Raw genomic sequence first — 112,698 nt, forward strand, 5'->3', positions numbered from 1 at the left:
AACGACACGCTGATGGGCGGCGCGGGCGACGACCTGGTCTCGGGCCTGTCCGACGGATCGGAGGACGGGGTCGATTTTGTCAATGGCGGCGACGGCGACGACATCCTGCTGGGCGATGGCGGCGACACGATGACGGGCGGCGACGGGGCCGACAGCTTCTACGTCCTGGCCGGCGCGCCCGCTGACGCCACGGTGGACATCATGGATTTCACCGCCGGCGAGGACAGCATGATCGTGGTCTGGGACGACACGGCCAACCCCGACCCGACCATCCAGGTCCTGCCCGACGAAACCGACCCCGACCTGCAGCACCTGGTCATCGACGGCACCGAAGTCGCGGTGATCCACGGCGGCGCCGAGCTGACCGAGGCGGATATCCTGCTGATCAGCCCCGACCAGCTGGCAGCCAGCGGCCTGGCGGCCTGACACCGGGTCCGCCGGGGCGGGAAGGCCCAAGGCCGGGCGAATCCCTTTGCAACATGGGGCTTTTGCGTGTATTGGCCCCCATCCCGGCCCGGAATCAGCGATGGTTCCGGGCCGGCGACCTCCATGGGCCTGCGCTGGACGACATCCCGGCCTGAGCCATAACCCATTGTTTTCGAAAGGAGACCCCGATGTCGATCACGCCCGAACTCAAGGCGCAGCTGATGAAGGACTATGCAACCAAGGAAGGCGACACCGGTTCGCCCGAAGTCCAGGTTGCCATCCTCAGCTCGCGCATCTCGACGCTGACCGAGCACTTCAAGACCCACAAGAAAGACAACCACGGCCGCCGTGGCCTGCTCAAGATGGTTGCTCAGCGCCGCAAGCTGCTGGACTATCTCAAGGCCAAGGATGAAGCGCGCTATGCCTCGCTGATCCAGCGCCTGGGCCTGCGCCGCTAAGGTCTTGTCCCAACCGGACAAAACCGGCATCGGTTCTTGAATGCCCTCGACGCCCGCCACTCCGGCGGGCGTTTCGCTTTTCGGGGCCAAGGGTGCACCCGGAACGGGGCCGCCAGCGCCCGCCGGCCACCAACCCGGCCGCGATCCGCCCAGCGACATTCCGTCCGGTGAGCGTTATTGTTTGATTAATCATATCGCCCTAACGTCCCGGACCATGTCACGCCGCCCCGCCCTTCCTCATGTGATCCTGGTTCTGGCCATGGCCCTGTCGCTCGCCGCGATCGGGTTGGCCCATGCCGGGGCGCGGCTGCAACAGAAGGTGCCGGCCGTGGCCGCCGCCGAGATTGCCGCCCTGGGCTTTTCCTGGGCCGATATCTGCGGTGGCACCGATGGCGCCGGCCTGCCCAGCGAATGCAAGGCCTGCCGTGTCATGGCCGGCATGATGCTGCCCGGCACGATCGCCCATCCCCGACCCGATAGCGTGGCACATGGCCGCGACCTCCCCCGGGCCGACCGGGTCACCCTGACCCGGCGCATCCACCCCACCCCGCCGTCCCGGGGGCCGCCCGTCCGTTCCTGATCCCTTTCATTCGGATTTTAGGAACAAACAGGACAAAATCATGGTCACGACCAACGTGAATGTTGGCGCGCGCGAAACGGTTGCACCCGCCGCGGCCAGCAAGCTCTACTTTGCCGCCTGGCGCTGGCATTTCTACGCCGGGCTCTACGTCATCCCCTTCTTCCTGATGCTGGCCGTCACCGGCCTGTGCATGCTGTGGATCGCCCATCTCGGCGGCCGCGACGGCGAGCGCATCACGGTCGTCCCCGGCGACGCGCCCATGGCGCTGAGCCAACAGGCCGCCGCCGCCCGCGACGCCGTGCCGGGCGGCCGGCTGATGCAATACATCGCCCCGCGCGAGGCCGACCGCGCGGCGGTCTTCCGTGTCGACACGGCCGATGGCGCCGCGATGATGGTGGCCGTCGATCCCTATGCGGCCAATGTCATCGACAGCTGGCCGCGCCGCAACGGCGCCTATGACCTGGCCGACCGCATCCATGGCGAGCTGATGCTGGGCGTGACCGGCGACCGCATGGTCGAGATCGCCGCATCCCTGGGCATGGTTCTGGTGGCCAGCGGGCTTTACCTGTGGTGGCCGCGCAACGGGCGCAGCTGGCGCGACGCGCTGTTGCCCCGGCTGGGGCGCGGCCGGTCGATGTGGAAATCGCTGCACGGGGCGGTCGGGTTCTGGCTGTCGATCGTGCTGGTCTTCTTCCTGGTCTCGGGCCTGTCCTGGGCCGGCATCTGGGGCGAAAAGATGATGCAGGCCTGGAACCAGTTCCCGGCCGAGAAATGGGGCGCGCCGCTGAGCCATGCCAACCACGGCAGCCTGACCAACGGGCCCAAGGACGTGCCCTGGACGCTGGAACTGACGCCGCTGCCGCTGTCGGGCTCGGTCGCCGGGGCCGAAGGGGTGGCCGAGGGCCTGCCCCTGACGATCGACGTGATGGACCGCTTTGCCCGCGAGATCGGGTTCGAGACCGGCAACGGCGCGCGGTTCCAGATGAACCTGCCGCAGGGCCACGAGGGCGTCTGGACCTTCAGCCGCGATTCGATGAGCACCGACAGCCTCGATCCGACGGCTGATCGCACCGTGCATGTCGACCGGCACACCGGGCGCATCCTGGCCGATGTGCGCTATGACGATTATTCGCTCTACGGCAAGGCCATGGCCGTGGGCATCGCCTTGCACATGGGCACGCTGGGCCTGTGGAGCGTGCTGGCCAACACCGTCTTCTGCCTGGCGGTCATCGGCCTGTGCATCAGCGCCGTGGTGATGTGGTGGATCCGCCGGCCCGCCGGGGCCGGGCGGCTGGCCGCGCCGCCGATGCCTCGCGACATGCCGCTGTGGCAGGGCGCGAGGCTGGTCGGGCTGGCCGTGTCGCTGGCCTTTCCCATGGCCGGGCTGACGATCCTGGCCGTGCTGGCGCTGGACACGCTGGTGCTGCAACGCCTGCCCGGCCTGCGCCAGCGGCTGAGTTAGGCCGCCCGCATGACACCCGGCCGCCCGGCAGGACCGGGCGGCCACACGCCGCCAAGCTTTCAAGTTCGAAACAAAACGTAAGGAGCCTTTGCCCAAGACGCGGTCTATAAACCCCCTGTTGCACCAGGCCCGCGCATCCGCGGCAAACCGGCAACAGGAGGTTTCCGTAGCGTCGCCGGCGCGTTATGGGACATGCGGGGGATTATTCGGAAAGGAGGCCGCGCTTGGATGACCTGATCACGGCGACACTCCGCGCGGCCTGCACGCGCGCCGCGCCCCTGATGCTGATCCTGACCCTGGTCCTTGCGGGGGCCACGGGTGCCCGGGCCCAGGGCTGGACCTTTGATCTGACCGATGGGGTCTGGGCCTCGGGCGAGACCGAGACCGAAGGCCCGGTGCGCGGGTTGGAAGAGCCCGAGATGGACCTGTCGCTGGGCTTTGCGCTGAACGACCAGACCGCCCTGACCTTCGACTGGCGCCAGCTGGATGCCGACCTGGCCGGGGGCGATTTCATCGGCGACATCAGCCGGCGCGTGCCGATCATCGGGCTGAGCTTCAAGTTCTGACACCCCGCGCCACGCCATCGCCGGACACCCCCGACACATCACCGGACGGCCCCGGAACACCGGCAAACGCACGTTTGCCAGAACCCGCCGAACGGCCCGCCATCTGCCAAGCCAACGGCCCCGATCCCACGCCGCCAACACACCCGACCATCGCCCCGACAGGCCACCTTGGCATGGGCCAAGGCCTGCGCGAGAGCCCGGCGCACGAATGTCGCTGCGGGCTTATGCCTGTTTCCAAACGACGTGATATACTGTAAGGGCGGCGCATCTGAGACGTGACGCCAAGGCCCCGGCGTCGTGAGAGAAGGATGCAAGGGGTCGGCGGCAATGGGGCCGCCACATCAAACGGGAGACCCGGGAACGCCCGGGAGAGCTCCCTTGAGGATACGATACATGTTCAACGTAACGACGAAATCCATGCAGTGGGGCGAAGAGACGCTTACACTGGAGACGGGCAAGGTTGCCCGTCAGGCCGACGGCTCGGTCATCGCCACGCTGGGCGAAACGAGCGTCATGGCCAACGTGACCTTCGCCAAGGAACAGAAGCCCGGGCAGGACTTCTTCCCGCTGACCGTCCATTACCAGGAAAAATACTATGCAGCCGGCAAGGTGCCCGGCGGCTTCTTCAAGCGCGAGGCCCGGCCGACCGAGAAGGAAACGCTGACCGCGCGCCTGATCGACCGCCCGATCCGCCCGCTGTTCGTCCCCGGCTTCAAGAACGAAGTGCTGGTGATGTGCACCGTGCTGTCGCACGACCTGGTCAACGACCCCGACATCGTGGCGATGATCGCCGCTTCGGCCGCGCTGACCATCTCGGGCGCGCCCTTCATGGGCCCGATCGCCGGCTGCCGCGTGGGCTTTGAGGATGGCGAATACGTCCTGAACCCGACGGTCGACGACATGCAGGACCTGCGCCTGAACCCCGAGCAGCGCCTGGACCTGGTGGTTGCCGGGACCAAGGACGCCGTGATGATGGTGGAATCGGAAGCCTACGAGCTGACCGAAGCCGAGATGCTGGGCGCCGTGACCTTCGCGCATGAGCAGATCCAGCCGGTCATCGACCTGATCGTGGCGCTGGCCGAGGAAACGGCGAAAGAGCCGTTCAATTTCACCCCGCCGGATTACGCCGATCTCTATGCCGCGGTGAAAGCCGCCGGCGAAGAGCAGATGCGCGCAGCCTTTGCCATCACCGACAAGCAGGAACGCGTGGCCGCCGTTGGCGCCGCCCGCGAGGCGATCAAGGCCGCTCTCACCGAAGAGCAGCTTGACGACGCCAACCTCGGCTCGGCGATGAAGAAGCTGGAAGCCGGCATCCTGCGCGGCGACGTGGTCAAGGGCGGCACCCGCATCGACGGCCGGTCGACCACCGACGTGCGTCCGATCGTCTGCGAAACCGGCCTGCTGCCGCGGACCCACGGGTCGGCGCTGTTCACCCGCGGGGAAACCCAGGGCCTGGTCGTGACCACGCTGGGCACCGGCGATGACGAACAGTTCATCGACGCGCTGCACGGCAACTTCAAGTCGAACTTCCTGCTGCACTACAACTTCCCGCCCTATTCGGTCGGTGAAGTCGGCCGTGTCGGCAGCCCCGGCCGCCGCGAGATCGGCCACGGCAAGCTGGCCTGGCGCGCCCTTCAGGCCGTCCTGCCCGCCCCGACCGATTTCCCCTACACCGTGCGCGTTGTCTCGGAGATCACCGAATCGAACGGCTCGTCCTCGATGGCGTCGGTCTGCGGTGGCTCGCTGTCGATGATGGATGCCGGCGTGCCGCTGAAATCGGCCGTGGCCGGTGTGGCCATGGGCCTGATCCTGGAAGACGACGGCTCCTATGCGATCCTGACCGACATCCTGGGTGACGAAGACCACCTGGGCGACATGGACTTCAAGGTCGCCGGTACCGAGAACGGCATCACCTCGCTGCAGATGGACATCAAGGTCGCGGGCATCACGCCCGAGATCATGGAGAAAGCCCTGGCCCAGGCCAAGGACGGCCGGATGCACATCCTGGGCGAGATGGGCAAGTCGCTGACCGAAGCCAAGGGCTTCTCGGCGCATGCGCCGCGCATCGAGACCATGACCATCCCCACCGACAAGATCCGCGAAGTGATCGGCTCGGGCGGCAAGGTCATCCGCGAGATCGTGGAAGTGTCGGGTGCCAAGGTCGACATCAACGACGACGGCGTGATCAAGATCGCCTCGGCCGATGGTGACGCCATCCAGAAGGCCTATGACATGATCCATTCGATCGTGGCAGAGCCGGAAGAAGGCCAGATCTACACCGGCAAGGTCGTGAAGATCGTCGATTTCGGCGCCTTCGTGAACTTCTTCGGCAAGCGCGACGGCCTGGTCCACGTGTCCCAGATCGAGAACCGCCGCCTGAACCATCCGTCGGACGTTCTGAAGGAAGGCCAGGAAGTGAAGGTCAAGCTGCTGGGCTTCGACGATCGCGGCAAGGTGCGCCTGTCGATGAAGGTTGTCGACCAGGAGACCGGCGAAGAGATCGTGGCCGAGAAGAAGGCCAAGGAAGACGCCGCGGAGTGATCCGCAGCGCCTGACCGATCAGGGGGCCCCGGCGGAAACGCCGGGGCCCTTTTTCATGCGCGGGCCGGGCCGTTCATGCGGGGAACTGGGCCAGGGTCCGGGGTGACAGGGCCGTCAGCTTGCGGGTTTCGACCGGTGCAACCAGCCAGTCGGCATAGGCCGCAAAGACCGCCTTGGTGTAATCCTGCGCATAATGCGCCTCCAGCGCGGCCTCGTCGTCGAAACATTCGAAGAGATGCAGCGTGTCGGGCATGTCGCGGGCGGCAAAGGCCGCGAAGACATGGCAGCCGGGTTCGGCCAGGGTCGGCGCCATCAATTCGTCCAGCGCGGCCCGGGCATCGACGACATGTTCGGGTTTGACCCGGATCGTCGCGAACAGGAACAGCCGGCCGGTCATGCCGCCTCGCCCCGGTAGATCGGGCGCAGCATGTCGACCAGTGCAGCCTGGATCGGCGCGGTGGCCGCGTTCACGGCGCTGACGCCCATGTCCTCGCCGACCTGGGTGCGGATCGGCCGCGGGGACGGTGCGGCGATCAGCCCGGCAATGGCCCGGGCCACGTTGCCCGCATCGGTCACGCTGTCGCCCTGGTCGAACATGCCCTGGAACATGCCCAGCAGCCGGTCGCGCCCCAGGGCCATGTCGCCATAGCCGCCGACGGCGGCGTCATCGGCCGGGGCCGGCGAGGCGCTGACCAGGTTGGTGCCATGGCCCGAGGGCTCGACCAGCAGGCTTTCGATGCCAAAGGGCTCCAGCTCGTAATGCAGGGCCTCGCACCAGGCTTCCATCGCCCATTTCGACGCGCAGTAGAGGCCGAAATAGGGCATGCCAAAGCGCCCGGCGGCCGAGCTGAGGCTGATGATCAGCCCCGACTTGCGCGCCCGCATGGCGGGCAGGACGGCCCGGGTGGTGCGCATGATGCCATAGAGGTTGACGTCCATCGTGGCCTGGGCCTGGGCGATGGTGAAGGCTTCGGTCACGCCGACGGGCATGACACCGGCATTGTTGATCAGCACGTCGATCGGGCCGGTGGCCTCGATCCCGGCCACGGCCGTGGCGATCTGGTCGGCGTCGGTCACGTCCAGCGAGACCGGCAGGATCTGGCCCGGCAGGTCGGCCGACAGCCCGGCCAGTTCGGCCGCCGCTTCGGCATTGCGCCCGTCGATATGGCGAAGCCCGGCATGGACGACATGGCCCTGTTCGGCCAGCAGGCGCGCAGTGAGCCGCCCGATGCCACGGCTGGCACCGGTGATCAGAATGGTCTTGGTCATGGGAAGGGTCCTTCAGTCCTTGAAGATAGAGCGCAGGAACAGCGCCAGGGGGGTATCGTCGCGGGTGGCCTTCATCCGGGTGAGGGCCCCGCTCCAAGCATTCAGCAGCCAGTCGGCGGCCTCCTGCGCGGTGAGGTGGCCAAGGTTGATCCGGTCGAGATCGGCCTCGGCAAGGCAGCGGGCCAGCTCGACCGACAGCGCCCGCCAGTGCCGGTCGAGCCCGGCCTGGAATTGCGGCGCGGCATCGGCCAGCTCGGTGGTCAGGTTGCACATCAGGCAGCCTTCGGCATAGCCGCGGGCCTTCATGTCGGCCCGGGCGGCTTCAAAGAAGTGCCGCAGGCGGTCCAGCGGCGGCCGGCCTGCATCGCCCAGCACGGCCCGGGCCGCGGCGATCTGGCCGTCATGGTAATGATCGGCCACGGCCAGGCCGAAATCGGTCTTGGTCGGGAAGTAATGGTAAAACGATCCCTTCGGCACCGACGCCCGTTGCAGGATGTCGCTGATCCCGGTCTCGGCAAAGCTGCGGGCGCGAAAACTGGCCAGCCCGGCCTCGAGCAGGCGGGTCCGGCTTTCGGCATTGGCGCGGTCATTCCTGGGGCGTGCCATCGGGGCCTCCATCGGCAGAAAGCGTTGATGAATAGTTAATAGACCGGTCGATTACGAATTCGCAAAGCACGTTGCCTCACCCGGGCGTGAGCACCGGTGTGCCTGCGTGTTCCAGCCTGCGCCCGGCCGATCCGGCGCGCGATCCGGTGTGGGTTCGTGTGTTGGCGCCAGCGTGGCCCTGCCTGCGCGCGATCCGCGTGCCTGGATACGGTGACCTGCGGCCGGCATGGCGTGGCCCCGGCGCAACCGCCGGGGCCCTGTTTCATGCAGGGATCAGGCCGTCATTCGGCCGCAATCGACACCGGCGGCGTGCCCGTGGCCAGCCAGCCTTCGAGCGCGGCGGTCGGATCGAGAGCCGCGGCGTTGATCCCCCCGGGGCCGGGCAGGATGCCGCAATGGTCCAGCCCCGGCACCATGAACAGCGCCACGGAATCGCTCAGCGCCTCGGTCCCCCCGGCCAGCTCGGCGGCCTTTTCATACCAATCGACGGTTTTGTAGGGCGTGACGATGGCATCGGCCCAGCCGTGGTAGACAATCATCTTGCCACCCGCCGCACGAAAGGCCGAGATGTCGGGGTTGTCGCCATTGTACATCTCGGCGCTGGTGGTCATGCGCGCCGGGTCGGTTTCGAAATCGAAATCCAGCGGCGTCCAGGCCGGGCCGGGATCCTGGTCAAAGGCCATGTACCGCCCGAAACCCCCGGCAAAGGCCGGCACCAGCGGGCTGCTGCCCTTGTCGTCGCCGGTCAGCCAGAGAAACCAGAACGGTTCAGAGCCTTCCGGGATGCCCCCGGGATAGAGCTGTTCGCCGGCCGCATTGCGCGGCCCTTCGCGCCAGCGGGCCAGGGTGTCCAGCTGCTGGTTGCTCAGGCCCAGGCCCGCGTAATCGACGGTGCATTGGCGCGGGTCGGCAATGGCCCCGTCCTCGGCCCCGTCGATGCCGTCACATTGGGCCAGCACGGCATCGCCGATGGTCTTGGCCTCGGCCGCGCCCAGGATGCGGCTGCCGTCGGGGGCGGTGTTGGCCTGGATGAACCACGACATGGCCGTGGCCACCAGCCCGGGGTAGTCCATTGCCGGCGCGCCCGAGATGATGCCGTCGAACATCTCGGGGAACCGGCTGGCCGCCACGTGGGCCATGCGCCCGCCGGTCGAACAGCCCTGAAAGATCGCTTGTTGCGACGGGCTGCCATAGAAGGCATCGACCATCAGGTTGCCCACCCGGTTGGTCTCCGAGATCGACCGCCAGCCCCAGTCGCGCTCGGCATGGGGATTGTTGTAGGCCCAGCCCCCGTCGACGACCGACAGGGCATGGTGGCCGCTGTCCGACGTCGCCGTGGCATAGCCTCGTTCCAGCCCGGGCCGCATGGCATTGACCCAGCCGCCCGAGGCATCGGCCCGGCCCAGGATGCCGCAGAACCCGCCGCAGCCGGCCTGGTAGAACTTGCCGTTCCAGCCTTCCATCGGCAGGCGGATCTCGATCGAGATGGCCGGCAGGGCCGTGGCCCGGACCTCGCAATAGGCCGGCAGGGTGTCGGCCGCGGGCATGACCCGGGCCGAGGTGACCACCGCGCCGGACAGCACGGTGTCGCGCAGCGCGGTGCAGGCGGACTCGTCGGCCAGGGCCCGGGTGGCGGGGATGGCGGAAATGCCGGACGCAAGCAGCGCCAGCACGGCCAGGTGTCGTGTCATGGGGATCCTCCCGTTGGACAGGGTCTGTCGGATGCGGCCGGGTTCTGCTGTCCGGCTTCGCGGGTTGATTATTCCGGGGGGCGGATCACCGGGCAAGTGCGGATACCCTGCCCGCGCCCCCTGATCCGGCCCCGCCGTGTCCGGTCGGACCCTGCCCGACAGGCCCGACCGGCCACTCGGCCGCCGCCCAAGGGCCCTCCGGCACGGACAGGCAGGCAAGCCTGCTACACCCCGTGGCCTTTCCGCCTGTGGATGTGCCGCTTCCGATTGCAGATGCTTGACCCTTCGCCCAAGGTGCGCCCATGCGTTCGGACGAGATCAGTGTCATTGCCCCAAATCTGAAGACGCGCTGGTCCGGCGTGACTTCGACGGTATTCCGGCTTGTGCCGGTCCAGAAGTCGCGGATCGGCATCGCCTGCACCGGCCCGCGCCTGCCGGCCGACCTGCCGCGGCTGTCGCTGCTGCAGCTGCTGCTCATGCGCCCGGGCAAGCGCCGGGTCTGGCATGCCCGCCGCAACACCGAGATGCTCGCCGGGCTGGCCCTGAAATGGCTGCTGCGCAAGAACCTGCGCCTGGTCTTCACCTCGGCCGCCCAACGTGCGCACAGCCGCTATACCCGCTGGCTGATCCACCGCATGGATGCCGTGGTCGCCACCTCGGAAAAGGCCGGCAGCTTCCTGACCGTGCCGCACCGGGTGATCATGCACGGCGTCGATTGCGACCGGTTCCGCCCGGCCGCCCACAAGCGTGACGTCAAGGACGCGCTCGGCCTGCCCGCCGATCATTGCCTGATCGGCTGTTTCGGCCGCATCCGCCACCAGAAGGGCACCGACCGCTTCGTCGAGATCATGATGCGCTTGGTCAAGCGCCACCCGGATGTCACCGCCGTCATCACTGGCGGCACCACACCAGACAACCGCGCCTTCCTCGATGACCTGACGGGTCGCGTCACCCGCGCCGGCTTCGGCGGACGCATCCTGTTCATGGGCGAACAGCCCGACGGCAAGGTCCCCGAGTTCTTCCGCGCGATGGACATCTTCGTTGCCCCGCAACGCTGGGAAGGCTTCGGCCTCACCCCGCTCGAAGCCATGGCCTCGGGCGTGCCCGTCGTCGCCACCCGGGCCGGCGCCTTCGAGGAAATGATCCGCGCCGGCGACACCGGGCTGATCGTCGACACCGACGACGATGCCGGGCTCGAAGCCGCCATCGAAACCCTGATCGCCGATCCCGACCGCCGCGCCGACATGGGCCGCACCGCCCGCGCCCATGTGCTCGACGCCTTCGCCCTGGAAACCGAGGCCGCCGCCCTCACCGCCCTCTACCGCGAACTGCTCGACGACACCCCGACCTGAGCCCCGGCCGACGCCAACCCCACGACCGAAAGAGGGCGCCCCCGCCGGGCCGCCCTCCTGCTTCTTTCTCTTTTCAAATATTCCTGGGGGGCTCCGGGGGGCAACGCCCCCCGAAAACGCCGGCCCGGGGGCCGCTCAGCCCGGGTTCTTCGCGAACCGCAGGTAGGGCAGTTTCTTCTCCAGCGTCCCGAATTTCGCCTCGGCCGCGGCATCGTCCAGCGACAGCGCCACGATCACGTCCTGCCCGGTCTCCCAGTTCGCCGGCGTCGCCAGCGGCTGGCCCCAGGTCCGCTGCAACCCGTCCAGCGCCCGCAGCACCTCGGCAAAGTTGCGCCCCACCGACATCGGGTAGGTCATCGTCAGCTGCAGCTTCTTGTCGGGCGAGATGATATAGACCGAGCGCACCGTCGCCGTATCCGCCGGCGTCCGCCCGTCGGGCAGGTAGGCCTCGGCCGGCAGCATGTCAAAGGCCTTGGACACGGCCAGGTCGCCATCGGCAATGATCGGGAACCCCGCTGCCGTGCCGGCCACGACCGCGATGTCTTCCTTCCAGCCCCGGTGTTCCTCGACCCCGTCGACCGACACGCCGATCACCTTGGTGCCCCGCTTGTCCCATTCCGCGGCCAGCTGCGCCACGGCGCCGAATTCCGTCGTGCAGACCGGCGTGTAATCCTTGGGATGCGAGAACAGGATGGCCCAGCTGTCGCCGATCCAGTCGTGGAACGAAATCGGGCCCTGGTCGGTCTCGGCCTGGAAATCGGGAACGGTGTCGTTGATGCGCAGGGTCATGGTGCGTCCTTTCCGTAAGGCGTCTGTTTCCGTCGCCGCATAGCTGCATCCGCCCGGCGGAATGTCCAGCCCGCCCCGGCCTGCCCGCACGGGACATGGTGTCGCGATGCGTCGCGATCAGCCTCTCGGGCGTCGCAAACAGGCCATGCACCCGGCGCGCCCACCCGCCGTCCCGGCCCCCGCGCCGGCGGGCAAAGACCAGCCCCGCCGGGGGCGTCGGGGCGCCCCTTGCCCCTCCCCCGGCGCGGTGACACAGTGCGCCCGACGCCCGGCCCGCCGGCCGGACCGCCGACTGTGAACCCGTATCTCTGAGGGGAGATCTTCCATGATCGAAAAGCGCCAGTTCTACATCAACGGGGCCTGGGTCGACCCGGCCCAGCCCGCCGACCACCAGGTCATCGACCCCTCGACCGAAGAGCCCTGCGCGGTGATCTCGCTGGGCAGCCAGGCCGACACCGACGCCGCCGTGGCCGCCGCCCGCGCCGCCCTGCCCGGCTGGATGGCCACCCCCGCCGCCGAGCGCATCGCCCTGGTCGAAAAACTGCTCGACGTCTACAACAGCCGCCTCGACGAGCTGGCCCGGGCCACCTCGCTGGAAATGGGCGCGCCGATCGACATGGCCCGCCAGCAGCAGGTCACCTCGGGCACCTGGCACCTGACCAATTTCATCAAGGCGGCCAAGGACTTCCGCTTTGAAAAACCGCTGGGCGACCACGCGCCCAACGACCGCATCGTGCTTGAGGCCGTCGGCGTCTGCGCGATGATCACGCCCTGGAACTGGCCCCAGAACCAGATCACCCTGAAATTCGGCGCCGCGGCCGTGGCCGGCTGCACCATGGTGCTGAAACCCTCCGAGGAAAGCCCGCTGAACGCGATGATCTTCGCCGAGATGGTCGACGAGGCCGGCTTCCCGCCTGGCGTGTTCAACCTGGTCAACGGCGATGGCGCCGGCGTGGGCACCCAGCTGTCGGGCCACCCGGATGTCGACATGGTGTCCTTCACCGGCTCGACCCGCGCCGGCACGGCGATTTCCAAGAACGCCGCCGACACGCTCAAGAAGGTCCACCTGGAACTGGGTGGCAAGGGCGCCAACCTGATCTTTGCCGATGCCGACGACAAGGCCGTCAAGCGCGGCGTGCTGCACATGATGAACAACACCGGCCAGTCCTGCAACGCGCCCTCGCGCATGCTGGTCCAGAAGGACATCTATGACAGCGCGGTCGAGACCGCGGCCGAAGTGGCCGCCAGCGTCAAGGTCGGGCCGGCCTCGGAAGAGGGCCGCCACATCGGGCCGGTGGTCAACGCCACCCAGTGGGGCAAGATCCAGGACCTGATCCAGGCAGGCATCGACGAAGGCGCACGGCTTGTCGCCGGAGGCACCGGCCGGCCCGACGGGCTGAACAAGGGCTATTTCGTCAAGCCCACGGTCTTTGCCGACGTCAACAACCAGATGACCATCGCGCGGACCGAGATCTTTGGCCCGGTGCTGTCGATCATCCCCTTCGAGACCGAGGAAGAGGCGCTGGAGATCGCCAATGACACGGTCTACGGGCTGACCAACTACGTCCAGTCGACGGATCCCGAGCGGACCAGGCGCCTGGCCCGCCAGCTGCGGTCGGGCATGGTCGAGATCAACGGCCAGTCCCGCGGCGCCGGCGCGCCCTTCGGCGGGATGAAACAATCGGGCAACGGCCGCGAAGGCGGGGCCTATGGCATCGAGGATTTCCTCGAGGTCAAATCGGTCTCCGGCTGGGCCGCCGAGTAAGCCCATATGCCACCCCACCCCGGGCGCCCCGTCGCGCCCGGGGCTTGCCCCGGGGCCGGGGCCCTTTCGGCCTGTGGGTCTCACCGCGGCCGCATCACACGGCCCCCGCGCCTAACGCCGCGCAATTCCGCGTCCCCCGTGCCGCGCAAAGCCCTGGACCAGCACGTCGCCTCCGCAACGCGGCGTTCCCACTGCACCGCGCAATGCGCCAACGCAGCCCTCCCACCGCACGACATGCGCCCTGAGCCACGCACTGCCCCGTGTCGCCCAAGAACTCCGCGCCGCGAACTGCTCTTGTGTCGCGCTGCGCCGCCGCACCGCGCCTTTCTTCCACTCCGCGCAATGCCCCATGCCGCGCCTCACCCCTGCGCCTCCCGCCGCCCGCACCACACAACACCCCACACCGTGCGCCGCGCCGGCCGCCTGCGTAGGGTGGGGCTTGCCCCACCGCTGCCTGCACAATTCGCGCCACGGCCCACAGCGCACACATCCAAAGTTGACCCAACGACAAGCCGCCTCTTGCATGGCCCGCGCGATGCCATACATTCTGAGCATTGATTAAAGGAGTTTCCCCATGGGTCTGCCGGCCGCCCGCGTGTCCGACATGCATGTCTGCCCGATGGTCACACCGGGCGTTCCCCCGATCCCCCATGTCGGCGGGCCGATCCTGCCGCCCTGTGCCGTCACCGTCCTGACCGTCGGTCTGCCCCAGGCCAGGATGACCGACATGGCCACCTGCGTCGGGCCGCCCGACGTCATCATGAAATGTTCGACCACCGTGCTGGTCAACAAATTGCCCGCCGCCCGGCTGGGCGATACCTGTGCCCATGGCGGAGCCATCGTCGCCGGCGCGCCGACCGTCCTGATCGGCGGCTGACCCAATGGCCCGCGGTTGCGTTCCGCCGCCCCGCCCGGCCCGCATCCAGCCCCGCACCGGGGCCGCCTGAGCCATGCCCTGCCTGCATTGCCAGACCCCGCCCGACGCGCTGACCGGCTTGATCCCGACCGATCCGCTGTCGATCCATGTCATCCCGCCCCAGCTGGCCGATCTCGCCCGCCTGCTGCATCTCGAAGCCCCGGCCGACAGCACCCTGCGCGCCGATGTCCAGATGGCCGCGACGCTGCCCGACATGCCCCCCGAGGCCTGGATGCGCGCCACGCTGCAGGCCCATGGCCCGACCCTGCCCCGCGCCCTGCCGATAGGCGCCGGCGCCCTGGTTTCGGCCGTGCTGACCCTGGGCCTGCAGGCCCGGCTCTTTCCCCTGGCCGATCCCGCCCTGCTGATCGCCCATCTCCGCCAGGTCCTGGTGTCCTTCGCCGCCGGCCCGCTCTCGGCCGCAGCACCCCTGATGGCCTTTGGCGCCTCGCCGCATTTCGCCCGCCTGACCGATGCCGCCCGCATCACCCTCGACCTGCGCAGCCAGGGGCTGTGCCCGCTGGCCCTGTCCGGCGTCGACGGCCAGTTCGTCCTGGCCGAACAGCTGGGCGAGCCCCGCGCGGCCTATGGCGCGGCCATCGACACCGCTCTCAGCCTGGCGGCTCATCCGCCCGCACCCTTTGCCCTCAGCCCGGCCCAGGTCGACCTGGCCCTGCATTTCGCCGCCATGGCCGGGCTGGACAGCGCCCATGAGCCGCTGGGCCTGCCGCCCCTGTCCGATCCCGGCTTTCCCACCGCCGCCCAGGCCATGATGCAGGCCCTGGCCGCCGTGCCCATGCCCCGCATGAGCCTGCCGCCGCAGGACATGCTGGCCCTGGCCGGCGTGCTGGAAGCCATTGCCACGATCCGCCAGGCCTTTGGCCCCGACGCCCTGACCCCGGCCGGCATCGGCCGGGTCAATGCCATGCTCAGCTGGGCCACCCGCCTGCACCTGCCCGCCCTGCCCGGGCCGGCCCTGCTGGTGCAGGCCCAGCTGGACATGCTGCCGCCCTGGGATGACGTCCAGGCCGGTGCCCGGGCCGCGGTGGATTGCAGCGCCACGCTGTCGGCCTCGATGTGCGCCGCCCCGCCGGCCCTGCCCGTCGCCCCGGCGCTGGATGCCCTCGGCGCGCTGGGGGCGGTGATGGAACATGCCCTGGGCTTCAGCCCATTCTGCCAGCCCGGCCAGCCCTGCAAATATCCGCTGAAGGATTTCATGGCCGCCTGAGCGCCAACCGGCCGCAATTCGGGGATCGCGCCACCGCCGGCCCGGTTCAGGCCGCGTAGTCCAGACATCCGCGACGACTCGCCCTTTTCAAACGCCCGTTCAGGTACAGCCCCGCGCAGAGCGCCCTCAAGACACCCCGGCATCCCCGGCCCAAACCCTGTCAGATCGCGCCCGAAAGCCGCTCAGAACCCGGCCTTGGCCCGAAAGCTCATCATCCGTCCGCCATCGGGGTGATGCACCTTGAGTTCCTCGGCATGCAGCATCATCCGCGGAGCATCCAGCGCCGGACCCTCGGCATAAAAGGGATCGCCCAGGATCGGATGGCCAAGCGCCAGCATGTGCACGCGCAGCTGGTGTGACCGCCCGGTCCGGGGCATCAGCTTGACCCGCGTGGCCGTCTCTTCGTAGCGCTGCACGCGCCAGTCGGTCACCGCTTCCTTGCCCGTCTCGTGGCAGACCATCTGCAAAGGGCGGTTCGGCCAGTCGACGATCAGCGGCAGGTCGACGGTGCCCGTCCGCGGCTCCAGCCGGCCCCAGATCCGGGCGACATAGGTCTTCCTGGTCTGGCGTTTCTCGAATTGCAGGCCCAGGTGACGCTGGGCATGGGGCGTGCGGGCAAAGACCATCACGCCCGACGTATCACGATCCAGCCGGTGCACCAGCAAGGCCTCGGGAAACACGGCCTGCACCCGGCTCAGCAGGCAATCGGCCAGGTGTTCGCCCTTGCCCGGCACCGACAGCAGGCCCTCGGGCTTGTCGACCACCAGCAATTCGTGATCGTCATGCAGGATGGTCAGCGGCCCGTCGGGCGGCGCGTATTCGGTGCTCTTGGGGTTCGCGGAACTCATGGCCCCCGCTTAGCGCCCGGCGGCCCCGAAAGGCAAGCGCCGGCCAGCCCCTCGGCCGCCCCGTAACCCGGGATGAGGCCCCCGGCCGAGGCCCGCCACCGACGGGCGCGGCCGCTGGGGCGCGGATGTGACGTCCCCGGCACAGCGCGGCCGACATGAGCCCGCGCGCGCCGCGACCTGCCGCGCCGTTCAGGGCACGTGGGCCAGCCAGGCCTCGGTGCCGAACTTCTCTTCCACCAGCGCTTCGGCCGCCTGCCATTCCGCCGCGCTGACCGAACCCTCGGCCCCGCCGTTGAGCCGCGTGAAGGTGCCGATCATCCGCGCGGTGACCTCCTCGCGCGACAGGCCGGTCTGGCTGCGCACCGGATCGACCCGCTTGGCCGCCGAGGCAATGCCCTTGTCGGAAATCTTCTCGCGTCCGATGCGCAGGACCTGCTCCATCTTCGCGCCATCCATGTCATAGGCCATGGTCGCATGATGCAGCACCGCGCCCGACCCGTACCGTTTCTGGGCCGCCCCGCCGATCTTGCCCTTGGGCGAGGCAATGTCGTTGAGCGGCTTGTAATAGGCCTCGATCCCGACCTCGTTCAGGGCCTGCAGCACCCAATTGTCGAGAAAGGCATAAGACGCCGCGAAATCCATGCCCTCGACCAGCTCGCCGGGGGCATAGAGCGAATAGGTGATGGTCGACCCCGGCTCGACGAACATCGCCCCGCCGCCGGTCACCCGGCGCACGACGGTCACCCCGTGGCGCCTGCAGGCCTCCATGTCGACCTCGTTCTTCAGCGACTGGAAATTGCCGATGATGATCGCCGGACGGTCCCATTGCCAGAACCGCAGGGTGGGCGGCCGGGTGCCGGCGGCCACGGCCCGGGCCAGGACATCGTCGAGGGCCAGGTGCATGGCCGGCGATACCGGGCCGGTGTCGACGATCTGCCATTCGAAATCCCGCCAGGTCCGGGCCACGCCCAACGCGCGGCGCACCGCGATGGCAATCGAGTCGATGCTGAAGCCCACGAGGGCGGTGCCCTCGGGCAGGCCGGCGGACAGGGCGGCGGTGATCTCGGCCGCCGCGGCCCCGGCGTCCAGCCCGGTCAGGGCGGCGGTGATATCCGCCAGGGCCTCGGCCGGTTCGAGGAAGAAATCGCCCGAAATGCGCACATCGGCCAGCCGGCCGTCGACGACCTCCAGGTCGGCCACCACCAGCTTGCCGCCGGGGACCTTGTATTCGCCATGCATGGGGGAAGCTCCTTTTGCGCGTTCCGCGAGATTGCCGACCCCGGTGTCGGGGATCGGCGGCCGGGATGCAAGCAACGGCCGCCCCGGCGCCCGAGGGATTGCGCGCGACCTTCGGCCGCGCGCCCGGCTTTGCCAGCGGCAAAGCGTGGCCGTTGCCCCCACAGCGATCGGGGGAGGAAACCCCGGGGCGTTACTCGGCGGCCATGGCCTTGACCGGCGGCACGGCATCGGCCGTCAGCGGGCAGATATAGCCTTCGGCCCCGCCCCGCGCGCGCAGATCGGCCCAGGCCCGCTCGCGCAGCCCGGCATCCAGCACCACGTCGACACCGGTCATCGCCATGATCTGGGCGGCATGGATCATGCCCTTGGCCGCAGGCCCGCTCTTGCCCTGGGCGACCATCTGCCAGGAATGCAGCTGGGTGCCCACGGCGGTGGTGGCATCCATCAGCTGGACGGTCGGCACGACCCAGCTGACATCGCCCACGTCGGTCGACCCGCCCAGCGGCCGCACCGGCGCATCGGCCGGCGGCACCAGGTCGCCCAGCACCCGGCCCGGCTCGGGCACCAGCCCGGCCGAACGCCAGGCATCGCTGATATCCTCGTCCGACAGCGTGGCCTGGAACCCGGCGGCATACTCCCGGTCGGCCGCATCGAAGGGCACCGGGCCGAGGGTCTCGTAATTCTTCTGCATCGCATCGCAGAGCGGCCCGTTGGGCAGCAGGTTGGACACCGCGGCCAGGATCTCGCGGGTGACCGAGGTTTCGGTCATCAGCGCGGCCCCTTCGGCCACCTTGCAGACCCGGTCGATCAGCGACAGCATCTCGGGCACGGTATCGGCCCGCACGACGTAACGCACCTTGGTCCGGGCCTGCACCACGTTGGGCGAAATCCCCCCGCCGTCGATGATGGCATAATGCACCCGGGCAGTGTCGGGCATGTGCTCGCGCAGGTAGTTGATGCCCACGGACATCAGCTCCATCGCATCCAGCGCCGAGCGGCCGAGATGCGGCGCGCCGGCGGCATGGGCGGCCCGGCCTTCAAAGGTGAAATCGATCCGCGTATTGGCCAGCGACGAGCCACGCAGGATGATGGGCAGCGAATTGGGATGCCAGCTGATGGCAATGTCGACATCTTTGAAGAGCCCGTCGCGCACCATGAAGGTCTTGCCCGCCCCGCCTTCCTCGGCCGGACAGCCGTAATAGCGTACCCGCCCGGGCGTGCCGGTCTGTTTCAGCCAGTCACGCAGGGCCACGGCGGCCAGCATCGACGCCGAGCCCAGCAGGTTGTGGCCGCAACCATGGCCATTGGCCCCGGCCTCCAGCGGCTTCTGTTCGGCCAGGTCGGCCTCCTGGCTCAGCCCGGCCAGGGCGTCGAATTCACCGAGAAAGGCAATCACCGGCCCGCCTTCGCCGGCCTCGCCGATCACGGCCGTGGGAATGCCCGCCGGCGCTTCGGTCACGTCGAACCCCTGGGCGCGCAGTTCCTCGGCATGGGCCGCGACCGACTGGCGCTCGGCATAGCAGGTCTCGGGCGTGGCCCAGACCCGGTGCGACAGGTCGATCAGCCGGGGCGCGGCCTCTTCCACGAGGGACCAGATCGGATGTTCGTTCATGGGGGACTCCTGTCGATGCGTTGTCGGCGCCACACTACGCCCTGCGGCGGCAGGCGCAACGCCCCGGCCCCCGCCCCGCCCCGGCGACCCGGGGTCAGGCCGGGCCGGCGCCCCGATCGGGGCGTTCCGCGGCCTAGTCGGCCTTGGGCAGGCCGTCGTCCAGGGGGTAATAACCCGGCGCGTCGCCGGTAAAGATATGGCGGGCGACCTGGCCCGGATGCGGCGGCTGGAGCGCACCCAGCGAGACCGAGATCATGGCCTCGTCGGCCGGATCCCAGAACAGCACCGAGCCGCATTGCCCGCAGAACCCCCGCCGTGCGGCCGGGCTGGCCCGATACCAGCGAAGATGCTCTGCCCGGGTCAGGCGCAGGGCGCTGTCCGGCACATGGGTCGAGGCATAGACATGGCTGGTCTGGCGCCGGCACTGGCTGCAATGGCACAGCGATCCCGGGGCCAGGGCGCCGTCAATCTCAAAGGCCGTGGCCCCGCAAAGACAGGATCCGTGGATCATGGGGGTCATCCTTTCGCCGGTGTGGCCGCAAAGCCCAGAAGCAGGCCGTAGACGATGAAACACAGGCCCAGCACACGGCGGACCCAGACGTTGAACACGGCAACCAGGGCCGAGCGTCCCATCAGCGCGCCCAGCAGGGTGAAGCCGGTGTAACTGAGCGTGGTCAGGGTCAGGGCCGTCGGCACGATGACCAGCATCTGGTCGCGGATCGGCACGTCGGGCTGCACAAAGGCCGAGAAGGCTGCAAGATAGCCGGCGACGCTCTTGGGGTTGATCGTGGCGATGGCCAGGGCATGCAGGTAGACATGCGACGAGGGTTTGGGGTCCAGCCGGGCCGGTTCGCGGGCCTTCATCCAGGTGCGGATGCCGTTCCAGATCAGGAAGCCCGCGCCGACCAGCTTGGCCACGAGGAACCCGGTGGGCGAGGCGGCGATCAGGGCGGTGACGCCCAGCGCCGACAGGATCAGGAATGCCGTGGCCTGGGTCAGGATGGCCAGCACGCCGACAAGGGCCCGGCGAAAGCCCAGGGTCATGCCGTTCTGGATGCAATTCACGGCATTTGGCCCCGGGGTGGTCACGAAGACCAGCCAGAAAAGGGCAAAGACCGTCCAGGCGTCGAAACTCATGCAATGGCTCCGCAAGGGGAAAGGCGCCCGGCGGGGGCACGGCGACGGTGCCCGGTGATGCGGCGCACCCGCCGGGCATGGGCCATGGGTACGCGGGCGGGGCCGGAAATCAAGCGGCGATTTGGCCGGTGACGGGGCGCTGCGTCCCCGTGGCACCCGGGCAATTGCGCCGAATTGCATGGATTTTTGCGTGGTTTTTGGGGGCTTCGGCGGTGTGCGCCCGGGATTTCCGGCTTTGCGGGGCACGCGGATACCGGATGGTAAGGTTTGGCCCTTAGCGTCCGGCGGGACTCGGGCGGCTTGGGGCGGGCTGGGCGATCCCTCCGCCCGGACAATCGCCGCCCGCCAAATCACCGACCCGTCTGCGGAGGCTGGGGATGACGCTGACCACTTCTGATACCGACACGGCGCGGATCGTCACGGTATCCACGACACGGATCGATGCGGCGCTGGCCATCCGGTTCAAGGACGACATGCGCGCGGCAACCGATGGCGGGCCGCTCCGGGTGGTGCTGGATCTCAGCGCGGTCAGTTTCATCGATTCCTCGGGGCTGGGGGCGATCGTGGCCTCGATGAAACAGATGGATCCCTCTCGACGGCTGGACCTGGCCGGGTTGTCGCCGACCGTGGACAAGGTCTTTCGGCTGACGCGGATGGATACGGTCTTTACGCTTTATCCCACGCTGGATGCCGCCCTGGCCGAGGCGGCGGGACAGGGCGGCTAGCGAGGACCGGCGCAGGCGGCGACGTGGCCCCGAGCCTGTGAAGGGGCATGTCGGCCCGGCCACCGACGAGAAGGCAACGCCCGGCAGGATGGAGCTGAGCAGGAACAGGACGCGCTGGAAAGCGGACCGCGATGCAGGCGGGACAGGACCGGGACAGGCGGGCACGACACCCGCCAGGGTGCGAAGTCGAGATGAAGGCCTGGACCGAGACCGAGACCGAGACCGAGACCGAGACCGAGACCGAGACCGAGACCGAGACCGAGACCGAGACCGAGACCGAGACCGAGACCGAGACCGAGACGACAAGGCAAGGCAAGGCAAGGCAAGGCAAGGCAAGGCAAGGCAAGGCAAGGCAAGGCAAAACGACAAGACGACAAGTGCGTAACGAGGCAACAGACAAAAAGACAAGAACGGAACGACAGGGTCGAGAGAAGGGCTGGCGCTGATGGGCCAAGGATGAGCGACGCAAGATCCGGCGCGCGGGAAAGGCAGGGAGACATGACCGGCATCCGGGAGGTTCTGTCCGTGACAAGCCCGGCAACCATCCGCGACACGCGGTGCATCCTGTCCCGCATCATGGAAGGTCTGTCCGCCCTGCTGCCCGCCGAACGCGCCGGGGTGATCGAAATCGCCCTGGCCGAAATCATCAACAACATCGTCGAACATGCCTATGACGGGCGCGCGGATGGCCAGATCCGGCTGACCGCCAGCCTGGCCGAAGAGGACCAGGGCGCGGTGCTGCAATTCGACATCCAGGACGATGGCGTCGCCCTGCCCGGCGGCATGCTGCCCCCCGGCCTGCCGCCCGATCTCTCCGTCCCGCGCGAGGCCCTGCCCGAAGGCGGCTTTGGTTGGCTGTTGATCCGCACCCTGGCCCGCGACCTGGAATATTCCCGACAGGACGGCGTCAACCGGCTGACCGCCATCTTCGACCTCGCCGCCTCCGACGGGCCGCCCCCGTCGCATTAACCGCCCCGCCCCACCGCTTGACCCGCACGCCACACCGCCCCGGCATGACCGGCCTGTGGTTGGTCCGTGACTTCGCATTGCCGGCCTTTTGCTGGCCCATCGTTATGCCACCCCGTTGTTGCCGGCCCCAGATCCGCCATTATCGCCCCCTGGTCCGGCGGCATCCGCCCCTCGCCCGCGCAACTGGCCACCACTGTCGCCGCCCAAGCCCGCTGCCTACGTTCGTGGTCGGCAAGTCCCGCCCGGTGACGTCCCAAGGCGCTCACCACCAGAACACCCGGCCCGACTGCGCTCATCGGCCACCAGAAAATATCGAGCCCATCGGCCCCAGGCCCTCGCCGGACCCATCGCCCCCGCCCCATCCCGCACCAATCGGCCCCCGGCCCTCGCCGCACCCGTCGACCCAAGCTCATGCCGCACACACCGGCCACCATCACTCGCCGCACCCATCGGTCCACGCCCCCCACCGGCCAACGGCCACCGTCACACGCCACCCCAAACGCCTGAAAAACCGGCACCCGAGCACTGCCCCAAAACCGTCGCATTCTCCCCCAACTCGCGCCCAGAACCCCCGCCATAACACGTCCTGTAGCTGCATATGGCTTCACCCGGCGCCACGTCTTAATAGCCCCCACCCAGTGCGTGGCGCCGGGGCACTCCCTCCCCCGACCCGCTGGCACTTGGCATTCCAACACCGCCGCTCTAGGGTCCGCCCGTCACAGCGAGAGGGAGCAACCGATGCGCGACTTTCACCAACCTGGCCGATCCGCCGTCTTTGCCACCGACGGCATGGTCGCCACCTCTCACCCCCTGGCCGCCGAAGCCGCCCTGGACCTGCTCAAGCGCGGCGGCAATGCCATGGATGCCGCGATCTGCGGGGCCGTTCTGCTGGGCATCGCCGAACCCCAGATGACCGGCATCGGCGGCGATTGCTTTGTGCTCTACAGCCGGCCGGGCGAAGGCGTCACCGCCGTGAACGGCTCGGGCCAGGCCCCCGCCGCCGCCTCGGCCGCCGCCCTGCGCGACCAGGGCCTGAGTGCCGTGCCCGAATACAGCGCCCATGCCGTCACCGTGCCCGGCGCGATCAACGCCTTCTGCCACCTGTCCGAAACCCAGGGCAAGCTGGGCCTCGACGCCATCCTCGCCCCTTCGATCCACTACGCCGAGGCCGGCATCCCCGTCGCCCCGCGCGTGGCCTTCGACTGGCCCGGCGACGCGGCCAAGCTGAAGGGCGCGGCCCGGATGCATTACCTGGTCAACGGCAAGGCCCCCACCCCTGGCATGCTCTTCAACGCGCCCGGCCAGGCCGAGGTCCTGCGCCGCGTGGCCCGCGACGGCGCCCGGGCCTTCTATGAAGGCGAGGTGGCCGAGGACATGCTGGCCGTGCTGAACGCCGAGGGCGGGCTGCACACGGCCGCCGATTTCGCCGCCGTGTCGCACCGTTCGGATGCGCCGGTCCGCGGCCGCTACAAGGCCCGGGACCTGATCGAGCATCCGCCCAACGGCCAAGGCGCAACGGCCATCCTGATGCTGAACATCCTGTCGCGCTTCGACATCGCCGGGATGGATCCGTTCGGCGCCCAACGCGCCCATCTCGAAGCCGAGGCCGCCAAGCTGGCCTATGACGCGCGCAACCGGTTCATCGCCGATCCCGACCGCACGACGGCCCTGGCCCACATGCTGTCGGACGACACCGCCGACCGGCTGGCCGCGCTGATCGACCCGAAACGCGCCATGGCCGCCGCCGCGCCGCTGACGGAATCGGTGCACAAGGACACGATCTACATCACCGTCGTCGACCGCGACCGCATGTGCGTGTCGCTGATCTATTCCATCTTCCACGGTTTCGGCTCGGGCCTGGCCTCGGAGAAATTCGGCATCCTGCTGCAGAACCGCGGCGCCGGGTTCACCCTGGCCGAAGGACACCCCAACGAGCTGGCCGGTGGCCGGCGGCCGATGCACACGATCATCCCGGCCATGCTGGCCACGGGCGACCGGGTCGACATGCCCTTCGGCGTGATGGGCGGGGCCTACCAGCCCAACGGCCACGCCCGGGTGGTGTCCAACATCGTCGATTTCGGCATGGACCCGCAGGCCGCCATCGACGCGCCCCGGGCCTTTTCTGACGAAGGCGAGATGAAGGTCGAACGGGGCTATTCCGACGCCGTGCGCGCCGAGCTGGCCGCGATGGGCCACAATGTCACGGTTCCCGACACGCCGATCGGCGGGGCCCAGGCCATCCGCATCCTCGACAACGGTGTGCTCGAAGGCGCCAGCGACCCCCGCAAGGACGGCTGCGCCATCGGCTACTGACCGGGCGCCACACCCGTAGGGCGGGTTTTCAACCCGCCGCCCCGGCCGCCTGTGGCCGGGGCCTCCCCGCCCGCAGGCGGCACCACCGGTTCAGTCAATCAGTTCAGCTGGAAGTGCAGCGGGTAGGACCCGTCTTCGAACGGGCCGAACATGTCCTCGATATCGGGATGGTCGACCGGCTCGCCCGAGTAATCGGCCACCAGGTTCTGCTCCGACACATAGGCGATGTAATAGGTCTGATCATTCTCGGCCAGCAGGTGGTAGAACGGCTGTTCGCGCACGGGCCGGCTGTCCTCGGGGATCGATTCGTACCATTCCTCGGTGTTCGAGAATTCCGGATCGACATCGAAGATCACCCCGCGGAACGGGTGCTTGCGGTGCCGGACGATCTGTCCCAGATGATATTTCGCGTTCTTCTTCAACATCAGCCATGCCCCTAGCGCCCGTTTCTAGTGGCCACAAGGCGCCGTGTCTAATGCCTCGCTAAAATTTTGCGGGAAACACATTGTGGCCCTACGATTAACGCACTGGTTCCAAACGCGGAAAACCGGCCCGGGCGGGATTGCACAAATTCTCTGCAACAGGGCGGGCGGACATCAGCCGGCAACAATGGAAATGTGATTCCACATTTGTGCCGATTCACGTAAAATCACCGGTAACAAACAAAAGACCGAGCAGTCAGATCATGAACAGGTTCCCCTACGCCCTGGGCGTGGTGCTTTTGCTGGTGTCGTGCAGCACAGGCTACAAGACCCCGCCCGCCAATCTCGACAACGCCTGCAGCATCATCGCGCAGCGTCCCGAATACATGCGCGCCTTCCGCAAGGCCGAGCGCAAGTGGGGCGTGCCGATCCACGTGCAGATGGCCACGATCTACCAGGAGAGCAAGTTCATCTCCAACGCCCGGACGCCGCACCAATATGTGCTGGGCGTGCTGCCCGTCGGGCGCCAAAGCTCGGCCTATGGCTATGGCCAGGCGCTGGACGGCACCTGGGACGAATACCGCCGGGTGACGGGCAACCGCGGGGCCAAGCGCCACGACATCAAGGATGCCACGGATTTCATGGGCTGGTATTTCAACCGCACGCTCAAGACCAACGGCATCCCGCTCAGCGATGCGCGCAACCAGTACCTGGCCTATCACGAAGGCCATTCGGGCTATGCCCGGGGGTCCTACAAGGCCAAGTCCTGGCTGGTGCGCGTGGCCAACGAGGTCGACAGCCGGGCCACGGTCTACGGCCTGCAACTGGCCGATTGCCGCCGGCGCTAGGCGCCGGGACGGGGCCTCAGAACAGCATGCCCGCCGGGCCAAAGCGCTCGCGGTAGAGCGCGATGTCGCGGCGATAGACCCGGCGCACAAGCGAGATGGTCTCGTCATCGTAAAGCCCGGCCGGGTCGGGCACCTCGCCGGCGGCCTTCATCCGGGCGATCTCGGTCCCCGGCACCCGGGCAAAGCCGCCCGTCACGCGGCGCAGGGCCGATGTGTCGTGGCCCAGGCGGTCGCGGGTATCCAGCACCTCGATCCCCCGCTGTGCCAGCCGGTCACGGGCCTGGCCGAATTGCTCCAGGGCCAGGTAATCGTCGTAGTCGCGCAGCAGCAGGAAATCGACCTGCGGGCGCCAGTGGCTGTCCATCTCGTCAGGGGCCTGGCCGGCGACATGGCGCAGGAAATCGGCAAAGCTCAGGGCCTGCACCCGCCGGGCCAGCGCGGCCCGGCCCCGGGCCCGGTGAAACCCGCGGGTCAGGGGCGGCAGCAGGTTGCGCAGGTGGCGTTCGCCGCCGACGATCTTGTCGAGGTAACACGAGGCCAGCCGGCGGAACGGACAGCGCAGCACGACAAAGGAATGGGCGCAGGTGGCGATGAATTCCTGGCTGGCCACGAAGGTCGGGTTGTTGGCATGGATCCAGTCGACATCGCCATCGGGTGGCAGGTGTCCATTGGCCACGGCCAGCGAGAAACGCAGGGTCGAACAGGCATTCTTGGGGATGAAGGTATAAAGGCTCTTCTGCCGGTAGAAGGCAAAGGCATGGTCGCGGGCAAAGCCATAGGCGGCGTTGCGGCCCAGCTGGCAGTTCTGGTCGGAGGCAAAGTTGAGCACATGCATGGCGGGCGGTCCCGGGTCCGGTGGGCGGCGCTGGATGGCCGCCCCCGCCGCCGGGTCCTCCTGCCCGGCGGGGCCGCTGTCGCGCCTGTTGCGCTCTATTAACTACCGGTTGGTGGCATTCCGTCGCAGCGTGGTCGAAAACAGCCGGTCGGACAGGTCCATCCCGGTTTCCAGCCCGCCCAGCAGGACGGTGGTCGTCGTGCCCGACCCGTCGTGGATCACCCATTTCCGCAGCTCGATCGGGGCGTCGGTGAACATCAGCTCGATCCGGCCGTAGTCGGGATTGTCGGGGTCCTGGGCGGTGACGATCGTGGCAGTGCCGTCATAGGCATGGCCGACAACCATGTTGGCCCGGCCCAGGTCGACCTGCGGCGCCAGGATGATCGACAGCGGCGTGCGGTTCAGCGGATAGGTCTCGGCCGGCTGGTTCGACTTGGGATCGACGATGACCACCGACCCGGCCCCGGCAATGACCTGGGCGGCATTGGGCGGATCGTATTCGAACCGCGCCCGGCCCGGCCGTTTCAGGTAGAGCTTGCCGGTCGACAGCGACCCGTCATCGCTGACCTGGGTGAACGGCGCCTGCGCCGTCGTCATCCCGTTGAGATAGTTTGACAGGGCGTTCAGCGAAAGCTTCTCGGCGGCAGCCGGTCCGGCAGCGGCACAAAGCGCCGCAGCGGCGGCAAGGAAATGGCGGCGTTTCATCATGTCCTGCATCTAGGCATTTTTTCTCCCGGCCCCAAGCGGGACTTCGGAAATGTGAAACGCACACCCGGCCCGGCCGTTCCGTATGGATACTTGGAAAGAGAAAGAAGCAGCAGGCGGGGCGCGGGGCGATACCGTTGGTCCCCTGCCCGACCTGCTGCTTCTTTCTCTTCTCAAATATCCGGCCGGACGCCGGCCAGGGGGCGCGCCGTGGCTATTGCTGCTCGGGCACCAGGATCTCGCGTTTGCCGACATGGTTGGCCGGCGAGACGAGGCTTTCCTCTTCCATCTGCTCGACCAGGCGCGCGGCCTTGTTGTAGCCGATGCCCAGCTTGCGCTGGATGTAGGAGGTCGAGCATTTGCGGTCCTTGATCACGATCTGCACCGCCTGATCGTAGAGCGCATCCTCGCCGTTCGTATTGCCACCCAGGCCCAGCACCGCGTCGATGTCGCTTTCGCGTTCCTCGTCGGGGCCTTCCAGCACATTGGCCATGTAGGTCGGGGGGCCATAGGCCTTGAGGTGGTTGACCAGGTCCTCCACCTCTTCGTCCGACACGAAGGGCCCGTGGCAGCGGGTGATTTTCGCACCGCCCGCCATGTAGAGCATGTCGCCCATGCCCAGAAGCTGCTCGGCGCCCATCTCGCCCAGGATCGTCCGGCTGTCGACCTTCGAGGTCACCTGGAACGAGATCCGGGTCGGGAAGTTCGCCTTGATCGTGCCGGTGATCACGTCGACCGACGGCCGCTGCGTGGCCATGATCAGGTGGATGCCCGAGGCCCGGGCCATCTGGGCCAGGCGCTGGATGCAGGCTTCGATCTCCTTGCCCGCGACCATCATCAGGTCGGCCATCTCGTCGACGATGACGACGATATAGGGCATTTTCTCGGGGATGATCTCTTCGGTCTCGAACACCGGATCGCCGGTTTCATCGTCAAAGCCCGTCTGCACCGTGCGCGAGAAGGTCTCGCCCCGCGACAGGGCGTCTTCGACCCGGGCGTTGTAGCCGTCGATGTTGCGCACGCCCATCTTGGACATCTTGCGGTAGCGCTCTTCCATCTCGCCGACAGTCCATTTCAGCGCGACCACGGCCTTTTTCGGGTCGGTCACCACCGGCGACAGCAGGTGCGGGATGCCGTCATAGACCGACAGTTCCAGCATCTTGGGGTCGATCATGATCAGCCGGCATTCGTCGGGCGTGAGCTTGTAGAGCAGCGACAGGATCATCGTGTTGATGGCCACCGACTTGCCCGAACCGGTGGTCCCGGCGATCAGCAGGTGGGGCATCTTGGCCAGGTTGGCCACCATCGGCTCGCCGCCGATATCCTTGCCCAGGGCCAGCGGCAGGCGCATGTTGGTGTCGCCGAAATCGCGGGCCGCGAGGATCTCGCGCAGCACGACCATCTCGCGCTTGTCATTGGGCAGTTCGATGCCGATGACCGACCGGCCCGGCACGGTCGAGACCCGCGCCGAGAGGGCCGACATCGACCGGGCGATATCGTCGGCCAGGCCGATCACGCGGCTGGCCTTGAGGCCCGGCGCCGGTTCCAGTTCGTACATGGTGACCACGGGGCCGGGGCGGACCGAGACGATCTCCCCTTTGACGCCGTAATCGTCCAGCACGTTTTCCAGCATCCGCGCATTTTCCTCCAGCGCCTCGTCCGACAGGTGGTGGCGCTGGATGCTGTCGGGGCTGGTCAGCAGGTTGAGCGGCGGCAGTTCATAGCCCTGGTCCTGCTCTTCGAAGGTCAGGCTGGGCTGGGCCTCGGCCTGGGCGCGTTTCGACGGCTGGGGCGGCTTGCGCACGGGGTTCTGCACGACTTTCTTCGGCTCGGCCACCGGGATCGGGGCCGCGGCACGGTGGACGGGCACGGCATCCCCGGGCGCCGGGGCGCGGGCGTCTTCATAGCCGGTTTCCTCGTCGGCCATGTCGTTGTACCCGGCTTGAGCATAGGCCGCATCCTCGTACCCGGTCGGGGCATGGGCCGCATCGTCGTACTCTGCCGGGGCATAGGCCGCATTGTCATGGCCGGCCGGGGCGGCGGTGCGGTCACCCGCGTCGTCATGGGCCATCGGCGCCGGCGCATGGGCCTCGGGCGCGGGCGGCACGGTCCGGGCCGATGCATCCTGGGTGGCCCAGGCATGATGGCCGATGATCTCGGCCGTGTGGGTGTCTTCGACCTCGGCAAAGCGGGCTTCCTCGACCGGCGCGTCAGGAGCCATGGGCGCCGACATGCGCGGCTGGGTCGTGGGCGCGGCGGGCACAACCGGGGCCACGGGCGCGGCGACAGGGGCCGAGACCGGAGGCGTGGCGGCGCGGGGCGCCGTGGCCGTCAGCGGCGGCTCGGGGCGCAGGCCGCCGGGCGCCGGCGCGCGGTGCGAGAGCGGCGGTTCGGGCGGCAGGGCAACATCATCCTCCGCCCATTGGGCGGGCGTCTGCTGTTCCGGCTGGACCTCGGCCCATTGGCCCGCAGGCACGGCGGCCATCGGCGCGGCAGGCACTGCAGCGGCGACGGGGGCGGCCACGCGGGGCGCGGTGTTGACGATCAGCGGTTGCGGCCGGCGGCCCCGCCCCCGGGTCAGGGGCTTGGTCGGATCATCGAGCGGGGCGACGGGCTCGCCACGCTGGACGCGGCTGCGCACGACATCGGCGATCTTGGCGCGGATGCGGTCGTCGGAATAGCCGTCGCCGTCCAGCTCGCCGGGCCAGGCTTCGATCAGCTCGGGCTCGGGTAGGTCCTCGGGTTCGGGCTCGGGCTCGGCCCGGCGGATCAGCGAGGGCATGCGCGACAGCAGGCCGCCACGCTCGGGCTGGGGCGCGGGCCGGGGGGCCGGCGCCGGAGCCTGGACATAGGGGTCGTGATGGCCGGTCGCGGGATCGGACCATGCGTCATCCTGCGGTGCCTGCGGCGCTTCGGGTGCCCATTGGGTGGACGGCGCAGGGGCCGGGCGATGCACCTGCGGGGCCGGGCGTTCGGCCGCCTGTGGCACCCTTTGCAGAGCCGGTTCGGGGGCATGGTCCTGGCCATAATCGGGCGCGTAATCGGCGCTGTAATCCGGCGCATATTCGGGCGCCCGGGGCATGCCGGCTGTCGCCGGCGCCTGGGGAATGGCGGCTGCCGCCGCCCGGGCCGCGTCCTGCGCCACTTGCGCGGCTTCGGCCTTGCGCTGCGCGCGCATCTCGGCGCGCATGCGGGCGGCTTCGGCTGCGCCGCGCGCACCCTTGCCCAGCACCGACAGGATCGCGCTGTAGCCCATGACGATGCCCAGCAGGCACATACGCAGGATGCGGTTGAGCTCGATCCGGGTGAAGCCCATGACGAAGAAGCCGATGAACAGCGTGCCCAGCCCGGCGACCAGCGAGGTCAGCTTGACGGCGAAATGCGAGCCCACGGGCAGCAGGGTCAGCAGCGCGCCCATGGCCGTGTCACCGAAAAGCCCGCCCAGGCCAAAGCTGTGGGTCGCCCGCCATTCCGGCCCGGGCACCAGCGTGGCGGCATAGATCGACAGGACGGCCACGGCGATCGGCGCAAAGATCAGCCGGCCGACGGCCCGCTCTTCGCCCCGGTGCAACAGAAAGCGCAGGCCCCAGGCCAGGAAGATCCCGGCAAAGCCCAGGCTGCCCCATCCCACGACCATGAACAGCGGCGCGGCAATCGACGCGCCCGGCCGGCCCAGCCAGTTCTGCACCGGCGCATCGGTCGAGACCATCCAGTTCGGATCGTCGGGCGTGTAGGACAGGATCATCGCCATGGCGGCGAGGCCCAGCGCGACAAGGGCGATGCCGATCAGCTCCTTGCCCCGGCGCTCGATGGCCGCCTGCATGCTGCTGTCCAGGAGCGGATCGCGACTGCGGGTATTGTATGCCATGCCTGACCTCGGTTCTTATCCGTAAAGGCAGTCGCGAAGCCGGATCAGCCCCCGCTGCATTTCGTCTTTTGGGGCCACCATGGCGACCCGGATATAGCCGGCGCCGGGATTGGCACCGTCCACGGTTTGCGACAGGTAGGCGCCGGGCAGGACCCGCACGCCGGTTTCCGTCCAGAGTTTCAGCGCCGCCGCCTCGCCATCCTCGACCGGCAGCCACAGGAAGAACCCGGCCTGGGGCGAGGCATAGCCCGGCACGCCCGACAGGAGCGCATCGGCGATGTCGTATTTCTCGGCATAGAGCCGGCGGTTCTCGACCACATGGGCCTCGTCGGCCCAGACCCGGGCGGCGGCGGCCTGCAGCGGCCCGGGCAGCGGCGCGCCGGAATAGGCCCGCAGCTGTTTGAGCCGGGCCATGTTGCCCGCGCCGGTGGCCACGAAGCCCGAGCGCAGCCCGGGCAGGTTCGACCGTTTCGACAGCGAATGGAAGGACAGCAGACGGTCGGGGTCGATGCCCATCTCGTCGGCCACCTGCATCGCGCCGACGGGCGGCGCGTCGCGGTAGATCTCGCAGTAGCATTCGTCGGCGAAGACCCGGAAATCGTGCTTTTCGGCCAGGCCCAGCAGGGTCTGCCAATAGTCCCGCGGGGCCACCGCGCCCTGGGGATTGGCCGGCGAACAGACATAGGCAATGGCCGTGCGGTCCAGCAGTTCGGCCGGCAGGCCGGCGAAATCGGGCAGGTGGCCGGTCTCGGCCGTGGCCGGCACGAAATGCGGCCGCGCACCGACCGAAATCGCGGCGACCATGTAGACCTGGTAGAACGGATTGGGCGCCAGAACGACAGGCTGGCCGCCGTTCTTGGTTTCCGGGCAGAGCGACATGGCCGCGTTGTAGAGCCCCTCGCGCGTGCCGTTCAGCGTCAGCACCTGGGTGTCGGCATCGCGCGTCACGCCATAGCGCCGCTGGATCCAGGCGCTGATGGCCTGGCGCAGTTCGGGCGTGCCCTCATTGGCCGGATAGCTGTTGAAGCCTGCCGCATTCTCGACGATCACATCGGTAAGCCATTGGGGAAACGCATGTTTCGGTTCACCAATGGTCATGTGCACCACGTCGCCGCCCGGCGCGTGGGGATCAAGAAGGGCCCGCAAACGCGGGAAAGCGTAAGCCGGCAGGTTCGAAAACCGCTCAGGAAAAATCATCTGCATGCCTCGGATCGGGGTCGTATCCGCCCCGTTACGCAAAAGGATACCGACGCCCCGCCGATCCGTCCAGAAAAACGGGCGCGACAAGGCATTATTGTGACATTCAAGCCATGCGGCGCGGCCAGGCGCCCCCTGCCCTGCCCCCCGATTTGCCCGTGCCGGAGCGCCGCAAACGGGCGCACGGGGCCCCTTGGCCCCCGGCCGATGGCGCCCCGCGACCGATCGACGCCCCGGCCAGACCGGCCGCGTCAGGCAACCGGCGTGACCGACCGGCACCCTACCCGGCCCGCCAGTTCCGGCGACGAGCGGCGCCGGTCAAAGCCGGGCCCGACTCGCCAGTCCAAGCGACCAGCGCCCTTGATCGAAAGCCAGAGCCGCCGGTTCAGGCAACAATGCGTCCGATCAATGCGCCCACCTGCCGGATCAGGCGGCCAGCGCGGCCTCGGCGGCCAGGCCAAGGCGCAGCAGGGCGTCTTCGCTGCCCGGCCGGCCCATCAGCGTCACCCCGCAGGACGGCGTGCCCGTCGGCAGGGTCAGGGCGCACAGGCCCATCAGGTTGCCGATCCGCGTGTTGCGCAGGGAAATCAGGTTCTCGGTCCGGTAATATTCGGCATCCTCGTTCAGCCGCCGAAGGTTGGGCGGCAGGTTCGGCGCCGTCGGGATCAGCACGGCATCGAAAGGCGCCGTGGCCTCGGCCCAGATCGACCGGTACCGCTCCAGCTCGGCCCAGGCCGCGACGTAATCGGGCGCCGAGTACTCGGCTCCGGCCCGGAACCGGGCCAGGATCTGGGGATACATAAGGTCGGGCGCGGCCTCGATCACGTCGCGCCAGAGGCCATAGGCCTCGGTGGCATACAGCGCGCCGGACAGGGTCATGGCCTGGGTCAGCTCGGGCACGTCCAGCGGCACCATGCGCGCGCCGGCGGCCTCGATCCGGGCGCGGGCGCTGTCAAAGGCCGCGCCGGGGGCGTCGCGCAGATCGTCCTGGGCCACGGTCCCGAGCACGGCGATGCGTGTGCCCGACAGGTCGGCGCCGGCCAGGTCGGGCGCCCGGCGGCCTTCCATCGCGGCCAGGGCCAGGGCGGCATCCTCGACCTTGCGGGTCAGCGGGCCGATGGTGTCGAACCGCGGGCAGAGCGGCACGATGCCGTCCAGGCTGAGCCGGCCGGTCGTGGTCTTGAGGCCGACGAGGTCGTTCCAGGCGGCCGGCACGCGCACCGATCCGCCGGTGTCGGACCCGATGCCCAGCGGGGCCAGGCCAAAGGCCACCGAGGCCGCCGCGCCCGAGGACGACCCGCCCGGCACGGCCTCGGGGTCGTTGACATTGGGCGGGGTGCCGGTGACCGGGTTGTAGCCCAGGCCGGAAAAGGCCAGTTCGGACATGTGGGTCTTGCCCAGGCAGACCATGCCCATGCGCGTGGCATTGCGCAGGACCGGGGCGTCGCGGGCCGGGATGCGGTCCTTCAGCAGGGCGGTGCCGGCTTCGGTGGCCACGCCGGCAGTGTCGACCAGGTCCTTCCAGCTGGCCGGCACACCGTCCAGCGGCGACAGGCGGCGGCCCTCTTCGGCCCGTTTCCGGGCCGCCTCGGCTTCGGCCCGGGCGCGGTCATGGGTGACGCGGGCATAGATGGCCGGAGCATGGGCATGGCCGTCGATGGCCGCCAGGCAGGTCTCGGCCAGGTCGACCGGGTCGATCCGGCCCGCCGCAATGTCCCGCCCCAGCGCAACCGCGCTCATCGTCAACCAGTCCTGCATGTCGCACCCTCTTTCTGCGTTGCAGAGACGGTAGCGACAGTGTGGACCGTGGACAATCCCGAAGCCATGGCCATATTGCGGGACATGAACACGGATTACGATGTGCTGATCGTCGGCGGCGGGCTGACCGGCCCGGCGCTGGCCCTGGCGCTGGCCCAATGCGGCCTGCGCTCGGTGGTGATCGATGCGGTGGCCGCCGATGCGCTGGGCGAGCCGGGGTTCGACGGGCGGTCCTATGCCCTGGCCCTGGCGTCGCAACGGCTGCTTTCGGCGCTGGGGGTCTGGCCGGCGGTGGCCGGCGAGGCCCAGCCGATCCTCGACATCGCGGTGTCGGACGGCCAGGTCGGCCAGGGCCCCGGACCCTTCGGGCTGGCCTTCGACCATGCCGAGATCGAAGACGGGCCGATGGGCTACATGGTCGAGGACCGCCACCTGCGCCCGGCCCTGCTGGCGGCGATGGAGGCCGAGCCGCGGGTGAACCTGATGACCGGCGCGCGGGTGACCGGCCAGTCGGTCGAGCCGGGCCGGGCCATGGTCGAGCTGGCCGATGGCCGGCAGCTGAGCGGGCGGTTGCTGGTCGGCTCGGACGGGCGGCGCAGCGGCACGGCCCAGCGGGCGGGGATCGGGCGGTTGCAATGGCGCTACGGCCAGACGGCACTGGTCTGCGCCCTGTCGCACGACCGGCCCCACGACGGCGTGGCCCGGCAGATCTTTCTGCCGCAGGGCCCGCTGGCGATCCTGCCGCTCAAGGGGAACCGGTGTTCGATCGTCTGGAGCGAGGAAACGGCGCTGGCCGCGCGGATCCAGGCGATGCCGCCCGAGGATTACCTGACAGCCCTGGCGCCCCGGTTCGGCGATGTGCTGGGCGGGCTGTCGCTGGCCGGCAAGCGGTTCACCTATCCGCTGGACCTGACGCTGGCCCGGCGGATGGTCGATGACCGGCTGGCCCTGGTGGGCGATGCGGCCCACGGGGTGCACCCGATCGCGGGCCAGGGGCTGAACGCCGGGCTCCGCGACGTGGGCGCGCTGGCCGAGGTGCTGGCCATGGCCTGCCGCCGAGGCGAAGACCCGGGTGCCGCGGATGTTCTGGACCGCTATGCGCAATGGCGCCGGGCCGATACGGTCAGCCTTGCGCTGGCCACGGATGTGTTCAACCGGCTGTTCTCGAACGACAATGCCCTTCTGCGCCTGGGCCGTGGCCTGGGCATGGGCCTGGTCGGCGCCCTGCCCTCGCTGCGCCGCGGGCTGATCCGCGAAGCCGCCGGGGTGGCGGGCGACGTGCCGCGACTTCTGAAGGGCCAGCCCCTGTGAGGACGTGCAGGCCGGATATTTGAGAAGAGAAAGAAGCAGCAGACCGGACGCCGCCTGCCCGCCGCAGGGACGGGGCGCCAAGGTTGCTGCTTCTTTCTCTTTCCAAATATCCCGTTGGCCGACCGGCCACCGGCGGATCAGCCGAGTTTGCGCGCCTCGTCCACCAGCATGATCGGGATGCCGTTGCGGATAGGGAAGGCCAGCCGGGCGGGTTTCGACACCAGTTCCTGGCGCGCCGCATCATATTCCAGGACGGTCTGGGTCAGCGGGCAGACCAGCGTTTCCAGCATCTGGCGGTCGGTGTCGCCATGGCGGCCCGTGTCGTTGTCGCCTTGGGGTTTCACCGGCTTGTCGCTCATTGCAGCCGCTCCTCGGCCCCGCCGCGCAGGGCAAATTCGATCAGCGTCACCAGCGTTTCCCGCCGGGTCGGCAGCGACGGCGCTTCCAGCAGGGCCTGCTTGTCCTCGGGATCGAAATCCAGAAGCATCGACAGCGAATTGACCAGCAATTCATCCTCGGCCTCTTTCAGCGTGTCCCAGTCCGTCGACAGTTTCTGGGCCGAGAAGAACCGTTCGAGCAAGCGCAGGAAGCCCGGCCGGTCGAACCCCTGGTCCTCTTCCGTCTCGCCCAGGTCGCGGCCGAACCCGTCCCAGCTGACATCGCAGCGCCGGTAGGGCGTGAACCCCTCGACCTCGCGCAGGACGCGGAACCGCGACACGCCCGTCAGCGTCACCAGGTAACGCCCGTCCTCGGTTTCGGAAAACTGGGTCAGCCGCCCGGCACAGCCGATGGTGTACAGCCCGGTGCCGGCCTCGCGCCCGGGCACCTCGTTGGGCTGGACCATGCCGATCAGCCGTTCGGGGGTCTTGAGCGCATCTTCCAGCATCTGCAGGTAGCGCGGCTCGAAGATATGCAACGGCAGGCGCGACCGGGGCAGCAGCAGCGCCCCGGGCAAGGGAAAAACGGCAATCGTCTCGGGCAGGTCCGTGGGCTTGATCATGGCGTCACATCTAGCCCTGTCGGGCGCTCAGGCAAATATCATCGAGCTCAGCTTGCGCCGCCCGTTCAGAACCACCGGATCGTTCGCCTTGAGCGCGTCGAAGATCGTGAAGAGCTGGGCCTTTGCCGCACCGTCGTTCCATTCGCGATCGCGCCGGAACAGGTCGAGCAGCTGGTCGACGGCCTCCTCCACCTGGCCGTTGGCATGCAGCGCCAGGGCCAGGTCGAATCGCGCCTGGTGATCGTCGGGCGTGGCATCCACCGCTGCCGTCAACTCGGCCAGCGGGCCGGCACCGGCGGCCTGGCGGGCCAGTTCCAGCTGGGCATGGGCGGCTTCCAGCGGGGCCGAGGCGGAAATCTCGGCCGGGGCGCCGTTCAGCACGGCTTCGGCCTGGTCGAGGTCATCCATGGCGATATGCGCCCGGACCAGGCCGCCGTACGCCGCGGCATGGTTGGGGTCTTCGCCCAGCACGGCGGCAAAGGTCTGGGCCGCGTCCACGGCCGCACCTTCGGCCAGCATGGCCTCGGCGGCCTCGACGGCATCATCCAGCCCGGCGCCCGGCGCCTCGCCGCCCGATGCGGCAATCACCCGCTCGACAAAGGCGTCGATCTCGGAGCCGGGCAGCGCGCCCTGGAACCCGTCGACCGGCTGGCCCTGCCAGAAGGCATAGACCGTGGGGATCGACTGGATCTGCAGCTGGCCCGACAGCATCTGGTTCTCGTCGACATTGATCTTGACCATCTTCACCGCGCCCTTGGCGGCGGTCACGGCCTTTTCCAGCGCCGGGCCAAGCGTCTTGCACGGGCCGCACCAGGGCGCCCAGAAATCGACGATGACGGGCACGGTCTGCGACTGCTCGACCACGTCGGCCATGAAGGTCGCTTCGCTGCTGTCCTTGATCAGGTCTTCCGCGGGGGCGCTGCCTGCGCCCGACATCAAATCCATCATGTGCCTCATCTCCTTCGCGCTTGCCCCCTATATGACGGCGCCCGGCCGGGAAACCAAGGGGGCGCGGTGCATCGCCTCGGCTCTTGGGCCGCGCTGCCACGCCGGGGCGCATGTCTCGCCCGCCGCCCGGGCTTTTGTCCGGGCCGGGGCGGTGCTATCGGCAGGGGATGAAAGCCTTCCTGGTCGATACCGTGGCAACGGTGCTGTTCTTCACCTGCCTGGCCGCATTCAGCGAGCTGGTCATCGCGGGGATGGAGCCGCGGCGCGTGCTGGTGGCCCGGCTGATCATGATCCCGGTGATGATCCTGACCGCCCGGCCCTACGGGCTGTGGCGCGACCTGCTGCTGCGCCGGATCGCCCCCCGCCGGGCCCTGGGGCGCACCCTTGTCGATACGGCCGCCTTCCTGGGCTTTCAGGTGCCGGTCTATGCCGCCACGCTGGCCGTGGCCGGTGCGTCGCGGGCCGAGATCCTGGCAGCCTGCCTGTCGGGCACCCTGCTGATGCTGGTGATCGGCCGGCCCTTCGGCCTGTTCCTGGACGGCGTGCGCCGGATGGCCGGAACGACAGCGCCCGCGCAGGGCGGATGACCTGCGCGGGCGCGGCGGCCCCCGGCCCGGCATGGGCCCGGTGGCGGTCGGGTCTGGCCCGGATCAGGCCCGGATCAGGCCGGCGGCAGCGGTGCGCAGACCAGCGCGCCCGAGTCCAGCGTCGACAGGGCATAACCCGCCGGACAGGTCGGCTCGCCCGCCTTGCCCTCGTAGGTGGGCTGCAGGTAGACCGGCTCGGGCTCGGGCTGCGAACAGGCCGCAACGGCCAGAAGAAGAGCGCCGGCGGCGAAGTGGAACAGTTTCATGATCTGTGTCCCCCGTTTGGTTTCGTACACGTGACCAAAGCCTAGGGCGCGCGGCGCGGCTGCCAAACGGTTTCCCGATTTGCACCTGTCCATCGGCAGAGGTCAGCCGGTCGGGGCCGGTTTCCGCCGGCTTGACGGGCGGTTAGCGGCAGCAGAGGTCGGGTTCAGCCGTCCCTGCGCCGGCCGAGGCGGCGCATCTGAAAGCCGGTCTTGTCCTGCGTGAACCCGGCGGCGCGGTAGAATGCAAGTGTCGATGGCCGGGTCGACCCGGTCATCAGCATGACCTTGTAACAGCCTTCGGCCCAGGCCCGGCGGGCGGCGTCGTGCAACAGGGCCCGGCCGATCCCGCGCCGGCGGTGCTCGGCATGGGTCACGACGTTTTCGATCAGCGCATAGGGCGCGGCGCTCCGCGAGAGGTTGGGGATGACAACCAGCGTGACCGAACCGACCAGCGTCCCGGCGCCCCCGGCCTCGGTCGGGTCCGTGTCTTCGGCCAGCAGAACGGCACTGCCCGGGATGACCACCAGCCGGGCCAGCGCGTCCCGCGCCTGCTTTGGGTCGGCGGGCAGGTCGTCGGGGTTGAGATGCCGGTAGAGATCGAGGAGGCGCGGAATATCCGCCTCGCCTGCCGACCGGATGGTCAAATCACCGGTCATTCCCCGTCGCCCTCCATGCGCCCGCCGGCCCACCGCCCTTGCCCAAAGGCGCGTCGGGCGGGTGGGACAGGGCCGGATATTTGGAAAGAGAAAGAAGCAGCAGCGTGCCGCCCCCTTCCCACCCGACGCTCATGGGCGGCAGGCCCGGCCATCCCTTGGCCGCGTGTGCGCCGGATGAACAAGGGCACGCGCTCCTGCTTCTTTCTCTTTGAAAGTATCCACGCCGTAGGCAAGGCCGGTCCCACCGGCCTTTCTCCGCCCCGTCCGCCGGGCACATCCGCCGGGCCGGTGCGGACCCGCAACACAGGGCCGGGTAGCCGCGCCCCGAAAGGCTGCCGGCCGGCAAGCCCCGCCCCGACCCCCTTTTGATGTCATATGGCACACCGGATGCCCCATTCCCGGGGCACCCGCGCCGTCACAGGTCGAAGCTGGCAAAGACCGGCGCATGGTCCGACGGCTTTTCCCAGCCCCGGACCGCGCGCAGGATGCGGCTGCCGTGGCCGGCGTTGGAAATATCGGGCGTGGCCCAGACATGATCCAGCCGGCGACCCTTGTCCGCCGCATCCCAATCGGGCGACCGGTAGGACCACCAGGAATACAGATTGCCCTCGGGAATGTCCTGCCGGGTGATATCCACCCATTTGCCGGCGTCCTGGGTTTCGCCCAGGTGTTCGACCTCGATCGGCGTGTGGCTGACCACCTTGAGCAATTGCTTGTGGTTCCAGACATCATCCTCGCGCGGGGCGATGTTGAGATCACCGACCAGGATGGCCTTTTGCGGGGTCTCTTCCCGGAACCAGTCGCGCATCTCGGTGAGGTAATCCAGCTTCTGGCCGAATTTCTCGTTCACCTCGCGGTCCGGCTTGTCGCCCCCCGCCGGCACGTAGAAATTGTGGATCGTCACCCCGTTTTCCAGCCGCCCTGCCACGTGGCGGGCATGGCCCAGCCGGGCGAAATCGCGGTCGCCGGCGTCTTCGATCGGCAGTTTCGACAGGATAGCCACCCCGTTGTAGCCCTTCTGCCCGCGGGCCACCATGTGCTCGTAGCCCAGGGCCTTGAACAGCCCGAAGGGAATCTTGTCGACCGGCGACTTGCATTCCTGCAGGCAGAGCACGTCCGGCCCTTCCTCGCGCAGCAGCTGCGTGACCAGGTCCGCCCGCAGGCGGACCGAATTGATGTTCCAGGTGGCAAGGGTGAAGGGCATGGCATGTCTCCGGAAAAGCACCCCTGCCCTATCGCAGCTGGCCGACCATTCCAACCGGCTTGACGGCGGCGATCCGCCCGGTTTCTGTCGGCCCATGACAGACGAAGGCCACCACCTCGACCCCACCGACTGGGACGACTTCTCCGAACAGATGCACGGGCTGCTCGATGCCTGCCTCGCCCGCATGGAAGCCACCCGCAGCCTGCCCTGGCGCCCGGTGCCCGACGACTTTGCCGACAGCGTGGCCCTAGACGGTGCGCCCCAGGCGCTTGATGCCGTCTTTGCCCGGATGACCGGCCCGATCATGGCCCAGGCCACGGGCAACACCCATCCGCGGTTCTGGGGCTGGGTCCATGGCTCGGGCCTGCCCGTGTCGGTCGGGGCCGAGCTGGTCGCCGCCACGATGAACGCCAATACCGGCGGCCGCTGGCAGGGCGCCACGGATGTCGAACGCGCCGTCCTGTCCTATCTGCACGACGTTGCCGGCATGGCCCCCGAGGCCTCGGGCATCCTGACCGGCGGCACCTCGCAGGCCACGATCCTGGCCCTGACCACGGCCCGCGCCCGGCTGTTCGGCACCGACATCCGCCGCACCGGCCTGGCCGGCCTGCCCCCCGTGCGCGTCTACATCGCCGAGGGCGGCCATTCCTGCGTGGCCAAGGCCCTTGAAATCATGGGCCACGGCAGCGACAGCCTGACCCGGATCCCCCCCACCGCCGACCAGCGCATGGACCCGGCCGCCCTGCAACGGGCCATCACCGCCGACCGCGCCCGGGGCATCACCCCGCTGGCCATCGTCGGCACCGCCGGCTCGGTCGGCATCGGCGCCTTCGACGATCTCGATGCCCTGGCCGACATTGCCCGGCACTTGTCCATCTGGCTGCATGTCGACGCGGCCTTCGGCTTCTGGATCCGCCTGGCCGAGGCGCCCTGGCGCGACCTGGCCCGGGGCCTGCACCGCGCCGACAGCATCGCCCTGGACCTGCACAAGTGGATCGGCGTGCCCTATGCCTGCGGAGCCTGCCTCATCGCCGATGCCGCGGCCCATCGCGCCGCCTTCACCGCCCGGCCCGATTACCTGGCCTCGGCCGCCGAAGGCCTGGCCGGCGGCGATCACTGGTTCTGCGACTATGGCATGGACCTGTCGCGCGGCTTCGCGGCCCTCAAGGCCTGGGCCGCCATCGCCACCCACGGCTCGGCCGCCTTCTCCCGCGCCATCACCGACAATTGCCGCCAGGCCGCGCTGATGGGCGAGCTGGCCCGCACCACCCCGGGCATGGACCTGGCCACCCCGGTCATCTCGAACGTCTGCTGCATCTTCACCCCAGGCCACGATCCTGCCGCCCTGGCCGCCCGGCTTCAACTGGATGGCACCGCCGTCTTCTCGACCGGCACGGTCGACGGGCGCCCCTGCCTGCGCGCCGCCATCGTCAACCACCGCACCACCGGCGACGATATCCATGCCGCCATCGCCGCCCTGAGCGCCCTTCTGGCCTGATCGCGCCGGCTGACCGGCCGCTGCTTCTTTCTCTTTCCAAGTATCCGGCCGGCCATCACCACTCGCGCCCGGCCCACATCCGGGCGCCCCGGTGCCACGAAAAAAGGCCGGGCACGAGGCCCGGCCAGGTCCAACAGGGAGGTGCATGCCTATGCCCGGGCATGCGCGGGATACCGTAGAATTACACTAAAATTGCTACCAATTCCTTAATCATTACGTCGCAAAGCCCGTCCGGATCACGCAACCAGGCGATATCCGCCGCTTTCCGTGACCAGCAGCCGCGCATTCGACGGGTCCGGCTCGATCTTCTGGCGCAGGCGATAGATATGGGTTTCCAGCGTGTGGGTCGTCACCCCGGCGTTGTATCCCCAGACCTCGTGCAACAGCACGTCGCGGGCCACAACGCCATCGGTCGAGCGGTAGAGGAACTTGAGGATGTTCGTCTCCTTCTCGGTCAGCCGGATCTTGCGGTCGTCCTCGGTGATCAACAGCTTCATCGACGGCTTGAACGTATAGGGCCCCAGCTGGAACACCGCGTCCTCGGATTGTTCGTGCTGGCGCAGCTGGGCGCGGATGCGGGCCAGCAGGACCGGGAACTTGAACGGCTTGGTCACGTAATCGTTCGCCCCGGCATCCAGGCCCAGGATCGTGTCGGCATCGCTGTCATGGCCGGTCAGCATCAGCACCGGCGCCTTGATCCCCTGCTTGCGCATCAACCGGCACAGCTCGCGCCCGTCGGTGTCGGGCAGGCCGACGTCCAGAATGATCAGATCGTAAAGTGCTTCCTTCGCGCGTTCCATCGCGCTGTGGCCGTCGCCGGCTTCGAACACGTCGAAATCCTCGGTCATGACCAGCTGTTCGCTCAGCGCGTCACGCAGGTCGTCATCATCATCAACCAGAAGGATTTTCTTCAGCTGGGCCATGTAGCGTACTCCTGTTTCGTCAGAACATGGAAACCGCTCCCGCCAGAACAAGATTTCCTGCAAAGGCTTCACGTCGTCGTGTGCCCCGCGCGGGTTTTGTTTCACTTCCGTTGCAAAATCGCGTAGCGAAAACGGCGGTATTTCAAGCAATCGGATCCCTGCCGTGACCCTGACCCTTTCGATGCCGGAACGCCTGGCCCGGGCGCGGGCCGATCTGCGCATGGGCGTGCCCGTGGTGCTGGTCCAGGCCGGCCAGGCCGCGCTGGCCGTGCCGGCCGAAACCCTGACCGCCGACCGGCTGGCCGACCTGCGCGCCATGGGCCCGGCCGTCATGGCCATCACCGGGCGACGGGCGGCCACGCTCAAGGCCCGGGCCTATGACGGCGACCTGGCCCGGGTGCTGCTGCCGGGCGACGCCGGGCGCGACTGGGTCCAGGCCGTGGCCGATCCGGCCGACGATCTGAAAACACCAATGAAAGGCCCGCTGACCACCCAGCGCGACGGCCCCGCCGACCTGCACCGCGCCGCGTTGCAACTGGCCAAGTCGGCCCGCCTTCTGCCGGCCTGCCTCGTCGTGCCCGTGGCCGACGGCCGGGCCGTGGCCGCCGAAGCCGGGCTGACGCTGATCGACCTCGACCAGGCCCGCGGCCAGCTGGGCATCAGCTCGCCCCTGCACGACATCGTCAGCGCCCGCCTGCCGATGGAGGTCTCCGAGGCCGGCCGGCTGCATGTCTTCCGCCCCGATGACGGCGGCGAGGAACATTATGCCATCGAGATCGGCCGCCCCGACCGCAACCGCCCGGTGCTGGCCCGGCTGCATTCGGCCTGTTTCACCGGCGACCTGATGGGCTCGCTGAAATGCGATTGCGGCCCCCAGCTGCGCGGGGCGCTGGCGATGATGGGCACCGAGGGCGAAGGTGTGCTGCTCTATCTCAACCAGGAAGGCCGCGGCATCGGGCTGGCCAACAAGATGCGGGCCTACAGCCTGCAGGATCAGGGGTTCGACACTGTCGAGGCCAATCACCGGCTGGGATTCGAGGATGACGAACGCGATTTCCGGCTGGGCGCCGAGATTCTCAAGGAACTGGGCTTTTCCTCGGTCCGCCTGCTGACCAACAATCCCGGCAAGATCGCCATGATGGAAAAGGCCGGCATCGCCGTGACCGAACGGGTGCCGCTGAAAGTGGGCGAAACCGCCCATAACCGGGCCTACCTGGCGACCAAGGCGGCCAAGTCGGGCCACCTGCTGTGACCGGGCCGCTTGCCGCACAGGAAAGGATTGCCGGACAGGGGCCGGGCGACCTGGTTCTGACGCCCCGGGGCCTGCGCTTCATGGGCCGGCTGTTTCCCTGTTCGATCGGGCGCGGCGGCATCCGCAGCGACAAGCGCGAGGGCGACGGGGCCACGCCCCGCGGCGCCCATGCCATCGTCGGCGTGCTCTACCGCCCCGACAGGCTGGCCAGCCCGATCGGTGGCGCCCAGCCGATCCGGCCCGGAGACCTGTGGTCGGACGACATTCGCGATCCGGCCTACAACCATCTTGTGCCCGCCCCGCACGGGTTCAGCCACGAACGGCTGCGCCGGGCCGATCCGCTTTACGACATTGCCCTGGTGACCGACTGGAACTGGCCCGAGGCCCAGCCGGGCCGGGGCTCGGCGATCTTCATCCACCAATGGCGCCGGCCAGGCTATCCCACCGAAGGCTGCGTGGCCCTGCGCCGCGATCACCTGCGCTGGGTCACCGAACGGCTGGCCGCCGGCGCGCGGCTGATCGTGCGCTAGGGGATTCGATGCGGTCAGGCTGCCGGGGGCACCCGGTCGCCGAAGATGGCCGAGCCAACCCGCACATGGGTCGCGCCCAGGGCAATGGCGCTTTCGAAATCGGCGCTCATGCCCATCGACAACCCGTCCAGCCCGTTGCGCGCCGCGATCTTGGCCAGCAGGGCGAAATGCAGGCTGGGTTCTTCATCGGCCGGGGGGATGCACATCAGCCCGCGCACCGGCAGGTCCAGCCCGCGGCAGTCGGCGATGAACCCGTCGGCCTCGGCCGGCATGACCCCGGCCTTCTGCTCTTCCTCGCCGGTGTTGACCTGGATGAAGAGATCCGGGCAGGCCCCGCGTTCCTGTGCGATGCGGGCCAGGGTATTGGCCAGCTTGGGCCGGTCGACCGAATGGATCGCATCGGCCAGTTCCATGGCCTGGCGGGTCTTGTTGGTCTGCAACGGCCCGATCAGGTGCAGCTCGACCCCGTCAAAGCGCTCGCGGAAGGCGGGCCATTTGCCGGCCGCTTCCTGCACCTTGTTCTCGCCAAAGATCCGGTGGCCGGCGTCCAGCACGGCCTCGACCCGGTCGAGTGGCTGAACCTTGGACACGGCGATCAGCCGGACCGAGCCTTGGGGCCGGCCGGCGGCCCGTTCGGCCTGGGTGATGCGGTTGCGAATGTCGTCGAGCGCCATGTGTCTGGTTCCTTCCCGGTCTGGCCGGGACAAAACACAAAAGCGCCGGAAATTGAAAGACCCCGGGCACTCTAGACCGGCACGATAGACGGCCCCGCCCGACTGATTGCCCCGGCGGTCAATCCCGCCGCGCCGCCGTGAACGGGCTCGCAGTCACGTGCCACCGCCTGTGGACGGGCTTGCAATCCCACCACACCGCCGGAACCGGGGTTTGCGATCCAGCCGTGCCGTCTAAACCGAACCTCGCAGCCCCGCCGCACCGCCCGAAATGCAACGTGGCAGACCCATCGCGATACCGAAACCGGACCGTTCAGCCCTGCGGCGCCGCCGAAGCCAGACCTTGCCGCGCCGCTGCGGCCCGGGCTTTCGCCGCTGTTGCGCGCGGAACCCGCGCTTGCGTTGACCGCCGACCCGGCACTTGCGGCCCCGTCATGCGGCCGGTGTCAGGACATCTGCGCCAGCCGTCCCGGGTTGCCGACCACGCGCCATGGCCCCAAAAGAAAAGGGCGCGCTCGGTTGAGCGCGCCCAAATCTGTCGATGGTTTCAACTATCAGAAGTTGAAGACCACACCCAGGTCGCCGATGACGTTGTCCGAGGCGTTCTTGGCTGCTTGCTGGCCGATGCCGCCTTTCAGCGAAACGCCGCCGCCCAGGTCGTGGACGAAGGAGATGCCGTAGCCTTCGGTGTCGCTGTCACCTTCACCCGAGCCGTAGGAGGCTTGGATCGAGGTGGCTGCGCCAACGTCGAACGACAGCGACAGACCGTAGACGGTGCCGTCGTTGGTTGCGCCTGCGCCCAGGTCTTCGTCACCGATCAGGACGGTGCCCGAGAAGCGGTCGAAGTCGGCGCCGAGGGTCACGATGACCAGGCTCTGATCGTTTTCGTTTTCACCGTAGGTGACAGCACCGGTGAAGTTGTTCCAGGTGTAGGCGGCGCCCACGTCCCAGCGATCGTTGTTGGCTGCGACGTTCGGGTCATACGATGCACCGAACGAGAAGCCGCCAGCGGCGTAGTTCACGTACACGGCGTTGGAGCCGGCACCGGTCGACGAGTAGCCCAGGAACGAGTAGTCAACACCGACGTACTGGCCGGTGAAGGCTTCCAGGCCCGGCTCGAAGCCGTAGTAGTTGACCATGTTGTCGAACTGACCGGCCACGTTGCCGGCGTCAACACGCAGGCCGCCGTAGATGACCGAGAAACGTGCGCCGTTGAGGGTCGCTGCGTTCTGCTCGTTGATCGCCGGGGTGTCGTCGGCTTGCAGACGGACACGTGCCGAGAACTCGACGCCGCCGTCGGTGACGGCTTTACCGTCGATGTTCAGGCGGAAACGCGAGACCAGGGCGATGTCTTCCGACACGCGGTTCTCGTTGTAGCCCAGACCGAAACGGCCGTAGCCGCTGAAGGACACCTGTGCTGCGGCTGCGCCAGCCAGCAGGACCATTGCGGTCGAGGTGATAAGGGTCTTTTTCATGATGTTCCCTCGGTTTTAGATTTCGCGGCCCAAACCAATGCGGACAGGCACCTGCTTGGGTATGAACCTCGTGTCGCTCTTTTGAGGGGTCTTGCACAAGGTTGCGCTTTGGGGGCCGCCCCAATCACGCCGAAATTGGTGCAAGGATGTCACAGTGATCGTGAGGGCCCGTGATCGCGGCCCCATATCCGTGTGAACAAGGGCCGCAAGTCGCGTTTTCCGGTTGTGGAACAGCACCCAAGGGTGCGGTGGGCGCGCGTGGCCCGGCTGGCCTGGGCCAGCATCGGGCCGATTGCGGCGCGCTGTGCTCCGGGGGTGGTCCCCGCGGGAGCATGGCAGAATCACGGCAGAGTTCGACGACCTGTCCGTCGCGTCCGTCCGCCCGGGCGCGGTGCCACCCGCCCTGCCCGAAGGGTCCCCGCGGTCGGGCCCGCGCGGGGCCCCGTCGCCGGGAAGGTCTGATCGCAGAACCGCGGAGGAGACGCAAGTACAGGACGAGGGGACCTGCCCGCGTTGGCCACCGTGGCCCGCCGGCCACCCTGCCCGTCCGCCGCGAAACCGGCCGGAACGGATGGCCCTGTGTGATGCGCGCGGATCAGGCGACCCGCGCGCACCGGGTCCGATGATGCTGGCCGCCCGTTGCCGGGCGACCGTCAGGCATCAGAAGTTGAAGTGGACACCGAAGTCGCCGATCACGTCGGTCGAGCCGTTTTTCGGGCCTTCGGCACCGATACCACCGCGCAGCGACACACCGCCGCCCAGGTCGTGGACAACACCGATGGCGTAGGATTCGGTGTCGGCGTCGCCGTCACCCGAACCGTAGGAGGCCAGGATCGAGGTTGCCGCGCCGACGTCGAAGCCCAGCGATGCACCATAGACCATGCCGTCGGTCTCGGGAGCGCCGGCCGCCAGGTTCAGGTCTTCGTCACCGATGAACAGGTTGCCCGAGAACCGGTCGAATTCCGCGCCGAGCACGAAGACCAGCAGGCTTTGTTCAGCTTCGTTCTCACCGTATGCGGCGTAGACCGAGTAGTTGTTGAACGCATAGGATGCGCCAACGTCCCAACGGTCGTTGCCACCGGCGGCATCGGGGTCATACGACGCGCCAACGGCGAAGGGGCCGGTTGCATAGCTGGCGAAGACGGCGTTCGAGCCCGAGCCCGTGCTGTCGTATTCCAGGAATTCATAGTCGACACCGGCGTATTGACCGGTGAATTCCTCGAGGCCCGGCTCGAAGCCGAAGTAGGCGTCGGAATCGTCGAAGGCACCCGACACGTTACCCACGTCCAGGCGGAAGCCCTGGTAGATCGACGAGAACCGTGCACCGTTCAGCGTGGCGCCGTTCTGTTCGTTGACGCTGGGCGAGTCGTCTGCCTGCAGACGGACCCGTGCCGAGAATTCGACACCGCCGTCGGTGACAGCCTTGCCGTCGATGTTCAGACGGAAGCGCGACACGAGGGCGACATCTTCCGTGGTCCGGTTTTCCTGGTAGCCAAGGCCGAAGCGGCCGTAACCGCTGAAGGACACCTGAGCGGCCGCTGCACCGGCGCAAAGCACCAGAGCGGTCGAAACGACGAGAGTTCTCATCATGATCTCGCTTTTTTGATGTGATCGTCAGAATTTTTTACCGCACCGGCAATGCCTTGGGCATAACCGGCGCTTGAGGGGCAAGTGGGCTTTTGACACCGGAAGCACAATGGCCGCCGATCGAATTTCAAGACCCGGATCACCGAAAGATGCATCTTCGCAACCACGATTTCGAGAGCCTGCACGACGTCCGGCCAGTTTTCGAAATCAAGGGGTGCGACAATCTGACAAGGGGGGTTGTCAGCCAGTTTTGGCTCATGCCTGCATGCCCCAGCGGAAGCTTTGCCGGCAGCCTCCGACGGGCCGTTCCGCGACCGCAGGACGGGCGTTTTCAGGGCCATCGGCCGGGCCGGCCACCACCCCCGGGGCGGGCCATGGCAGGTGTTTGTCGGGGTTTTCGCGGGGGCGTTGCCCGCGTGGCGCAAGAGACGGCAGCCCGGCGACCGGCGGGCGTCGCCGCCGCGCGGTCATGCCTGTCGGAACACGCTTGGGCCGGGAGGGGACTTGTTGAGCCGCCCCGGCTTCTCTAGAGGTATGTCGAAACGGATCTGGCTTCGGAAGACGATGGGTATGAGCTGGCAGAAGATCATGGGAAGTCTCGCGCTTGTCGCGCTGGTGGCCGGTTGCGGCAATTCGGCAAGCACGACGTCTGCGGGTTCGCCCCAGACCATCACCGACAGCGACGAGCTGCGCAACCAGACGGATTCGACGATCTGGACGCTGTTCAACCGCCCCGATGTCGAGGCCGAGGTGCAGGTCAACCGCTACCTCTGGTCGGCCTCGCTGGACGTGCTGAACTTCCTGCCGGTGCAGACGGTCGACCCGTTCACCGGCCTCATCGTCACCGGCTACGGCACACCTCCGGGCGGCGGCACGTCCTACCGCGCCACCGTGCATATCTCTGACCCCGCGCTGGATGCCCGGTCGCTGTCGGTCTCGCTGCAATCGCGCGGCGGGCCGGTCAATGCCGCGACCACCCGGGCGGTCGAGGACGCGATCCTGTCGCGGGCCCGCCAGCTACGCATCGAGGACGGCGGCCGCTAGATCCTCTGGCATCACCAGCGTTTTCCCCCTATTCACGACGCCGGGCCGCCAGAGCCCGGCGTTTTCGCATCTGCAAGGACCAAGAAACCCATGTCGCGTTACTCCGCAGCCGAGATCGAGGCCAGGTGGCAGCAAGCCTGGGACAAGGCCAATGTCTTCAAGGCGGAACGCCAGCCGGGCAAGCCCAAGTACTACGTGCTGGAAATGTTCCCCTATCCTTCGGGCCGCATCCATATGGGCCACGTGCGCAATTACACGATGGGCGACGTCATCGCGCGCTACAAGCTGGCCACCGGCCATTCGGTGCTGCACCCGATGGGCTGGGACGCCTTCGGCATGCCGGCCGAGAACGCGGCCATGGCCTCGGGCGGGCATCCCCGTGACTGGACCTATTCCAACATCGCCACGATGAAGGACCAGATGAAGCCGCTGGGCCTGTCGATCGACTGGACCCGCGAATTCGCCACCTGTGACCCGGAATATTACGGCCAGCAGCAGGCGCTGTTCCTCGACATGCTCGAAGCCGGGCTGGTCTATCGCAAGAACGCCGTGGTCAACTGGGACCCGGTCGACATGACCGTGCTGGCCAATGAACAGGTGATCGACGGCAAGGGCTGGCGCTCGGGCGCCGATGTCGAACGCCGCGAGCTGACGCAATGGTTCTTCAACATCTCGTCCATGGCCGGGGAATTGCTCGATGCCATCGACGGGCTGGACAGCTGGCCGGCCAAGGTCAAGCTGATGCAGCAGAACTGGATCGGCAAGTCGCGCGGCCTGCAATTTGCCTTCACCCGCACCGACGGCGGCGAGATCGAGGTTTACACCACCCGGCCCGACACGCTGATGGGCGCGTCCTTCGTCGGCATCTCGCCCGATCACCCGATTGCCAAGGACCTTGAGGCCCGGAACCCCCAGGTTGCCGAATTCGTGGCCCAATGCCGCAAGGGCGGCACGACCGAGGAAGCCATCGAAAAGGCCGAGAAGCTGGGCTTTGACACCGGGATCAAGGTGAAACACCCGCTGAACCCCGATTGGGAACTGCCGGTCTGGATCGCCAATTTCATCCTGATGGATTACGGCACCGGGGCGATCTTCGGCTGCCCGGCGCACGATCAGCGCGACCTCGATTTCTGCCGCAAGTACGGCCTGCCCGTCACCGACACGTTCTTTGCGCTCGACGATGCAACGCCCGTCGACACCGAGGCATTCGTGCCGGCCAAGACCGAAAAGGTGAAATGGGTCGACCATTTCGCCGGGCTCGACGTGGCCACCGGGCAGGAGGCCATCGACACCACGATCGATTACCTCGAAGCCAGGGGCCTCGGCACCGGGGTCGAGAAATTCCGCCTGCGCGACTGGGGCCTGTCGCGCCAGCGCTACTGGGGCTGCCCGATCCCGGTCGTGCATTGTGCCGATTGCGGCGTGGTGCCCGAGAACAAGGAAAACCTGCCGGTCGAGCTGCCCTATGACGATGGCAACGGCAAGGCGATCGATTTCTCGATCCCCGGCAACCCGCTGGACCGCCATCCCCGCTGGCGCGACGTGGCCTGCCCGAAATGCGGCAAGCCGGCGCAGCGCGAGACCGACACGATGGACACCTTCGTCGACAGCTCGTGGTATTACGCCCGCTTCACCGCGCCGCGCGCCACGACGCCGACGGTCATGGAAGACGCGGATTACTGGATGAATGTCGACCAGTATATCGGCGGCATCGAACACGCGATCCTGCACCTGCTCTATTCGCGCTTCTTCGCCCGGGCGATGAACGTCACCGGCCACCTGCCCGACAGCGCGCGCGAGCCCTTCGACGCGCTGTTCACCCAGGGCATGGTGACCCATGCGATCTACCAGAGCCCCGGCGCCAACGGCCGGCCGGTCTATCACTATCCCGAAGAGATCGACCTGAAGGACGGCAAGGCCTTCCTCAGGGAGACCGGCGCCGAGGTCGAGGTCATCCCCTCGGCCAAGATGTCCAAGTCGAAGAACAACGTGGTCGACCCGCTGTCGATCATCGCTGATTTCGGGGCCGACACGGCGCGCTGGTTCGTGCTGTCCGACAGCCCGCCGGAACGCGATGTCGAATGGACCGCCGCCGGGGCCGAGGCCGCCGCGCGGCACCTGGGCCGGGTCTGGGCGCTGTCGGTCAAGATCTCCGAGATGGGCTCGGCCGAGCCTGGCGAGGAGGACGACGCGCTGATCCGGGCGACCCACAAGGCCATCTTCGACGTGACCCAGGGCATCGAAAGCTTCGGCTTCAACGCCGCGATCGCCAAGCTTTACGCCTTTACCAACCTGGTCTCGAAATCGAAGGCCGGGAAAGAGGCCCAGGGCCTGGCCATCCGCACCCTGGCCCAGCTCATGGCCCCGATGACCCCCCACCTGGCCGAAGCCATCTGGGAGGCCCAGGGCGGCGAGGGCATGGTGACCACCGCGCCCTGGCCGGTGGCCGACGAGCAATACCTGGTCGAGGACACGGTCACCCTTCCGGTGCAGGTCAACGGCAAGCGCCGGGCGGAAATCTCGGTGCCCAAGGATGCCGACAAGGCCGCGGTCGAGGCCATGGCCCTGGCCGAGGACGCCGTTCAGAAGGCGCTCGACGGGGGCACCCCCAAGAAGGTCATCGTCGTGCCGGGCCGGATCGTGAATGTGGTGGTCTGATCGCAGAAGCCTGCTGCTGGCCCTGCCGCTCCTGGCGGCGGGCTGCGGCTTTACCCCGGTCTACGGGCCGGACGGCATCGGCTCGGCCCTGCAGAACCGCGTTCTGGCCACCGAGCCCGACAGCGAGGAAGATTACCTGCTGGTCCGCCGGATCGAGGACAAGATCGGCCGGCCGACCAACCCGGCCTATGACCTGGCCTACACGATCACCACGGTCGAATCGGGCCAGGCCGTGACGGCCTCGGGCGATATCACGCGCTACAACCTGATCGGCCGGGTGCGCTACAAGATGTCCCGCCGGACCGATGGCGCGATCATGGCCGAAGGCCGGATCAGCAATTTCGCCAGCTACTCGGCCTCGGGTTCGACCGTCGACACCCTGTCGGCTGAACGCGACGCCGTGCGCCGGCTGATGGTCATCCTGGCCGACCAGCTGGTGGCCGAGCTTTACACTGCCGTCGACATCGACGCCCCGCTGCGCCCGGCCGATCCCGAGGCCGACGGCGCCCTGCCCCCCGACCCGCTGGGCGGCCAGGGCTCATGAAGCTCTCCGCCCGCGATGCCGATGCCTTCCTGGCCCGGCCCGAGGCGGATCGCTCGGGCCTGCTGATCTATGGCCAGGACGGCATGCGCGTGGCGCTCAAGCGCCAGCAGGTGCTCAAGGCCCTGCTGGGGGCCAATGCCGAAGAGGAAATGCGCCTGGCCCGGCTGCCCGGGGCCGATCTGCGCAAGGATCCGGCCCAGCTGCTCGACGCGGTCAAGGCCACCGGGTTCTTTCCCGGCCCGCGGGCGGTCTTTGTCGAAGAGGCCCCCGATGCGGCCCATGCCGCCGTGGCCGCCGCGCTGGACGACTGGGCCCCGGGGGATGCCTTTGTGCTGGTCACGGCCGGGGCGCTGAAACCGGCATCCAAGCTGCGCAAGCTCTTCGAAGGCCATCGCCGGGCCGTGGTCGCGGCGATCTACGACAACCCGCCGACCCGGGCCGAGATCGAGCGCGTGCTGGGCGAGGCCGGGCTGCGCGACATTCCCGGCGACAGCGCCGGGGCGCTGACCGCCCTGGCCCAGGAGCTGAGCCCCGGCGATTTCGCCCAGACCGTCGACAAGATCGCGCTCTACAAGCGCGGCGATGCCGCTCCGCTGTCGATCGACGATATCGAGGCCTGCGCCCCGCGCTCGACCGAAGCCGGCACCGACACGCTGATCGAGGTCGTGGCCACCGGCCGGGGCGCCGAGATCGGGCCGCTGGTACGCCGGCTGCAGGGCCAGGGCGTCAATGCCGTGGCCATCGTCATCGCCGCGATGCGCCATTTCCGCCTGCTCTATGCCGCGGCCGCCGATCCCGGCGGGCCGGCCGCCGGCGTCGGCCGCCTGCGCCCGCCACTCTACGGCCCGCGCCGCGACAAGGTCGTGCGCCAGGCCCAGGCCTGGGGGCCCGACCGGCTGCAGACCGCGCTGACCCTGCTGACCGACACCGACCTGGCCCTGCGCTCGGCCGGCCAGACCGCCCCGGCCATGGCCCTGGTCGAACGGGCGCTGATCCGGCTCGCCATGCTGTCGCGGGCCGGCTAGCCTGCGCCCGGGGGCGGCCCACCAGAGGCGCCGCCGGGAACAGGGAGTTCGGCATGTACAAGCTTTACGGCCAGGTAGCCTCGCGCGCGTTCCGCGTGATGTGGGCGCTGGAGGAAATGGGCCTCGATTACGATCTGGTGGATGCTGGGCCGCAAAGCCCCGGGGTCCGGGCGGTATCGTCGCTGGGCAAGATCCCGGCGCTGGAGGTCGACGGCACGGTGCTGACCGATTCGGTGGCCATCATGACCTTCCTGGCCGATCGCCACGGCCGGCTGACCTTTCCCGCCGGCAGCCTCGAACGCGGCCGCCAGGACGGCTATACCGAGCGGGTGAACGACGAATGCGACGCGCTGCTGTGGACCGCCGCGCGCTACGGGCGCATCCTGCCCGAAGAGCGCCGGGTGCCCGAGATCGTCGCGCCACTGAAATGGGAATTCGGGCATAACCTGAACCGGCTGGCCGGCGAGATGCAGGGCCCCTTCCTGATGGGCGAGACCTTTACCATCGCCGACATCCTGCTGGGCCATTGCCTGGGCTGGGCCATTGCCGCCGATTTCCCCATCGAGAGCGACAGCCTCAAGGCCTATGGCAAGGCCCTGCGCGCCCGCCCGGCCTATCGCGCGGCCCGCGCCCGGGGGTGATCCGGTGCAAGCGGGGCGCCGCCGGTCAGGCCGGCGCCCCGGCCAGCCAGTCAAGCGCGCCCTGCCCGGCCCATCGCCCGGTGGCCAGGCAGGCCGTCAGCAGGTAGCCGCCCGTCGGCGCTTCCCAATCCAGCATCTCGCCCGCGGCAAAGACCCCGGGCCGGCTGCGCAGCATCAGCCGGTCGTCCAGCGCCGCGCGGGTCAGCCCACCCGCCGTCGAGATCGCCTCGTCGAGCGGGCGCAAGCGGGCGCCTTGCACCGGCAGGGCCTTGATCAGGGCGGCCAGGGCGGCGGGATCCTGGGGCAGCGGCCGGGCGCATTCCATCAGCAGGGCGCGCTTGACCGGGTCCAGGCGCAGCACCTTGCGCAGGTGGTTGGACAGGCTGGCCTTGCCCCGGGGCCGGGCCAGCCGCGCGGCCAGCACGTCGGCCGCCAGGTCCGGGGCAAGGTCGACCACCAGCGGCGCGCCCTCGCGGATGCCCCGGCTGACGGCATAGATGCCCGAGCCTTCCAGCCCGCGCTGCGAAACGATGGCCTCCCCGCGCGAAACATGGTCCCCCGCCCGCCAGGCCACGGCCTTGACCGGCTGGCCGAAGACCGGGGCCATGTGGGCGGACCAGTCGACCGACAGCGCGGCATTGGCGGGCGCAAAGGGCGCGGGGTGCTCATCGGTGAGGATCGTGGCCCAGGCCCCGTCCGAACCCAGCCGTGCCCAGCTGGCCCCGCCCAGGGCCAGGATGGTGACATCGGGGCGGCACCGGGCCGGGCCGTCGGGGGTTTCGAAACCCAGCGCCGGGCCGTCCCAGCCCGTCCAGCGCCAACGCGTGCGGATCTGCACACCGGCCCCGTCCAGCCGGGCCAGCCAGGCGCGCAGCAGGGGCGAGCCCTTCATGGCCCGTGGAAAGACCCGCCCGCTGGTGCCGGTGAACAGCGGCTGGCCCAGACCCTCGGCCCAGGCCATGACGTCACCCGGTCCGAACCCGGCCAGCGCCGGGGCCAGCCAGTCGCCGGCCTCGGCATAGGCATCAAGAAACGGCTCCGGGGCTTCGTCCTTGGTCAGGTTCAGCCCCGACTTGCCGGCCATCAGAAGCTTCCGCCCGACCGAGGGCCGGGAGTCTGCCAGGGTGACGGCCAGCCCGGCACCGGCCAGGACCTCGGCGGCCATCAGCCCGGCGGGGCCGCCGCCGATCACACAGGCTGTCTTGGTCGAAGGGGACATGGCTTGCCTTGGCTGGGGATGACTTCATCTATGGGGGAAAGACCGGCGAGGAAAGGCCCGATGGACGCACCGACCTGCCCGCTTTGCGGCCGCCCGATCCCGGCCGAGGCGAAACAGAGCCTGCATCACCTGGTGCCCCGGCTGAAGGGGGGCAAGGGCGGGCCGGTGGTGCTGCTGCACCACATCTGCCACCTGGAGATCCACGCGACGCTGACCGAAGCCGAGCTGGCGGCGCGTTATCACACGATCGAGGCGCTGCAGGCCCATCCCCGATTGGCAAGGTTCATTGACTGGGTGCGCAAGCGGCCGCCGGGGTTTCATTCGCGCGTGCCGGGCCGGCGGAGGAAGCGGTGAGGGCCGGCCCGGTGGCGGGGACAGGGCCGGATATTTGGGAAGAGAAAGAAGCAGCAGGTCGGCGCGCAATGGTCGGGGCAGCGCGCGGGCGGAGGCCGTGGGAGGCCGGTAGGACAGGGGAGCGCCATACGAGGCAGGCGGCGAGGATCGCGATGGGCGGGCGCCGCAGGAGGCAGCGTGACGGCGGAGGCGGTGGACGGTCGGGAGGCGCGGGAAGCGCAATACGAGGCCCGACGGCGGGGGGGCGCAGTGGGCGGGCGCCGCAGGAGGCGGAGGCTGCGCGGGGGTGAAGGCGGTGAAAGGCCGGGAAGTGCCATACCAGGTTGGACGGCAGGGGGTCTCCGCGGACGGGAGCCGCCGGACGCCGGGGACAGCGCGGCAGGCGCAGCACGATGCGAGACGGCGCCGGGGACAATGGAGGGCCGGAGGGCTCAGGGTGCAGAGGCGAGGGACGCGGCGGGCCCCGGGCAAGAGGGGCTCAGCGGCACATGGCCTTGATCGCGGCGCAGAGGTCGGGATCGGCGGCGATGCTGTCGGCGGCAATCTCGCGGGCATGGTTCAGCAGGGCATCGCCCTCGCGGATGCGGTCGACCAGGCCGAAGGACAGGGCCTCGTCGGCGGTGATCTTCTGGCCGCCCATCAGGATCAGCCGGGTGCGGGCCGGGCCGATCAGGGCGGCCATGCGGACCGGGTCCGAGGGCTGGGGCAGGAAGCCCAGCTTCATCACGGGGTAAAAGAACTTTGCCCCCGGCACGGCCAGCCGCAGGTCGCAGGCCAGCACCATGCCCATGGCCCCGCCGGCCAGGGTGCCGTTCAGGGCGGCGATGCTGAGGCAGGGCAAGGCCGCGACCGCCGCAGACAGCCGCTCCCAGACCGGCGAGGTGGCCAGCCCGGCCCGGGCCTCGTCCAGATCGGCCCCGGCCGAAAACACCCGGCCTTCGCCGGTCAGGATCACCGCCCGGGCCCGGCCGGTCGTGCCGGCCTCTTCGATTCGTTCGGCCAGCTCGGTCAGCATGGCCAGGGTCAGCGAATTGGCCTTGTCGGGCCGGGCGATGGTGACGGTCCAGATGCCGTCGGTCCTGTCACAGCGAATCATGGGGCAGCTCCGGGTCGGGGACGGCCCCGCCGGGGGCCCGGGCCAGAATGCGGGGCCGCCGCGCGATTGCAAGACCCTGCCGGCCCGCCCCGGCCACCGGCGCCTTTCCACCGGTTGCGCGGCCCGGTCGCCCGCCCTGTCGCGCGATTGTGCCACCCGCGCCCCATCCTGCCCCCCGGGCGGGCCCCGCGGGCGTGCCGGGGCGGTTGACGGCGCCGGCCGGACGGCAGAGCATGCGCGCCAAAAGGCGAAAGGATCCTTTTCAGATGAGACATTTCCGAACCACCTGCGCCGTTTCCGCGCTGATCGCCGCCCTGGCCCAGGGTGCCGCCGCCGATGTCACCGCCGAAGAGGCCTGGGGCTCGCTGCGCGACATCCTGGCCGGCTCGGGCTATGACGGGGCGGCCACCGAGACCCGCGAGGGCGACGCGCTGGTCGTGTCCGACACGGTCTTTACCATGACCGTGCCCGAGACCGGCGGCAGCACGGCCATCGATTTCGGCACGCTGCGCTTCGTCGAACAGGGCGATGGCACCGTGCGGGTCGAGATGCCCGATGTCATGCCCGTCACCTCGTCCTTCACCGACCCCGAGACCGGCACGCCGATGACCGTTGTCGTCGACATCATCCAGGCCGCGCCCAGCCTGGTCATGTCGGGCGATGCCGATGCCATCACCCAGGCCTATGCCGCCGACACGGTCGACGTGGCGCTGAAATCGATCGACACGCCGGGCGACGAGATCCCGGCCGATGCCATCCGCATGGCCATGAGCTTTGCCGGCCTGACCTCGACCACCACGCTGGGCCCGGGCGAGCTGCGGCCGATGGACATGACGGCCAGCGTCGACAGCGCCAGCTTCGACATGGCCTTCGAAGTGCCCGGCCAGGGCAAGGGCGCGGCATCGGGCGAGATGGCCGGGCTGACCTTCGAGGGCGAGGGCATGATGCCGACGTCGAGCAGCGGCGGCGATCTTTATGCCATGATGCAGGCGGGGTACGAATTTGCCGGCACCTTTGCCCATGATGCGGCCGCGCTGACCCTGTCGGGCGAGGAAGACGGCCAGGCCTTCACCGCCGAGCTGACCTCGGCCGAGGGCACGATCGACATGGCCATGACCGGCGATGCCCTGAGCTACAACCTGGTCCATGCCGCGTCGACGGTCACGGCCATGGTCGCCCAGCTGCCCTTCCCGCTGACCATCGAGGCCGAAGGCCTGAAGGCCGGGCTGACCCTGCCGCTGTCCGAAGGGCCCGAGCCCAAGGATTTCGCGCTGATGGTCAACCTGGACGATTTCGAGATGTCGGACATGATCTGGATGATGTTCGACCCGCAATCCATCCTGCCGCGCGATCCGGCGACGCTGCTGGTCGACCTGGCCGGCAAGGCAACGGTGCTGGCCAACCTGCTGGATCCGGCCGTGGCCACGCAGCTGGAACAGACCGGCGAGGCCCCCGGCCAGCTGGAGGAGCTGGACATCCGGGCGCTGGAACTGGACATGGTCGGCGCGCGGCTGGCGGGCACCGGGTCGTTCACCTTCGACAATGACGACACCGAGACGTTCAACGGCATGCCCCGCCCGGTGGGCGAGCTGAACCTGCAGCTGACGGGCGGCAATGCGCTGGTCGACAAGCTCAGCCAGATGGGGCTGATCGGCCCGCAGGAAGCCGGCAGCGCGCGAATGATGATGGGCCTGCTGGCCGTGCCGGGCACAGAGCCCGACACGCTGAATTCCAAGCTGGAGATCAACGAACAGGGCCATATCTCGGCCAACGGCCAGCGCATCCAGTAAGGCCGCGCCCCGGCTGCCCGCTGCGGCGGGTGGCCCGGGCGTCGCATGGCACGCCCGCTCCGGCGGGGTGTCACCGGGTCGCGTATGGTTGCCCGCTTCGGTGAGGTGCCATGGACCGCATATGGCCTCTCGCCCCGGTGCGTTGTCTCGTTGTCACGTTGTCTCGCATGCCCCCTGCCCCGGTAGGTTGCCACGATGTCTCATCTGGCCCCTGCCCCGGCGGGCTGCCATGGGGGCGCATATGGGCCGCCCACCCCGGCGGATTGCCACGACGTCGCGCATAGCGGGCCCCGCCGCCCGCCACGCTACCGGGCACGAAGGTGGGCGCGATCGGGCCGTGGCGCGCGCGCGGTGCAAGGCACAGGAACGGCGCATCGCCATGTTTCGGCAAGGATTCGGCAAGGACGTGAACGGGCCGGTGCTTGCGGGCCGGGGCCGGACGGGATACCTCCGACATATTCCAGCCCGTGACACAGAGGCACCATGACCCAGGATCTCGCCGCCCTCGCCCATGCCCTTCTGGACGCCGCCCGCAAGGCCGGGGCCGAAGCGGCCGACACCCTGGTCGTCGACGGCCGGTCGGTGTCGATCGACGTGCGCGACGGGGTGCTGGAACAGGCCGAACGCTCGGAAAGCACCGACCTGGGCCTGCGCGTGCTGATCGGCCGCAAGCAGGCCATCGTCTCGGCTTCGGACAGCCGGCCCGAAACCCTGGCCATGATGGCCGAACGGGCCGTGGCCATGGCCCGCGAGGCGCCCGACGACCCCCATGCCGGCCTGGCCGAACCCGGACAGCTGGCCGGCCCAGTCGACATCGCCGCGCTGGAACTGGCCGATCCGGCCGCCGAACCCTCGGCCGAAGCCCTGCGCGACATGGCCCTGGCCGCCGAGGTCGCGGCCCGGGACGTGGCCGGCGTGGCCCAGGTCGACAGCGCCGGCGGGCATTACGGCCGCAGCCGGGTGCACCTGGCCGCGACCAACGGGTTCGACGGCGGGTATGAACGCACGGCCACCTCGGTGTCCTGCGTGGCCATTGCCGGCCAGGGCACGGGGATGGAACGCGATTACGACGGCGACAGCCGGACCTTTGCCGCCGACCTGCGCGCGCCCGGCGAGATCGGGCAATCGGCCGGCGAACGGGCCGTGGCCGCCCTGAACGCCCGCCAGCCCGCCACCGGCACCTACCCGGTGCTCTTCGACGAACGGATCTCGGGCTCGCTGATCGGCCACCTGCTGGCCGCGGCCAATGGCGCGGCGGTGGCCCGCGGGTCGTCCTGGCTGATGGGCCGGCTGGGCGAACAGGTCCTGCCCGAGGCGCTGTCGGTCATCGAGGACCCGCACCGTCCGCGCATCGGCGCCTCGCGGCCCTTTGACGCCGAGGGCCTGGCCACGACGCGCCGGGCGATCATCGACAAGGGCGTGCTGACGGGCTGGACGCTGGACTTGGCCAGCGCGCGCAAGCTGGGCCTGGCATCGACGGCCAATGCCACGCGCGGCACCTCGTCGCCGCCCTCGCCGTCGAACTGGAACATCGCCCTGACCCAGGGCAGCGCCAGCCGGGACGATCTGCTGCGCGACATGGGCACCGGGCTGCTGGTGACCTCGATGATCGGCGCGACGATCAACCCCAACACCGGCGATTACAGCCGGGGGGCCTCGGGCTTCTGGGTGGAAAACGGCGAGATCGCCTATCCGGTCAACGAATGCACCATCGCCGGCAACCTGGCCGACATGCTGCTGCGCCTGCGCCCGGCCAACGACGCCCGCACCCATCTCAGCCGCGTGGTGCCGTCCCTCCTGATCGACGGGATGACCCTTGCCGGCAGCTGACACCGATCTCGCCCTGCTGACCCGCGCCGCCCGGGCGGCCGGCCAGGTGGCCACGGGCTTTACCGGCCCGCTGGCCAAGCGCTGGGACAAGCCCGACGGGGCCGGCCCGGTGACCGAGGCCGACATTGCCGTCAACGAAACCCTGGCCGAGATGCTGCGCCCGGCCAGGCCGGGCTATGGCTGGCTGTCCGAGGAAAGCCCCGACACGGAAGACCGGCTGGGCGCCGACCGGGTGTTCATCATCGACCCGATCGACGGCACGCGCAGCTTCATGGACGGGGCGACGACCTGGGCCCATGCCCTGGCCGTGGCCGAAGCCGGGGTGGTCGTGGCGGCGGTGATCTACCTGCCCATGCGCGACCAGCTCTATTCCGCGGCCGCCGGCCAGGGCGCCTTTGTCAACGGCCGGCCGATCGCGCCGAGCCGGCGCGAGGCGGTCGACGGGGCCTCGGTCCTGGCCGCCCGGCCCGCGCTGGACCCGTCGCTGTGGAAGGACGGCGTGCCCCGGTTCAAGCGCGAATACCGCCCGTCGCTGGCCTATCGCATGGCCGCCGTGGCCGAAGGCCGGTTCGATGCCATGCTGACCCTGCGCGACAGCTGGGAATGGGACGTGGCCGCCGGCGACCTGATCCTGCGCGAAGCCGGGGCGCGGGTGACCGACCGTACCGGCGGGCCGTTGGTGTTCAACAATCCGCAACCGCTGGTCAACGGCGTGCTGGCCGGCGGGGCCTCGGTTCATGCCGGGCTGCTGGCCGGGCTGGCCGGGTCATGATCCGCCCTGGTGCCGCCCTTCTGGCGACCCCGGAGACTGCCCGGATGTTCGGCCCGGTTGCTGCCCGTGTGGCTGGACCGGCGGCTGTCCGCGTGACTGGCCAGGTAGCTGCTCCGGCAAATTCCCATGTGACCGACTGCGTGGCTGCCGGGATGTCCGACCCCGTGACCGGCCCCGCGACTGCACGCATGATCGAACCGGTATCCGTCCGTATGGTCGCCCCCGTGGCAGGCACCAAGTCCGGCCCCGCCGCCGCCCCTGCCCACCGCCCCCGAACCATGACCCGTGATTTCCCCCGTGACGTGGCCCGCGCGCCGGCCCGCGGATTGACCCGCGAACCGGCCCCTGTTCTGCCCGCGACGTCCCCTTTGACCAGTTCCGTGATCTGCATGTGCCCGGCCCCGACCGGACACGCCCTGAGGTAACTTGACCTGCGCGCGGCCATGCCTAGGGTCGCCGCAGCCGCATCGGAAAGGAGCCCACCATGGCCCAACGCCTGCATCTCGTCTTTGGCGGCGAGCTGATCGACCCGTCCAAGACGGCATTCAAGGACGTCGACGACATCCATGTCGTCGGCATCTTCCCCGATTACCAAAGCGCCCGTGACGCCTGGAAGGCCGAGGCCCAGCGGACCGTGGACAACGCCCACATGCGTTACTTCATCGCCCATCTGCACCGGCTGCGCGACGAAGAGGCCGAAGCCTCCTCGACCGAGGAACTCGGCTGACCCCGCCTTGATCCGCCCGCTCAGTCTGACCGCATACCGGGCCCTGTCGGCCCGCAAACCACCGCCCGGCATTGCCGTGGCGGGCCCGCGGCCGGATCGGCCCGTGGTCTGGTTCCACGCGACCACCGACATGCGGGCGGCGGCCCTGCTCGACCTGGCCGACCGGCTGTGCACCCAGCGCGACGACCTGGCCGTGCTGCTGACCTTCGACCGGCGGCACCTGACCGGGCCCCGTCCGGCCCGCCATGACGGCGCGCTCTACGAGATCCCGCTGGACAGCGACCATCCCGGCGCCGCGGCCGAGTTTCTCGACCATTGGCGCCCGGCCGTCGGGCTTTGGGCCGGCGGCCACCTGATGCCCAACCTGCTGTCGGCCGCCCATGCCGCCGACGTGCCGCTGATCCTGACCGATATCGACGAAAGCGGGCTGGGCCGCGAAGTGCTGCCCTGGCTGCCCGATCCCGAGCGCGCGGTGCTGCGGGTCTTCCGCCGGGTCTTTGCCCTGGACACGGCGACCTTCTCGCGCCTGCAGCGCATCGGCCTGCCGACCGAGGCCCTGCAGGTGGCTCCGCCCCTGCAGGACAGCCTGGCGCCCCCGCCCTGTTCCGAGGACGAGCTGACCGAGATCGGCGAGATGCTGGCCGGCCGGCCGGTCTGGTTCGCCGCCGGGCTCTGCGCGTCAGAGGCCGTGGGCCTGCTGAGCGCCCACCGCCACACCGTGCGCCTGTCGCACCGGCTGCTCCTGGTGATCAGCCCGTCGGCCAATTTCGATCCCGCCGCGCTGAAGGCCCTGCTGGACGGGGCCGGGCTGCGCCATGCCGATTGGGAGCCGGGCGATCCGATCGACGAATTTGTCCAGGTGCTGGTCACCCGCGAACCCGACAGCCCGGCCCTGTGGTTCCGCCTGGCCCCGCTCAGCGTCATGGGCGGCACGCTCAGCCCCGACGAAGAGCCGGGCATCCATCCCTTCATCCCCGCGGCGCTGGGATCGGCCGTGCTGCATGGCCATCACACCGGCGCCCAGGGCGAGGCCTATGAACGGCTGGCCCAGGCCGGGGGCACCCAGCTGGTGCGCGGGGCCCAGCACCTGGGCGATGTCGTGCTGCGGCTGATCCAGCCCGAGGAATCGGCGCGCATGGCCCTGGCCGGCTGGGATGTCGTGACCGAAGGCGCCTGGCTGATCGACCGGCTGTCCGAGCTGGTGCAGGATTTCCACGATGCCACCGGGATGCGCGATGCAACCGCCTGAGTTCTGGACCAACGACCCCGCCCGCCCGGGCCTGGCCGCCCGGCTGCTGGCCCCGCTGGGCCGGGCCTATGCCGCGGCCACGGCCCGGCGCATCGCCCGCGGGCCGGGCGCCCGGCTGGGCGTGCCGGTGATCTGCGTGGGCAACCTGAACGTGGGCGGGACGGGCAAGACGCCGACGGTGATCTGGCTGATCGAGGCCCTGGCCGCGCTGCACCTGCGGCCCTTCGTCGTGACCCGGGGCCATGGCGGATCGCTGGCCGGGCCGGTGCGGGTCGATCCCGGGCGGCACAAGGCGGCGGATGTCGGCGACGAGGCGCTGCTGCTGTCGGCCTTTGCCGATGTCATCGTCGCCCGCGACCGGGCCGACGGCGGCCGGATGGCCGAGGCCGAAGGCGCCGGGGTGGTGGTGCTGGACGACGGGTTCCAGAACCCCGGCCTGGCCAAGGACCTGTCGCTGATCGTCGTGGATGCCTTGACCGGCTTCGGCAACGGGCGTTGCCTGCCGGCCGGGCCGCTGCGCGAACCGGTGGCCACGGGCCTGGCCCGGGCCGATGCCGTCCTGTCGATCGGCCCGGACCAGGCGCAGGAGAGCTTTGCCGCCCGCTGGGCGCCCGCGGTCCCCCTGCCCCGGCTGCAAGGCCGGCTGGAGCCCCTGAACACCGGGATGGACTGGTCGACCACGCGGGCGCTGGCCTTTGCCGGGATCGGCCGGCCCGAGAAGTTCTTTGCCACCCTGCGCGGTCTGGGCGCCGAGCTGGTCCGGGCCGAGGCGCTGGACGACCATCAGCCGCTCAGCCCGGCCCTGATGACGCGGCTGGAGACCGAGGCCATGGCCCTGGGCGCCCAGCTGGTGACCACCGAAAAGGATGCCGTCCGCCTGCCGCGCGAGTTCCGGTTCAAGGTCATCACCCTGCCCGTCCGCCTGGCCATCAGCGATGACCGCTGGTTGCGGGACAGGCTGGCCGACCTGGCGCGCGAACCGCGCTAAAGCGCGGTGCCTCCGGCGGGGAATACTTGGAAAGAGAAAGAAGCAGCGGACGGCCCTGCTGCTTCTTTCTCTTCTTAAGTATCCATACGGAACAGCCCCGCACAGGGTGTCACCCGTGGTCAGAACCGCCCGTCGTCTTCGCCCAGTTTCGGCGCCGGGCGGGTGAGCGACAGGTCGGCATCGGAAAACCGGAAGGGTGCGCGCACGCCGGGCACGCCGTCGAGCGAGATCTGCATGCCCCGCGCCACGACCTGGGGATCGGCCATGACCCGGTCCAGCGTGTTGATCGGCCCGGCCGGCACGCCCTGGGCCTCGCAGGCCGACAGAAGGTCGTCCATCGTGCGGCCCGCCGTGGCGCCGTTGAGCCGGGCGATCATCACCCGGCGGTTGGCGATCCGGTCCTTGTTTTCCAGGTAATCGGGGTGTTCGGCCATGTCATCCAGCCCCAGCAGCCGGCACAGGCGCTGGTACTGGGCATCGTTGCCCGTGGCGATGATGATGTGCCCGTCGGCGCAATCGAAGACCTCGTAGGGCGTGAGGTTCATGTGGGCATTGCCCATCCGCCCCGGGGCCACGCCCGTGGTCAGGTAGTTCAGCGCCTGGTTGGCCGTCACCGCCACGGCCACGTCCATCAGGGCCATGTCGACATGCTGGCCCCGGCCCGTGCGCGCGCGCATCTGCAACGCCGCCAGGATGGCCGTCACCGAATAGACCCCGGTGAAGATGTCGGTGATCGCCACGCCGGCCTTCTGCGGCTGGCCCTCGGGCGCGCCGGTGATCGACATCAGCCCCGACATGCCCTGGATGATGAAATCATAGCCCGCCCGGTGGGCATAGGGCCCGTCCTGGCCGAACCCGGTGATCGAGCAATAGACCAGCCCCGGGTTGACCTTGGCCAGCGAGTCGTAATCCAGCCCGTACTTGGCCAGCCCGCCGACCTTGAAATTCTCGATCACCACGTCGGCATCGGCCACCAGCTCGCGCACGCGGGCCTGGCCTTCGGCCGTCGAGAAATCGACGATGACCGACGCCTTGCCCCGGTTGGCTGAATGGTAATAGCTGGCCGCCACCTCGCCGTCGTGCTCCACGAAGGGCGGGCCCCAGCGCCGGGTGTCGTCGCCGCGCGGGGCTTCCAGCTTGATAACTTCGGCGCCCAGGTCCGACAGCGTCTGACCGGCCCAGGGGCCGGCCAAGATACGGGCCATCTCGATGACCTTCAGGCCCTTCAGCGGGGCCTGCTTTGCCTCAGGCATCACTCACCGAGCTTTTCGTCGAAGAGCGCGCTGAAATCGGCATAGGGCTGGTTCGAGACCTTCTCGCCGTCGACGACGAAGCTGGGCGTGCCGGTGACATCGTCGGCCGCCGCGTTTTCCTGGAACCAGGCCACCAGCGTGCGGGCCTTGTCACCGTCCTGCAGGCAGCTTTCCAGGGCCGCATCATCCAGCCCGGCCATGCGCCCGATCTTCTTCAGCTCGCCGACGATGGCCTGGGGCTCGCCCGCGCGCACCCATTCGTCCTGGGTCGAATAGAGCAGGTCGTTGACCCCGAAGAACCGGTCGGACCCGGCGCAGCGGGCGATCATCGAGGCCCAGAGCCCGTAGCGGTCGAAATAGACCTCGCGGTAGATGAACCGCACCTTGCCCGTGTCGATGTAGTTCTTCTTGATTTCCTTGAACGGCCCGGCGTGGAAGGCCGCGCAATGCGGGCAGGTGTAGGACGCGTATTCGATCATGGTGATCGGCGCATCCTCGGCGCCCAGCACCATTTCCCGGATCGTCGAGGTATCGACCTCGGCCGCCTCGGCGGTTTCCTGGGCCATGGCCGCGCCGGGCAGGTAGACGGCCTCGCCGCTGCGCCCCGTGGGCATGGCCAGGAAGGCATAGGACGCGGCCAGCAGCAGGGCCGAGCCCCCGGCGGACAGGAGGGTGCGGATCATCATGGGTCTCTCAACTTCTCGATTTCGTAAGAACGTTCTGGGCAAGCGCCTCGAGCGCATGGCGCAGGCCATCGTCGGCCACGCCGCTGGCGGTTTCGCTGGCTTCGCGGGCGATCACCGGGTCGGGCGGCGGCGGGGCCTTGCGGGGCGCGGGCGCAAAGGAGGCCTGGCCATCGGCAAAGCCCGTCGGGGCGGTCTGGGTGATGCGGATATGCGAAATGGCTTCATAGCCATAGGTGGCATTCACCCGTTCGCGGATCCGGTGTTTCTGCATTTCCAGCATCGGGGCATTGGCCCCCGTGGTCAGGAGCGTCAGCGTGGCGCCGAATTTCTTGCCCTTGTAGCTGATGTCGACGGGCCGGGCGATGGCCGCGATCTCGGGGCCGGCGACCTCTTCCCAATGCACCAGCACGCGCGACACGGCAAAGCCACGGCTTTCGCTGGCCTTGCGGATCCGGCTGGTCAACAGCGATGCGGTCTGCTTGAAACCGTAGGTCGTGGTCTGACGCGGCGCCATGGTGGTTTTGCACTCCTTCCGCCCCATTGTATGCGTTTGACCGTCAGGAACCAGCGGAACCGCCGCAGGAGGGCATAAAACTTGCGTGACGAAAGCTCGAGCATCGGCCAGGGCCTTCTGGACTGGTACGACATCCATGCCCGCGACCTGCCCTGGCGGGTCGGCCCGGCGCAAAGGGCGGCCGGGGTGCGGCCGGATCCCTACCGGGTCTGGCTGTCGGAAATCATGCTGCAACAGACGACCGTGGCCGCCGTGAAGGACTATTTCACGCGGTTCACCCTGCTGTGGCCCGAGGTCGGCGCGCTGGCGGCGGCCGAAGATGCCCGGGTCATGGGGGAATGGGCCGGACTGGGCTATTACGCCCGGGCGCGCAACCTGCTGAAATGTGCCCGGGCCGTGGTGGCCGATCACGGCGGGCGGTTCCCCGACGATCCGGCGGCCCTGCTGGCCCTGCCCGGCATCGGGCCCTACACGGCGGCGGCGATCTCGGCCATTGCCTTCGACCTGCCCGAGGTGGTGATGGACGGCAATGTCGAACGGGTCATGGCCCGGCTCTTCGACATCCACGATCCGCTGCCCGGATCGAAACCGCTGCTCAAGGCCCGGGCGGCCGAGCTGACGCCGCAGGCAAGGCCGGGCGATCACGCCCAGGCCGTGATGGACCTGGGCGCCACGATCTGCACGCCGCGCAGCCCGGCCTGCGGCATCTGCCCGCTGCGCGCCCCCTGCCTGGCCCACGAGCGGGGCACGGCCGATGCGCTGCCGGCGAAGACGCCCAAGAAGGCCAAGCCGGTGCGCCGGGGGTATCTTTACATCGGCCGGCGGGCCGATGGCGCGCTGCTGGTCGAAACCCGACCCGACAAGGGGCTGCTGGGCGGCATGCTGGGCTTTCCCGGTTCGGACTGGACCGAAGCCCCGGCGCCCGCCCCGCCGATCGCCGCCGACTGGCGGCCGCTGGGCGCCGAGGTGCGCCATACCTTCACCCATTTCCACCTGGTGCTGACCGTGCTCTGCGCCGACCTGCCCGCCGGGGCCGCGCCGAACCGGGGCTGGTTCTTCTCGCGGCACGAGTTCCGGCCGTCGGACCTGCCGACGGTCATGCGCAAGGCCTTCGACCTGTACCGCAAGGGGTGATCCGGGCGGGGGCGTTGCGGGCCGAACATCGCGAACCAAGTTCCTCCGGCCTTGTGTCGGGGCCGGGCATGGCGGGCCGGGGTGGGCTCTTGACCCGCAAGCCGTCCCGCGCCGGGTTGGACAGGGTGGGAGGCCCGACATGCCCGGCACCCCCGCCTGCCTGCCGCCGCCGCCCGGTCATCGGTTCAAGGCCCGTCATTTGCGCCCGGCCCCGACGCTCGGCCGCCACACTTGCACCCGGCCCCACCCTTTGCCTGTCGCTCGCCCCCAGCCAACGGCGCTTGCCTGCCGCTCTCCCGACAGTCTCCCGGCCCCATCGCCCCGGTCACAACGCGACGTCCTGTCCCCCTGCCGGGCCGTTTCGCCCCCTTGGTCCCCGGCCCGAAACCGCGTTACACTCCGGCGCAAACCGGAGCCGGCGCATGACCACCCCCCGACAACAGACCGAACCGGACGGCGCCGAGGCCCCTGCCCGGCCGGCCCGCCCCGCCTATCTCGCCCCCGACCGCCTGGCCAGCCTACGCCATGCCGCGCCGTTCTGGGTGTCCTTCCTGCTGCCCCCACTGGCCATCGTCGCCGCGATCCACGGCGGCTGGACCCTGGCCCTGCTGCCGGCCTCGACCTGGTGGCTGTTCTGGGGGCTGGACCTGGCCACCGGCCTGGAAAAGGCCAATGCCGACCCCCAGACCCCCGACGACCAGCTGACGGCCTATCGCCTGATCACCGCGCTCTGGGTGCCCGTGCAATGTGTCACGCTCTTCGCCCTGATCTACTACGCCACCCACAGCGACCACCTGAGCGGAGGCGAAAAGGCCTGGCTGTTCTTCGGCGTGGGCATCCTGACCGGCACCATCGGCATCAATTATTCCCACGAGCTGATGCACCAGTCCAACCGGCTGGAACGCAACCTGGCCGACCTGCTGCTGGCCATGGTGCTCTATTCCCATTTCCGCTCGGAACATCTGCTGGTGCATCACCGCTACGTGGCCACCCCGCGCGATGCCGTCACCGCGCGCTACAACGAAGGCTTCCACCGCTATTTCCCCCGGGTGCTGGCCGAATGCCCGGGCTCGGCCTTTGCCGCCGAACGGGCCATGCTGGCCCGGCGCAAGCTGCCCTGGCACCACCGGTCCAACCCGTACTGGCGCTATGCCGCCCTGCAAGGCGCGATGCTGGCCCTGGCCTTCGGGCTGGGTGGCTGGGCCGGGCTGGGCCTGTTCCTGCTGCAGGCCTTCGTCGCGATCTGGCAGCTGGAACTGGTCAATTACGTCGAACATTACGGGCTGACCCGCCGCCACCTGGGCGACGGGCGCTATGAACATGTCAAACCTCACCATTCCTGGAACTCGGCGCGCAAGGCCTCGAACTGGCTGCTGATCAACCTGCAGCGCCATTCCGATCACCATTACCGGCCAGACCGGCGGTTTCCCCTGTTGCAGACCTATGACGAGGACGAGGCCCCGCAGCTGCCCCATGGCTACCCGGTGATGACCGTCGCGGCGATGATCCCCCCGGTCTGGCGGCGGGTGATGAACCCCCGCGTGCGGGACTGGCGGCGGCGGCATTATCCCGACATCGAGGACTGGAAGCCCTACTACAAGGGCGGCCTGCCCCTGCCCCGCTAGGCCTTCTCGGGCCGGGTCCCGACGATGCGGGGCGGGGTCGACAAGGCGGGGCGGGGTCGACAAGCCCGGACCGATCAAGCGGAGCGGCACCGTTGATTTGCCCGGTGTCACCGCGCCAAGGCAGGGTCGACGGGCCAGGGCGGCATCAACAAACCTGAGCAGGATCGCCAGGCCACGGCAAGGTCGATGCCCAGGAGCGGACCGATGAGCCAGGACCTTGGCGTTGCGCAGGACCGTTGGGACAGGGCGGGGCCGATGGGCAAAGCCGGCGCAACGGACCACGCCACATGCCGCGCGGCCCGACCTCGGCGCGAGATCGGGCCGTGTCCGGCCGGCCAGGACGGCCGGCCAAACGGATCACGTCATCAGATCGGGTAATGCAGCGGGCCGTCCTGCAGGGTGATCCAGCGCAGCTCGGTGAATTCCTCGATGCCCCAGGTCCCGCCGAACCGGCCATAGCCGCTGGCCTTGACCCCGCCAAAGGGCATCTGGGCCTCGTCGTGGACCGTCGGCCCGTTGACATGGCAGATCCCGCTCTCGATGCGCCGGGCCACGTCCAGCGCGGCCATCACGTCACGCCCGAACACCGCCGAAGACAGGCCGAACTCGCTTTCGTTGGCGATCCGCACGGCCTCGTCGACCGATCCGGCCCGGATGATCGCGGCCACCGGGCCAAAGCTCTCCTCGGCATAAAGCCGCATGTCCGGGGTGACGTGATCGAGCGCCGCTGCATTCAGGATCGTGCCGGCACCGCCGCCGCCGATCAGCGTCGCGCCCTTGTCCACCGCATCGGCGATCAGCTCGCGCACCCGGTCGGCCGCCGGCACATTGACCAGCGACCCCAGCGGCGCCGCGCCCTCGCGCGGGTCCCCGGCCGGCAGGCTGGCCACCTTGGCCGCAAAGGCCTCGGCAAAGGCATCGCCCGCCGCGCCGACGGTGATGATCCGCTCGGTCGACATGCAGATCTGGCCCTGGTTCATGTAGGCCCCGAACCCGGCCGCCGCGACGGCTGCGTCGATGTCGGCATCCTCCAGCACGATCATCGGCGCCTTGCCCCCGAGTTCCAGCAGCGCCGGTTTCAGGTAGCGCCCGGCCAGTTCGCCGATCACCTTGCCCACCCGCGTCGAGCCGGTGAAATTCACCCGCCGCACCGCCGGGTTGGCGATCAGCGCCTCGACCAGCGCCGGGGCATCCTCGGGCGCGTTGGAAATGGCGTTCAGCACCCCCTTGGGAAAGCCGCCCTCGGCCACCGCCTCGATGACCAGCGCATGGACCCGCGGGCAGAGCTCGGAGGTCTTCATGACCACCGTGTTGCCGCAGGCCAGCGGCGTGGCGATCGAGCGCACGCCCAGGATGACCGGCGCGTTCCAGGGCGCCATGGCCAGCACGACCCCGGCCGGCTGGCGGGTGGCCATGGCCGTTGTGCCGGGCCGGTTCGACGGCACGATCTCGCCCTTGATCTGGGTGGTTAGCGCGGCGGCCTCGACCAGCATGTCGCCGGCCAGCTTGACGTTGAACCGGGCCCAGGCCTCGGTCGCACCGATCTCGTCCTTCATCGCCGCGACGATGTCGTCGCCCCGGGCGGCCAGGCTGTCGGCCGCGGCCAGCAACCGGGCCCGGCGTTCGCCGGGGCCGGTCCGCGACCATTCGGCAAAGGCCCGGGCAGCGGCATCCACGGCCCGGGTCGCATCCTCGACCGAGGCCGCGGCGGCCTGGGTCACGGCCTCGCCGGTCACCGGGTTCTCCCGGGTGAACCGCCGGTCGCCGCTGGCGGCGACATGGGCACCGTCGATGTAAAGGTTCAGGCTTTCCATGAGGTTGGTCCTTTCATTCCCCGGCCACGGCCGCACCGCCCAGAAAGGCGCGCACGACCGCCGGATCGGTTCGCAAGGTCTCGGCCGGGCCGGATCCGGTGATCCGCCCTGCTTCCAGCAGATAGGCCCGGTCCGCAAGCGCAAGCGTCGCCCGGGCGTTCTGTTCCACGATCAGGATGGTCAGGCCGGTCCGGCGGATACGGGCCAGCGCGGCAAAGACCTCCTGCACGACGATGGGCGCCAGGCCCAGCGAGGGTTCATCCAGCAACAAGAGGCGCGGGGCCGACATCAGCGCCCGGCCGATGGCCACCATCTGCTGTTCGCCCCCCGACATCGTGCCGGCCAGCTGGGCCTGGCGTTCGGCCAGCCGGGGGAACAGGGCCAGCACCTCGGCCCGGCGGGCATCGGCCCCGGCCCTGGCATGGGCCGGGTTGGCCCCCAGCGCCAGGTTGTCGGCCACGCTGAGCCCGGGAAAGATGCCCCGGCCCTCGGGCACCAGGGCAATGCCCCGGCCGACCCGGGCGTGATCGGGCATGTCGAGCAGGTCGGCCCCGTCCAGGCGCACCTGCCCGGCGCGCGGCCGCACCCGCCCGCCGATCGCGCCCAGCAGCGACGATTTCCCGGCCCCGTTGGCGCCCAGGATGGCCACCATCTCGCCCGCGTCGACGCGCAGAGACACCCCGTCCAGCGCCACGTGCTTGCCATAGGCCAGGGTCAGGTCGGAACACTCAAGCATCGGCGGGTTCTCCCAGGTAGGCCGCGATGACGGCCGGATCGGACAGGGCGGCCTCGGTCGGGGCATCGGCGATCAGCCGGCCCGAGTTCATCACCACCGCCCGCGGACACAGCGCCCGGACGGCTTCCATGATGTGTTCGACCATGAGGATGGTGATGCCCGATTGCGCCAGTTCGCGGATCAGCGCGATGCCTTCCAGCAGCTCGGACGGGTTCAGCCCGGCCAGCCATTCGTCGAGCAGCAGCAGCGAGGGTTCGGCCGCCAGCGCCCGGGCCAGTTCCAGCCGTTTCTGGTCGATATAGGTCAGCTCTCCGGCCGTGGCGGTCTCGCGCCCGGCCAGGCCGACACGGTCCAGCGCCTCGCCTGCCACCCGCCGGGCCGCGGCGCCCCAATGGGCATGGGCGCCAAAGACCGCCGGGATCATGACGTTCTCGGTCAGGGTCAGCGAGGGCAGCACGCGCACCAGCTGGAAGGTTCGGGCCACCCCGGCCCGGGCGATCCGGTCCGGGCGCAGGCCGGTCAGCCGGGTGCCGTCCAGCGTGATCCGCCCGTCGCTCGCGGGCAGGGCGCCCGAGACCAGGTTGATCAGCGTGGTCTTGCCCGACCCGTTCGGCCCCAGCAGGCCGACGATCTCGCCCTGCTCCAGCGACAGGCTGACCCCGTCCACGGCCCGAAGCCCGCCAAAGGTCTTTACCGCGCCGTCGATCACCAGAAAGCTCATGCGGTTGTCTCCCTCTTCGTGGCCGGACGGCGCCGGGCCCTGAGCCGGTCGATCCCGGCCAGCACGCCATCGGGCAGCACGAAGACCACCCCGATGAAGAGCAGGCCCAGGAAGATCGGGTAGGTGTCCGGGAAATGTGCCGACAGGAATTCGAAGACCAGGAACAGGGGCACCGCGCCCAGGGCCGGGCCCCACAGCCGGTTTGCCCCGCCCAGCAGGGCCATGATCACGGTCAGGAAGCTGACGGTCGGATTGAAGACGATGGCCGGCTCGACATAGACCCAGCGCGGCGAGGCAATCGCCCCGGCCAGGGTCAGGATGACGGCCGACAGGGCAAAGGCCGCCAGCTTGGTCCGGGCCAGGTGGATGCCCGAATGCGCCGCGACAACCTCGTCATCGCCGACCACGCGCAGGGCCAGGCCCAGCCGCGACCGGTTGATCCAGGCGGTCAGGGCGATGGTCACGGCGGCCAGGGCCAGCATCTGCCAATAGATCCCCCGGGCCGTGACATCGAGAAAGATGTAGCGGCCCAGCGTGCCGGTGACATTGACTTCGTACCAGGTGATCAGCTGGCGGATCAGCTCGGCCAGGCCAAAGGTGAAGATGACGAAATAGACCCCGGCCAGGCGCAGGGTGGCCAGGCCCACGACAAGGGCCAGGGCCCCGCCGATCGCCCCGGCCACGGCCAGCACGGCGCCATAGGGCAGCACCTCGTTCAGCACGGCGACGGTATAGGCCCCGGTGCCGTAGAAGGCGACGGTGGCCAGCGAGATATAGCGCGTATGGCCGGAAAACAGCGCCCAGGCCTGGGCCAGGACCACGTAGGTCACCGCGCCGATCATCAGGCCCAGCCCGTAATCCGACAGGACCGAGGGCAGCAGGGCCAGGACCAGCAGCACGGCCGGCACGATCACGGCGGGCAGGATTGCGGCGGGCCGCGCGGTGGCAGATGGCAGATGGCGCATGTCAGCCCCTCCCGAACAGGCCCTGCGGCCGCCACAGCAGGACGCAGAGAAAGATGGCAAAGGTCGCGGCCAGGGTCAGGCCGGGATCGATGGCCGTGGCCACGAAGGTTTCGACCAGGCCCAGGGCCAGCCCGGCGATCAGCGCGCCGCCGATGTTGCCGACCCCGCCCATGATCACGATGACCAGGGCCTTCATGGTAAAGACCACGCCGCCGGTGGCCGAAAAGGTCTGGTGCATGGCAATCGACGCGCCGCCGACGGCGGCCAGCGCCGTGCCCAGGGCAAAGCCCTGGCGGGCCATGCGATTGACGTCGATGCCGACCAGCGGGGCCGACGCCGGGGTCTGGGCCACGGCGCGCAGGGTCAGGCCCCAGCGGGTGCGGGCCAGCACCAGCACCAGCGCGCCGCCGACAACGACACAGATGGCAAAGGAAATCAGCTTGTTCGCCGCGACCGACACGCCCAGCACGCTGATCCCCCGGTCGAGATACGAGATCGAGGTGAAATTGGCCCCGAAGACAACAAGCAGCACGCCCTGGATCAGGAAGAGCAGGCCGAAGGTCGCCAGGATCGAATCGACTTCCAGCCGCCCGGTCCCGCCGGCCCGGGCCGACCGGGCGACCAGCGGGCGCATCATCACGGCATAAAGCGCCCAGCCCAGGGCATAGCCCGCCGGGGCCACGGCGATCATGCCCAGCAGGGGCGGCAGGCCCAGGCCCTGGAACAGGGCGACCAGGCAGAAGGCCGCGACCAGGGTGAATTCGCCATAGGCCAGGTTCATGATCCGGGCGATGCCGTATTGCAGGGTCAGCCCCAGCGCCAGCAGCGCATAGGTTCCGCCCAGCACCAGGCCAAGGATCAGCGTGGTCAGTATCATGTCAGCAATTCTGTTCTGAGATCGGGAAAGGATGACCCGTATCGCGGGCGCCATCCCAACGCCCGCGACACGCCCGTCACCACTGCGGCTTGGGGATCACCGGCGCCGAGGCGCCGGCTCTGGCGGCCGGGTTGACGGCCCGGAAGTCGCCGCCCTGCCATTGCCCGACCCACCACAGGTCGCGCAGCTGGTTGTCCTGCAGGCGGACCTCGCCGATGATCGTCTGGAAGTGGCCCGACGACAGCTCGGCGGCCAGCGCCGCATGGTCCAGCCCGACCCGTTCCACGGCCTGGGCCAGCATTTCCAGCGAGGCATAGGTGATGGCCGAGGCCCAGCTGTCGGGCGGCGTGCCGATCGCCGCGGTGTGGCGGGCGAAGTAGTCCTGGATGGCCGGGCTGTCGGCATCCACCCCGCCGATGGCCATCACGCCTTCGGCCTTGCCGTCGGCGATCTTGGGAAAGATCGGAAAGGCCCCGCCCACGCCGATGTAGAACACCCCGGGGTTGTAACCCATCGACTGGGCCGTCTTGACCATGCCGAAGCTGCCCGGCGGATAGGAAAAGGCCACGAAACTGTCCGCGCCCGAGCCCTGGGCCTCGGCCAGGATCGCCGCGAAATCCGAGGTGCCCAGCGGGTAGGTCTCGTCGTAGACCAGCTCGAACCCGGCCTCTTCAAAGGCCGGCCGGGCGCCCTTGATCAGGTCGATGCCGAACCCGTCGGCCACCGAGACCACGGCCACCTTGTCGTTGATCGTGCCGGCATCCCGGGCGGCGCTCAGCGTGTCGACCAGCCCGGCGGCGTAATCGTGGCCGCCGCCCAGCATCCAGAAGCTGCGGTCCCAGCGCCGGGCGAAATCGGGGGCCTTGTCGGTCACGGCCGTTACCGCCAGCTGGGGATAGCCGAACCGGGCGAAAAGCGGCGCAACGGCCAGGTTGGCCCCGGTGCCCCAGGGCGGCAGGATCAGGTCGACCTTGTCCTGGCTGGCCAGCCGTTCGACGGCCCGCACCAGGTCTTCGTTGGACGACCGGTTGTCATATTCGACCACCTCGATCATCCGCCGGCTGCCATCGGGCAGGGTCAGCCCGCCGGCGGCGTTCACGTCCTTCACCCACAGCTCGTAATTGGGGATCGTGGTGATGCCCGCGCCGGTGGCATTGGCCCCGGTCCGGGCGACGGCATATCCGATGGTCACGGTGTCCTCGGCCGCCAGCGCCGTGGCGCCGCCAAGGGCGATGGCCGAGCCGAAGACAGCCCGTCTGAGCGCGCCGAAGCGCGAAATCTTGGTCATGATGTCCTCCCTTCGAAGCCCTGTCCGGGCTCCGTGGCAGAGAAGATAGCCGGATCACCGGCGGCCAGAAATGCACTCATGCGGCGAAGAATTGTACTTTTGCTTGAGTTCCTGCGACGTCAGGACCAATCTGGCCGGGCCATGCCCTGTCCGCCGTCCCTGCCCGACCGTCCGACGCCCCCGGGCGATCAGCCCCCGCCCGACCGCACCGCGTCGTCACCCGACCGCCCCGCGTCCCCGACCGGCCGCCCCGCATCGCCGGCTCCGCCCCGGCGGCGGCGGGCCATTCCGCGCGTCCACCGCATCCAGAGCCCGCTGACCCGGGTGGCCTATGCCATCGCCGCCGGCCAGGCCCACCTGGTGCTGGCCCAGGCCGGCCAGCTGCGGTTCGACGACACCGGCGGCGACGGGGCCGAGGACAGCTGGACCGAAGCGCCGCGCCTGCTGTGGCGCCCGGCGGGGGGCCAGGGCGCGCTGACGGCCACCGCCGGCACGCGGGGGGTGATCGTGGCCGTGCCCGAACTGGCGCTGATGCGCGCCTTGCCGGCCACGCCGCTGGGCGGGCAGATGCGCCAGACGCTGGACCGGCCGATGTCCTACCCGCTGGACAAGGCCGAGGCCGGGGCGCGGTTCACCGCCGCCGTGCAGGGGCTCGAAGCCGAAGGGGCAGAGGCCGGGCCGGGCGCCGACGTGGCCATGGCCCATCACCTGGCGCTGCTGCTCCTGCAGCTCTGGCGCCTGGCCCGGGCCGACATGACGGCCCGGGATGTCTCGCCCCAGGGGCTGGCCGAGAGGTTTGTCCAGCTGGCCGGCCAGCACCTGCGCGATCATTGGAAGGTCGGCGATTATGCCGCCCGGCTGGGCGTCAGCCGCGACCGGCTGGGCACGGCCGTGCAGCGCGCGACGGGCCGGTCGCCCCAGCAATACCTGCACCGCCAGATCCTGAACGAGGCCCAGGCCCTGCTGACGACAAGCGGCCTGCCGGTCGGCCAGGTGGCCTTTCGCCTGGGTTTTCAGGACCCGGCCTATTTCTCGCGGATGTTCCTGCGTATGACGGGCGAGACCCCGGCGGCCTATCGCCGGGCCGCCCGGGCCCGGCCACGGTCGGGCGAGGACAGCTATGCCGCCTGGCCCTGACCGACGCGGCCCGGCCAGGTCGGATCAGGCCAGCGCGGCGGTCAGCCCGGTTTCCAGCTTGTCGACCAGCTCCCCGGCCTGGTCCTCGGTCAGGATGAAGGGCGGGGCCAGCAGCACGTGGTCGCCGCGCTGGCCGTCGACGCAGCCGCCCATCGGGTAGCAGATCAGCCCGGCCTCGAAGGCCGCGGCCTTGAGCCGGGCATTGATCTTGCGGGCCGGATCGAAGGGCGCCCGGCTGTCGCGGTCGGCCACCAGTTCGAGCCCCAGGAACAGCCCCCGCCCGCGGATGTCACCGACATGGGGATGCTGCCCGAACCGGTCGGTCAGCATCGCCCGCAGCCCGTCGCCCACCGGGGTGACCCGGTCGGCCAGCCCGTCGTCGACCAGCCGGTCCAGCACCGCGCAGGCCGCGGCGGCGGCGGTCGGGTGGCCCATGTAGGTATGGCCGTGCTGAAAGAACCCGCTGCCCGACTCGATGGCCTCGTGGATGGCCCCGGTGCACATCATCGCCCCGATCGGCTGATAGCCCCCGCCCAGCCCCTTGGCGATGGCCGTGATGTCGGGCGACACGCCTTCGGCCCGGGCGGCGAACAGCGTGCCCGTCCGGCCCATGCCGCACATCACCTCGTCGAGGATCAGCAGGATGCCATGGCGGTCGCACAGCTCGCGGATGCGCCGGAAATAGCCCGGCACCGCCGGCACCGCGCCCAGCGTCGCGCCGACCACCGGCTCTGCCACGAAGGCCATGACCTTGTCCGGCCCCACCCGGGCGATCTCGGCCTCGATCTCGGCGATCAGCCGGTCGCAATAGGCCGCCTCGTCCTCGCCGGCCTCCTGGCCGCGATAGGCGTAACAGGCCGAGACATGCGACACATCCATCAGCAGCGGCGCAAAGGGAGCCCGGCGCCAGGCATTGCCCCCCGTGGCCAGCGCGCCCAGCGTGTTGCCGTGATAGCTTTGCCGCCGGGCGATGATCCGCGTGCGCTCGGGCTGGCCGATCTCGATGTAATATTGCCGGGCCAGCTTCAGCGCCGCTTCCATCGCCTCGGATCCGCCGGACACCAGATAGACCCGGTCCAGCCCCTCGGGCGCAAGGGCCACCAGCCGGTCGGCCAGTTCCTCGGCCTTTTCCGAGGTGAAGAACCCGGTATGGGCAAAGGCCACGCAATCCAGCTGGCCCTTGATCGCCTCGGTCACATGGGGGTCGCCATGGCCCAGGCATGACACCGCCGCCCCGCCGGATCCGTCCAGGTAGGCCTTGCCCGACTTGTCATAAAGATAGGCCCCGGCACCATGGGACACGCAGGGCAGCGCGGCGCGGGAATTGCGGGGAAAGACATGCGACATGGGGGTCTCCGACCGGTCCGCGTAGGCAGTTACGCAGGGTTGCAAATCAGTAATCTTGCTGGTCCACTGCTTTTTCAAGGGTTTCCTTCATCAGAAATCACACACGGGGAGTTCACAATGAAACATCTTGTCATCGGCGCAGTGGCCGCGGCCGGCCTGGCCATCGGCGGCGCGGCTTCGGCCCAGGAATTCATCTCGATCGGCACCGGCGGCGTGACCGGCGTCTATTATCCCACCGGCGGCGCGATCTGCCGCCTGGTCAACAAGTCGCGCAAGGAACACGGCATCCGCTGCGCCGTCGAATCGACGGGCGGATCGGTCTACAACATCAACACGATCAAGGCCGGCGAGCTGGAATTCGGCGTGGCCCAGTCGGACTGGCAGTACCATGCCTACAACGGCACCTCGTCCTTTGCCGACAACCCGTTCCCGGAAATCCGGGCGGTGATGTCCGTCCACCCCGAGCCCTTCACCCTGGTGGTGCGGGCCGACAGCGGGATCGAGGGCTTTGCCGACCTGAAAGGCAAGCGGGTCAACGTGGGCAACCCGGGGTCGGGCCAGCGGGCCACGATGGAAGTGGTGATGGACGCCTTCGGCCTGTCGATGGACGATTTCGCCCTGGCCACCGAATACAAGGGCTCGGAAATGGCCACGCAGCTTTGCGACGGCAACATCGACGCCATGATCTACACGATCGGACACCCGGCCGCGGCCATCAAGGAAGCGACCACCACCTGTGACGCCGTGCTGGTCGACGTGGCCGGCGAGCCGATCGACACGCTGGTCGCCGAGAACCCGTTCTACCGCAAGGCCACCATCCCCGGCGGCATGTACGAAGGCACCGACGAGGACACCCAGACCTTTGGTGTCGGCGCGACCTTCGTGACCTCGGCCGACATCCCCGAGGAAACGGTCTACGTGGTGGCCAAGGCGGTGATGGAAAACATCGACGACTTCCGCCAGCTGCACCCGGCCTTCGCCAATCTCGAACCGTCCGAGATGGTCAAGGACGGCCTGTCGGCCCCGCTGCATCCGGGCGCCGAACGGGCCTACAAGGAACTGGGCCTGATCGACTGATCGACCCTGACGCGCCCGGCCAGCCCGGGCGCGTTTCCCTTTCCGGGCAGGGCAGCCCGGTCCTGATTTTCCGCACGTGGGGGTAGCGACGATGAATGCAGAGGTGGACACGGGCCGCTCGGCCGATGACATGGTGGCCGAGGCCGATACCGGGGCGCGCAACCCATCGGCGGCCTGGCAGGCCAGGCTGATCATCGGCACCTGCATCGCCTGGTCGCTGTTCCAGCTCTACATCGCGTCGAAACTGCCGGGCATCGTGGCCCAGACCACGGGCATGAGCATCTTCGCCAACATCGTGGCCCAGGCCCGCTACGTGCACCTGGCCTTTGCCCTGATGCTGGCCACCCTGGCCTTTCCCCTGACCAAGTCCGCCCCCCGCGACCGCATCCCGCTATATGACTGGGTGCTGCTGGTGCTCGGCGTGTCGGCCTGTCTCTACCTCGTTGTCTTCCGCTTCGAGATCGCCGGCCGCCCGGGCCTGTGGAGCCCGTCGGACATCGTCATGTCCTCGATCGGCATGATCGTGCTGCTGATCTCGGTCTACCGCTCGCTCGGCCTGCCGCTGGTCATCATCGCCAGCTGCTTCATCGCATTCGCCTTCTTCGGGGGCTATTCCGAATGGGCGCGAAACATCACCAATTACGGCGGCGCGTCGCTGTCCAAGGCCCTGGGCCATTACTGGATGCAGACCGAAGGCGTCTTTGGCGTGGCGCTTGGCGTGTCGACCACGATGATCTTCCTCTTCGTGCTCTTCGGCGCGATCCTCGACCGCGCGGGCGGGGGCAACTGGTTCATCAAGGTGGCCGTGGCCCTGCTGGGCGCCCTGCGCGGCGGGCCGGCCAAGGCCTCCGTGCTCAGCTCGATGATGACCGGCATGATTTCCGGCTCGTCCATCGCCAACACCGTGACCACCGGCACCTTCACCATCCCGCTGATGAAGCGCATCGGCTTTCCGGCCGAAAAGGCCGGCGCGGTCGAGGTGGCGTCTTCGACCAATGGCCAGCTGACCCCGCCCGTCATGGGCGCCGCGGCCTTCCTGATGGTCGAATATGTCAACATTCCCTACATCGACGTGGTCAAGCACGCCTTCCTGCCGGCGGTGATCAGCTACATCGCCCTGCTCTACATCGTGCATCTCGAAAGCCTGAAAATGGGGCTGAAGGGCCTGGACAAGCCGGGCCGCAAGATCGGCATCCTGATGATCCTGATCCTGTTCCTGTCGGGTTTCCTGTTCCTCGCCGTCTGCACCTTTGTCATGGTCGGCATCCGCGCCGTGCTGGACCCGGTGATGGGTGAAAGCGTCTATGCCTCGGTCGCCGTGGTTGCCGCGCTTTACGTCCTGCTGCTGTGGGTCGCCGCGCGCTATCCCGACATCGAGATGGACGATCCCAACGCCCCGGTGCCCGCCGCCCCGCGGCTGACGCCGACGCTGATCGGCGGCGCCTATTACGCCCTGCCGATCTTCATCCTGATCTGGAACCTGATGGTGCGCACCGACAACCTCGAACGGCTGTCGCCCGCGCTGTCGGCCTTCTGGGCCACGATCTTCATGATCATCATCGCCGTGACCCACCGGCCCATCAAGGCCCTGTTCCGGGGCCAGGGCCCGCTGGCCGAGGCCATTGCCGGCTGGCGCGATTTCGTCCAGGGCCTGATCCTGGGCGCGCGCAACATGATCGGCATCGGCGTGGCCACCGGGGCGGCCGGCATCATCGTGGGCACGATCTCGCTGACCGGCGCGCACCAGGTCATCGGCCAGGTCATCGAGGTCATCTCGGGCGGCAACCTGATGATCCTGCTGCTGCTCGTGGCCGTGCTGTCTCTGATCCTCGGGATGGGCCTGCCGACCACGGCCAATTACATCGTGGTCTCGTCGCTGATGGCCCCGGTGATCATCTCGGTCGGGGCCCAGGCCGGGCTGATCGTGCCGCTGATCGCCGTGCACATGTTCGTCTTCTACTTCGGCATTCTCGCCGATGACACGCCGCCCGTCGGCCTGGCCGCCTATGCCGCCGCGGCGATCTCGCGCGGGGATCCGATCAAGACCGGGATCCAGGGCTTTGCCTACGACATCCGCACCGCCCTGCTGCCCTTCCTGTTCATCTTCAACACCGACCTGCTGCTGATCGACGTCGGGCTGGTCAAGGCCGTCTTTGTCTTTGTCATCGCCCTGATCGCCATGCTGCTCTTCGCCGCCGCGACCCAGGGCTATTTCATTGCCAAGTCGAAACCCTGGGAAAGCGCCATCCTGCTGGTCATCGCCCTGGTCCTGTTCCGGCCCGGCCTGATCCTGGACCAGGTCAGCGACAAGTACACCATGGCCCAGGGCCCGGCCGCGCTGGAACTGATGGCCACGGCCGAGGATGCCGAGCCGATCCGCGTGACGATCACCGGCCCCGATTTCGACACCGGCGAGCTGCGCCCGATCACCATCGTCGTGCCCGCCCTGAACGGCGACGCCGAGACGGCGCTGAGCGACCAGGGCCTGACGGTGATGGAAGACGACGGCCAGCTGCTGCTCGAAGAGCCCTTCCCCGGCACCCCGCATTTCGAGACCCTGGGCACCGACTACGATTACTACGGCGACCTGCCCGTGATCGTCACGGCCGTCGAGATCGAGAACGAGCGCATGCCCAAGGAGATCTTCTTCATCCCCGCCCTGCTGCTTCTGGCGGGCGTGGTCATGATCCAGCGGCCCCGCGCCACGCAACCCGCCTTCTGAGGAGGAAAGACCGATGTTTGCCAGGATCCTGCTCGCCATCGACCTCAATGAAACGCCGGGATCGGCCCGCGCGGCGCAGGCGGCGCTGGGGCTGGCGGCCCAGGGCGGCGGCACGGTCGACGTGGTCAATGTCGTGCCCGACAGCGGCATGGCCATCGTCGGCGCGGCACTTGGCCCGGGCCATGACGCGCGCATCCTCGACGAGGCCCGCAAGGCCCTGGAAGCCTTCGCCGCCGCGCATCTGCCCGGCCTGCCGGCCACGGCCTGCCACGTGGTCCAGGGCACGATCTATGACCGGATCATCGCCACGGCCGACCGGATCGGGGCCGATGCCATCGTCGTCGGCTCGCACCGGCCCGAATTCAAGGATTACCTCGTCGGCCCGAACGCCGCCCGCGTCGTGCGCCACGCCGCGCAATCGGTTCTGGTCGTCCGCTAGCCTTCCACCGGCGCCAGATTTTTCGTAGGAAAAATCTCGGCCAGGCCCGGCGGTGTGCGCGGGCCCCAGCAGGCGGGACAGGCGATGACCCTTGGACAGGACGGTGGCGGCGGCAATGGCGGGCTGGGGCGGGTGCTCTGGTTCTGCCTCGGCGCGCTCAGCCTGGCGCTCGGGGCGATCGGCGCGCTGCTGCCCGTCCTGCCCACCACGCCCTTCGTCATCCTGTCGGCCTTTGCCTTCGGCAAGAGCTCGCCCCGGGTCGAAGCCTGGCTGACCGGCCACCGCACCTTTGGCCCGATGATCGCCGACTGGCGCGCCCATGGCGCCATCGCCCCGCGCCACAAGCGCCTGGCCTGCGCCATGATGGCCGCGGCCTTCCTGCTCAGCCTGGCCCTGGGCGTGCCAACCCGCGTGCTGGCCATCCAGGCGATCTGCCTGGCCGGGGCGGCCACCTACGTGCTGACCCGCCCCTCCGGCCCGCGCTGATCCTACCCGCGTTGATCCGGCCCCTGCTAACCCGGCCTAGAGCGTGTCCAGGTAGGCCCGCGTCGCGGTCTGGACATGGCGGAACCGGTCCCCGCCCAGGTGCTTGCCGCCGTACCAGCGCGTGACGATGACCACGTGGCCGACGAGCCCTTCGCGTTCGAGCATGCGCAGGATGACATTGCCCGCCCCGCTCTCGCCGTCATCGTTCTTGACCGGCCCGGCCTCGGTCAGCAGGCCCCAGGAATGATGCGTGGCCTTGGCGAATTTCTTGCGTTTCTTGAGCGTGGCGACCATGGCCCGGGCCTCGGCCTCCGAGGCACAGGGCCCGCCGGTCACGGCATATTTCGAGCCCCGGTCGGACAGGATGTTGTCGAGCGTCTGCATGGGGCCATCGGTGTAACGCGGCCGGGCGGATGTGCAAGGTCAAAGGCCGGGCCCCGCGGTCCCGATGATCAGCCCTCGTCTTCGAAATAGGGCCCGTGCTTTTCGCGGATATGGGACACGAAGGTCAGGATGCGGCCCAGGTGCTTGCGCACCCAGGCATCGGTCTGCGCGGCATCGCCGGCTTCGATCGCGTCAAGGATATGGACATGTTCGTCAAGGGCCAGCTGACCATCCTGCGACAGCGACAGGAAGCGCACGCGGTCCATGTGGGCCTTCTGTTCGCGGATCAGGGTCCAGGCATGGCCATGGCCGGCAATCTCGCAGATCCGCCGATGAAAGGCATCGTCAAGATCGTGGAACTCGGCCCGGGCATCGCGGCTGACCGCCGCCTGCTGGGCCTCGAGCAGGGCGCGCAGCTCGGCCATCTGCTCGGCCGTGACAAGATCCAGCGCCAGGCGGAAACAGGCGGTTTCCAGCGCCGTGCGCACGAAGGCCGCATCGCGCACCGCCCGTTCCGAGATCTTGGTCACCCGGGTCGCGCGCTGCGGGCGGATCGCCAGGAAGCCCAGCTTGGACAGGCGGAAGAAGGCATCGCGCACGGGCTGGCGCGACACGTCGAACCGCCCGGCCACCTCGACCTCGGAAATCTTGGCCCCCGGCGGCAGGTCCAGCGAAACGATGGCCCGGTAGACCGCGTCGAACACCTGGTCGGTGGCCGAGGCCTGCGGCGTGGGGGCAGAGAGGATCAGATCGGTCATGGCTCGTGGTCTTAGCGGGGCGGGCGGCAAAGGTCTTGATCCATCTTTAGGCCGAAAGGGGTTTTGACACAACTGCCAGACTAGCATATTAGCATATTCCAAGACACGATTCTGGGTACGACCAATGCCGCTGACCGATCCCGACCGCCTGTTTCCCGCCGACCCCGGCACCCGCAGCCTGGCCCGGGAGCTGTACGAAGGGGTGGCCGATCTGCCGATCATCTCGCCCCACGGCCATTGCGACCCGCGCTGGTTCGCCGAGAACGCGCGCTTTCCCAACCCGGCCGAATTGTTCGTGATCCCCGACCATTACGTCTTTCGCATGCTGGTCAGCCAGGGCGTGGCCCTGACCGACCTGGGCGTGCCGCGCGTCGATGGCGGGGCGACCGAAACCGACCCGCGCAAGATCTGGCGGCTGTTCGCCGACAACTACCATCTGTTCCGGGCCACGCCCTCGGGCATGTGGCTGGACCATTCGTTCGAACACGTCTTCGGGCTGGACGAGCGGCTGGGCCCGGACACGGCCGATGCCTATTACGACCATATCGACGCCTGCCTGGCCGGTGACGATTTCCGCCCGCGCGCCCTGTTCGAACGGTTCAACATCGAGGCCCTGGCCACGACCGAAGGGGCCCTGGACGACCTGAAATGGCACCGCATGATCCGCGAGAGCGGCTGGACGGGCCGCGTGATCACGACCTATCGGCCCGACGCCGTGGTCGACCCCGAGTTCGAAGGCTTTTCCGACAATGTCGCCCAATTCGGCGCGCTGACGGGCGAGGACACGACGACCTGGGCGGGCTACCTGGCCGCGCACCGGGCACGCCGGGCGTTTTTCATCGAACACGGGGCCACCGCCTCGGACCATGGCCACCCGACGGCCCGGACCGAGGACATGCCCCAGGCCCAAGCTGCCGAGCTGTTCCAGAAGGCCCTGAAGGGCATGTGTTCGCCCGACGAGGCCGACGCCTTCCGCGGCCAGATGCTGACCGAGATGGCGCGGATGAGCCTCGACGACGGGCTGACCCTGCAGATCCACGCCGGGGCCCGGCGCAACCATTCGGCCCAGGTCTTCGCGAAACACGGCCGCGACAAGGGTTTCGACATTCCCGGGCGCACCGACTGGGTCGGCGCGCTGAAACCGATGCTGGACGCGGTGGGCATGGAACCGGACCTGCGGGTCATCCTCTTCACGCTGGACGAAACCGTCTACGGACGCGAGCTGGCGCCGATGGCCGGGGCCTATCCCTGCCTGACGCTGGGCCCGCCCTGGTGGTTCTTCGACAGCCACGAAGGCATCCGCCGCTTCCGCGAGGCCACCACCGAGACCTGCGGTTTCTACAACACGGCCGGGTTCAACGACGACACCCGCGCCTTCTGCTCGATCCCCGCCCGCCACGACGTGGCCCGGCGGTCGGATTGTTCCTATCTCGCCACGCTTGTCGCCACGGGGCGGCTGAGCCTGGCAGATGCTCACGAGGTTTCAGCCGACCTCACAACCAACCTGGCCAGAAAGGCCTACCGGCTCTGAAGGGGAGCCATTTCTTAGGGAGGAATACATGACTTACGCGAAATCCATCGGCGCGGCCCTTCTGGCCAGCGTCGCCATGGCCTCTGCCGCCACGGCCTGCGAGATCACCCTGCGGTCGTCCGACACCCATCCCGACGGCTATCCGACCGTCGAGGCCGTCAAGGCCATGGGCGAGATGCTGTCGGACAAGACCGACGGGCGGATCTGTGTCGAGGTCTTTCACTCGGCCCAGCTGGGCGAAGAAAAGGACACGATCGAACAGACCCAGTTCGGCGTGATCGACCTGAACCGGGTGTCCATGGGCCCGTTCAACAACATCATCCCCGAAACCCAGGTGCCCTCGCTGCCCTATATCTTCCGGTCGACCGACCACATGCACAACGTGCTGGACGGCGAGATCGGCGGCGACATCCTGGCGGCGTTTGCCGATCACGACCTGATCGGGCTGACCTATTACGACGCCGGCTCGCGCAGTTTCTACAACAGCCAGAAACCCATCACCACGCTCGAAGACCTGTCGGGCATGAAGTTCCGCGTGATGCAATCGGATCTCTTCGTCGACATGGTCGGTGCGCTTGGCGCCAATGCCACGCCGATGCCCTACGGCGAGGTCTATTCCTCGATCCAGACCGGGGTGATCGACGGGGCCGAGAACAACTGGCCGTCCTATGAAAGCTCGGGCCATTTCGAGGTGGCCGGCTATTACACGCTGGACCAGCACCTGATGGTGCCCGAGGTCCTGGTGATGTCGAAAACCGCCTGGGACAAGCTGTCGGCCGAAGACCAGGCGGCAGTGATGGAAGCGGCCAAGGCCTCGACCGAGGTGCAGCGCCAGCTCTGGGCCGAACGCGAAGCCGCCTCGGAAGAAAAGGTGCGCGCGGCGGGCAGCGAGATCATCACCGAGATCGACAAGGGCCCGTTCATGGACGCGATGAAGCCGGTCTACGAGAAATACGTGACCGACGAGAGCCTGAAGGACCTCGTGGCCCGCATCCAGGCCACCGAGTAAGCCCCGCGTGACGTCCGGCCCGGCGGTCCATGGCGACCTTCGGGCCGGGCCCGCGGCCGATACCCGGCCCGCCCCCGGCGGCGGGCCGGACCGGGCTTTGCCAGGCAAAGCCGGACAGGGGCGGCCCAAGGGCGCCCATCCCCAACAGGAACAGGCGAAAGGACCAGGACGTGCAGGACAACATGGTGTCCATTGCCCGGGCGACGCGGGCGCTGGCGAGGGCCGCGCTGTGGATCGCGGGCACGGGGCTGGTGATCATGACAGTGCTGATCGCCGCGCAGGTCTTCTGGCGCTACGTGCTCAACGACAGCATCATCTGGACCGAACCGGCCTCGGTCATGATCATGGGCTGGTTCATCTTTCTCGGCGCGGCGGTGGGCATCCGCGAAGGCTATCACCTGTCCTTCGACGTGCTGCTCTATTTCCTGCCCGACCGGGTCAAGCTGTGGCTCTATACGATCTCCGACCTGGCCGTGACCGGCTTTGGCGCGGGCATGGTCTGGTTCGGCTGGCAGCTGGCCGAGCGCACGGCGGGCAACACCCTGCCCTCGCTGGGCATCTCGGGCGCCTTCGATTTCGCGCCCATCGTGGGCGGCGGCATCCTCGTCGTGCTCTTTTCGCTTGAACGGGTGACCCGCCGCCTGGCCGGCCTGCCCACCGCGCGCTTCGGCGACGATCCCATCGAGACCTGACATGGAACTCTATATCCTCTTCGGGACCTTCGTGGTCCTCCTGCTGATCGGCACGCCCGTGGCGTTTTGCCTGGGCATCTCCTCCTTCGCCACCATCGCCTACCTGGGCCTGCCGCCCGTCGTGGTGTTCCAGCGGCTCAATTCCGGCGTGTCGGTCTTTGCCCTGATGGCCATTCCGTTCTTCATCTATGCCGGAGACCTCATGGTCCGGGGCGACATTGCCCGGCGGCTGGTCGCCCTTGCGGGGGCCTTTGTCGGCCACCTGCGCGGCGGGCTGGGGCAGGTCAACATCCTGGCCTCGGTCATGTTCGGCGGCGTGTCCGGCTCGGCGGCGGCCGATGCCTCGGCCGTGGGCGGGCTGATGGTGCCGCAGATGAAGGAACGCGGCTACGGCGTGGATTACGCCGTCAACATCACCGTCGTGTCGTCGATCATCGCCCTGATGCTGCCGCCCTCGCACAACATGATCATCTACTCGATCTCGGCGGGCGGGCGGATTTCCATCGCCGACCTGTTCACCGCGGGCATCATCCCGGGCATGCTGCTGGCCGGCTCGCTGATGGTCGCCGCCTGGTTCGTCGCCCGCAAGCGCGGCTACCCGACCGAGCCCTTCCCCGGCCTGGCGATGATGGGCCACCTGTTCGTGTCGGCGGCACCGGGGCTGATCCTGGTGGCCATCATCTTCGGCGGCGTGCGCTCGGGTATCTTCACGGCCTCGGAATCGTCGAACATCGCCGTGGTCTATGCCCTGCTGGTCACCTTCTTCGTCTACCGTTCGCTGTCCTGGCACGATTTCGTCGAGGCCACCTTCGCCGCCGTGCGCACCACGGCCATGGTGCTGATGGTCATCGGCTGCGCCGCGGCCTTCGGCTGGCTGCTGGCCTATACCAAGGTGCCGGCCTCGATGGTCACCATGCTCAAGGGCCTGTCGGAAAACCCGATCGTCATCCTGCTGCTGCTGAACGTCGTCCTGCTGATCCTGGGCACCTTCATGGACATGTCGCCCCTGATCGTCATCACCACGCCGATCTTCCTGCCCGTGGCCCAGGCCTTTGGCGTCGATCCGGTGCATTTCGGGGTCATCCTGATCCTCAACCTCGGCATCGGCCTGTGCACCCCGCCCGTCGGCGCCGTTCTGTTCGTCGGCTGTGCCGTGGGCCGGTTGCCGATCTGGGATGCCGTGCGCTCGATCTGGCCGTTCTACGGCGCGGCCTTCGCCACCCTGATGCTGGTCACCTACATCCCGCAGCTCTCGCTCTGGCTGCCCTCGCTGTTCCGTTAGGAGGTTCCCCAATGGCTTACGTGACATCCTATCCCGAAGTGTCCCCCGATGCCGGCGTGCTGCGCCGGGTGCTGTCGGACAGCCCCGAGCTGATGGTCGTGGCCTTCACCTTTGAACAAGGCGCCCAGGGCGCGCTACATTCCCACCCCCATGTGCAATCCACCTATGTCGATGCCGGCCGCTTCCGGTTCACCATCGCGGGCGAGGCCTTCGAGGTCGGGCCGGGCGACAGCTTTGTCATCCCCTCGGGCGCCGAACACGGCTGCACCTGCCTCGAACCCGGCCGCCTGATCGACACCTTCACCCCCCGACGCGACGATTTCCTGTGAGGACCGACATGACCCTGATCACCGAAACCCGCCACGCCATCGACCCGGCCACCGCCAAGACCCTGGACACAACCGCCCTGCGCGACCATTTCCACGTCGGCGGGCTGTTTGCCCCGGGCGAAATCCGCCTGACCTATTCCCATTACGACCGGCTGATCGTCGGCTCGGCCGCGCCCTCGGGCGCGCCGCTGGTGCTGGACCACGTGGCCGAGACGGGCACCGCATCGGTGCTGGACCGGCGCGAGATGGGCATCCTGAACATCGGCGCGCCCGGCAGCGTGACCGTCGCCGGCGAGACCCACACCCTGGACAAGGGTGACGTGCTCTATGTCGGGCGCGGCGCCGGGGCGCTGGAATTCGGCGGCGAGGGGCTGTTCTACATCCTCTCGGCCCCCGCCCATGCCACCCACCCCACCCGGCTGATCCGCCCGGCCGATGCACGGCGGGTCGAACTCGGCTCGGCCGAGACGTCGAACGAACGGGTCATCATCCAGGTCCTGCACCCCGAGGTCTGCGACACCTGCCAGCTGGTCATGGGATACACGCAGCTGGCCACCGGGTCGGTCTGGAACACCATGCCCGCCCATACCCATGACCGGCGGATGGAGGCCTATCTCTACTTCGACATGGAGGCCGATGCCCGGGTCTTTCACCTGATGGGCGAGCCGTCGGAAACCCGCCACCTGGTGATGGCCAACCGCGAGGTCGTGATCTCGCCGCCCTGGTCGATCCATGCCGGCGCGGGCACCGGGGCCTATACGTTCTGCTGGGCCATGGCCGGCGACAATGTCGATTTCACCGACATGGACATGATCGCCATGGAGGACCTGAAGTGAGCGATCCCTTCCGCATCGACGGCCAGCGCGCGCTGGTCACCGGGGCCAATACGGGCATCGGCCAGGCGGCGGCCATCGGGCTGGCCGAACGCGGCGCCCATGTGCTGGCCGCCGGTCGGTCGTCCTGCGCCGATACCGTGGCCCTGATCGAAGAGGCCGGCGGCAGCGCCGAGGCCTTTGCCATGGACCTGGCCGACCCGGCGACCGGGGCGGCGCGGCTGGCCGAGGCCGGGCCGCTGGACATCCTGGTCAACAACGCGGGCATCATCCGCCGGGCCGATGCCCAGGACTTTGCCGAAGACGACTGGGACGCCGTGCTGGACGTCAACCTCAAGGCCGTCTTCCTGCTGTGCCAGGGCTTTGCGCGCCAGGCGCTTGCCCGGGGCGCGGGCGGGCGGATCGTCAACATCGCCTCGCTGCTGTCGTTCCAGGGCGGCATCCGCGTGCCGGCCTATACCGCGTCGAAACACGGCGTGGCCGGGCTGACCAAGGCGCTGGCCAACGAATGGGCGGGCAAGGGCATCAACGTCAATGCCGTGGCCCCGGGCTATATCGCGACCAACAACACCACCGCCCTGCGCGAAGACCCCGTCCGCGCGGGCGAGATCCTGGGCCGCATCCCGGCCGGGCGCTGGGGCGATCCGGCCGACATCGCCGGAGCGGTGGCCTTCCTTTGCACCCCGGCCTCGGGCTATGTCACCGGGGCGGTCCTGAATGTCGACGGAGGATGGCTTGCCCGCTGAACGTCTTTCCCGGTCCGGCCCCGCGCCGAAACCGGGCATTGTCCACCTTGGCCCCGGGGCGTTCTTCCGGGCCTTCAATGCCGTTTACACCGCCGATGCCATGCAGGCAGACCCGGGCGACTGGGGGATCGTGGCCGTGTCGCTGAAAAGCCCCACGGCGCGTGACCAGATGGTTCCCCAGGGCGGGGCCTATACCTCGGTCACGCTGGGGCCGGATGGCGCCGAGGCGCGGGTGATCGGATCGGTCTGCGACGTGCTGGTCGCGCCCGAGGACCCCGAGGCCGTGTTGCGGGTGATGAGCGCGCCCGAAACCAGGATCGTGTCGCTGACCGTGACCGAAAAGGGCTATGCCCATGAGCCGGCGACGGGCCCGCTGAACATGGATCATCCCGACATTGCCCATGATCTGACGGGCGCCCCGCCCCGCTCGGCCGTGGGGTTCCTGGTCGCCGCGCTCGCCCGTCGCAAGGCGTCCGGTCTCGCCGCCTTCACCGTGCTGACCTGTGACAACCTGCCGTCGAACGGGCCCCTTCTGCGCGGTCTGGTGCTGGATTTCGCCCGTGCCCGCGATGCCGAGCTGGCCGGGTGGATCGCCGACCAGGTGGCCTTTCCGGCCACGATGGTCGACCGGATCACCCCCGCGACCACGCCCGAGGACATCGCCGCGCTGGAAACCGCGCAGGGATGGCATGACCCGGCCTGCGTCCAGCACGAACCCTTCCGCCAATGGGTGATCGAGGACCATTTCCCCACCGGCCGCCCGGCCTGGGACAAGGTCGGCGCGCAGATGGTGCGCTCGGTCGAGGCGCATGAAACGATGAAGCTGCGCTGCCTGAACGGCACCCATTCGACCCTGGCCTACCTGGGCTATCTGGGCGGCTACGAGACCATCGCCGACACCGTGGCCGACCCGGCCTATGCCGCGCTGTGCGACAAGCTGTGGGCCGAGGAAATCGTGCCGACGCTGGAACAGCCCGAGGGCGAGGACCTGGCGGCCTATTGCGCCGCCCTGCTGGACCGCTATCGCAATCCGGCGATCCGCCACCGGACCTGGCAGATCGCCATGGACGGCTCGCAGAAGCTGCCCCAGCGGATCCTGGGCACGCTGGCCGATACCCTGGCCGCCGGGCGGGCCGCGCCGGGGCTGGTCCTGGCCGTGGCCGGATGGATGCGCTATGTCGGGGGCGTGGACGAAACGGGCGCACCGATCGACGTGCGCGACCCGCTGGCCGACCGGCTGAAGGCCGCCTGGGACGGGGCCGACACCCCTGACGACAAGGCCGCCGCCCTGCTGGCCATCCGCGACATCTTTCCCGCAGACCTGGCCGCTGCCCTGCAAACCCCCGTGACACAGGCGCTGACCGCCCTGCTGGACAAGGGCGCCAAGGCCACCGTGACGGAGCTGGTACAATGATCGAAACCTGGCGCTGGTTCGGCCCCTTGGACGATATCGCCCTGCCCGAGATCGCCCAGACCGGGGCCACGGGCATTGTCACCGCCCTGCACGACATTCCCTATGGCGAAATCTGGCCGCGCGAGGCCATCGCCGCGCGCAAGGCCATGATCGAGGCCGCCGGGCTGCACTGGGCCGTGGTCGAAAGCCTGCCCGTGCACGAGGACATCAAGCGCGGGGTGGGCGATCTGGACCGGCTGTTCGCCAATTACCGCCAGTCGCTGGCCAACCTGGCGGCCGAGGGCATCACCACGGTCTGTTACAACTTCATGCCCCTGCTCGACTGGACCCGCACGCGGCTGGACGCACCGCTGCCCACCGGTGGCCATGCCCTGCGGTTTTCCCAGGTCGAGATGGCCGGGTTCGAGTTGCACATGCTGCAGCGCCCCGGGGCCGAGGCGGATTACACGCCCGAGGTCATCGCCGCCGCGCAGGCCTGGGCCGACGGGGCCGACGAGGGTGAACGCCAGCGGCTGCTGACGGCGATCATGTCGGGCCTGCCCGGGGCCTATGATCGTTATGACGTCGCCGGTCTGCGGGCGGCCCTGGCCCCCTGGGCCGGGTTCACGGCGGACGATCTGCGCGCGTCCTTCGCCCGGTTCCTGGCCGAGGTCGTACCCACGGCCGAGGAGGCCGGCATTGGCCTCTGCGTCCATCCCGACGACCCGCCGCGCCCGTTGCTGGGCCTGCCGCGCATCGTGTCGAGCGAGGCGGACATCGCGGCGATCATGGCCATGCAGGACAGCCACGCGAACGGGCTGACGCTGTGTTCGGGATCACTGGGGGCCAACCCGGCCAATGACGTGCCGGCGATTGCCGCGCGCTTCGCGGATCGCATCCATTTCGCCCATCTGCGCAACGTGGCCAAGGAACCCGACGGGTCCTTTCAGGAGGCCGCGCATCTTGAGGGGGACACCGACATGGTGGCCCTTGTCGCGGCACTGCTGGACGAGGACCGCCGGCGGGCGGAGAGCGGCGGGCGGGCGATCCCCTTCCGGCCCGATCACGGCCATGCCCTGCTGGGCGATCTGGGGCGCAAGACCCACCCGGGCTATCCGCTGATCGGTCGGTTGCGCGGGTTGGCGGAACTGCGCGGGGTGATTGCCGGGCTGGGGCATCGGGCCTGACACACCGGGCCAGAGCCATCGGGACGGCCCCTTGCGCCCTAACCCATGCGCCCTGATCCAAGGGCTCTGACACACACCCCCGACACACGGGCGGGCGAGACCCGCCCGACCCGGCCCGCCCCTCGGACACGCCCTCACCTCAGAGCAGCGGTCCAGGCGGCGACATAGCATTGCACCCGTTTGGCCTCGGCGCCTTCGAGCAAGCTCTCACCCTAGATCGGCGGTCCGGGCGGCAACGTAACACCGCACCCGTTCGGCATCGGCGCCTTCGGGCACGCCCTCACCCCAGCGCGGCAGTCCAGGCGGCAACATAGCGTTGCATCCGTTCGGCATCGGCGCCTGCGGGCGGAGCGTCGCGCAGGGCCTCGGCCGGCATCACCCGGTCCGGCCCGGCCAGCAGCGCCGCACCCTGGCTGGTGCCCGTCGCGCCCTTCATGGCCAGCACCTCACCCCCGGTCGCCGCGGCCAGCATCCGCCGGAAACAGCCGTTGCGCGCAAAGGGCCCCTCGACGATGATCGGCCCGTCATGGCCGATCAGCGCCAGGCAGCGGGCGGTGACCAGCGCCAGGTAGAACCCCAGCGCCGCCGCGCGCTGGCCGCCCTGCGGCTCGGACGGCAGCCAGCGGGCCTGCCGCCCGGTGAACGGCCCGGTCTCGGGCACCACGGCCGGCAACAGCATGACATGGCCATCCAGCACGGCATCGATGTCAGCCGCGCCCGGCTCGGGATAGGCCCCGCCCATGATCATGTCGTGCTCGCGCCCGCCCATGAACCGGGCCGAGGGCACCGGCTGGCCAAAGGCATTGACGTTGATCAGCGTGTCCAGCGCCGGGTCCAGCGTGACGGGCCGGCCGCCGACGCTCATGGCGATGACCCAGGTGCCGGTCGACACGACGGAAAAGGGCGTATCGTGGCCCATCAGGTGCGGCAGCAGCGAGGCATTGCTGTCATGGATGCCGCAATGGACAGGCGTGCCCGGCGCCAGCCCGGTGGCCTGGGCGATCTCTGGCAGGACCGGGCCCAGCACGTCGCCCGACGCCCGGGCCGGGGCGATCTTGCCGGCGATGCCCAGCCGGTCGACCAGCGACGAGAACCCGCCCTGCCCCGGCGCCCACAGATCGGTGTGACAGCCCAGCGAGGTCACGTCGGTCGCGGCCACGCCGGTCAGCCGGAAGCCCCAGTATTGCGGATAGGTCAGGATCGTGGCCGTGCGGTCCTTCAGCCCGGCATCCTGGGCGAATTGCCAATGCAGCTGGGCGCCGATGTTCAGTCCCATGCCCAGCCGGGGCGAGCCGGTCTCGGCGAAATCCGGGCGCAGGGCATCGTAGTCGGCGGCAAGGGCATCAGGGCCGTCATGTTCGTAATCGAGGATCGGCGCGGCCAGCCTGCCATCCGCCCCCAGCAGCGCCGCGCAGGCGCCATGGGTGGTGATCGATATGGCATCGACCCCGTGCTCGGACTGGAACCGGGCCAGGGCATCGAGCAGGAACGCCCAATGGCCCTCGACATCGAAATGCGGCCAGGGCGGTCCGGCCAGAACGGTGTTGGGCCGGGTGACCACGGCCAGTTCCGACAGGTCGGCCAGGTCGACCAGCGCCAGCTTGGCATTGGTCTTGCCGATGTCGATGACCGCCACGTGGCCGGCTGTCCCTGCGCTGGCCTCCGTGCCCGCCGCGCCGCCCTGCAACACCCGGTTCATGGCATGTGAAAGACGGGCGCAAGCGGCACCGCCACCGGTTCGTTGTCGGGATGGGTTTCCATGATATCGGCCATATGCGCCCACCAGCGCTGCATGATCTCGGTGCCCGGCAGGGCATCCATGCCATGATCGTCCGTCCGCCAGAGCACGCCGAACAGCGCGCCGGTCTCCTCGTCGAGATGGATCGAGTAATCCGACACCCCGGCCTCTTTCAGCAGGGCGACCAGCTCGGGCCAGATCTCGTCATGGCGTTTCTCGTATTCGGCCCGGCAGCCGGGGTTCAGCTGCATCCTGAAAGCGTATTTCTGCATCACGATCTCCATTTCGCCCAGAGCCGGGGCAGCGCGATCACCCCGATCAGCAGGGCGCCGATGACAATCGACATAACGATGCCCGGCACATTCAGCAGGCCCAGCCCGAAGGTCACCAGCCCCATGACAAAGGCCGCGATGACCACCCCCGGCAGGGTGCCCGACCCGCCCAGGATCGACACGCCGCCGAGGACGACCATGGTGACGACCTCCAGCTCCCAGCCGATCCCGATGGACGGGCGCGTCGAGCCCAGCCGCGAGGTCAGGCAGATCGCGGCCAGGCCCGACATCAGCCCGGTCAGCAGGAACAGGATGAACTTGACCCGGTCGACGCGGATGCCCGAGAACAGCGCGCCGGTGGCATTGTTGCCGATGGCATAGACCGAGCGGCCGAAATTGGTCTTGTGCAGCAGCACGCCATAGATCACGGCCAGCACGGCAAAGAGCACGAATTCGAACGAGATCACCCACCAGACATAGCCCTGGCCAAAGAAGGCAAAGCTGTCGGGATAGCCGCGATAGGCCTGGTCGCCCAGGACGATGTAGCTGATGCCCCGGAAGAGGCTCATGGTGCCGATGGTCACCACGATGGACGGCAGGCCCATGCGCGTGACCAGCACCCCGTTGAACGCCCCGCAGATCAGCCCGGTGCCCAGCCCGATCAGCACGAGGCCAGGCGTGCCCACGCCGACCTGCACCGCCGCGCCCATGGCCGTCGAGGCCAGCGCGATGATCGAGGCCACCGACAGGTCGATCTCGCCGGCGATGATCAGCAGGGCCATGGCAAAGGCGATCATGGCCTTTTCGGTAAAGTTGAAGGTCGCGTCGCTGAGGTTCCAGGCATTGAGGAAATAGGGCGAGGCCAGGGAATTGGCGATAAAGATCGCGATGGCCACCAGCAGCAGCAGGCTTTCCCAGCTCTTCAGGCGGGTTTCCAGCGGCGAGCGCAGGCGGTCGGGGATCTGCCGGCCGGTCGGCTGGTCGGTCGTGAGGGTTGTCATGCCGCATGCTCCGCTGTCTTGAGGATGATCCGGCCCTTGCTGCGCGAGGCGCGGGCATTGACGGCCACGGCGATGATGATCGCCCCGCCCGAGATGGCCTGTTGCCAGAAGGGAGAGATATCGACGACCGGCAGGGCGTTCTTGATCACGCCCAGGAACAGCGCGCCCAGCAGTGCGCCACCGACCGTGCCGATGCCCCCGGCGATGGAAATGCCGCCGATGACACAGGCCGCAACGACGTCAAGCTCGAAGCCCGCGGCGATGTCGACATAGGCCACGGCATAGCGCGAGACCCAAAGATAGCCGGTCAGCCCGGCCAGCGCGCCGGAAATGGTGAAGGCCCAGAACTGGGTCCGGCCCACGTCGATGCCGGTATAGGTTGCCGCATGGGGGTTGCCGCCCACGGCATAGAACGACCGGCCCAGGGTGGTGCGCGTCATGACCACGGCAAAGAGGATGACGGCCAGGACGGCGATCCAGCTCAGCACCGGCTGGCCGAGGATGCCGGCCCGGGGGAAGGCCTTGAAGGCGGCGGACATCTCGTGGCTGTTGACCCATTTGCCTTCGGACAACAGGAAGATGATGCCCCGGAAAATGGTCATCGTGCCCAGGGTGACGACGATCGGGGGGATGTCCAGCTTCCAGACCAGCAGGCCGTTGATCATGCCCAGGAGCGTGCCCAGGGCGATGGCCACGACAAGGATCACGGCCACCGGAACGCCGGGAAAGGCCACGTTGATCATGGCCACGACCATGCCGGTCAGGGCCAGGTTGGCCGCGACCGACAGGTCGATGCACTTGGTCAGGATGACGATCATCTGGCCGATGGCCAGCAGGATCAGCGGCGCGGTGTCGTTGAACACATGGGCCAGGTTCGCCGGGGCCACGAAGGCCGGGAACCGGGTGGCGATCAGGGCCAGCAGGACGGCAATGGCGCCGGCCAGCAGCACTTCGCGCGAGGCCAGGAGACGGAACATGATGTCGGCCTTTCGTCGGCGGACCCGCCGGGGCGGGTGTGGATATCAGCGCCCGCATCACAGCGGGCGGGGGATAGCGCCCGGCATCTGCGCGGGCTGGGGTTCATTGCCCGGCATCGGCGCGGGCCGGGATTAATTGCCCGGCGTCGGCACGGGCGGGAGGTCGTTACCCGGCATCGGCGCCGGTGGAAGCGGCGAGCCGCCGCGGCGGGCTGGTCTTCACCCGCCGGGATCGGCGCGGGCAGGTCTTTGCGGGCCCGAACGACCCGGGCGGGTATCGCCGCCCCGGATCGGGCGGATCAGATGCCCGCCGCGTGGCGGACAAGCGTTTCGGGGGTCAGGTCATCGCCCGCAACCTCGGCGACCATGCGGCCTTCGCGCATGACGATGACCCTGTCGGACATGCCCAGGACCTCCGGGATCTCCGAGCTGACCATGATCACGGCCAGGCCCTGGGCGGCCAGTTCGGCCATGAAATCATGCACCGCGGCCTTGGACCCGATGTCGATGCCCTTGGTCGGCTCGTCGAGGATGATGACCTTGGGCTGGGTGGCCAGCCACTTGGCAATGACCACCTTCTGCTGGTTGCCGCCCGACAGGTTGCCGACATTAGTGTCCAGCGACGCCGCCCGCAGATCGAGCCTTTGGGTGTATTCCCGGGCCAGGGCGAATTCCTCAGCCAGCCGGATGAAGCCCTTGTTCGACGTCCGGCCCAGTGACGGCAGCGTGACGTTCTGAAAGATCGGCATGGCCGTGATGGCCCCCTGCTTGCCCCGGTCCTCGGGCACGTAGACGATGCCGTTCTCGACCGCATCGGCCGGCGAGCGGATCACCCGGATCTGGCCGTCGATCTTCACCACACCCTTGCTCGGCCGGGTGATGCCGAAGAGCGATTGCATGAATTCCGACCGGCCGGCCCCGACCAGCCCGTAAAAGCCCAGGATCTCGCCCTTGCGCAGGGTGAAGCCGATGTCGGCGAATTCGGTCGGGTGGTCATAGCCCACGACCTGCAGCACCTCGTCGCCGATATGGCTGGTGCGGTCGGGAAAGATCTGCGCCACGTCACGGCCGACCATCATCTTGACCAGGTCGCCCTCGGACACGTCGGCCATCAGCCCGTCGCCCACGAACTGGCCGTCGCGGAACACCGTGTAGCGGTCGGCGATGCGAAAGATCTCGTCGAACTTGTGGCTGATGAACAGGATCGCCTTGCCCTGGGCCTTGAGCGTGTCGACCAGCTCGTAAAGCTCCTCGATCTCCTTGTGGGACAGGGCGGCGGTGGGTTCGTCCATGATCACCACGCGGGCGTCGATCGACAGGGCCCGGGCAATGGCCACCAGGTGCTTGTTGGCAATGCCCAGGTCATGGAGCTTGTGCGTGGGGTCGATCTCGGCCCCGATGCTGCGCAGGATCTCACTGGCCCGGGCATGCATCGTCGACCAGTCGATCAGGCCCCAGCCGTTGCGCGGGGCGTGGCCCAGGAAGATGTTCTCGGCCACCGACAATTCGTCGAACAGCACGGTTTCCTGGTGAATGGCCGTGATCCCGGCATGGGCCGCGTCCTGGGCCGTGGGAAAGCGCGTGGCCGTGCCGTCGACACGGATGTCGCCGCCGTCGGGCTGGTAGATGCCCGTCATGATCTTGACGACCGTCGACTTGCCGGCCCCGTTCTCGCCGATCAGCGCCGTGACCTGGCCGGGGTAAAGCCGCAGGGTGACCCCGTCGAGCGCCTTGACGCCCGGAAAGGTCTTGGTCACGCCGTCCAGTTCCAGCACGGGACCATGGTCGGCCGTACCTTCGGTGGCGGAGCGGTTCTGGGTCTGCATCAGCATCGGTCGGACTCCATTGGTGGCCCCGGCGCGGATCCGCGCGGATCTGCGCCGGGGCCTGGCGTTCGGGAGACGATCAGAAGATCGACTTGAAATCGTCGATGTTCGAGGAATCGTAGACGAAGGGATCGGCCATGGCGCCCGAGTTGGTGTCATCGAGCGTCACCGCGCCCATGCGCCCCATCGGGATCTCGGCACCCGGCTCGGCCTCGGCCGCGCCGGAGGCCAGGGCATGGGCGATCATCGTTGCCGAATAGCCCAGGTCGATCGGATTCCAGATGGCAAAGGACTTGGACGCCCCGCTTTCGATGGCCCCGGCCATTTCCGACGGCAGGCCCAGGCCGGTCACGTTGACCTCGCCCACCTTGCCCGCGTCTTCCACGGCCTGCGCCGCGGCCACGATGCCCACGCTGGTCGGCGCGATGATCGCGTCGAGATCGGGATAGGATTGCATCAGGCCCTGGGCCTCGCGGTAGGACTTGTCGGCCAGGTCGTCGCCATAGACCGTGCCCACGACCTCGATGCCCGGGTAGTCGGCCATGACCTTGTTCATCTCGTCGATCCAGATGTTCTGGTTCGTCGCCGTGGCCGAGGCCGACAGCACGGCCACCTGGCCGCCCTCGGGCAGGTTGTCGGCCGCCAGCTTGATGATCATGTTGCCGATCAGCGGGTTGGACGACGGGTTCAGGTGGACCTGGCGGCCTTCGGGCGCCACGCCGGAATCCCACGAGATCACGGTGATCCCGCGCTGCATGGCCTTCTTCAGCGTCGGCACCAGGGCGTCGGTGTCATTGGCCGAGATGGCAATGGCATCGACCTGCTGGGCGATCAGCGAGTTGATCACCTCGATCTGGCCCTCGGCCGTGGTGTCGGTCGGGCCGGTGTAGATGATTTCCACATCACCCAGCTCGGCGGCGGCTTCCTCGGCGCCCTTGGCCGCGGCTTCGAAGAACCCGATCCCCAGCGCCTTGACGACCAGCGCGATGCGCATGTCCTCGGCCTGCGCGGCGGTCGTGGTGCCCATCAGGCCGGCGGCAACGCCCAGCCCGGCCAACATGTTGGTAAAAGTGCGACGTTTCATGATGTGTCCTCCCATGGTCACGATCGTTCTGAAGAGTTGGGGCCGTTCAAGAGGCAGCCCCGCCCTCGCTCTGTGCCGCCCCCGAAGACGCGACGATCAGGGTGATATCGGCGGCCTCCAGCATGGCCGCCGCCTTGTCCGGGATGCCCTCGTCGGTGATCACCGTGCCGACCCGCTCCAGCGGGCACAGCACCAGCGGCGAGCGATGGGCGAACTTGGAACTGTCGACCAGCACGACCAGCTCGTCGGTCTGGCCGATCAGCTTCTGCTCGGCCTGGATCAGCAGCGGGTCGGCCTCCATCAGGCCCAGCGGCCCGACGCCCTGGGCGCCCATGAACATGCGCCGGGCATAGAAATTGCGGGTCACGTCGTTGTCGAAGGGCGACAGGATGATGTTCTGTTCGCGGTAGATCACGCCACCCGACACCATCACCGTGTTCTTGGAATGCTTCAGCAGGTGTTCGGCGATGGGGAAGGAGTTGGTAAAGACCTGGCAGCGGCGCGAGGCCAGCGGATGCACCATCTGGAAGGTCGTCGTGCCGCCGTTGATGATGATGCTGTCGCCGTCTTCGCACAGCTCCACCGCCGCCCGGGCGATGGCCTGCTTTTCCTTGATGCGCATGGTCTCGTTGACGGCAAAGGGCCGCCCGGCCAGGCCCACGAATTTCGGCGGGGTGATCGCCTCGGCCCCGCCGCGGACGCGGCGCAGCTTCTTTTGCATGTGAAGCGTGGCGATGTCGCGGCGGATCGTCGCCTCGGAGGCATCGGTCAGGGCGCAGAGGTCGACCACGGTGACCACGGGCCGCTCCTGAACGGCGGATAGAATGATCCTGTGGCGCTCTTTTTCGTGCATCCGGTCCTCCCTTGGGTCGAGAGGTTGCGTGGATTCGACGGGGCTGTCAATCAGTTTCAATCATTTTCGATCATTCTGCGTCGCAGCATGATTGCTTTTGATCGGTTATGATTGACAATACGCCGCGCCCCGCGCAATCTCCGGCCCAAGTCGAACTGCTGGGCGACGCCAGGAGCGGATCGCCATATTGGGAGGACATCATGCTCAAAACCGTTGAAGATCAGCTGCTTGATAACCGCTGGGACGCGGCCCAAGCGGCCGGCAAATCCGAATCGGAGCTGCTGCTCTACCGGTCGAACATCCTTGGCTCCGACAAGCGGGTGACAAACTATGGCGGGGGCAACACCTCGGCCAAGGTGATGGAAAAGGACCCGCTGACCGGCGACGAGGTCGAGGTGCTCTGGGTCAAGGGATCGGGCGGCGATATCGGCTCGATCAAGATGGACGGCTTCGCGACGCTCTACATGGACAAGCTGGAGGCCCTGAAGGGGCTCTATCGCGGGGTGGAGTTCGAGGACGAGATGGTCGGCTACCTGCCCCATTGCACGTTCAACCTGAACTCGCGCGCGGCCTCGATCGACACGCCGCTGCATGCCTATGTGCCGCGCAAGCATGTCGACCACGTGCATGCCGATGCGATCATCGCCATCGCGGCATCGAAGAATTCCAAGGAGCTGACGGCCGAGATCTTTGGCGACAAGATCGGCTGGCTGCCCTGGAAGAAACCGGGCTACGAGCTGGGCCTGTGGCTGAACAAGTTCTGCGTGGAAAACCCCGATGCCGATGGTGTCGTGCTGGAAAGCCATGGGCTGTTCACCTGGGGTGACACGGCCAAGGAATGCTATGACATGACGATCGACGTCATCAACCAGGCAACCGAATGGCTGGCCGAGAAATCGGCTTCGGTCGCGGCCTTCGGCGGCGCGAAATTCGAGGCGCTGGCCCCCGATGCGCGGCGCGAGGTGGCGGCCCAGCTGATGCCGGCGATCCGGGGTTTCGTCTCGGGCAACCAGCACATGGTCGGCCATTTCAACGACAGCGACGCGGTGCTGGAATTCGTGAACGCGGTGGACATGGAGCCGCTGGCGGCTCTGGGCACCTCCTGCCCCGACCATTTCCTGCGTACCAAGATCCGGCCACTGGTGGTGGAATTCGATCCGACCAAGGGCAACCTCGACGAGGTGCTGGAGGGTCTGCCGGCGCAGATCGCGGCCTATCGCGATGATTACGCGGCCTATTACGAACGCTGCAAGCATGACAATTCCCCGGCCATCCGCGACCCCAACGCGGTGGTCTACCTGGTGCCGGGCGTGGGCATGATCACCTTTGCCAAGGACAAGGCCACGGCGCGGATCTCGGGCGAGTTCTATGTCAACGCGATCAACGTGATGCGCGGGGCGTCCTCGGTCAGCGAATATGTCGGCCTGCCCGAGCAGGAGGCCTTTGACATCGAATACTGGCTTCTGGAAGAGGCCAAGCTGCAGCGCATGCCCAAGCCGAAATCGCTGGCCGGGCGCATTGCCCTGGTCACCGGCGGGGCGGGCGGCATCGGGTCGGCCACGGCCGAGCGTTACCTGTCCGAAGGCGCCTGCGTGATGCTGGCCGACATCAACGGCGACAGCCTGGACGCCACGACGGCCAACCTGGAACAGCGCTTCGGCAAGGATGTCGTGCGCGGCGTCATCATGAACGTGACCGACGAGGCGGCCGTGGCCGCGGCCTTTGCCGAAACGGCGGTGGAATTCGGGGGCGTGGACATCCTGGTGTCGAACGCCGGCATTGCCTCGTCGGCCCCGGTCGAAGAGACCTCGCTGGAGCTGTGGAACAAGAACATGGACATCCTGTCCACGGGCTATTTCCTGGTCAGCCGCGAGGCGTTCAAGCTGATGCGCAAGCAGGATGTCGGCGGGGCGGTGATCTTTGTCGCCTCCAAGAACGGGCTGGCAGCTTCGCCCAATGCCTCGGCCTATTGCACGGCCAAGGCCTCGGAAATCCACCTGGCCCGCTGCCTGGCGCTGGAAGGGGCCGAGGCGGGCATCCGGGTGAACGTGGTGAACCCCGACGCGGTGCTGCGCGGGTCGAAGATCTGGGAAGGCGAATGGCTGGACCAGCGGGCGTCGACCTATGGCACCGACAAGGACGGGCTGGAAGAGATGTACCGCAAGCGGTCGATGCTCAAGCGGTCGGTCCTGCCCGAGGATATCGCGGAGGCGGCCTATTTCTTTGCCGCCGACACCTCGGCCAAGTCGACGGGCAACATCCTGAACGTGGATGCGGGCAACGTGCAGGCCTTCACGCGCTGATTGCCGGGGCGGCGGGATAAATCCCGCCCTACGGAACCGACAGGCGTAGGGCGGGGCTTGCCCCGCCGCGCCGCAAGGGGAGAGGAACATGAGCAGCACTTACGACAGCGCGAAACAGGCCTTTGCCGATTGGGGCGTCGACACCGACGCAGCCATCGACCGGCTGAAGGACATCGCCATTTCCATGCATTGCTGGCAGGGCGATGACGTGGTGGGTTTCGAGACGAAAACCGGCTCGTCGGGCGGCGGTATCCAGGCCACGGGCAACCACCCCGGCCGGGCCCGCACGCCCGACGAGCTGCGCGCCGACCTGGATTTCGCCTATGCGATGATCCCGGGCAAGCACCGGCTGAACCTGCACGCTATGTACATGGACACCGATGCCACGCCTGACCGGGACGAGATCGAATATGCCCATTTCGCGCCCTGGGTCGATTGGGCCAGGGCCAGCGGCATCGGGCTGGATTTCAACCCGACGTTCTTTGCCCATGCCAAGGCCGACGACAACCTGACGCTGGCCCATCCCGACGCCGGCATCCGCGATTTCTGGATCGAGCACGGGCGGCGCTGCCGCGAGATCGCGGCGCAGATGGGCGCGGCGCTGGGGAGCCCGGCAGTCAACAATATCTGGGTGCCCGACGGGTTCAAGGACACGCCGGTCGACCGCATGGCCGCGCGCAGGCGGCTGGAGGCCTCGCTCGACGCGATGTTTGCAGACCCGCTCGACAAGGCGCAGATGCTGGATGCCGTCGAAAGCAAGCTCTTCGGCATCGGGGTCGAGGCCTGCACCGTGGGCAGCCATGAATTCTACATGGGCTATGCCATCCGCAAGGGCACTCTGCTCTGCCTCGACATGGGCCATTTCCACCCCACCGAGAACATCGCCGACAAGCTTTCTTCGGTCGCGTTGTCACTCGACGAGATCCTGCTGCATGTCTCGCGCCCGATGCGCTGGGACAGCGACCATGTGATCCTGCTGAACGACGACATCCTGGCCATGGCGCAGGAGCTGGTCAGCGCCGACCTGCTGGGGCGCACCCATATCGGGCTGGATTTCTTCGATGCCACGATCAGCCGGACAGCGGCCTGGGTCATCGGCGTGCGCAACATGCAAAAGGCCCTGCTGCGCGCGCTCTGCCTGCCGCTGGATCAGCTGCGCAAGGCCGAGGATGCGATGGATTTCACCACCCGCTTCACCGTGACAGAAGAGCTGAAGGACCTGCCCCACGGGGTGATCTGGGCGGAATTCTGCGCCCGGATGGACGTGCCCACGGGTCGCAGCCTGATCGGTGAACTCGACAGCTACCAGGCATCCGTTTCCTCCCGCGGGTGACCTGGCAACGCGGGGCCAGCGGGCCCACCCCTGCCCCGCAACGGCGCGTCCCCCGGGGCGCGCCTTTTTCTTGGCTTTTACCCCATGCTGCGGATTGCGCCCCCCTGGCAGGCCGCTGAAAAAGGTCTGATGAGCACGCCTCTCGCCTCGCTCATCAGACCCCGGTGCACCGCCTTTTCACCAGATAGACGAGAGATTCTGAAAATTGACGCGTTTTCGCGTCAAAACTCCTTCGCTTGGAGTTTTTCGGCGGCCTGCTGGCGCTGAACGCCGCGTCCCGGCCCATCTGTCCGGGCTTCATGTCCTGAGCACTATGGTCTGGGACCGGCCTCCTGGCACGGTGCACCTGTCCCGGCACCCCGGCCCATGTCCGGCCAGGCATGCCCTGGCCGTGCGCCCCCCCGGTCCTGAATGCGACGTCCTGACCGCCATGACCTTGGCCCGTCGTCTTGCCATCGTGTCCCGACCCTCCTGACACGGCACCCTTGTCCCGAATGCCACGCCCAAGGCCAGGCGTCCTGCCCCCGCGGCCCAGCCCCAATGTCCCGGCCCCATGACAGGCCGGCCACCGGGCAGAGCGGCTCACGATCCGGCGCGGTAGCTCAGGAACTGCTTGAACACCTGGTGCACGCCCTCGGCCCCGCCGGCCAGCACCAGCGCCGTGACCGACAGCTCGACCGACAGCATCCAGCCGGTGAATTCGGTCATGAACAGCGTCTTGACCAGGTTCACCCCGCCCACGGCCAGCACGCTGGCCAGCAGCAGCGACACCGACAGCGCCGCCCGGGTCTTGAGCGCGGTCAGCGACCGCTTGCGCGCGGCGGAGATGCGCACGGCCTCGATGCTCTTGCCCGTCTCGGCATTCAGCGCCTGGGCCGCATCGTTGAGCTGGGCGCTGGTCGCGCCCGACACCTCGGCCGTGGCCTCGGTCAGGGTTTCCAGCGCCTCGGCCGCTGCGGCGGTGCGCGCGCGGGATTCCAGCAGGCTGATCGACATGTCGCGCTCGGCCGGGCCGAAGGCGATGACCATGGCCACCTCGACGGCCCGTTCGATCAGGGCGGCCAGCAGGACAATGGCCCCGATGGCCTGGGCCACGGCCTCGGGCGTGATGTTGCGCACCATGGCCGGGGCGGTGTCGGTGCCATCGCCCGCCGCCACCGACAACAGGATCACGACCGAGGCCAGCACCCCGAAGGTGACAAGTACCGATGCCCCCGAACGGGGCGGCCGATCAGGCGGTGCCATGTCGCTCATCTCAGGTTTCCTCCTCCTGGCCGAGCGCCTCGATATCGGCCCAGGTCAGCGCCCGGGGCCCGACCGAGGCCAGCTTCTGCTTGATGTCGACCGGGCCGAGCCCGGCGGGGATGGTCTGGCTGCTGAAGCCCAGCGAGATCAGCCCGGCGGCCAGCGCCACGGCCGCCGAGGTGCCGTTGAAAGCCGAGAAGTTCGACGCGAAATCCAGCAGCGCATTGACCGGCACGTCGTCCTCTTCGCCGGTCTGCACCCAGGCGTCTTCGTAAGGCGACAGCGAATAGCCGAAGGGCCCCGGCGGATCGGTGGCCAGGATCATTTCCTGGGCCATGATCTGGTCATCGGCCACCAGCGGGTTCTTGGCCCAGTCGCGCGGGCGCAGCGAGGGATCCTGGCGATAGCGGTCGCGCCGGCGGATCGCGCGGTTGTAGACCTCGGCATCGCCCGAGAAGGCAAAGATCGACACGCCGGTCGTCGGGGAATAGCTGGCCGGTTCGTCGTTGCTGGTCATCGCGCCGACGGCAAAGATGCCGTTGTCGGCCTCGTCCAGCGAGGCCGGAAAGCTGATCACGTCGCGCGTGTTGCCCGCGGCACAGAAGATCGGCACGGTCTGGGACAGGTCCAGCAGGTGGGTCTTGAGCGCCGTCCACAGCCCGTCGTCGCCGACCAGCTCGACCATCGCATCCTCGTCGACAACTTCGGCAGGGCCCATCACCCCGGGCGGCACGGGCATTGCCACCGACATGACGATCAGGTCCGGGTCCAGCAGCTTGGCGGCTTCCAGCGCGGTCAGGAATTCATGCGGCGCGGTCAGGGCGGTGAAACCGATGGAATAGATCTCGGCCGTGGGATCGGCCCCGGAATAGGGTAGATCGGCCTCGATCACCTCGGCGCCGCCGGGGCTCTTGGTGGCGCGCAGCCCGTCGGGGCCCAGGTCGATCTGGCCGCCGCCGGTCGCACCATCCTCGCCCTCGTCGTCATCCGGCGTGCCCGGGGTGACAACCGGGCCTTCGATGTCCTGGCCGAAGACGCCGAGCAGGGTGTCGTTCTTGGTTTCGGGCCGGGCGAACAGGGCCGAGGTCACCGGCCGAGCGGCCATGATGCCGGCCATGGCCGTGCCGTGGCTGGCAAAGTTGCGCAGGCTGGCATTGCGGATGATGTCGTCCAGGTCACCGACCCAGGGGTCGGCCGGCACGGTCCGGGCCTTGTCGGCCAGCGTGGCCGCGGCGTGATTGATCATGCTCAGCTTTTCCGACAGCGTGTCGGCAAACAGGATCAGGCTGAGATCGGGCGTGTCGGTCGTCACGTCCACCGGCGTGGTATTGGCCAGCGCCCCGGCCAGGTTGGGGTGATCCTTGGCCACCGGCGTGTCGACCAGCACGATGCGCGTGGGCCGGGCACCCGGCTCGTCCAGCCGCTGGCGGGCGGCCTGCCAGGCCGGCACCGGCGTGCCATCGACGATCAGCGATTCAAGGTCCAGCCCCGAGGCATAAAGATGCCACAGCCCGTGGTAGCGGGGGTAATAGCCGATATGGGGCGGAATGCTCTTGTAGGTCATCTGGTTGCTCCCTCTGCGCCCTGTCTCAGCGCCATTCCTGGGCCATGTCCTGCAGCCGGTCGCCCAGCACCCATTCGAGCGTCGGCATGAACAGCTGGGCCAGCTGCAACCCGGCCAGGGTGTCGCTGCGGTAATGCACCCCGGCCCATTCCCGGTTCACCGCCACGCGCTGCGCCCGCATGAACAGGCCCGGGTTGCTGGCGTTGTCCGGAACGGCCCGGGCAAAGGCCAGGGCCACGGAAAACGACTGGAAGGAATGGTTGGACGGATAGGACGAATGGGTCGGCGTCGGGATGAACGGCCGCAGCGTGGGCAGGACCTGGATCGGCCGGGCCCGGTTGAACAGGTGCTTGTAGCGCAGGCCGACCTCTTCGCAGACCGCCAGGATCGACAGGAAGGCATCGACCGTCGCCGGCACATCATCGGCGCCCAGCACGCCCAGCGGTTCCAGGTAGGCCGTCAGGTCCAGCCCGACTTCCTTCTCGATCTCGTCCCGGCGCGCCGCCTCGGCCGACGTATAGAGCCTGTCGCTGAGCAGCTTCAGCTCCCAGGCCTCGGCCAGTGTCTTTTCCTCGTCGGGCGGCGGCATCAGGGGCAGGTCGCGCCAGGTATTGGCCTGGTGCAGCTTCTGGCGCAGCTCCCAGGGCGCCAGCAGGCCGGGCGAATAGTCGAAAACCCCTTCGTCCCCTCGATTGCCCCGGTTCCCGCGATTGCCCCGGTTGCCCCGGTTGCCCCGATTTCCGCGGTTGCCCCGATTGCCCCGGTTGGAAAATCCGCCCCGCCCGGCCGGGCCGCCCATGTTCTTGTCGACCGTGCCGGTCAGGAAGGCACTGGCCCGGGCGACCGGGGCGGCGGCCAGGGCCTCGGGCCCCGCGCCCGTCACCTCGACCCCTTCGGGCACCGGCGCGGCTTCGGCCTCGGGCGCCGGTTCGGGCGTGTCGCGATAGACCAGGGTCACCTGGCTGTCCTGCACGGCAAGGGCGCTGCGCCTGAGCGTCTCGGTCTGGGGATCTGTCATCTGGGTCAATGCTCCTTTGCGGGACGTCCGCTTGTCGGGTCGGCAGTCAGGTCAGGTCAGGCCGGCCAGCCGCAACCCACGCAGCAGCACATCCTGCGCATGGGGCGGGAACCGGGCCATGAAACGTTCCTCGATCATGGCCAGCGAAATATCGGGCCGCAGCGTTTTCATCTGGCCGACCAGCGCCTCGGCCGCCGGCAGGTCGCCGGCCAGGGCCACGGCCGCCGCCGCATGGCAGCAGGCCGACAGGTAGGCCCCGTTGCGCCGCAGCGCCCGCAGGCCGTAATAGGCCGCCGCCGCCGTGTCGCCGGTGGCCAGGCAGGTCATGCAATAGGTTGTCTCGAAAATCCCGATCAGCGGGCTGGCATAGCCGAACTTCAGTGCCTGTTCGGCCGCCCCCCGGGCCCGTTCGAAATCGCCATGGCGGAAATAGCTGATCGCCAGGTTGTCCCAGACCAGCGCCACCTCGGGCCCGGCATGCACCGCCTCGTGCATCAGGTTGAAGGCCTGCGGCCGGTCGGCGGCAATGAAATCAAGCCCGTAGCCCGCCAGGCTCAGCTCGACGGGGTTCAGCTCGCGGCCTTGGTAGACGGTATCGGCCGCGCCCAGGGCCAGGGTCAGCTGGGCATCGCTGGGTTCGCCATCGTCGAGGCTTTCGCCCAGGATGAAGGTTTCCAGGAAACTGCGGATCGCCGGGCTGCCGGTGCCCTCGGCCTCGATCTGCTGGGCCAGGCCCGCGCGCAGGGCCAGCCGTTCATCCTGGCCGGCCAGGTACATCGCGCTGATCTCGGTCACCAGCCCGGTCATGCCCAGGTCGACGCCGATGGGCTTCTGGCGCACGATGGCATCAACCGCCCGGTCGACCACGTGGACCAGCCCCTCGCTGGCCAGCGCCCGGCCCAGGTCGGCGGGCATGCGCACCTCGGCCACCTGGCTGCTTTGCAGGCTGTCGCGCCGGTGCAGGCGCAGACCGACCAGCCATTCGCCGGTCAGCTCGGCCACCGAAACCTCAAGCCGGATGTCGGCCCTGTCCTCGGCCCGGTCGACCGGAATGGCCACGCCGCTGCGCTCGGCGGCCTCGGTCACCTGGTCCAGCAGCAGCCGGCCCAGGATGCGCCCGGGTTCAGAGCCGGCCAGAACGTCCAGGTGGCCGACGGTCAGCCGCACCCGCGGTTCGATCCGCAACATGCCGTCCGAGCGCCGCAACACCGGCCCGCCGCCGGCCACGAACCCCGAGGAAAACCCCCGCGACGGGGCCGCTGCACCATTGCCAGCCAGCGCCGTCCGCTCGCGGACCGGCTCGGCCTCTTCCTCTTCTTCGTCCCAGCTTTCGGCCTGGCGCCCGGCCCAGGCCGCGCGTTCCTGGCGCAGCCAGCTTTCCAGCCCCTCGCTGTCGCGCAGGGGTACGTCCAGCCCTTCCAGCAATTCTCCGGTGACCGGGGTATCTTCGTTATCGACGTCGCGCTCGAACATGGCCGGTTCCAGAGCCACGACATGGTCGTCGACGACCAGCAGTCCGGGCGCATGGCGATCGAGGTCGCGGCGCAGCTTGAACAGGGCCGCCCGCAACGAGCTTTGCGCCTTTTTCGGCGTGCTCGACGGCCAGAACAGGGTCATCAGCCGGGTGCGCGACAGCCTGGCCTGCGGAGACAGGGCGACTATCGCCAGAATCGCCTGTCGGGCGGGACTGGTCGGGGTAATATCACGCCCACCGGGCCCGATCATGCGAAAGGGCCCGATCAGAGAAATACGCGTTTTCCCAGATACCTCGGCTAAGGCCCTCTCTCCCCGATCCGCTAAAGCACCACACCACTCCAAATCAATAAAACGCGGACCAATTGGGACCGTTACCGGCCATTCTGTCAAGAACGACCCAGCCCATGCGAATTGGTCCGGCATGACCTGGCAATTCGACACGTGCTGCATTATCGGCTTTCCCCCATCATTTCAATTTCGCTCGTCGTAGTGAAACGTCCCCAAACCTATGATCGTGCAGAAAATTCCTGTTGGTTGAGCGCCCACCAGGCATCTCGCGCCATACCTTCGTCGCCACCGTCAACCTTGAGTTGCACAAATCTCTGCCCAGCCGATTCGGTGCGGTTCAGGTCGATTCGCGTGCCATCGAAATCACGCAGGCTCATGGCCACGCTGTCAGGGCAGGCCAGCATGCGGTCCATCAGGAAGCGCACGGCAATCCGTTCGCCCAGCCGCAGGCTGTCGTAATAGTCGGTATAGTAGTGCACCCCGGCGAAATTCCGGCCGATGGCGATATTTGCGGCCAGCTTGTTCAACTCGCCTTCGACGGTCAGGTCGGGCGGATCGGAATGGATGCAGAAAGGCGAGCCGCCGGCCATCTGGCCATGGGCGACCGACGGAAAGACCCGGCCATTGGGGTTTTCGCAATCCAGTTTCGGGCGCAGGTCGCCGGCGCTGTCGTCATAGAGATCGAACAGGGCCTTCAGAAGCGTCGTGCAGGCCCCGGCGACGATGGCATGGTTGGCGCCATAGGCCGGATGCATCGGCGCGCCCTCGGGATAAGCCATGGGCAGCAGGTAATTGGCCGCCGGATCGGGCGTGAAATCGGCGGGATCGGGGGTGATGGCATACCGCCGGTCGTCCAGCCGGTCGTTCAGCAGGGCATTGCGCACGGCAATCCAGTCGAGGATGCAGCGGGTGTCGGGATTGCCCCCTCCGGTCACGCCCAGCTCGTCCAGCATGGTGCCAAAAGGCCCGGCGGCATTGCCCAGGGCCGCGGGATCGGCCGCGGCCAGTGTCAGCATGGCGGCCAGCCGTTCGGGCCGGGCGCGGCGGTGCACGTGGAACTTCTGGCGGCGCACGGCCTGCAGGGCGCGTTGCGACAGCGCGGCCATCAGGCCCAGAACGTCCGGCCCGCCGGTGCCGGCCAGTCCGCGCCCCCATTCGGCCAGCCCGTCGGGCCGGTCGGCCCCGGGCAGGCCGGGATCGCCCGGCAGGCCTGCATCCAGCATCATCAGCCCGGCACAGACATGGGCCTGGTAGGGCTGGTCGTCATGCACCAGCCGGGCCAGGTCGCGCGGGGTGGTGACCGGCCGGCGGCGGCTTTCGCTTTCGCCCAGGCCACAGAGGTTTTCGCCGTTCTGCACCACGCGCCAGGCCGCCCAGCCGGTCATGTGGTCGACCCCGGCCCGGGCCGGCCGGATCGCCAACGAGATTTCCTGGGCGCCAAAGGCCACCCGTCCGCCGGTCGAGGCGCCCATCAGGAATTGCGAGACATAAGGCCCGGTGACACAGCCCGGCGACGAGCCGCGGAACAGCGTCTCGACGGTCAGCCGGGTGCCCGGGCCGGAGGCGGTGCGGAACCGGGCCGACCGCCGGCGCTTTTCATGGTTGGTCAGCCGCCCGCCCGGCGCACCGCCCGACAGGCTGGACACCGGGTCGCCCTTGCCGAACCAGCCCAGGGCGTTCAGCCCGTCCAGCAGATCACGCACCGCCGCGGGCTGGCCGTTCTTGGTATAGACCAGCTTGCGGCCGTCTTCATGCGGATCGACATGGGTCAGCAGCGAGCTGGGTTCGGACAATTCGAGGAACGTCATGTCGCGGACCAGGGCCATGGCATACAGCTCGGCGATCTCGGCGGTCAGCTCGCTTTCGCCCAGCTTGGGTGCCGGGGCCATGCCCGGCAAGCCCGCATCACCGCCCGGGCCTTCGGCCCAGGGGCCGTCCATCCGCCGATATCCCGGCGCCGCGCCCCCGGCCCGCGCCCTCTGGCCGCCGTCGGCCCCGGCCGTACCGGCCCGCGCATCGGGCGGAACCCCATCGGCCATCGCCGCTTCCAGCGCGGCGAAATCGGCCGGATCGACCAGCCCGCGCCCGTCGTGATCCAGCCCCTTGGTGTGGGCCATCGGCCGCCGGTCATAGGCCGCGTTGTCGCCATTGTCGCGGGTCACGCCCGGCGTGGTCCGCCCCCCGACGACCGACAGGCGCCCGGGCCGGCGCCGGCCCCTGGCAATGTCGTAGGGAATGAACTTCGTCCCGGTCTGCCCGGTCTCCGCCGGGCCCGTGGCCCGGTCGGTGCTTTCGTCGTCCGCTGCGCTGTCGTCGGACCGCTCCGGCGGATCCCCCATCGTCTGCATCGCGACCTCCCTAGGCGTCGACCTTCTTGAGCCGCGCCAGGAATTCGCAGACCTGGTCAAAGCTGCGGAACATGCGCAGTTCGGATGTCGTCACATCGCGGATATCGGGGAACGTGCCCGGCTCGTTGATCACCGACCGCAGGCAGGCATGATCGTCGCCCGCGTTCAGCAGGGTGGTCACCGCCGAGGTGAAGCGCCGGCCCGGGTCGATCAGCCCGGCCTTGTCCAGCGCCTTGTCCAGCCGGCTCCAGACCTCGACGATATCGGCCACGTCGGGCCGGCGCACCTCGGGCGGCCGCGTGGGGCCGGAATTGGGACGCTGGGGGCTGCGATCGGGCGCATCGCGCGGATCGCTGATCGGGCTGGGATCTGACCAGCCCTGCCCCCAGCTGCCGGACCAGGGCGCTGGGAAAGACGCCGGCATAGGTCCGGGGGTG

103 protein-coding genes (2 of these 103 only partly in view) are annotated in these 112,698 nt (G+C 68.6%); 50 read left to right on the forward strand and 53 right to left on the reverse strand.

Annotated elements, in window-relative coordinates:
• From ACK3BB_RS00260 to pnp, 6 genes are all read left to right on the forward strand, one after another.
• Window positions 1–426 carry the final stretch of a calcium-binding protein gene (locus ACK3BB_RS00260; protein ID WP_428926729.1) on the forward strand. Its footprint begins 624 nt before the window's first position, so the window shows 426 of its 1,050 coding nt (coding positions 625–1,050); its start codon lies beyond the left edge, outside the window; it ends in the stop codon at window positions 424–426.
• Window positions 427–614: 188 nt separating this feature from the next.
• Entirely contained in the window at window positions 615–884 is a 270-nt protein-coding gene (gene rpsO / locus ACK3BB_RS00265) for a 30S ribosomal protein S15 (protein WP_428926730.1), read from the forward strand.
• Window positions 885–1,098: 214 nt separating this feature from the next.
• Entirely contained in the window at window positions 1,099–1,464 is a 366-nt protein-coding gene (locus ACK3BB_RS00270; protein ID WP_428926731.1) for a hypothetical protein, read from the forward strand.
• 40 nt (window positions 1,465–1,504) lie between these two features.
• On the forward strand, window positions 1,505–2,926 hold the full coding sequence (locus ACK3BB_RS00275) for a PepSY-associated TM helix domain-containing protein (protein ID WP_428926732.1): 1,422 nt from the start codon (window positions 1,505–1,507) through the stop codon (window positions 2,924–2,926).
• A 224-nt stretch (window positions 2,927–3,150) separates the two neighbouring features.
• Window positions 3,151–3,492 (forward strand): hypothetical protein, encoded by a 342-nt coding sequence (locus ACK3BB_RS00280; RefSeq protein ID WP_428926733.1) that lies wholly within the window; start codon window positions 3,151–3,153, stop codon window positions 3,490–3,492.
• Between the two features lie 393 nt (window positions 3,493–3,885).
• Entirely contained in the window at window positions 3,886–6,033 is a 2,148-nt protein-coding gene (gene pnp / locus ACK3BB_RS00285) for a polyribonucleotide nucleotidyltransferase (protein ID WP_428926734.1), read from the forward strand.
• A 73-nt stretch (window positions 6,034–6,106) separates the two neighbouring features.
• Here pnp and ACK3BB_RS00290 read toward each other — a convergent pair whose 3' ends face one another.
• The 4 genes from ACK3BB_RS00290 to ACK3BB_RS00305 form a co-directional block, all read right to left on the reverse strand.
• A complete protein-coding gene (locus ACK3BB_RS00290) occupies window positions 6,107–6,430 on the reverse strand; it encodes a putative quinol monooxygenase (protein WP_428926735.1) in 324 nt (107 codons plus the stop codon).
• On the reverse strand, window positions 6,427–7,302 hold the full coding sequence (locus tag ACK3BB_RS00295; protein WP_428926736.1) for an SDR family oxidoreductase: 876 nt from the start codon (window positions 7,300–7,302) through the stop codon (window positions 6,427–6,429). The genes ACK3BB_RS00290 and ACK3BB_RS00295 overlap by 4 nt, the downstream gene beginning before the upstream one ends.
• Window positions 7,303–7,314: 12 nt before the next feature.
• Window positions 7,315–7,908 carry a TetR family transcriptional regulator C-terminal domain-containing protein gene (locus ACK3BB_RS00300; protein ID WP_428926737.1) on the reverse strand — a complete coding sequence of 198 codons (594 nt, stop codon included), beginning with the start codon at window positions 7,906–7,908 and terminating at the stop codon, window positions 7,315–7,317.
• A 281-nt stretch (window positions 7,909–8,189) separates the two neighbouring features.
• Complete coding sequence (locus ACK3BB_RS00305; RefSeq protein ID WP_428926738.1) at window positions 8,190–9,599, reverse strand: tannase/feruloyl esterase family alpha/beta hydrolase; 1,410 nt, start codon at window positions 9,597–9,599, stop codon at window positions 8,190–8,192.
• Window positions 9,600–9,901: 302 nt separating this feature from the next.
• Between ACK3BB_RS00305 and ACK3BB_RS00310 the strand changes: the two genes are divergently transcribed.
• Window positions 9,902–10,951: a glycosyltransferase family 4 protein gene (locus ACK3BB_RS00310; protein WP_428926739.1), complete on the forward strand. Its 1,050-nt coding sequence runs from the start codon at window positions 9,902–9,904 to the stop codon at window positions 10,949–10,951.
• A gap of 135 nt (window positions 10,952–11,086) precedes the next feature.
• Here ACK3BB_RS00310 and ACK3BB_RS00315 read toward each other — a convergent pair whose 3' ends face one another.
• A complete protein-coding gene (locus ACK3BB_RS00315; protein WP_428926740.1) occupies window positions 11,087–11,740 on the reverse strand; it encodes a peroxiredoxin in 654 nt (217 codons plus the stop codon).
• A gap of 325 nt (window positions 11,741–12,065) precedes the next feature.
• On the opposite strand from ACK3BB_RS00315, the gene ACK3BB_RS00320 reads away from it, so the two are divergent.
• The 3 genes from ACK3BB_RS00320 (at window position 12,066) to ACK3BB_RS00330 (ending at window position 15,649) form a co-directional block, all read left to right on the forward strand.
• Window positions 12,066–13,505 (forward strand): aldehyde dehydrogenase family protein, encoded by a 1,440-nt coding sequence (locus ACK3BB_RS00320; protein ID WP_428926741.1) that lies wholly within the window; start codon window positions 12,066–12,068, stop codon window positions 13,503–13,505.
• Between the two features lie 574 nt (window positions 13,506–14,079).
• On the forward strand, window positions 14,080–14,382 hold the full coding sequence (locus ACK3BB_RS00325; protein ID WP_428926742.1) for a PAAR domain-containing protein: 303 nt from the start codon (window positions 14,080–14,082) through the stop codon (window positions 14,380–14,382).
• Between the two features lie 73 nt (window positions 14,383–14,455).
• Complete coding sequence (locus ACK3BB_RS00330) at window positions 14,456–15,649, forward strand: hypothetical protein (RefSeq protein ID WP_428926743.1); 1,194 nt, start codon at window positions 14,456–14,458, stop codon at window positions 15,647–15,649.
• A 182-nt stretch (window positions 15,650–15,831) separates the two neighbouring features.
• On the opposite strand, the gene ACK3BB_RS00335 is transcribed toward ACK3BB_RS00330, so the two are convergent.
• The 5 genes from ACK3BB_RS00335 to ACK3BB_RS00355 all read right to left on the reverse strand — a co-directional run bounded on the left by ACK3BB_RS00335 (window position 15,832) and on the right by ACK3BB_RS00355 (window position 20,485).
• On the reverse strand, window positions 15,832–16,497 hold the full coding sequence (locus ACK3BB_RS00335) for an RluA family pseudouridine synthase (RefSeq protein WP_428926744.1): 666 nt from the start codon (window positions 16,495–16,497) through the stop codon (window positions 15,832–15,834).
• A gap of 189 nt (window positions 16,498–16,686) precedes the next feature.
• Window positions 16,687–17,736: a lipoyl protein ligase domain-containing protein gene (locus ACK3BB_RS00340; protein ID WP_428926745.1), complete on the reverse strand. Its 1,050-nt coding sequence runs from the start codon at window positions 17,734–17,736 to the stop codon at window positions 16,687–16,689.
• Window positions 17,737–17,926: 190 nt separating this feature from the next.
• Window positions 17,927–19,348 (reverse strand): M20 family metallopeptidase, encoded by a 1,422-nt coding sequence (locus ACK3BB_RS00345; RefSeq protein ID WP_428926746.1) that lies wholly within the window; start codon window positions 19,346–19,348, stop codon window positions 17,927–17,929.
• Between the two features lie 133 nt (window positions 19,349–19,481).
• Window positions 19,482–19,859 (reverse strand): GFA family protein, encoded by a 378-nt coding sequence (locus tag ACK3BB_RS00350; RefSeq protein WP_428926747.1) that lies wholly within the window; start codon window positions 19,857–19,859, stop codon window positions 19,482–19,484.
• A gap of 5 nt (window positions 19,860–19,864) precedes the next feature.
• On the reverse strand, window positions 19,865–20,485 hold the full coding sequence (locus ACK3BB_RS00355; protein ID WP_428926748.1) for a LysE family translocator: 621 nt from the start codon (window positions 20,483–20,485) through the stop codon (window positions 19,865–19,867).
• A gap of 377 nt (window positions 20,486–20,862) precedes the next feature.
• On the opposite strand from ACK3BB_RS00355, the gene ACK3BB_RS00360 reads away from it, so the two are divergent.
• The 4 genes from ACK3BB_RS00360 (at window position 20,863) to ACK3BB_RS00375 (ending at window position 24,492) form a co-directional block, all read left to right on the forward strand.
• Entirely contained in the window at window positions 20,863–21,210 is a 348-nt protein-coding gene (locus tag ACK3BB_RS00360) for an STAS domain-containing protein (protein ID WP_428926749.1), read from the forward strand.
• A gap of 191 nt (window positions 21,211–21,401) precedes the next feature.
• Window positions 21,402–21,656 carry a hypothetical protein gene (locus tag ACK3BB_RS00365; RefSeq protein ID WP_428926750.1) on the forward strand — a complete coding sequence of 85 codons (255 nt, stop codon included), beginning with the start codon at window positions 21,402–21,404 and terminating at the stop codon, window positions 21,654–21,656.
• 52 nt (window positions 21,657–21,708) lie between these two features.
• The gene (locus tag ACK3BB_RS00370) at window positions 21,709–22,179 is read left to right on the forward strand and encodes an ATP-binding protein (protein ID WP_428926751.1); all 471 of its coding nucleotides are present in this window, start codon (window positions 21,709–21,711) and stop codon (window positions 22,177–22,179) included.
• A 738-nt stretch (window positions 22,180–22,917) separates the two neighbouring features.
• Window positions 22,918–24,492, forward strand: a complete 1,575-nt coding sequence (locus ACK3BB_RS00375) for a gamma-glutamyltransferase family protein (protein ID WP_428926752.1) — start codon at window positions 22,918–22,920, stop codon at window positions 24,490–24,492.
• 98 nt (window positions 24,493–24,590) lie between these two features.
• Here ACK3BB_RS00375 and hspQ read toward each other — a convergent pair whose 3' ends face one another.
• Complete coding sequence (hspQ, locus tag ACK3BB_RS00380; protein ID WP_428926753.1) at window positions 24,591–24,917, reverse strand: heat shock protein HspQ; 327 nt, start codon at window positions 24,915–24,917, stop codon at window positions 24,591–24,593.
• 260 nt (window positions 24,918–25,177) lie between these two features.
• Between hspQ and ACK3BB_RS00385 the strand changes: the two genes are divergently transcribed.
• Window positions 25,178–25,762, forward strand: coding sequence for a lytic transglycosylase (locus ACK3BB_RS00385; RefSeq protein ID WP_428926754.1), 585 nt, complete (start codon window positions 25,178–25,180; stop codon window positions 25,760–25,762).
• A 16-nt stretch (window positions 25,763–25,778) separates the two neighbouring features.
• Here ACK3BB_RS00385 and ACK3BB_RS00390 read toward each other — a convergent pair whose 3' ends face one another.
• From ACK3BB_RS00390 to ACK3BB_RS00410, 5 genes are all read right to left on the reverse strand, one after another.
• The gene (locus ACK3BB_RS00390) at window positions 25,779–26,597 is read right to left on the reverse strand and encodes a sulfotransferase family 2 domain-containing protein (RefSeq protein ID WP_428926755.1); all 819 of its coding nucleotides are present in this window, start codon (window positions 26,595–26,597) and stop codon (window positions 25,779–25,781) included.
• A 102-nt stretch (window positions 26,598–26,699) separates the two neighbouring features.
• A complete protein-coding gene (locus ACK3BB_RS00395; protein WP_428928788.1) occupies window positions 26,700–27,302 on the reverse strand; it encodes a LolA family protein in 603 nt (200 codons plus the stop codon).
• A gap of 214 nt (window positions 27,303–27,516) precedes the next feature.
• Entirely contained in the window at window positions 27,517–31,170 is a 3,654-nt protein-coding gene (locus ACK3BB_RS00400) for a DNA translocase FtsK 4TM domain-containing protein (protein WP_428926756.1), read from the reverse strand.
• A 15-nt stretch (window positions 31,171–31,185) separates the two neighbouring features.
• Window positions 31,186–32,367, reverse strand: a complete 1,182-nt coding sequence (locus ACK3BB_RS00405; RefSeq protein ID WP_428926757.1) for an aminotransferase class I/II-fold pyridoxal phosphate-dependent enzyme — start codon at window positions 32,365–32,367, stop codon at window positions 31,186–31,188.
• A 426-nt stretch (window positions 32,368–32,793) separates the two neighbouring features.
• Window positions 32,794–34,125, reverse strand: a complete 1,332-nt coding sequence (locus tag ACK3BB_RS00410; RefSeq protein ID WP_428926758.1) for an amidase — start codon at window positions 34,123–34,125, stop codon at window positions 32,794–32,796.
• Window positions 34,126–34,209: 84 nt separating this feature from the next.
• Between ACK3BB_RS00410 and ACK3BB_RS00415 the strand changes: the two genes are divergently transcribed.
• The gene (locus ACK3BB_RS00415; protein ID WP_428928789.1) at window positions 34,210–35,436 is read left to right on the forward strand and encodes a UbiH/UbiF/VisC/COQ6 family ubiquinone biosynthesis hydroxylase; all 1,227 of its coding nucleotides are present in this window, start codon (window positions 34,210–34,212) and stop codon (window positions 35,434–35,436) included.
• 137 nt (window positions 35,437–35,573) lie between these two features.
• Here ACK3BB_RS00415 and ACK3BB_RS00420 read toward each other — a convergent pair whose 3' ends face one another.
• The 3 genes from ACK3BB_RS00420 to ACK3BB_RS00430 all read right to left on the reverse strand — a co-directional run bounded on the left by ACK3BB_RS00420 (window position 35,574) and on the right by ACK3BB_RS00430 (window position 37,384).
• Window positions 35,574–35,726, reverse strand: coding sequence for a Trm112 family protein (locus tag ACK3BB_RS00420; protein ID WP_428928790.1), 153 nt, complete (start codon window positions 35,724–35,726; stop codon window positions 35,574–35,576).
• Between the two features lie 65 nt (window positions 35,727–35,791).
• A complete protein-coding gene (locus tag ACK3BB_RS00425) occupies window positions 35,792–36,436 on the reverse strand; it encodes an LON peptidase substrate-binding domain-containing protein (RefSeq protein ID WP_428926759.1) in 645 nt (214 codons plus the stop codon).
• A gap of 27 nt (window positions 36,437–36,463) precedes the next feature.
• Window positions 36,464–37,384: a tetratricopeptide repeat protein gene (locus ACK3BB_RS00430; RefSeq protein ID WP_428926760.1), complete on the reverse strand. Its 921-nt coding sequence runs from the start codon at window positions 37,382–37,384 to the stop codon at window positions 36,464–36,466.
• A 167-nt stretch (window positions 37,385–37,551) separates the two neighbouring features.
• Here ACK3BB_RS00430 and alaE point away from each other — a divergent pair, with 167 nt between their 5' ends.
• Window positions 37,552–37,971: an L-alanine exporter AlaE gene (alaE, locus tag ACK3BB_RS00435; RefSeq protein ID WP_428926761.1), complete on the forward strand. Its 420-nt coding sequence runs from the start codon at window positions 37,552–37,554 to the stop codon at window positions 37,969–37,971.
• Between the two features lie 74 nt (window positions 37,972–38,045).
• Here the strand turns inward: alaE and ACK3BB_RS00440 are convergent, their stop codons facing one another.
• The 3 genes from ACK3BB_RS00440 to ACK3BB_RS00450 all read right to left on the reverse strand — a co-directional run bounded on the left by ACK3BB_RS00440 (window position 38,046) and on the right by ACK3BB_RS00450 (window position 40,097).
• Complete coding sequence (locus ACK3BB_RS00440) at window positions 38,046–38,237, reverse strand: hypothetical protein (protein ID WP_428926762.1); 192 nt, start codon at window positions 38,235–38,237, stop codon at window positions 38,046–38,048.
• A gap of 164 nt (window positions 38,238–38,401) precedes the next feature.
• On the reverse strand, window positions 38,402–38,893 hold the full coding sequence (locus ACK3BB_RS00445; protein WP_428926763.1) for an N-acetyltransferase family protein: 492 nt from the start codon (window positions 38,891–38,893) through the stop codon (window positions 38,402–38,404).
• A 415-nt stretch (window positions 38,894–39,308) separates the two neighbouring features.
• Window positions 39,309–40,097: an exodeoxyribonuclease III gene (locus ACK3BB_RS00450; protein WP_428926764.1), complete on the reverse strand. Its 789-nt coding sequence runs from the start codon at window positions 40,095–40,097 to the stop codon at window positions 39,309–39,311.
• Window positions 40,098–40,191: 94 nt separating this feature from the next.
• On the opposite strand from ACK3BB_RS00450, the gene ACK3BB_RS00455 reads away from it, so the two are divergent.
• Window positions 40,192–41,595 carry a pyridoxal phosphate-dependent decarboxylase family protein gene (locus ACK3BB_RS00455; protein ID WP_428926765.1) on the forward strand — a complete coding sequence of 468 codons (1,404 nt, stop codon included), beginning with the start codon at window positions 40,192–40,194 and terminating at the stop codon, window positions 41,593–41,595.
• Window positions 41,596–41,831: 236 nt separating this feature from the next.
• Here ACK3BB_RS00455 and ACK3BB_RS00460 read toward each other — a convergent pair whose 3' ends face one another.
• Complete coding sequence (locus tag ACK3BB_RS00460) at window positions 41,832–42,518, reverse strand: response regulator transcription factor (RefSeq protein WP_428926766.1); 687 nt, start codon at window positions 42,516–42,518, stop codon at window positions 41,832–41,834.
• A gap of 181 nt (window positions 42,519–42,699) precedes the next feature.
• On the opposite strand from ACK3BB_RS00460, the gene ribA reads away from it, so the two are divergent.
• Window positions 42,700–43,770, forward strand: a complete 1,071-nt coding sequence (gene ribA, locus ACK3BB_RS00465) for a GTP cyclohydrolase II (RefSeq protein ID WP_428928791.1) — start codon at window positions 42,700–42,702, stop codon at window positions 43,768–43,770.
• 80 nt (window positions 43,771–43,850) lie between these two features.
• Window positions 43,851–44,300, forward strand: a complete 450-nt coding sequence (locus ACK3BB_RS00470; RefSeq protein ID WP_428928792.1) for a L,D-transpeptidase family protein — start codon at window positions 43,851–43,853, stop codon at window positions 44,298–44,300.
• Window positions 44,301–44,314: 14 nt separating this feature from the next.
• Here the strand turns inward: ACK3BB_RS00470 and ACK3BB_RS00475 are convergent, their stop codons facing one another.
• The 3 genes from ACK3BB_RS00475 to ACK3BB_RS00485 all read right to left on the reverse strand — a co-directional run bounded on the left by ACK3BB_RS00475 (window position 44,315) and on the right by ACK3BB_RS00485 (window position 48,036).
• On the reverse strand, window positions 44,315–44,974 hold the full coding sequence (locus ACK3BB_RS00475) for a YggS family pyridoxal phosphate-dependent enzyme (protein ID WP_428926767.1): 660 nt from the start codon (window positions 44,972–44,974) through the stop codon (window positions 44,315–44,317).
• 551 nt (window positions 44,975–45,525) lie between these two features.
• A complete protein-coding gene (locus ACK3BB_RS00480; RefSeq protein WP_428926768.1) occupies window positions 45,526–46,446 on the reverse strand; it encodes a porin in 921 nt (306 codons plus the stop codon).
• A 660-nt stretch (window positions 46,447–47,106) separates the two neighbouring features.
• Window positions 47,107–48,036, reverse strand: a complete 930-nt coding sequence (locus ACK3BB_RS00485) for a porin (RefSeq protein ID WP_428926769.1) — start codon at window positions 48,034–48,036, stop codon at window positions 47,107–47,109.
• A gap of 567 nt (window positions 48,037–48,603) precedes the next feature.
• On the opposite strand from ACK3BB_RS00485, the gene ACK3BB_RS00490 reads away from it, so the two are divergent.
• From ACK3BB_RS00490 to ACK3BB_RS00510, 5 genes are all read left to right on the forward strand, one after another.
• Window positions 48,604–49,077: a DUF3576 domain-containing protein gene (locus ACK3BB_RS00490; RefSeq protein WP_428926770.1), complete on the forward strand. Its 474-nt coding sequence runs from the start codon at window positions 48,604–48,606 to the stop codon at window positions 49,075–49,077.
• Window positions 49,078–49,167: 90 nt separating this feature from the next.
• Window positions 49,168–51,735, forward strand: coding sequence for a leucine--tRNA ligase (gene leuS / locus ACK3BB_RS00495; protein WP_428926771.1), 2,568 nt, complete (start codon window positions 49,168–49,170; stop codon window positions 51,733–51,735).
• Window positions 51,722–52,279 carry an LPS assembly lipoprotein LptE gene (gene lptE, locus ACK3BB_RS00500; protein ID WP_428926772.1) on the forward strand — a complete coding sequence of 186 codons (558 nt, stop codon included), beginning with the start codon at window positions 51,722–51,724 and terminating at the stop codon, window positions 52,277–52,279. Before leuS ends, lptE begins: the two co-directional genes overlap by 14 nt.
• Window positions 52,276–53,304 carry a DNA polymerase III subunit delta gene (gene holA, locus ACK3BB_RS00505; RefSeq protein ID WP_428926773.1) on the forward strand — a complete coding sequence of 343 codons (1,029 nt, stop codon included), beginning with the start codon at window positions 52,276–52,278 and terminating at the stop codon, window positions 53,302–53,304. The genes lptE and holA overlap by 4 nt, the downstream gene beginning before the upstream one ends.
• A 53-nt stretch (window positions 53,305–53,357) precedes the next feature.
• A complete protein-coding gene (locus tag ACK3BB_RS00510; RefSeq protein WP_428926774.1) occupies window positions 53,358–53,945 on the forward strand; it encodes a glutathione S-transferase family protein in 588 nt (195 codons plus the stop codon).
• Window positions 53,946–53,970: 25 nt separating this feature from the next.
• Here the strand turns inward: ACK3BB_RS00510 and ACK3BB_RS00515 are convergent, their stop codons facing one another.
• Window positions 53,971–55,164, reverse strand: a complete 1,194-nt coding sequence (locus ACK3BB_RS00515) for a TIGR03862 family flavoprotein (RefSeq protein WP_428926775.1) — start codon at window positions 55,162–55,164, stop codon at window positions 53,971–53,973.
• Between the two features lie 60 nt (window positions 55,165–55,224).
• Between ACK3BB_RS00515 and ACK3BB_RS00520 the strand changes: the two genes are divergently transcribed.
• A complete protein-coding gene (locus ACK3BB_RS00520; RefSeq protein ID WP_428926776.1) occupies window positions 55,225–55,518 on the forward strand; it encodes an HNH endonuclease in 294 nt (97 codons plus the stop codon).
• 478 nt (window positions 55,519–55,996) lie between these two features.
• Here the strand turns inward: ACK3BB_RS00520 and ACK3BB_RS00525 are convergent, their stop codons facing one another.
• Window positions 55,997–56,614 (reverse strand): enoyl-CoA hydratase/isomerase family protein, encoded by a 618-nt coding sequence (locus tag ACK3BB_RS00525; RefSeq protein ID WP_428926777.1) that lies wholly within the window; start codon window positions 56,612–56,614, stop codon window positions 55,997–55,999.
• Between the two features lie 266 nt (window positions 56,615–56,880).
• On the opposite strand from ACK3BB_RS00525, the gene ACK3BB_RS00530 reads away from it, so the two are divergent.
• From ACK3BB_RS00530 to lpxK, 6 genes are all read left to right on the forward strand, one after another.
• Window positions 56,881–58,404: a DUF2125 domain-containing protein gene (locus ACK3BB_RS00530; RefSeq protein ID WP_428926778.1), complete on the forward strand. Its 1,524-nt coding sequence runs from the start codon at window positions 56,881–56,883 to the stop codon at window positions 58,402–58,404.
• Between the two features lie 483 nt (window positions 58,405–58,887).
• Window positions 58,888–60,234, forward strand: coding sequence for a TldD/PmbA family protein (locus ACK3BB_RS00535; protein WP_428926779.1), 1,347 nt, complete (start codon window positions 58,888–58,890; stop codon window positions 60,232–60,234).
• The gene (locus ACK3BB_RS00540; protein ID WP_428926780.1) at window positions 60,221–61,006 is read left to right on the forward strand and encodes an inositol monophosphatase family protein; all 786 of its coding nucleotides are present in this window, start codon (window positions 60,221–60,223) and stop codon (window positions 61,004–61,006) included. The genes ACK3BB_RS00535 and ACK3BB_RS00540 overlap by 14 nt, the downstream gene beginning before the upstream one ends.
• Window positions 61,007–61,490: 484 nt before the next feature.
• Window positions 61,491–61,733, forward strand: coding sequence for a DUF4170 domain-containing protein (locus ACK3BB_RS00545; protein WP_428926781.1), 243 nt, complete (start codon window positions 61,491–61,493; stop codon window positions 61,731–61,733).
• A gap of 76 nt (window positions 61,734–61,809) precedes the next feature.
• Window positions 61,810–62,982, forward strand: a complete 1,173-nt coding sequence (locus ACK3BB_RS00550) for a 3-deoxy-D-manno-octulosonic acid transferase (RefSeq protein ID WP_428928793.1) — start codon at window positions 61,810–61,812, stop codon at window positions 62,980–62,982.
• Window positions 62,969–63,970 (forward strand): tetraacyldisaccharide 4'-kinase, encoded by a 1,002-nt coding sequence (lpxK, locus tag ACK3BB_RS00555; RefSeq protein ID WP_428926782.1) that lies wholly within the window; start codon window positions 62,969–62,971, stop codon window positions 63,968–63,970. Before ACK3BB_RS00550 ends, lpxK begins: the two co-directional genes overlap by 14 nt.
• Window positions 63,971–64,089: 119 nt before the next feature.
• Here the strand turns inward: lpxK and ACK3BB_RS00560 are convergent, their stop codons facing one another.
• From ACK3BB_RS00560 to ACK3BB_RS00570, 3 genes are read right to left on the reverse strand one after another with little or no spacing between them, the layout of a single operon-like run.
• Window positions 64,090–65,223, reverse strand: a complete 1,134-nt coding sequence (locus tag ACK3BB_RS00560; RefSeq protein WP_428926783.1) for a CaiB/BaiF CoA transferase family protein — start codon at window positions 65,221–65,223, stop codon at window positions 64,090–64,092.
• Entirely contained in the window at window positions 65,223–65,906 is a 684-nt protein-coding gene (locus ACK3BB_RS00565; RefSeq protein ID WP_428926784.1) for a DsbA family protein, read from the reverse strand. The genes ACK3BB_RS00560 and ACK3BB_RS00565 overlap by 1 nt, the downstream gene beginning before the upstream one ends.
• Window positions 65,907–65,916: 10 nt before the next feature.
• The gene (locus ACK3BB_RS00570; RefSeq protein WP_428926785.1) at window positions 65,917–66,423 is read right to left on the reverse strand and encodes a DUF721 domain-containing protein; all 507 of its coding nucleotides are present in this window, start codon (window positions 66,421–66,423) and stop codon (window positions 65,917–65,919) included.
• 81 nt (window positions 66,424–66,504) lie between these two features.
• Here ACK3BB_RS00570 and ACK3BB_RS00575 point away from each other — a divergent pair, with 81 nt between their 5' ends.
• Window positions 66,505–67,557 carry an A/G-specific adenine glycosylase gene (locus tag ACK3BB_RS00575; RefSeq protein WP_428926786.1) on the forward strand — a complete coding sequence of 351 codons (1,053 nt, stop codon included), beginning with the start codon at window positions 66,505–66,507 and terminating at the stop codon, window positions 67,555–67,557.
• Between the two features lie 422 nt (window positions 67,558–67,979).
• Window positions 67,980–69,182, forward strand: coding sequence for an alkane 1-monooxygenase (locus ACK3BB_RS00580; protein WP_428926787.1), 1,203 nt, complete (start codon window positions 67,980–67,982; stop codon window positions 69,180–69,182).
• Between the two features lie 365 nt (window positions 69,183–69,547).
• Here the strand turns inward: ACK3BB_RS00580 and ACK3BB_RS00585 are convergent, their stop codons facing one another.
• The 6 genes from ACK3BB_RS00585 to ACK3BB_RS00610 all read right to left on the reverse strand — a co-directional run bounded on the left by ACK3BB_RS00585 (window position 69,548) and on the right by ACK3BB_RS00610 (window position 75,583).
• On the reverse strand, window positions 69,548–70,996 hold the full coding sequence (locus ACK3BB_RS00585; RefSeq protein ID WP_428926788.1) for an aldehyde dehydrogenase: 1,449 nt from the start codon (window positions 70,994–70,996) through the stop codon (window positions 69,548–69,550).
• 13 nt (window positions 70,997–71,009) lie between these two features.
• The gene (locus tag ACK3BB_RS00590; RefSeq protein ID WP_428926789.1) at window positions 71,010–71,732 is read right to left on the reverse strand and encodes an ABC transporter ATP-binding protein; all 723 of its coding nucleotides are present in this window, start codon (window positions 71,730–71,732) and stop codon (window positions 71,010–71,012) included.
• The gene (locus ACK3BB_RS00595) at window positions 71,725–72,453 is read right to left on the reverse strand and encodes an ABC transporter ATP-binding protein (protein ID WP_428926790.1); all 729 of its coding nucleotides are present in this window, start codon (window positions 72,451–72,453) and stop codon (window positions 71,725–71,727) included. Before ACK3BB_RS00595 ends, ACK3BB_RS00590 begins: the two co-directional genes overlap by 8 nt.
• Complete coding sequence (locus ACK3BB_RS00600; protein ID WP_428926791.1) at window positions 72,450–73,418, reverse strand: branched-chain amino acid ABC transporter permease; 969 nt, start codon at window positions 73,416–73,418, stop codon at window positions 72,450–72,452. The genes ACK3BB_RS00595 and ACK3BB_RS00600 overlap by 4 nt, the downstream gene beginning before the upstream one ends.
• Before the next feature lies 1 nt (window position 73,419).
• Window positions 73,420–74,295 carry a branched-chain amino acid ABC transporter permease gene (locus ACK3BB_RS00605; protein ID WP_428926792.1) on the reverse strand — a complete coding sequence of 292 codons (876 nt, stop codon included), beginning with the start codon at window positions 74,293–74,295 and terminating at the stop codon, window positions 73,420–73,422.
• A gap of 76 nt (window positions 74,296–74,371) precedes the next feature.
• The gene (locus ACK3BB_RS00610; RefSeq protein WP_428926793.1) at window positions 74,372–75,583 is read right to left on the reverse strand and encodes an amino acid ABC transporter substrate-binding protein; all 1,212 of its coding nucleotides are present in this window, start codon (window positions 75,581–75,583) and stop codon (window positions 74,372–74,374) included.
• A 324-nt stretch (window positions 75,584–75,907) separates the two neighbouring features.
• Here ACK3BB_RS00610 and ACK3BB_RS00615 point away from each other — a divergent pair, with 324 nt between their 5' ends.
• Complete coding sequence (locus ACK3BB_RS00615; protein WP_428926794.1) at window positions 75,908–76,720, forward strand: helix-turn-helix domain-containing protein; 813 nt, start codon at window positions 75,908–75,910, stop codon at window positions 76,718–76,720.
• Between the two features lie 24 nt (window positions 76,721–76,744).
• On the opposite strand, the gene ACK3BB_RS00620 is transcribed toward ACK3BB_RS00615, so the two are convergent.
• Window positions 76,745–78,067, reverse strand: coding sequence for an aspartate aminotransferase family protein (locus ACK3BB_RS00620; RefSeq protein ID WP_428926795.1), 1,323 nt, complete (start codon window positions 78,065–78,067; stop codon window positions 76,745–76,747).
• Window positions 78,068–78,184: 117 nt separating this feature from the next.
• On the opposite strand from ACK3BB_RS00620, the gene ACK3BB_RS00625 reads away from it, so the two are divergent.
• The 4 genes from ACK3BB_RS00625 (at window position 78,185) to ACK3BB_RS00640 (ending at window position 82,791) form a co-directional block, all read left to right on the forward strand.
• Entirely contained in the window at window positions 78,185–79,144 is a 960-nt protein-coding gene (locus ACK3BB_RS00625; protein ID WP_428926796.1) for a TAXI family TRAP transporter solute-binding subunit, read from the forward strand.
• Window positions 79,145–79,235: 91 nt separating this feature from the next.
• On the forward strand, window positions 79,236–81,866 hold the full coding sequence (locus ACK3BB_RS00630; RefSeq protein ID WP_428926797.1) for a TRAP transporter permease: 2,631 nt from the start codon (window positions 79,236–79,238) through the stop codon (window positions 81,864–81,866).
• A gap of 13 nt (window positions 81,867–81,879) precedes the next feature.
• Entirely contained in the window at window positions 81,880–82,305 is a 426-nt protein-coding gene (locus tag ACK3BB_RS00635; RefSeq protein ID WP_428926798.1) for a universal stress protein, read from the forward strand.
• A gap of 84 nt (window positions 82,306–82,389) precedes the next feature.
• Entirely contained in the window at window positions 82,390–82,791 is a 402-nt protein-coding gene (locus ACK3BB_RS00640) for a YbaN family protein (RefSeq protein WP_428926799.1), read from the forward strand.
• 36 nt (window positions 82,792–82,827) lie between these two features.
• On the opposite strand, the gene ACK3BB_RS00645 is transcribed toward ACK3BB_RS00640, so the two are convergent.
• Both ACK3BB_RS00645 and ACK3BB_RS00650 read right to left on the reverse strand, forming a co-directional pair.
• Window positions 82,828–83,175 (reverse strand): YigZ family protein, encoded by a 348-nt coding sequence (locus ACK3BB_RS00645; RefSeq protein ID WP_428926800.1) that lies wholly within the window; start codon window positions 83,173–83,175, stop codon window positions 82,828–82,830.
• A 68-nt stretch (window positions 83,176–83,243) separates the two neighbouring features.
• Entirely contained in the window at window positions 83,244–83,933 is a 690-nt protein-coding gene (locus ACK3BB_RS00650) for a GntR family transcriptional regulator (RefSeq protein ID WP_428926801.1), read from the reverse strand.
• A gap of 124 nt (window positions 83,934–84,057) precedes the next feature.
• On the opposite strand from ACK3BB_RS00650, the gene uxaC reads away from it, so the two are divergent.
• The 9 genes from uxaC (at window position 84,058) to uxuA (ending at window position 92,935) form a co-directional block, all read left to right on the forward strand.
• Window positions 84,058–85,464, forward strand: coding sequence for a glucuronate isomerase (uxaC, locus tag ACK3BB_RS00655; protein ID WP_428926802.1), 1,407 nt, complete (start codon window positions 84,058–84,060; stop codon window positions 85,462–85,464).
• Window positions 85,465–85,492: 28 nt separating this feature from the next.
• Window positions 85,493–86,473, forward strand: coding sequence for a TRAP transporter substrate-binding protein (locus tag ACK3BB_RS00660; protein WP_428926803.1), 981 nt, complete (start codon window positions 85,493–85,495; stop codon window positions 86,471–86,473).
• Window positions 86,474–86,655: 182 nt separating this feature from the next.
• Complete coding sequence (locus tag ACK3BB_RS00665) at window positions 86,656–87,165, forward strand: TRAP transporter small permease (protein WP_428928794.1); 510 nt, start codon at window positions 86,656–86,658, stop codon at window positions 87,163–87,165.
• Between the two features lies 1 nt (window position 87,166).
• Window positions 87,167–88,447, forward strand: a complete 1,281-nt coding sequence (locus tag ACK3BB_RS00670; RefSeq protein ID WP_428926804.1) for a TRAP transporter large permease — start codon at window positions 87,167–87,169, stop codon at window positions 88,445–88,447.
• Window positions 88,448–88,458: 11 nt separating this feature from the next.
• On the forward strand, window positions 88,459–88,776 hold the full coding sequence (locus ACK3BB_RS00675) for a cupin domain-containing protein (protein ID WP_428926805.1): 318 nt from the start codon (window positions 88,459–88,461) through the stop codon (window positions 88,774–88,776).
• A gap of 8 nt (window positions 88,777–88,784) precedes the next feature.
• Complete coding sequence (gene kduI / locus ACK3BB_RS00680) at window positions 88,785–89,612, forward strand: 5-dehydro-4-deoxy-D-glucuronate isomerase (RefSeq protein WP_428926806.1); 828 nt, start codon at window positions 88,785–88,787, stop codon at window positions 89,610–89,612.
• Entirely contained in the window at window positions 89,609–90,355 is a 747-nt protein-coding gene (gene kduD / locus ACK3BB_RS00685) for a 2-dehydro-3-deoxy-D-gluconate 5-dehydrogenase KduD (protein WP_428926807.1), read from the forward strand. Before kduI ends, kduD begins: the two co-directional genes overlap by 4 nt.
• Window positions 90,327–91,769, forward strand: coding sequence for a mannitol dehydrogenase family protein (locus ACK3BB_RS00690; RefSeq protein WP_428926808.1), 1,443 nt, complete (start codon window positions 90,327–90,329; stop codon window positions 91,767–91,769). The genes kduD and ACK3BB_RS00690 overlap by 29 nt, the downstream gene beginning before the upstream one ends.
• A complete protein-coding gene (gene uxuA, locus ACK3BB_RS00695; RefSeq protein WP_428926809.1) occupies window positions 91,766–92,935 on the forward strand; it encodes a mannonate dehydratase in 1,170 nt (389 codons plus the stop codon). The genes ACK3BB_RS00690 and uxuA overlap by 4 nt, the downstream gene beginning before the upstream one ends.
• Window positions 92,936–93,215: 280 nt before the next feature.
• On the opposite strand, the gene ACK3BB_RS00700 is transcribed toward uxuA, so the two are convergent.
• The 7 genes from ACK3BB_RS00700 to ACK3BB_RS00730 form a co-directional block, all read right to left on the reverse strand.
• Window positions 93,216–94,634, reverse strand: a complete 1,419-nt coding sequence (locus tag ACK3BB_RS00700; RefSeq protein WP_428926810.1) for an FGGY-family carbohydrate kinase — start codon at window positions 94,632–94,634, stop codon at window positions 93,216–93,218.
• Window positions 94,631–94,945: an L-rhamnose mutarotase gene (gene rhaM, locus ACK3BB_RS00705; protein WP_428926811.1), complete on the reverse strand. Its 315-nt coding sequence runs from the start codon at window positions 94,943–94,945 to the stop codon at window positions 94,631–94,633. The genes ACK3BB_RS00700 and rhaM overlap by 4 nt, the downstream gene beginning before the upstream one ends.
• Window positions 94,945–95,946: an ABC transporter permease gene (locus tag ACK3BB_RS00710; RefSeq protein WP_428926812.1), complete on the reverse strand. Its 1,002-nt coding sequence runs from the start codon at window positions 95,944–95,946 to the stop codon at window positions 94,945–94,947. The genes rhaM and ACK3BB_RS00710 overlap by 1 nt, the downstream gene beginning before the upstream one ends.
• A complete protein-coding gene (locus ACK3BB_RS00715) occupies window positions 95,943–96,923 on the reverse strand; it encodes an ABC transporter permease (RefSeq protein ID WP_428926813.1) in 981 nt (326 codons plus the stop codon). The genes ACK3BB_RS00710 and ACK3BB_RS00715 overlap by 4 nt, the downstream gene beginning before the upstream one ends.
• Before the next feature lie 299 nt (window positions 96,924–97,222).
• Window positions 97,223–98,755, reverse strand: a complete 1,533-nt coding sequence (locus ACK3BB_RS00720) for a sugar ABC transporter ATP-binding protein (RefSeq protein ID WP_428926814.1) — start codon at window positions 98,753–98,755, stop codon at window positions 97,223–97,225.
• A 73-nt stretch (window positions 98,756–98,828) separates the two neighbouring features.
• Window positions 98,829–99,833, reverse strand: a complete 1,005-nt coding sequence (gene rhaS / locus ACK3BB_RS00725) for a rhamnose ABC transporter substrate-binding protein (protein WP_428926815.1) — start codon at window positions 99,831–99,833, stop codon at window positions 98,829–98,831.
• Window positions 99,834–99,879: 46 nt separating this feature from the next.
• Complete coding sequence (locus tag ACK3BB_RS00730; RefSeq protein WP_428926816.1) at window positions 99,880–100,686, reverse strand: DeoR/GlpR family DNA-binding transcription regulator; 807 nt, start codon at window positions 100,684–100,686, stop codon at window positions 99,880–99,882.
• A 200-nt stretch (window positions 100,687–100,886) separates the two neighbouring features.
• On the opposite strand from ACK3BB_RS00730, the gene ACK3BB_RS00735 reads away from it, so the two are divergent.
• Window positions 100,887–102,989, forward strand: coding sequence for a bifunctional rhamnulose-1-phosphate aldolase/short-chain dehydrogenase (locus tag ACK3BB_RS00735; protein WP_428926817.1), 2,103 nt, complete (start codon window positions 100,887–100,889; stop codon window positions 102,987–102,989).
• An 88-nt stretch (window positions 102,990–103,077) separates the two neighbouring features.
• Entirely contained in the window at window positions 103,078–104,322 is a 1,245-nt protein-coding gene (locus ACK3BB_RS00740; RefSeq protein WP_428926818.1) for an L-rhamnose isomerase, read from the forward strand.
• 582 nt (window positions 104,323–104,904) lie between these two features.
• On the opposite strand, the gene ACK3BB_RS00745 is transcribed toward ACK3BB_RS00740, so the two are convergent.
• The 6 genes from ACK3BB_RS00745 to ACK3BB_RS00770 all read right to left on the reverse strand — a co-directional run.
• Window positions 104,905–105,576 carry a hypothetical protein gene (locus tag ACK3BB_RS00745; RefSeq protein WP_428926819.1) on the reverse strand — a complete coding sequence of 224 codons (672 nt, stop codon included), beginning with the start codon at window positions 105,574–105,576 and terminating at the stop codon, window positions 104,905–104,907.
• A gap of 1 nt (window position 105,577) precedes the next feature.
• A complete protein-coding gene (locus ACK3BB_RS00750; RefSeq protein ID WP_428926820.1) occupies window positions 105,578–107,131 on the reverse strand; it encodes a hypothetical protein in 1,554 nt (517 codons plus the stop codon).
• A gap of 25 nt (window positions 107,132–107,156) precedes the next feature.
• Entirely contained in the window at window positions 107,157–108,149 is a 993-nt protein-coding gene (locus ACK3BB_RS00755) for a phosphatase PAP2 family protein (protein ID WP_428926821.1), read from the reverse strand.
• A gap of 51 nt (window positions 108,150–108,200) precedes the next feature.
• On the reverse strand, window positions 108,201–109,766 hold the full coding sequence (locus tag ACK3BB_RS00760; protein WP_428926822.1) for a hypothetical protein: 1,566 nt from the start codon (window positions 109,764–109,766) through the stop codon (window positions 108,201–108,203).
• A 365-nt stretch (window positions 109,767–110,131) separates the two neighbouring features.
• The gene (locus ACK3BB_RS00765; protein ID WP_428926823.1) at window positions 110,132–112,261 is read right to left on the reverse strand and encodes a hypothetical protein; all 2,130 of its coding nucleotides are present in this window, start codon (window positions 112,259–112,261) and stop codon (window positions 110,132–110,134) included.
• Window positions 112,262–112,271: 10 nt separating this feature from the next.
• Window positions 112,272–112,698, reverse strand: the end of a protein-coding gene (locus tag ACK3BB_RS00770) for a hypothetical protein (protein ID WP_428926824.1). 1,088 nt of this gene lie beyond the right edge of the window; only the last 427 of its 1,515 coding nucleotides appear in the window; its start codon lies beyond the right edge, outside the window; it ends in the stop codon at window positions 112,272–112,274.

The sequence above is a fragment of the Marinibacterium sp. SX1 genome, from assembly GCF_050389775.1.
In the GTDB taxonomy this organism is placed as follows: Bacteria; Pseudomonadota; Alphaproteobacteria; order Rhodobacterales; family Rhodobacteraceae; genus Marinibacterium.

Coding starts and splice junctions, on each gene's coding strand:
- rpsO (WP_428926730.1), top strand. CDS start 615: ATGTCGATCACGCCCGAACTCAAGGCGCAGCTGATGAAGGACTATGCA.
- ACK3BB_RS00270 (WP_428926731.1), top strand. CDS start 1,099: ATGTCACGCCGCCCCGCCCTTCCTCATGTGATCCTGGTTCTGGCCATG.
- ACK3BB_RS00275 (WP_428926732.1), top strand. CDS start 1,505: ATGGTCACGACCAACGTGAATGTTGGCGCGCGCGAAACGGTTGCACCC.
- pnp (WP_428926734.1), top strand. CDS start 3,886: ATGTTCAACGTAACGACGAAATCCATGCAGTGGGGCGAAGAGACGCTT.
- ACK3BB_RS00290 (WP_428926735.1), bottom strand. CDS start 6,430: ATGACCGGCCGGCTGTTCCTGTTCGCGACGATCCGGGTCAAACCCGAA.
- ACK3BB_RS00295 (WP_428926736.1), bottom strand. CDS start 7,302: ATGACCAAGACCATTCTGATCACCGGTGCCAGCCGTGGCATCGGGCGG.
- ACK3BB_RS00300 (WP_428926737.1), bottom strand. CDS start 7,908: ATGGCACGCCCCAGGAATGACCGCGCCAATGCCGAAAGCCGGACCCGC.
- ACK3BB_RS00305 (WP_428926738.1), bottom strand. CDS start 9,599: ATGACACGACACCTGGCCGTGCTGGCGCTGCTTGCGTCCGGCATTTCC.
- ACK3BB_RS00310 (WP_428926739.1), top strand. CDS start 9,902: ATGCGTTCGGACGAGATCAGTGTCATTGCCCCAAATCTGAAGACGCGC.
- ACK3BB_RS00315 (WP_428926740.1), bottom strand. CDS start 11,740: ATGACCCTGCGCATCAACGACACCGTTCCCGATTTCCAGGCCGAGACC.
- ACK3BB_RS00320 (WP_428926741.1), top strand. CDS start 12,066: ATGATCGAAAAGCGCCAGTTCTACATCAACGGGGCCTGGGTCGACCCG.
- ACK3BB_RS00325 (WP_428926742.1), top strand. CDS start 14,080: ATGGGTCTGCCGGCCGCCCGCGTGTCCGACATGCATGTCTGCCCGATG.
- ACK3BB_RS00330 (WP_428926743.1), top strand. CDS start 14,456: ATGCCCTGCCTGCATTGCCAGACCCCGCCCGACGCGCTGACCGGCTTG.
- ACK3BB_RS00335 (WP_428926744.1), bottom strand. CDS start 16,497: ATGAGTTCCGCGAACCCCAAGAGCACCGAATACGCGCCGCCCGACGGG.
- ACK3BB_RS00340 (WP_428926745.1), bottom strand. CDS start 17,736: ATGCATGGCGAATACAAGGTCCCCGGCGGCAAGCTGGTGGTGGCCGAC.
- ACK3BB_RS00345 (WP_428926746.1), bottom strand. CDS start 19,348: ATGAACGAACATCCGATCTGGTCCCTCGTGGAAGAGGCCGCGCCCCGG.
- ACK3BB_RS00350 (WP_428926747.1), bottom strand. CDS start 19,859: ATGATCCACGGATCCTGTCTTTGCGGGGCCACGGCCTTTGAGATTGAC.
- ACK3BB_RS00355 (WP_428926748.1), bottom strand. CDS start 20,485: ATGAGTTTCGACGCCTGGACGGTCTTTGCCCTTTTCTGGCTGGTCTTC.
- ACK3BB_RS00360 (WP_428926749.1), top strand. CDS start 20,863: ATGACGCTGACCACTTCTGATACCGACACGGCGCGGATCGTCACGGTA.
- ACK3BB_RS00365 (WP_428926750.1), top strand. CDS start 21,402: ATGAAGGCCTGGACCGAGACCGAGACCGAGACCGAGACCGAGACCGAG.
- ACK3BB_RS00370 (WP_428926751.1), top strand. CDS start 21,709: ATGACCGGCATCCGGGAGGTTCTGTCCGTGACAAGCCCGGCAACCATC.
- ACK3BB_RS00375 (WP_428926752.1), top strand. CDS start 22,918: ATGCGCGACTTTCACCAACCTGGCCGATCCGCCGTCTTTGCCACCGAC.
- hspQ (WP_428926753.1), bottom strand. CDS start 24,917: ATGTTGAAGAAGAACGCGAAATATCATCTGGGACAGATCGTCCGGCAC.
- ACK3BB_RS00385 (WP_428926754.1), top strand. CDS start 25,178: ATGAACAGGTTCCCCTACGCCCTGGGCGTGGTGCTTTTGCTGGTGTCG.
- ACK3BB_RS00390 (WP_428926755.1), bottom strand. CDS start 26,597: ATGCATGTGCTCAACTTTGCCTCCGACCAGAACTGCCAGCTGGGCCGC.
- ACK3BB_RS00395 (WP_428928788.1), bottom strand. CDS start 27,302: ATGAAACGCCGCCATTTCCTTGCCGCCGCTGCGGCGCTTTGTGCCGCT.
- ACK3BB_RS00400 (WP_428926756.1), bottom strand. CDS start 31,170: ATGGCATACAATACCCGCAGTCGCGATCCGCTCCTGGACAGCAGCATG.
- ACK3BB_RS00405 (WP_428926757.1), bottom strand. CDS start 32,367: ATGATTTTTCCTGAGCGGTTTTCGAACCTGCCGGCTTACGCTTTCCCG.
- ACK3BB_RS00410 (WP_428926758.1), bottom strand. CDS start 34,125: ATGCAGGACTGGTTGACGATGAGCGCGGTTGCGCTGGGGCGGGACATT.
- ACK3BB_RS00415 (WP_428928789.1), top strand. CDS start 34,210: ATGAACACGGATTACGATGTGCTGATCGTCGGCGGCGGGCTGACCGGC.
- ACK3BB_RS00420 (WP_428928790.1), bottom strand. CDS start 35,726: ATGCTGGAAACGCTGGTCTGCCCGCTGACCCAGACCGTCCTGGAATAT.
- ACK3BB_RS00425 (WP_428926759.1), bottom strand. CDS start 36,436: ATGATCAAGCCCACGGACCTGCCCGAGACGATTGCCGTTTTTCCCTTG.
- ACK3BB_RS00430 (WP_428926760.1), bottom strand. CDS start 37,384: ATGATGGATTTGATGTCGGGCGCAGGCAGCGCCCCCGCGGAAGACCTG.
- alaE (WP_428926761.1), top strand. CDS start 37,552: ATGAAAGCCTTCCTGGTCGATACCGTGGCAACGGTGCTGTTCTTCACC.
- ACK3BB_RS00440 (WP_428926762.1), bottom strand. CDS start 38,237: ATGAAACTGTTCCACTTCGCCGCCGGCGCTCTTCTTCTGGCCGTTGCG.
- ACK3BB_RS00445 (WP_428926763.1), bottom strand. CDS start 38,893: ATGACCGGTGATTTGACCATCCGGTCGGCAGGCGAGGCGGATATTCCG.
- ACK3BB_RS00450 (WP_428926764.1), bottom strand. CDS start 40,097: ATGCCCTTCACCCTTGCCACCTGGAACATCAATTCGGTCCGCCTGCGG.
- ACK3BB_RS00455 (WP_428926765.1), top strand. CDS start 40,192: ATGACAGACGAAGGCCACCACCTCGACCCCACCGACTGGGACGACTTC.
- ACK3BB_RS00460 (WP_428926766.1), bottom strand. CDS start 42,518: ATGGCCCAGCTGAAGAAAATCCTTCTGGTTGATGATGATGACGACCTG.
- ribA (WP_428928791.1), top strand. CDS start 42,700: ATGCCGGAACGCCTGGCCCGGGCGCGGGCCGATCTGCGCATGGGCGTG.
- ACK3BB_RS00470 (WP_428928792.1), top strand. CDS start 43,851: ATGGGCCGGCTGTTTCCCTGTTCGATCGGGCGCGGCGGCATCCGCAGC.
- ACK3BB_RS00475 (WP_428926767.1), bottom strand. CDS start 44,974: ATGGCGCTCGACGACATTCGCAACCGCATCACCCAGGCCGAACGGGCC.
- ACK3BB_RS00480 (WP_428926768.1), bottom strand. CDS start 46,446: ATGAAAAAGACCCTTATCACCTCGACCGCAATGGTCCTGCTGGCTGGC.
- ACK3BB_RS00485 (WP_428926769.1), bottom strand. CDS start 48,036: ATGATGAGAACTCTCGTCGTTTCGACCGCTCTGGTGCTTTGCGCCGGT.
- ACK3BB_RS00490 (WP_428926770.1), top strand. CDS start 48,604: ATGAGCTGGCAGAAGATCATGGGAAGTCTCGCGCTTGTCGCGCTGGTG.
- leuS (WP_428926771.1), top strand. CDS start 49,168: ATGTCGCGTTACTCCGCAGCCGAGATCGAGGCCAGGTGGCAGCAAGCC.
- lptE (WP_428926772.1), top strand. CDS start 51,722: ATGTGGTGGTCTGATCGCAGAAGCCTGCTGCTGGCCCTGCCGCTCCTG.
- holA (WP_428926773.1), top strand. CDS start 52,276: ATGAAGCTCTCCGCCCGCGATGCCGATGCCTTCCTGGCCCGGCCCGAG.
- ACK3BB_RS00510 (WP_428926774.1), top strand. CDS start 53,358: ATGTACAAGCTTTACGGCCAGGTAGCCTCGCGCGCGTTCCGCGTGATG.
- ACK3BB_RS00515 (WP_428926775.1), bottom strand. CDS start 55,164: ATGTCCCCTTCGACCAAGACAGCCTGTGTGATCGGCGGCGGCCCCGCC.
- ACK3BB_RS00520 (WP_428926776.1), top strand. CDS start 55,225: ATGGACGCACCGACCTGCCCGCTTTGCGGCCGCCCGATCCCGGCCGAG.
- ACK3BB_RS00525 (WP_428926777.1), bottom strand. CDS start 56,614: ATGATTCGCTGTGACAGGACCGACGGCATCTGGACCGTCACCATCGCC.
- ACK3BB_RS00530 (WP_428926778.1), top strand. CDS start 56,881: ATGAGACATTTCCGAACCACCTGCGCCGTTTCCGCGCTGATCGCCGCC.
- ACK3BB_RS00535 (WP_428926779.1), top strand. CDS start 58,888: ATGACCCAGGATCTCGCCGCCCTCGCCCATGCCCTTCTGGACGCCGCC.
- ACK3BB_RS00545 (WP_428926781.1), top strand. CDS start 61,491: ATGGCCCAACGCCTGCATCTCGTCTTTGGCGGCGAGCTGATCGACCCG.
- lpxK (WP_428926782.1), top strand. CDS start 62,969: ATGCAACCGCCTGAGTTCTGGACCAACGACCCCGCCCGCCCGGGCCTG.
- ACK3BB_RS00560 (WP_428926783.1), bottom strand. CDS start 65,223: ATGCCTGAGGCAAAGCAGGCCCCGCTGAAGGGCCTGAAGGTCATCGAG.
- ACK3BB_RS00565 (WP_428926784.1), bottom strand. CDS start 65,906: ATGATCCGCACCCTCCTGTCCGCCGGGGGCTCGGCCCTGCTGCTGGCC.
- ACK3BB_RS00570 (WP_428926785.1), bottom strand. CDS start 66,423: ATGGCGCCGCGTCAGACCACGACCTACGGTTTCAAGCAGACCGCATCG.
- ACK3BB_RS00580 (WP_428926787.1), top strand. CDS start 67,980: ATGACCACCCCCCGACAACAGACCGAACCGGACGGCGCCGAGGCCCCT.
- ACK3BB_RS00585 (WP_428926788.1), bottom strand. CDS start 70,996: ATGGAAAGCCTGAACCTTTACATCGACGGTGCCCATGTCGCCGCCAGC.
- ACK3BB_RS00590 (WP_428926789.1), bottom strand. CDS start 71,732: ATGCTTGAGTGTTCCGACCTGACCCTGGCCTATGGCAAGCACGTGGCG.
- ACK3BB_RS00595 (WP_428926790.1), bottom strand. CDS start 72,453: ATGAGCTTTCTGGTGATCGACGGCGCGGTAAAGACCTTTGGCGGGCTT.
- ACK3BB_RS00600 (WP_428926791.1), bottom strand. CDS start 73,418: ATGCGCCATCTGCCATCTGCCACCGCGCGGCCCGCCGCAATCCTGCCC.
- ACK3BB_RS00605 (WP_428926792.1), bottom strand. CDS start 74,295: ATGATACTGACCACGCTGATCCTTGGCCTGGTGCTGGGCGGAACCTAT.
- ACK3BB_RS00610 (WP_428926793.1), bottom strand. CDS start 75,583: ATGACCAAGATTTCGCGCTTCGGCGCGCTCAGACGGGCTGTCTTCGGC.
- ACK3BB_RS00620 (WP_428926795.1), bottom strand. CDS start 78,067: ATGTCGCATGTCTTTCCCCGCAATTCCCGCGCCGCGCTGCCCTGCGTG.
- ACK3BB_RS00625 (WP_428926796.1), top strand. CDS start 78,185: ATGAAACATCTTGTCATCGGCGCAGTGGCCGCGGCCGGCCTGGCCATC.
- ACK3BB_RS00630 (WP_428926797.1), top strand. CDS start 79,236: ATGAATGCAGAGGTGGACACGGGCCGCTCGGCCGATGACATGGTGGCC.
- ACK3BB_RS00635 (WP_428926798.1), top strand. CDS start 81,880: ATGTTTGCCAGGATCCTGCTCGCCATCGACCTCAATGAAACGCCGGGA.
- ACK3BB_RS00640 (WP_428926799.1), top strand. CDS start 82,390: ATGACCCTTGGACAGGACGGTGGCGGCGGCAATGGCGGGCTGGGGCGG.
- ACK3BB_RS00645 (WP_428926800.1), bottom strand. CDS start 83,175: ATGCAGACGCTCGACAACATCCTGTCCGACCGGGGCTCGAAATATGCC.
- ACK3BB_RS00650 (WP_428926801.1), bottom strand. CDS start 83,933: ATGACCGATCTGATCCTCTCTGCCCCCACGCCGCAGGCCTCGGCCACC.
- uxaC (WP_428926802.1), top strand. CDS start 84,058: ATGCCGCTGACCGATCCCGACCGCCTGTTTCCCGCCGACCCCGGCACC.
- ACK3BB_RS00660 (WP_428926803.1), top strand. CDS start 85,493: ATGACTTACGCGAAATCCATCGGCGCGGCCCTTCTGGCCAGCGTCGCC.
- ACK3BB_RS00665 (WP_428928794.1), top strand. CDS start 86,656: ATGGTGTCCATTGCCCGGGCGACGCGGGCGCTGGCGAGGGCCGCGCTG.
- ACK3BB_RS00670 (WP_428926804.1), top strand. CDS start 87,167: ATGGAACTCTATATCCTCTTCGGGACCTTCGTGGTCCTCCTGCTGATC.
- ACK3BB_RS00675 (WP_428926805.1), top strand. CDS start 88,459: ATGGCTTACGTGACATCCTATCCCGAAGTGTCCCCCGATGCCGGCGTG.
- kduI (WP_428926806.1), top strand. CDS start 88,785: ATGACCCTGATCACCGAAACCCGCCACGCCATCGACCCGGCCACCGCC.
- ACK3BB_RS00690 (WP_428926808.1), top strand. CDS start 90,327: ATGTCGACGGAGGATGGCTTGCCCGCTGAACGTCTTTCCCGGTCCGGC.
- uxuA (WP_428926809.1), top strand. CDS start 91,766: ATGATCGAAACCTGGCGCTGGTTCGGCCCCTTGGACGATATCGCCCTG.
- ACK3BB_RS00700 (WP_428926810.1), bottom strand. CDS start 94,634: ATGAACCGGGTGTTGCAGGGCGGCGCGGCGGGCACGGAGGCCAGCGCA.
- rhaM (WP_428926811.1), bottom strand. CDS start 94,945: ATGCAGAAATACGCTTTCAGGATGCAGCTGAACCCCGGCTGCCGGGCC.
- ACK3BB_RS00710 (WP_428926812.1), bottom strand. CDS start 95,946: ATGACAACCCTCACGACCGACCAGCCGACCGGCCGGCAGATCCCCGAC.
- ACK3BB_RS00715 (WP_428926813.1), bottom strand. CDS start 96,923: ATGTTCCGTCTCCTGGCCTCGCGCGAAGTGCTGCTGGCCGGCGCCATT.
- ACK3BB_RS00720 (WP_428926814.1), bottom strand. CDS start 98,755: ATGCTGATGCAGACCCAGAACCGCTCCGCCACCGAAGGTACGGCCGAC.
- rhaS (WP_428926815.1), bottom strand. CDS start 99,833: ATGAAACGTCGCACTTTTACCAACATGTTGGCCGGGCTGGGCGTTGCC.
- ACK3BB_RS00730 (WP_428926816.1), bottom strand. CDS start 100,686: ATGCACGAAAAAGAGCGCCACAGGATCATTCTATCCGCCGTTCAGGAG.
- ACK3BB_RS00735 (WP_428926817.1), top strand. CDS start 100,887: ATGCTCAAAACCGTTGAAGATCAGCTGCTTGATAACCGCTGGGACGCG.
- ACK3BB_RS00740 (WP_428926818.1), top strand. CDS start 103,078: ATGAGCAGCACTTACGACAGCGCGAAACAGGCCTTTGCCGATTGGGGC.
- ACK3BB_RS00745 (WP_428926819.1), bottom strand. CDS start 105,576: ATGAGCGACATGGCACCGCCTGATCGGCCGCCCCGTTCGGGGGCATCG.
- ACK3BB_RS00750 (WP_428926820.1), bottom strand. CDS start 107,131: ATGACCTACAAGAGCATTCCGCCCCATATCGGCTATTACCCCCGCTAC.
- ACK3BB_RS00755 (WP_428926821.1), bottom strand. CDS start 108,149: ATGACAGATCCCCAGACCGAGACGCTCAGGCGCAGCGCCCTTGCCGTG.
- ACK3BB_RS00760 (WP_428926822.1), bottom strand. CDS start 109,766: ATGACCCTGTTCTGGCCGTCGAGCACGCCGAAAAAGGCGCAAAGCTCG.
- ACK3BB_RS00765 (WP_428926823.1), bottom strand. CDS start 112,261: ATGCAGACGATGGGGGATCCGCCGGAGCGGTCCGACGACAGCGCAGCG.